Origin of the sequence: Pseudomonas sp. PDM31 (genome assembly GCF_019218965.1) — a bacterium.
GTDB lineage: Bacteria > Pseudomonadota > Gammaproteobacteria > Pseudomonadales > Pseudomonadaceae > Aquipseudomonas.
On the sequence record NZ_JAHUWS010000009.1, the window covers coordinates 226,751 to 318,183 of the forward strand.

The window sequence follows — 91,433 nt, forward strand, 5'->3', positions numbered from 1 at the left end:
ATCATCTCCAGGGTCGGCATGCGTCCACGGACGATGCGATCCTGACTGGTCAGGTCATAGCTTTTGACAGTGCCGGGTTCGGCAGCGTTTTCGGTCTGTACCAGACCATCGTCGACGCCATGCAACAGCGCATCGATCTCATCCTGGGACAGCAGGTCCTGCACGGCCATGTCGTGTTCCTACTGCAGTACGAAATTAGTGAAAAGCAACTGTTCGATGACCACTTTGCCGACCTCTTTCTGCGCCACTTCCTGGACGCTGGCCGTGGCTTTCTGGCGCAGCATTTCCTGGCCGACCGGCGAGGCGAGGGTCGCGAAATCCTGGCCGGAGAACAGCATGACCAGGTTATTGCGGATCACCGGCATGTGAACCTTGAGCGCCTCCAGATCGACCGGGTTGCGGGCGAGCATGGTGATGCTCACTTGCAGGTAGCGCTGGCGGCCGTTCTGGTTGAAATTGGCGACGAAGGCCGGGGCAATCGCCTCGAAAATCGCTGGCTGCTTGCCGAGTGGAGTTTCGGCCTCGGCGCTGGCGGGCTTGCTCTGGGCGCTGTGCATGAAGTACCAGGTCGCACCCACGGACAAACCGACCGCGAGCAGCAACGCCACTACCATCAAGATGATCAGCTTGAGCCTGCCTTTGGTTGCGGGTTCTTTTACTACTGCGTCGCTCTTCGCCATGCCAATAATCCGTCACTATTCGGGTTTTCACAGTCGCACGGCAAGGCAAGAGCAAGTGTTATGCCAGAAGCGCCCTAGGGAAGAAGTGCTGGAGAAATGTAGTGTGGATGACACATAAACCCCCTGTGGGAGCGCAATACTGTTCACTTAAGCCAGGTCACACCTTTGTGGCGAGGGGGCTTGCCCCCGTTGGGCCGCAGAGCGGCCCCAAAACCTGCCACCGAGGTGTATCAGGTACACCGCGTGTAATGGTTTTGCGACTGCTTCGCAGCCGAACGGGGGCAAGCCCCCTCGCCACAAGGTGTATTGCCCCGCTTAAGTGAACAGCATTACCTGTGGGAGCGGGCTTGCCCGCGATGAGGGCAGAACAGCCAATATCTTCATTGACTGCTACACCGCCATCGCGAGCAAGCTCACTCCCGCAGGGTTTAGTGGCGTGTGTGGTCAGGCGTAGTAATCGACCGCACTGGAGCCGATCACGCTAGTGGTACTGGCAGCCACTTCGGCAACGCTCGGCGCAAGATCATCATCCATCGAATCCAGCCCCCCGCCGCCAGCATTGGCGCGCCCTCGCTGAGCCTGTTGAGACTGATCCTGGCCCTGCTGCGAACCACGGGACTGGTCCGAAACGTTGACATCGACCTGGCCCATGCCCTGCTGCGCAAACATGTCACGCAGGCGATACATCTGGCCGTCCAGCGCTTCACGGACAGCTGGATGGGCACTCATGAACGTCACTTGGGTCTGCTGATCCGGCACCATGTTCACCCGAATGTCCAGGCGCCCAAGTTCAGCTGGCTGCAACTGAATGTCGGCGGCCTTGAGATTGGTGCTGGACAGGTACATGACCCGATTGACCACCTCTTGTGTCCAGCCGCTCTGATGCATTGCGATCGGCTGGTTCACCGGCAAGGCATTCGCGGTTTTCGGTGTGGCGGCCTGTGTCAGTTCCGCCAGACGGTTGGCGAAATTGTCGACACGGGTGTCGCTGCTGGCGGACGTGAGATCCTTGAGACCGGCGTCGATCAAGCCGCTGAACGCCTTGTCGCCACCCTGGCTGGTACTGTCCTTGTCGGGCGGCATATCCAGCATGCTCGCCATGCCCGCTGCAAAGTTCTGTGCCGAAGTCAGCTCGCCATCAGCCTGGACTGGTATCGGTGCTGCCTTGGCCTGGCCCTGGCTGGAAGCGGACACATGGCCACTGTGTTCCATTGCCAGACGCACTGCCGGCAATGCATCGAGTGGGTCAGCTTCGGGATTGAAGTCGTTATCCGTGGCGGTCAGCGCCGGGGCCACCGTCGTCTTGGCGGTCGCCGAAACCGAAACCGGCACCGGCACCGGCACCGGCACTGCAGCCTGGACAGCTTGTGCCAAGGCCGGGTCCACCACGGCTTCGGCGGCCGTTGCAATTGGCGCCGGCACTACAATCTGGACAACCTGAGCCAATGCCGGATCATAAGCCGGATCGATCGGCGCGCAGTCACCCACCGCCTTATGCTCGATATCCGTCGTTTCGTCGCTGGCGGACTTATCGTCTGCCTGCACCAGGTGATTGACTGGCAAGGATTTGCCGTCATCGGCAACAGCCGGCTCTACAGCGGCAGAACTGTGTTCGCCAGAATCTTGCGTCTCGGGCCCTTCGGTGGTTTTTTTACCAATCGGCTCATTTGATCCGTTACCGGCGGCAGCAGATTTATCCGGGGTTTGATCGGCATACACCCGAGCGAAGCTGGACGCCTTGTTCCCAGGCTCAGGGGACGACACCGGGGCACTGGCGGGGGGCGCTTTAGCCTTGGCCTGTGTGGCGGCCTGAAGAAAAATATCGGGGGTAACGGGCATGAAACGATCTCCGCTGCACTGGATACGTAGGTACAGTTGCGGAGAGTAAAGCAAGGGTCGCGCCAGATTCACTCGAATGTCGCGTCGAACGGCTTAACGGTCCATCAGGAATCGCTGCCGCTCCTCTTCGTACAGTGGCCGGGCAATAGCAAACTCGCTGACGATTTCAGTAATCAATTGCTGAATATCGTCCTTCGATGAATGGGTTGCGCTCTTTTCCAGCCGACAGCACAACGCGGCGAGCCTTAAGGCTCCCATGTTGCTGCTGCTGCCCTTGAAGCTATGGGCGGCCTCAATCAATTGCGCCGCGGTCTGCGCCTTGCGTAACTGCTGCAAACGCATTTCGCAATCATCGAGAAAGGTATCCAGCAACGTCGGATACTCGCCTTCCATGATTTCCTGCAACGCATTCAACACGTCGCGATCCAGATGTGTGTCAGCCACTTGCTCACTCCTTGATCAAGAATTGTGCAGATTATGCCAGAGCCTCCCAGAAAAACTCCACGCAAGCACTTCGCCCGTCATCGCTCCATCGGGCATTTCGGCCCAACTGGCGGATCAGACTGACCCCGCGTCCCGACAGACGTATGTCGTCCACAGGTCTTTGCATCACCCGCGCAACATCGAACCCTTTGCCACTGTCCTCGACGCGGATCGTCAGGCAACCGCCCTCGCCTGTCGGCGTGACCTGCAAATGCACCCTGACATAGCCGTCCTGCAACGCATCCAGGCAAGCATTGCGCAGTTGATAGTAGCGGGCGAAACCGCCGGCATCGCGCTTGAGACTCGAATCCAGACCGAGCACACCATGCTCCAGAGCATTGGAATACAGTTCCGCCAGCACGCTGTAGAGCGCCCCGCTCTGGGCTCGCAAACCGTGGACCTCCTGCAACAACTGCAACAGATACGGCAGCGGATTGAAGCGCTTGAGCGTAGCGGCACGGAACTCGAAACTCACCGACCAATCCAGCGGGCAGGACTGCCCACTATCAGAGTAAACCAGTGCCGGCGGCGTGATCTGCGCCGGTTGCAGCAGGCTGATTTCGACCATGCTGACATCGTCACGCGCTTGCCCGCCAAAATCGCGCAAGGCCTGCTGGACCTCTTCAAACAGCGCGTCAGGCTGACGATTGCTCTCGAACACTCGCTGCAAACCCTGCTCACCGAACAACCGGTCGTTGGCATCTCGCGTATCGATCACACCATCGGACAACAGGAACACCCGATCGCCGAGTGCCATTGGCAGCACCTCAGTGCGATCATCAAATGCCTCAGGGCTCAGCACGCCCAGTGGCAGATGGCGCGCCGCCAGCTGCGTGCGCTCGCCGCTGGCGATACGGTGCAGGTATCCATCGGGCATGCCGCCATTCCAGACTTCCACCGAGCGCCGCTGGAAACTCAGGCACAGCAAGGTCGCACAGCAAAACATGTCCACGGGCAGGATGCGCTTGAGCTTGGCATTCATCTCGCGCAACGTCTCCGCCAGGCCGTAGCCCTTGGCGGTCATGCCATAAAAGACTTCCGCCAACGGCATGGCGCCCACCGCCGCCGGCAACCCGTGCCCCGTAAAGTCGCCCAGTAGCACGTGCATATCGCCCGATGGCGTGAATGCCGCCAGCAACAGGTCACCGTTGAACAGTGCGTAGGGCGACTGCAAGTATCGGATGTTGGGGGCGACATTCAGGCAACCGGAATGCGCCACTTTGTCGAAAACGGCCTTGGCCACCCGCTGTTCGTTGAGCAAATAGTCGTGGTGCCTGGCGATCTGGTCGCGTTGCTCCAGCACCGTGGCCTGCAATCGGCGCAAGCGCTCCATCGCCTTGATTTTGGCGGCGAGTATCACCTGGTTATAGGGTTTCGCCAGAAAGTCGTCGCCACCAGCTTCCAGACAACTGGCCAGGGCTTCGTTTTCGGACAAGGACGTAAGGAAGATGATCGGCACCAGGGTTTCACCGGCCAATGCCTTGATTTGCCGGGCGGCCTCGAAGCCGTCCATGACCGGCATCATCGCGTCCATCAACACCAGATGCGGTGTTTGCCGGCGAAACGCGTCGACCGCTTCAACGCCGTTGGCCGCCGTCAGTACCACATGCCCTTGTCGGCGCAGGATGCTCGACAGCAACAGGCGATCAGCGGCACTGTCCTCGGCGATCAGGATGGTCAGTTGCACCTGCGGCTGCATGGCAATCAACTGATGTCGAACAGTTTGTCGAAATTGGAAATGGCGAGGATCTTGCGCACGTCACTGCTGCTGTTGACCACGCGGATGTCGGAGTCGTCGCCACCGGCATGATCGCGCAGCAGCAGCAACATCCCCAGGGCGGAGCTGTCGAGGTAGGTCGCGTCTTTCAGGTCGACCACCACGGCGGCCAGTTCCTTGTTCTCATAGGCATCACGAAATTGCTGATGCTTGGCGAAATCGAATCGTCCCTTGATCGAAATCGTCAGCTTTTGCCCGTCCTGGGACATCTCGGAAATCACTGACATTTACCGCGTCCTAGTCTTTGGAATACGTTTAGAAGGTTTAGCATCTGAGAGAGGCAAGGTCAAAGGATCGCAGGCCCGGGCCGAGTTCGGACGATCTTTTTTCAGGCAACGCTAATACTGATCCTGGCGTGGCAACCGCTGGCACAACTCATCGAGCAGCTTCTGCTCGCGCCTGTCTTCCAGCGCCCGCGCCTCATCGGCATAACGCTGGACCAGTTTGCGCAGGCCTTCGACCCGGGTGAACGCCTGCTGCCAGGTTTCCCGCGCCTTGTTCAGATTGTTCTGATGCCAGGCCAGACTCTGGCGCTGCTGGTCGATGGCCGTGCCCAACTGCGCGAGAAAGCCCTGATACCCCAGCAGCCATTGACCCGAGACGCCGCTGCTGCCGCGTACGATCCATTGCTCCTGATAATCGAGTCGAAAGGCTTCCAGGTCACCCAGCTTGCTTTCCGCCAGCCGCACCTGCCCCTGAAAATGGCCCAACCGTTGAGAGGCGGTTTTCTCGGCCTTTTCGGCCATGTCCACCACCGGCGCCAGGCGCCCTGCCCGAGTCTGGGCCATGGCCGCTTAACCGCCAGCCGCGGGCGCAAAGATCGACGCGAGGTACGCTTCGCTTTCGCCCAGGCTGATGCTGTCGTTGAGGCCCTGGCGCAGGTATTTGACCAACTGCGGCTGCAGGGAAATCGCCAGGTCGGTCTCGCGGTCGCCACCCGCGACATAGGCGCCGACGCTGATCAGGTCGCGGCTCTGCTGATAACGCGACCACAATTGCTTGAAATACTGCGCACGCGCCATGTGTTCCGGCGACACCACCGCCGGCATCACCCGGCTGATGGACGCTTCGATATCGATGGCCGGGTAATGCCCTTCTTCGGCGAGGCGCCGGGACAACACGATGTGCCCGTCGAGCACGCCGCGCGCCGCGTCGGCAATCGGGTCCTGCTGGTCATCACCTTCGGACAGCACGGTGTAGAAAGCGGTGATCGAGCCACCCCCCTTCTCGGCGTTGCCCGCCCGCTCTACCAGTTTCGGCAGTTTGGCAAATACCGAAGGCGGATAGCCCTTGGTCGCCGGCGGTTCACCAATGGCCAACGCAATTTCCCGCTGGGCCTGGGCGAAACGGGTCAGGGAATCCATGAGCAACAGGACGTTCTTGCCCTTGTCGCGAAAATATTCGGCGATGCGCGTGCAATACATCGCGGCGCGCAGGCGCATCAACGGCGCATCATCGGCCGGGGACGCCACCACCACCGAGCGCTTGAGGCCTTCTTCACCGAGGATGTGCTCGATGAACTCCTTGACCTCACGACCCCGCTCACCGATCAGGCCAACGACGATAATGTCCGCCTCGGTGAAGCGGGTCATCATGCCCAGCAGCACCGACTTGCCAACACCGGTACCGGCGAACAGACCCAGTCGCTGACCACGGCCGACAGTGAGCATTCCGTTGATGCAGCGAATGCCTACGTCCAGCGGTTCGCTGATGGGCTCACGCTTGAGCGGGTTGATGGTCGGGCCGTCCATCGGCACCCAGTCTTCGGCCTTCATGCCGCCCTTGCCGTCCAGCGCACGACCGGCGCCGTCGAGAACACGCCCAAGCATGCTCATGCCCATCGGCAGGCGACCGGTGTCAGCCATGGGCACCACGCGGGCACCGGGCGCAATGCCGGCGACGCTGCCAACCGGCATCAGGAAAACTTTGCTGCCAGAAAAACCCATGACCTCGGCTTCAACCTGCACCGGATGATAGCTGTCGTCATTGATGACCATGCAACGACTGCCCATGGCAGCGCGCAGGCCTTCGGCTTCAAGGGTGAGGCCGACCATACGCAACAAGCGACCTTCGAGAATCGGCGCACCGGCCAGCTCAGTGGCCTCGGCATAGCTGCCCAGGCGCTTGGCGAAACTGGTGCGATCAAGGCGCATCGGCAACGTCCGGCTCAGCTGCGCCCGCAGGCGTGCTTTCGATCGGCAGCTCCAGGCTCAGGTCTGGCGCGGCTGGACGCAGGGCCTGGTCATGCAACTGATCGAAGAGTTTATCCATGACCCGTGCAACCCGGGTTTCGACTGTGGCGTCGATGCGGCTGTGTTCGGTCTCCACCCGGCAACCGCCAGGCAACAGCGACTCGTCCTCGACGATGCGCCAGGTTTCTTCATGGCGCTCGCGCAGGGCTTTGACCTGTTCGAAATCCTGCGGATTGATGTACAACCGCACATTGCCCGCGCCCAGGGGCAACAACTTGAGGGCGTCGCGCATGACGTGCTCGATCTGCGTTGAGTCGATCGCCAGTTCGCGCTGGATCACCTGACGGGTGATGTGCTGCACCAGGTCGACCAGGGACTTTTCAATCAGGGTGTCCTGCTCGGCGATGGGCTCGAACAGGTGCGCCATCAACTGTTCCAGCCCGGCAATCTTGGCCGACAAGGCGACTTCGGCCTCCTGACGCACCTTAAGCGTGGTGCTGTGGAAGCCTTCCTTCTCGCCCACCGCGAAGCCTTCGTTGTAGGCTTCCTGGCGAATACTTTCGAGTTCCTCGAGGGTCAGTGGCTGGACTTCCTCCAGCGGCACCTCCTCCATTTCCGGCGGTTCGGGCTCAGGCTCAGGTTCCGGCTCGGGTTCTGGCGGGTCGAAACTGGGCAACGCCCAGGTATCGAAGCCACTGACATCCCTGGCGCGGATCAGGTCAGTGGCTGACTCATCATTCTTGACCATGGTGTTAGATCATTTCCTCGCCGCCCTTGCCACCGAGAACGATTTCTCCGGCTTCGGCCATACGGCGGGCGATAGTGAGGATTTCTTTCTGCGCGGTTTCCACGTCGCTTACGCGCACCGGGCCTTTGGCTTCCAGGTCGTCGCGCAGCAGTTCGGCCGCACGCTTGGACATGTTCTTGAAGATCTTTTCCTTGACGCCTTCGTCCGAACCTTTGAGGGCCAGTACCAGAACGTCGGAAGACACTTCACGCAACAGCGCCTGAATACCGCGGTCGTCGACATCGGCCAGGTTGTTGAACACGAACATGAGGTCTTCGATCTGACCGGACAGGTCTTCGTCGACTTCGCGGATCGAGTCCATCAACTGGCCTTCGATCGAGCTGTCGAGGAAGTTCATGATGTCCGCTGCGCGCTTGATGCCGCCCAGGGTGGTGCGCGAGGCATTCGAGTTGCCGGAGAACTGCTTCTCGAGAATCTGGTTGAGCTCTTTCAGGGCTGCCGGCTGCACGGTATTGAGCGAAGAAACCCGCAGGATAATGTCCAGGCGTGCCTTGTGGTCGAAGTTGCCGAGCACTTCCCCGGCCTGATCCGGATCGAGATACGCCACGACGATCGCCTGGATCTGCGGGTGCTCGTAACGGATCACATCGGCCACGGCGCGCGGCTCCATCCACTTCAGGCTGTCGAGGCCGCTGGTGTTGCCACCGAGCAGGATACGGTCGATCAGACCATTGGCTTTGTCTTCGCCCAAGGCCTGGGTGAGCATCTTGCGCACATAGTCATCGGAGCCGACGCCCAGGCTGGTCTGGTCGCCGACCATGTCGACGAACTCGCTCATCACCTGCTCGACCTGCTCGCGGTGCACGTTGCCCATCTGGGCCATGGCCACACCTACGCGCTGAACCTCTTTGGGCCCCATGTGGCGCAGTACCTGGGCGGCGTCAGTAGAACCCAGCGACAGCAGCAGGATCGCGGCTTTGTCGACCTTGGTCAGTTTGGCGGCAACGGCTCGGTTATCACTCATCTGCGTTAATCCACTCTTTCACGACCTGGGCCACGCGACCCGGATCCTCTGCCACCAGACTCTTGATTGCGTTCAACTGTGCGTCATAGCCTTCGCTCGGGCTCGGCAGCAGGATGCTTTGCGGGCCGCCGAGGCTGACACGATCATTGGCCAGTTCGCCATCCAGGCCGCCCATGCCACCCAGCTCGACATCGCTGCCGATACCGGCCAGCTGCTTGCCTTTGCCGCCACCGGTGATGTTGTTGAGCACCGGACGCAGGACACCGAACACCAGCACCAGAATGAACAGCACACCCAGCACTTGCTTGACGATGTCCCAGAACCACGGCTGGGAGTAGAACGGAATATCGGCTATCACTTCGCCGCGATCGGCGGAGAACGGCATGTTGATCACGCTGACACTGTCGCCACGGCTGGCGTCGAAACCGACCGCGTCCTGAACCAGACGGGTGAAGCGTGCCAATTCGTCGGTACTCCACGGCACCCGGGCGGTTTCACCGCTGGCCGGGTTGAGCTTGACCTGATCATCGACGACCACCGACACCGACAGGCGATTCAAACGGCCCTGCTGCTGCCTGGTGTGACTGATGGAACGATCGAGTTCGAAGTTTTTGGTCGACTGTTGACGTTTGTCTGCCGGGTACGGTGCGAGCATCGGCTGGCCGGTGGCCGGGTCCATGATCTGCTGGCCGTTGGCATCGATCAACGGTTGCCCCGGCTGGACCATGCCAGCTTGCGCGGTGCTGCCACCGGTGGTTTGCGGGGCCGAAGCCGGCGACGGTGGCTGGTTGCTCAAGGCACCCGGCACACCCTGGGGGCCATTGCTGGCGGTGCGCTGCTCATTGACCGACTGCTCACTGCGCAATGCCGGCTGATCGGGGTTGAATTGCTCGGAGGTCGACTCGACGGCGCTGAAATCAACGTCGGCCGACACTTCGGCCTTATAACGATCATTGCCCAACACCGGTTGCAGGATGTTATGCACGCGCTGGGTGAGCATGCTTTCCATGCGACGGCTGTAATCGAATTGCTTGCCGGCCATGGTCAGTTCGGAGTTTTCCGCCTGATCGGAAAGCAGGTTGCCCTTCTGGTCGACCACGGTGATCTGCGACTTGCTCAGTTCAGGAACACTGGTCGCCACCAGATTGACGATGGCCACGACCTGGCCCGGCTCCAGGGAGCGACCGGAATACAGTTCCACCAACACCGAGGCGCTCGGCTTGCGCTCGTCGCGCACAAACACCGAACTCTTGGGAATCGCCAGATGCACCCGGGCACCCTTGACGTTGTTCAGGCTGGAAATGGTCCGCGCCAGTTCGCCTTCGAGGCCGCGACGATAACGGGTCGCTTCCATGAACTGGCTGGTCCCCAGGCCCTGTTCCTTGTCGAGGATTTCGAAGCCGATGTTGCCATCGCTGGGAGTGACACCAGCGCCCGCGAGCTTGAGTCGCGCACGGGACAGATCCTCGGCCTTGACCAGCAAGGCGCCGGAGTTGGGTTCGACGGTGTACGCAATATCGGCGCTGGCCAGGGTATCCATGACCTGCTTGGCGTCCATACCGGCAAGGCTGCCGTACAGAGGCCGGTAGTCCGGCTGCTGGGACCACAACACCACGGCAAAACCAATCGCCACGCTCGCTGCCAGGCCGACCAACAGGCCCACCTGACGCAACATGGTCATCTCTGAAAGGTTTTCCAGGAACGACAATCCGAACAGCGGCGGTTTGCCGTCTATCGGGGTGGCCTTGGCCGGAACATTATCGGCGACTGCTTCTGCCATGACTCAATCTCGTCCTTTAAACCGGCATCTGCATGATGTCTTGATAGGCCTGAACCAGCTTGTTGCGCACCTGGGTCAACGCCTGGAATGACACACTGGCCTTTTGCGAGGAAACCATCACATCCGTCAGGTCGACGCCGCTTTTGCCGATTTCGAATGCACTGGCCAACTGAGTGGAAGCCTGCTGGGTGTCGTTCACTTTATTAACGGCCTGACCGAGCATGTCGGAAAAGCTGCTGCCCGCCACTTCAGGGACGCCGGCAGTCGATTTCGGCGCAGACATGGCATCCATTTGCATGGCCCGCATATCCAGCATCAATCGATTGAATTCAATACCTTGGCTCATGATCTACTCTCGTTGGCGACCCGCAATTTTTTGACGTTCACTCGGCGGGTAGTCAGGTGTTAGCAACAAGGGTGCCAGCTCCACGGCAAACTCGAACAAAAGCTCTAGCCACATGGCGCAACCGGCATCCGCCTATTGCCGACTGTAGGAGCGAGCATGCTCGCGATGGGCCTGAGAACACCGCGGGGTGTCAGGTTCCCAGCGTTATCGTTGACGACCATCGCGAGCATGCTCGCTCCTACAGGGGACCGTGGCGCAACCGGAATCCGCCTACTGTAGGAGCGAGCATGCTCGCGATGAGCCTGAGAACAACGCGGGGTGTCAGGTTCCCAGCGTTATCGTTGACGACCATCGCGAGCATGCTCGCTCCTACAGGGGACCGTGGCGCAACCGGCATCCGCCTACTGTAGGAGCGAGCATGCTCGCGATGAGCCTGAGAACAACGCGGGGTGTCAGGTTCCCAGCGTTATCGTTGACGACCATCGCGAGCATGCTCGCTCCTACAGGAACAGATTCAAGTAGCGAATAGAAAGGCTTCCACGTCCATCCCGGCATCACGCATCTGCGCCAGCTTGTAGCGCAAGGTTCGCGGACTGATGCCCAGGCGCTCGGCCGCTTCCTTGCGACGGCCGCGTTCGGCGCGCAAGGTGTCGATGATCATCTGAAATTCGCGCCGGCGCAGGTCATCGCCCAAGGCTCCCGCCGACTCGGATTCGATTTCCACGGCGCGCGCAGCTGCGGGCGTCGATACCGGCAATGGCGCACAGGCGACTGGCCCGGCCAGGCAGAAATCCTGCGGCTGAATCAAACCGCCCTGCTGCAGAATCAAGGCGCGCTGAATCGCATTGTCCAGTTCCCGTACATTACCCGGCCACGGATACCCGACCAGGCACGCCTGCGCCTCGGGCGACAGCCTGGCGGGCGCATGCTTCATTTTATTGACGTGACGGGCCAGCAAGCGCTCGGCCAACGGCAGGATGTCGGCGGTGCGCTCGCGCAATGGCCGCCAGGCCAGGGGAAACACCGACAGACGATAGAACAGGTCTTCACGGAAACGCCCGGCCGCCACTTCTGCAGCCAGGTCGCGGTTGGTCGTGGCGACCACGCGGATGTCCAGGGTGATCGGCTTGCGCGCCCCGACCCGCTCAACCTCGCGCTCTTGCAATACGCGCAGCAGTTTGGCCTGCAGCCCGAGGGGCATTTCGGAAATTTCGTCGAGCAGGATGGTGCCACCGTCGGCCTGCTCGAATTTGCCGGCCTGGGCGGCGATAGCACCGGTGAAGGAACCTTTTTCGTGGCCGAACAGGGTTGCTTCGAGCATGTTGTCCGGGATCGCTGCACAGTTGATCGCAATGAACGGCTGGCTGGCCCGATGGGAATGCTGATGAATGTAACGCGCCAGCACTTCCTTGCCGGTCCCCGACTCACCGGAGATCAATACCGTGGAGTCGCTGCGCGCTACCCGCGCCGCCAGTTCCAGCAATTGCGCGCTGGCCGGCTCGTTGGCAATCGGCCCTTCGCACGCCGTCGTACCGAGGTTGCCCAGGGCGTGACGCGCCACCAGATCGAGCAACGCCCGGGGCTCGAATGGCTTGACCAAGTAGTCCACCGCGCCCTGGCGCATCGCATCGACTGCGCGCTCCACCGCCCCATGAGCCGTCATCAGCAGCACGGGCAATTGCGGTTGTCGCGCACGCAACAGGCCGAGCAACTGATGGCCGTCCATGCCCGGCATGTTGACGTCGCTGATCACCAGACTGAAAGACTGGCCAGCGGCAGCGGCCAATGCTTGCTCTGCCGACCCCACGGCGGCGTAATCATGCCCCGCGAGCATCAGCGTATCGGCCAGCGCTTCGCGCAACGCGCGGTCATCCTCGACCAGTAGAACCTTGATTGCCATGTCCGTCACTCCGCGCCCAAGGCGCCGCAGAACAACGGCAGGATTACCAGTGCGCACGTACCGCGACCCGGGCGCGAGTGCAAACGCAGATCCCCCTGGTGAGCACGCGCCACCGCCTTGACCACCGTCAGGCCAAGGCCGGTACCGTTGGTTTTGGTGGTAAAGAACGGCTCACCCAGACGCTCCAGCACCCCGGCATCGATACCGCTGCCACTGTCGCTGACACACAGGCGCAGATGATTGCCACGGGTGTAAAGATGAACTTTGAGGCGCAGGTCGCCGGCATTGGCCTGGATGGCATTTTCGATCAAATTCAAAATTGCTCCGACCAGGGTGTCGCGATTGCACAGCAACTCCCCAGCATGGCTGTCGCACTGCCAGCGGATCGGCAGGTCCTGCACATGGGGCAGCGCAACCGCTTGCAGCGACTGCAACAATTGGCCAGGCGTGAGCCGGTCGGTCAACGGCAGCTCGCCACGAGCAAACACCAGCATGTCGCGCACCTGATGTTCCAGTTCGTGCAGGCGCTCCTTCAGGCGCCCGGCAAAACGTTGCTGGGTCGCGACCGGCAAAGCCTGCTCAGTCAAATGGCTGGCGTAAAGCAACGCGGCGGACAAGGGCGTACGAATCTGATGGGCCAACGAGGCCACCATGCGCCCAAGGGACGACAGCCGTTCGTGGCGCGCCAGCTGATCCTGCAGGTGACGGGTTTCGGTCAGGTCATTGAGCAACACCAGTTGACCGGGTTCGGCGTCCAGCGAGCGGGTGGCAATCGACAGGCGCCGACCATCCTTGAGTGAAACCTCATGGCCGTCGTCTTCGCGAGGCGCAAAGCAGCGGGCAATGACCAGGCGCCACAACTGGCCTTCGAGCGGCAGACCGAGCAACTCGCGGGCCGCCGGGTTGGCTTCGCGCACGATGCCCTGGGCGTCGATGACAATGACACCGCCAGGCAACAGATCAAGGAGATTTTGCAGGCGATTGGCCAGGCGCTCTTTTTCCGCCAGTTCCTGCATGCGCTGGGCGCTGACCACCGCCAGCTCGCCCTTGAGCTCGGTCACCCGGGCTTGCAGCAGGCTGTAGGAATCGGTCAACTGACTGGACATCTGGTTGAACAGAGAGAACGCCTGCTCAAGACCAAGCCGGCTCGCCTGCTCTACGGACGACGGTTGCCCCGAAACGTCAGGGACAGGAGACATCTGGGCGGCTTGGGGCATCGTGCTCTCTCGCGTGGCTGACCGTCAGTTAAACGGAACGTTGCGAGGGACGTAGCAATACCCGTGCCTAAAAAAAACAGCCTAAAAATGAAGCACTTGAAAAACAGGCGTCAATCATCCGCCTGTTCGTCTCCATCACGACGGCTCATGCCGTACTTGCGCATCTTCTCCACCAGCGTGGTACGTCGAATGCGCAGCCGCTCGGCGGCACGGGCCACGATGCCATTGGCATCATCCAGCGCCTGCTGAATCAGCCCCTGCTCCAGGCTACCGAGGTAGTCCTTGAGGTCCAGGCCTTCCGGCGGCAGCATGGCGCTGGCGGTGAAGACCGGCGTATGGCCGTTGATGGCCACGCGCTCTTCAAGGTCACTGCGCAGGCTGTCGACCATTTGCTCGTCTTCATCGTCGACGTAGCGGAACTTCTTCGGCAGCTCGACCACACCGATCACCCCGTACGGATGCATGATCGCCATGCGCTCCACCAGGTTGGCCAGCTCACGGACGTTGCCCGGCCAGCCATGCCGGCACAGCGACATGATGGCGGCCGAGTTGAAACGGATCGAACCGCGCTTCTCGTGCTCCATGCGCGAGATCAATTCGTTCATCAGCAGCGGAATGTCTTCGACCCGCTCGCGCAGCGGTGCCATCTCGATCGGGAACACGTTCAGGCGATAGTACAAGTCTTCGCGGAAGGTGCCGATCTCGATCATGCTTTCGAGATTCTTGTGGGTCGCGGCAATGATGCGCACGTCGACGCTCTGGGTCTTGTTGCTGCCGACGCGCTCAAAGGTGCGCTCCTGCAACACGCGCAGCAGCTTGACCTGCATCGGCAGTGGCATGTCGCCGATTTCATCGAGGAACAACGTGCCGCCATTGGCCAGCTCGAAACGCCCGGCACGGCTGGTGATCGCCCCGGTAAAAGCGCCCTTCTCGTGACCGAACAACTCGCTCTCGAGCAACTCTGCCGGAATGGCCCCGCAATTGACCGGCACGAACGGTGCCTCACGGCGTTTGGAGTGATAATGCAGGTTGCGCGCGACCACTTCCTTGCCGGTACCGGACTCACCGAGGATCAGCACGCTGGCATCGGTGTCGGCGACTTGCTGCATCATCTGCCGCACGTGCTGGATCGCCCGGCTGGTGCCGACAAGGCTGCGGAACAGATTGGGTTCGCGATGACGCCCCCGCTCGCGCGCCTGGTCGTACATCTCGCGATAGACCTGGGCACGATGCAGGGAGTCGAGCAATTTGCTGTAGCTGGGCGGCATCTCGAGCGTCGAAAGCACTCGGCGACGCTGGTCTTCGGGCAGCTCAATGGAAGAATTATCGCCCATTAGCAAAACCGGAAGGAACTCATCCCAGGTTGACAGTGTCTTAAGCAAGCCCCCAAGTGCGCCAGGAGCATTGACGGTCCCGATGAGGACACAGATTACTTCACGACTTGATGACAAAGAGCCGACAGCCTGCTGCCAGTCATGGCTGCCGCAGGGTAAATTTTCTTCACCGAGAAAATTCAAGATCACCGCCAGGTCGCGGCGGCGGACGCTATCGTCATCAATCAGCAGAATTTTGGTTTCACGCCACATGCAATAGCAACTTCCCTAGTCAACTCAATACCCAAAATGTTGGGGCAAGCTAGACGCTTGCAGACTTGTTATGCCTGAAGACGACTGAAATCTGGAACCAGCTCTAGTTAAGTCAAAAAACCGTGCACAGTCAAATTTATGGCGCACAACTCTGAGGTTATTTAACCAAACAGATGGTAAACCTTTGCCGCGTTTTGTGCTTGATGGATCTGCGACATCTCATCGACTATCGCTTGCCTCTCCCCCGTAGCCGCCTCAAGAAGCTGCTTGTACACCCCTAGCAGCTCCTGAAGATTGTCGCGCAACGCGGCCTCGTCCACCGAAGTTTCACTCAAGACGTCTTCCATGCAGGAACGGCACGCCAGGTCCAACTCACCGATCGCTTGCCAATTGCGTTCGGCCAATGCGCCGACCAGAGCTTGGCGGGTGTGTTCGATTCGCTGCAGGACAAGACTCATGATGATCTCCTTAAAACTGCGGACTCGCAGGGGCGATACCGTCCCAGCCGTCTTTGACGGTGCGAAGCAAGTCGCCAACTTCGTCAAGAATCGCTGGATCGGTCGTGATGTTCGCCTCGGCGAGACGCTTCATCATGTACATGTAGAGATTATCCAGCCTCTCTACCTCTTCAGCCTTGTTCTCGAGGTCCAGGCCCTCACGCAAGCCGCCAATGATCCCGATGGCCTTGCTGATCAACACACCTTTACCCGGAATATCGTTGCGCTCCATGGCGCCTTTGGCCTGAGCAATACGGTCCAGCCCACCCTCCATCAGCATCTGCACCAGGCGGTACGGGCTGGCTTCGGAGACTTGAGCTTGCGCTCCAACTTTCTGATATTGCCGAAGGGCCAACATCGGATTCATGTTCTTACCTCATCGCAACTTTAGGACTCACCTGACCAATATATCGTCTACGAGTCAAAGAACTTTAAACCGGAAGACAAAAACCCGGCGCGTTTAAAACGTCGCCGGGTTTTTTGTCATGGGCTCAACGCTTAACTTTTGGAAGCCTGTGCATTAAGGCTGTCGAAGAACGAGGTGATGTTGGTCGCCGTCGCCTTCATTTGCCCGACCAACAGGTCCATGGCGTTGTACTTGGCCGTCAGCGACGCGGTCAGCGACGTCACGCGCAGGTCCAATGCCATCTGCTGATTGCTCAGCTCGCTTTTCTGCTTGTTCAGACTGGTGGTGCGCTGATCAAGAATGCCACCGGTCTGAGAATAGGGTTTGATCGCCGCGCTCATGCGGGCCAGCAGGCCATTGGTACTGTTGGTACCGGTAAACAGCGTCTGAACCTCACCACCCAGCGACTTGCTGGTCATCGCCTTGGTGAATTTTGCCGAGTCAAAATTCAACGTACCGGCTTTCTGGTCGGTGGTGATACCCAATTGCGCCAGCACCGACAACTGCCCACCCGGGCCTGGTGTGGTCAACTCCTTGCGGATATCGGCAATCAACGAACGGGGCATGGCGTCACCGGTCATTGCCGCAGAGACAGTCGGCTTGCCATCAGCACCGACAGTGGCCTGAGTCAGCGAGTTAACCGTTCTCACCAGCGTGTTGTAGGCGTCGACAAATGACTGGATCGAAGTCTGCAACCCCGTCGTATTGGTCGCCACGGTCACGGTCGAGGTGCCTGCTGCCACCAAGGTCATGCTCAAGCCGCTGACTGACGAGTTGACGGTGTTGGTTTTGCTGGTCACTGCCAGACCATCGATCGTCAGGTTCGCATCAGCCGCCAGCGCACCGATGGTGCCGGCACTGTTCGGATCAGGCAGGGTCGCCCCCGGATTCGCCGGATCGGGAATGGTCCCCATGATCTGGCTGCCATCGATCTCAAGGCCCGCGATGCCGCTGACAATGAGATCCGTGCCCTTGCCGGTCGTGGTCGAGCCGATCACCAGTCGCGACCCGTTGCTGTCGGTGACGATGTTGGCCGAGATACCCTGGGCACCCAGTGTTGTGTTGATAGCGTCACGGGTCGACTGCAAGGTCGCACCGCTCGGTATAGCAACGCTGTAGGCAGTGCCATTTTGACTGATGTTCAATGTACCAGTCGGAATGGCACTGGACGCACCGCCCGCGAAAGAAGCACTGGCAACCTTGGAGCCGGTAGCCAGGTTGTCGACTTTGATGGTGTAAGTACCGTTGACGGCAGTGTTGTCCGAGGTTGTCGTCAAAACCGTCGGCGCTGACGAGATTGCCGCAAAACCGGAAAACGCAGGGCTTGTCGCGCTGTTGAGCTTGTTCATGGCAGCCTGGTAGGCGGCCAGAGCACTTTTGAGTGTGCCTATACCAGAAATCTTGGACGTATTGATCGTGGTCTGAGTGGTGATCTGAGTCTGCTTGGCCGATTTATCGCTGTTGACCAATGCTGTAACGATCGAGTTGATATCAATACCGGACCCAAGGCCCAAACCTGGTGTAATCGGACTTGCCATGCACATTCCCCTTTATGTCTGCTGCCGGTCTTTTGACCGGTCACGCCGTCACATCAACGTACAAACACGATTCATGCCAGCTGTCAGGCTTTTGCTTCAAACAGCACGTTGCTTGCCGTCGTCAAACTTTCCGCCAGTTTCAGGGCTTCTTCGCAAGGAATCTGGCGCACCACTTCACCGGACTCCGAGGCGATCACTTTCACCACAACTGTGCCGGAAGCCTCATCGATCGAGAACTCCAGATTGCGCTTGATCGACTGAACGAATTTCTCGATCTCTTGCACGGCCAGTTTAAGCTTCTCGGGATCCGAGTCATCTCTTGCAGCTACTGACTTGACGCTATCGCGTTCGGTGCTGCTGTCGCTACGAGTGACGCCAGCCGGCTGAGCAGAAGCCGTATTTGACGGTTGAGCGGCCAGGTAAGACAAGTTCAGCTTGACGCTCATGTCCATATCCATCACCTCCTGAAGCAAAAAGCGAGAGAGCGCGACTGGCGCACTCCCCCGCTAAAACTCAACCGAATTACTGAAGCAGTTTCAGTACGGCGGAAGGCAACTGGTTGGCTTGAGCCAGAACAGCGGTGGAAGCTTGTTGCAGAGTTTGCTGTTTGGTCAGGCTGGCAGTTTCAGCAGCGAAGTCGGTGTCTTGAACGCGACCCAGTGCAGCGCTGGCGTTTTCGTTGACGTTCTGCAGGTTGGAGATGGTGCTGGTCAGACGGTTTTGCGAAGCACCCAGGTTGGCGCGAGTGGCGTTCACCGTGTCCAGAGCTTTGTCGATCGCGGTGATTGCGCCGTCGATTGCCACGAAAGCAGCAGCACTGGTAGCACCAGTCAGAACGGTAGTACCCGAACCTACGGACAGGCTGGAGGCGGCGAAGCTGGTGCTCAGAGCCAGAGTGATCTGGTTGGCGGTACCGGTGTTGGAACCCACTTGCAGGGTCATGACGCTAGCAGAACCGTCCAGCAGGTTTTTGCCGTTCAGGTTGGTGCTCTGGGCAATACGAGTCAGCTCGTCGGACAGCTGAGTGAACTCGGCGTTGGTTGCGGTACGGTCAGCAGTGATGTTGGTACCGTTACGTGCCTGGACAGCCAGTTCACGCATACGTTGCAGAATGTTGGTGGTCTCTTGCAGAGCGCCTTCAGCGGTCTGAGCCATCGAGATACCATCGTTGGCGTTCTTGATTGCCACGGTCTGACCACGAATCTGGCTGGTCATACGGGTAGCGATCTGCAGGCCGGCGGCGTCGTCTTTAGCGCTGTTGATTTTCAGGCCGGAAGACAGGCGGGTCATGGAGGTCGACAGAGCATCCGATGCACGGCCCAGGTTCTTTTGAACGTTCAGGGAGGCAACGTTAGTGTTTACGCCTAATGGCATGATGTATTCCTCGTTGGTTGGGTACTGGCTTCCGGCCCTGGCAACCGCCGGGTATGGCCTAGAGAACCTTCGTAATAGTTATCGTCGCTATTGCAGGTTGCTTGAGGGCTTTTTTGAAAAAAAATGCCATCACACTGCCACCCCTACGAAAACAAAGGCTTGCAAGACACCCACGCGAGAAAAATGGCGCCAGAAAGTCGCCCACAACACAATTACGAATGAATCACGCCGGCAGACGGAGTAACGCTCAGAGGTGAGCGTCCCCCGCTTCCAGCAAATCGACCAACTCATACTCCATCGAATCCGCCAGCCCCAGCCAGTCCATTGCTTCTTGAGCGGCGAACATCGACATGAGCAATTGCGCCCATTGCTGCTGGATCGTTTGAGGCGTTTGACTGAACAACGCCTGCGAGTTTTCGAAGATATCGACCATGTTCAGCGCCGCCTCGACATCACGCCCAAGTCGAAACAACTGCGCGCACTGGCGGCAATCAATGACACATTGCGCAAACCCGCTCATTGCACGAACTCCTGATTGAACGTCGTACCGACAATCATTGCGCCTGCCCGGCTGCTGTTGAAAAACTGTACCTGCGGGTGCCCGGCAATGTAGCGCTCCAGCTCGCACAGGTAACTGCGAAAATTCAACTGCGTGCTGACACGCTCGCCATTGCCGTCGAGCACCCAGTACCTGGCCTGACTCAGTGCCGGCCCCAGGTCGCCATCGTTCCAGCCGGCGTGGGTTTTGTTCATGGGGAACGCAAAGTCGGCGCCGAACAGCGTAATCCGCTGCGCGCCCATCTTCACCGCCAAGTCCACTGCCGGATGAATCACACTGCCACCGACATACAGTTCAGCCCTGGCGACCTGCCGGCGCAGAGCCGCATAGACCGGGCTGGCGGAGTACCCGACGTAACGCACACCTTGCCAGGCCGCCAACACCCGCGGATCGCTCAAGGGCAGATAGACCAGCGGGATGTCGCCAGTGTCCTCGGGCGGCAGATGCCTGAAGCCGATGCGCTGATCGATACTGACCACCACGTCCGGTTTGATGCCATGCTCGCGCAGAGGTTTGTAGGCGGTATCGACGCTGATGAACAACGGTCGTGGCACCTGTTCGCGCACAGCCCTGAGCTGCTCGAAATGCTGCTCAAGGCTAGGCCCGGTGGCGATCACGTAAACCTCCCGTCCCGGGCATGTCGCGAACAACTCGGCAACATCGGCATCCTGACTGACGAGCCCGAAACTCTCTTGCAGCCGCTGGACAATCTCCGGGGATTGCGGATCGAACTCGCGATTATTGAACGTCAGGTGCACTTCACTGAGCAGGCGGTCGCGAATTTTGGCATTGAAGTCATCGGCCAGGAGCATCTCGGAAGGCAAGGCAAAAAATGGCTGGCAAATTTCCGGCGAATCACCGGCATACCTCAATTCGACGCGCGGGTCGTCGAGCCAATGCCGCTGATCGAGTAACTGTAGCGTCAGCATGAAAATCGCACCGTTGAGGATATGCACGTACAAACGCTGAAGGTCTGCGCCTTCGAGCAGCACTGTCGGCAAATCACCCAGCCCTGTGCCGTAGACATGCACCACCGGGCTGCCCGGGGGCAAGCTGGCGGCCTGCAGTCGTGCTTCACGGGTGCGATCATGGCGACTGGTAAGCTGAATACCGCCAATACTCAGCGTCGAGCCCAAGCCTTGCACTAACTCAGCCTGCTCTTGCATGCCGGGTTCGGTACTCAACCGCGCAAACAGTGCCGGCCAGCGTCGCTCTATCACCTGAGCATTGTGGTCAAAGCTGTCGCTCATATCGCCTCGCGCACCAACGAAAAAAATAGCGCTCAAGGTTACACCCGGAGCGCTATTTTTTATGCCACAAAGTTCGTGTCAGGGGCGATAAATAATCGCCGAACCCCACGACAAGCCAACACCGAAACCACTCAGCGCAACACGCTTCCAGCTGGAATCGAGCACGTGCTTTTCCAGCAGCAACGGAATGCTCGACGACACCGTATTGCCGGTCTCGACCATGTCCTTGATGAATTTCGCAGGGTCCCCTTCGAAGCGGCGTGCCACGGCATCGACAATGGCCGCACTGCCCTGGTGAATGCAGAAGGCATCGACATCGTCAGCCGTCAGTTGCGCCTCGGCCAGCAGTTCATGCAAATGCGCCGGGACTTTGAGCAAGGCAAAGTTGAACACCTGACGACCGTTCATGAAAAACACGCCATCGCTGACTTTCAGGTGCGGCGCGCCGGAACCGTCGGTGCCGAACTTGGCTTTGCCCAGCTGCCACGGTGCGTTTTCGCCCATCCAGGTCGCGGTGGCGGCATCGCCGAACAGCATGGTGGTATTGCGATCTTCCGGGTCGACGATCTTCGAATACGGATCGGCAGTGATCAGCAAGCCATTCTTCAGGCCCGCGGCTTCCATGAAGCCCTTGATGGCGTAGATGCCGTAGACGTAGCCGGAGCAGCCCAGGGAAATATCGAACGCCGCCACGTTGGTTGGCAGGCCCAGTTTGTCCTGAACGATGGCAGCGGTGTGAGGCAGACCTTCTTCGTCACCGTTCTGGGTGACCACGATCAGCACGTCGATGGCTTCACGTTTCAAATCAGGGTTGTTGGCGAACAGCGCATTGGCCGCTTCGACACACAGGTCCGAAGTTTCCTCGCCCTCGCCTTTACGAGGCAGGAAGGCCGAACCGATCTTGCCAAGGATGAACTCTTCATCCTTGTCGAATTTTGCACCTTGTGCGTAATTGTCCAAGCCGGCTACAGGAACGTAGCTCGCAATGCTCTTTATGCCAATCATTACGGCTTCCCAATAATAAACAGCCCAATACCACCGCTCGTGATGATTCGAGGGGCGCCGACAAACAGAGAAATACGTCGCCCCGAAGCGGCGACCACGGGAAGAATAAAAGGCTATCACTGGGCCAGACAGAAGCCAGGCGCCACCTTCCCGATCAATACAATACAGTGAAGATGCGCGTAATGACTCACAGGTCACTCTATTTTGCCGAATCCGCCCGACAAGACGTTATTCGACCAATGACCAATCCAGCGGTGTACCGCGTTTGAGGTCCTGCCCGGCGCGCCGGCCCATAAGGCTTTCAGCGTGCCGGGGAGCCAACCCCAGGCCCGGGCGAATGGCCCGCAGATTGTCGGCGCAAAACAGCTCGCCGGCCGCCATGTCCCGGGTGACATACAGCGAACGCCGGTACACCAGTGACTTGCGTTCGGCCTCGGTCACGCCGTAATGCACCTGGCCCATGGCCTGCCAGGCGCGCTCGGTTTCGATTACCAGGCTGGCCAGTTCGGCCGGTTCCAGGGAGAAACTGGCGTCGACGCCACCGGCAGCTCGATCCAGGGTGAAGTGCTTTTCAATCACCGAGGCGCCTAGCGCAACCGCCGCCACGGACACCCCGACGCCCATCGAGTGATCGGACAGGCCGACTTCGCAGCCGAACAATTGGCGCAAATGCGGGATGGTACGCACGTTGCTGTTGGCCGGCGTTGCCGGATAGGTACTGGTGCACTTGAGCAACAGCAGATCCCTGCAACCGGCCTCACGGGCGGCTCGCACGGTTTCGTCGAGTTCGGCGATGCTGGCCATGCCGGTGGAGATAATCAGCGGCTTGCCGGTGGCCGCGACCCGCCGGATCAGCGGCAGGTCGGTGTTCTCGAAACTGGCGATCTTGTAGGCCGGCACCTCAAGACTTTCGAGGAAGTCCACCGCCGTGTCATCGAATGGCGTGGAGAACGCCAGCATGCCCAGTTCCCTGGCCCGGGCAAAGATTGGCGCATGCCATTCCCATGGCGTATGAGCCTTCTCATACAGCGCGTACAACGAGGAACCGGCCCAGAGACTGTTGGGATCCTTAATGAAGAACTCGCCCTCGGACAGGTCCAGGGTCATGGTGTCGGCCGTGTAGGTTTGCAGCTTCAAGGCATGCGCACCGGCCTTGGCCGCGGCGTCGACAATCTGCAGTGCCACATCCAGCGACTGGTTATGGTTGCCACTCATTTCAGCGATGATGAACGGCGGCGCATCGGCCCCGATGCAACGGTTGCCAATCTTGAAACCAGTCATTTGTGATCCTTCAATACGCGCGTGAACTGGCAGGTACCCTGAGTGAAACCTGCCTCACGAAAGACTTTCAGCGACGGCTGATTGGCCGGCAATACCTGCGCAGTGATAGCCAGCAGCTGCGGCCAGTGGGCGCTCACGAAGTCTTCGCCCCGCGCCAGCAACGCCCTGCCCCAGCCCAGGCGGAAGCGTTCTTCGAACAGATAAATCGAGACTTCGGCTTCAAAACCGTGCAGGTCATAACGCAACACACCCACTGGGCCGTCATCGGTTTCGGCGATCAACAACAAGCGCTGGGAATTACTCAAACTGGCGGCCAGCCAGTTTTGATGGGACGGCCATTCAACTACACCGGTTTGCAACGACCAGCGCCGTACTGCCTCGGCATTGCGCCCGTCGAACAACAGCTGCGCATCCTCTTTGGTTGCAGGTCGGATGCGCAAAACTGCTCCAGCCAGGGCTGCCGCCACCCGTTGCGCCCCCCGACCATCGACCAATTGCCGTGAACGATCGGCAAGGCTCTGGCGTATGCCCTGATTGTCCGCCACAAAACCGATAGCCAGACGCAACTGCTCGACGCTGACCTGCTCGCGAACGCCAAGATAGACGTGCGCACCTGCAGCCGCCATCACCTCGCCGTTGGCTTGCTGATTATTGGACACAGCGATGCAGATCGTCGGCAACCCCATCGCTGCCCGTTCCCAGCTGGTACCGCCACCGGCGCCGACAAACAGGTCCGCCTCGGTCATCAAGCGGTAGAAGTCGCTGACAAAGCTGTGCAAGCGCCAGTTCGGATGCCCCGCCGCGAGCGCCTGCATCTGGTTCCAGGCGGGGTTGTCGGCCCCGGCGACGAAGTCGACCTCCAGTTCATGGAAGTCCGCCAGCGCCAGCATCGCGTGTTGTGTCTGCATGGCTGCATCAAAGCCGCCAAAGTTCACCAGTACTCGCCTGGCCCGGGGTTTGATCTCGATGGCCGGGCAGCAAAACTCTTCGCGCAGCATGGCAAATCGTGGGCCGAACAGCGTCTGGCAGTCCGGCGGCAGCAGCGAGGCATAAGCCTGGGGCGTGCCAGACAAGTTCTGATTGAGCAGCAGGTCGACGCGGTACTGGCGGGTTGCGAGGTCATCCACCGCGGCGATCCGTGGCGCCCAGCGGCGAGCCGCCGTTTGCCAGTGATGGTCGAGGCCGTAGTGATCGACGATGATCCAGTCGAACGCCGGATGACCTTCCAGCACCAGCGCCAGCGCGTCGATATCCGCCTGCCACGGCAGCATGGACTCGATGGCCTGCAACGGGTCTTCACCGGGATAACGATCCGGCAGCGCGAAGGTTTCGAAGCCTTCGCCCGCCAGGGTATCGAGCCGATGCCCCGGCAACCGTCGGCAGGCAAATACGACGTGCGATCCCTGCTTGCGCAGGGTTCTGGCCAGCGGCAACAAACGAGCGATATGGCCGCTGCCAATGGCTGGCGACGAGTCGGAACGAATCAGCACCCTCATTGCAATTCCCCGCCGGCCTTGAGCACGGCGTAAAGGTATTCGGCACGCGTCCAGTCCTCAAGCGTGTCTATGTCCTGCACCAGATGCCGCGGCAGAATCACTGGCAGGCTTGCCGGCGAGAATAGCGCATCACCACGCAACCAGGCCTCGCTGCGCCCCCAGTAGAACTGGCCGGCATCCTGGAAGGCTGCGGGCAAGTCCTGGGAACGGGTCTGGCGAAACTCCGGGTAGAGCGGGGTCAAGGCGCCCTGCTCGTCGAGGGTCAAGGCCCTTTGCACCGGGAATCCGAAACTGCCTACGGAAAAGGCGAAGGCCTTGTCTGCATGCTGTTCAAGCAACTCGAAGCCCTGATGCAGATATCGCGCCTGCAACAGCGGCGCGGTCGCGTAGATGCAACACGCATAGTCGAACGCCGGCAGTTCACCCAGGGCATGGACGATCACTGCCGCCGTGCCGGTGAAATCATCGGCCAACGACGCCGGACGCATGAACGGCACCCGCGCCCCGTGACCCCGTGCGACTTCGGCAATTTCTTCATCGTCGGTGCTGACGATCACCTCGTCGAACAGATTCGATTGCAGCGCCGTAGCAATCGAACGGACGATCATCGGCACGCCGTCGAACAGCTTGAGGTTCTTGCGCGCGATTCGCTTGCTGCCGCCACGCGCAGGAATGATCGCGACGCTGCTCACCGTCGCCGCCCCGATACAAGACGATAAATCATGATGTTCAACCCAGAACCCGTCTCAAATGCTCCACCACTTCATCCTGTTCTTCATCCGTCAGGTCCGGGTACAACGGCAAGCTGATGGCTTCGGAAAAATAGCGCTCGGCCTGCGGAAAATCGCCGTCCTTGAAACCCTGTTCACGGTAGTACGGCTGCAAATGCACCGGAATGTAATGCAGGTTCACACCCAACCCGGCTGCGCGCAAGGCTTCGAACACCTGAGTCTGGTCGAGTTTGATCTGCGACAACTGCAACCTGACCACGTACAGGTGCCAGGCTGACTCGGCGCCTTGCTGAACCGTCGGCAATGTCACCGCCAGGCCCGCCAACAGCGTTTCATAACGGGCGGCCAATTGACGACGCCTGGCGACAAACCCGTCCAGCCGCGCCAGTTGCGACAATCCCAGTGCCGCATGCAGATCGGTCATGCGGTAATTGAAGCCCAGTTCCAGTTGCTGGTAGTACCACAATCCCGTGTCCGGCACGTTCATCTGTGCCGGATCACCAGTGATCCCGTGGCTGCGCAGGCGTCGCAAGCGCTCGGCGAACTCCGGGCGATTGGTCAGCACCATCCCACCCTCGGCGCTGGTGATGATCTTGACCGGGTGAAAACTGAAAATCGTCATTGCCGCGTGTTGGCCACAACCCACCGGCCGCCCAAGGTACGAAGCACCCACTGCATGGGAGGCGTCCTCGATCAGCGTAAAACCATAGCGCTCGGATAGCTGCGCGATCGCGCGCATGTCACAACTCTGACCGGCGAACGCAACCGCCACCACCACTTTGGGTAACTTGCCGCAGGCTTGGGCGATCTCGAGTTTCTGCGCGAGTAACCGCGCATCCAGGTTCAAGGTGCCCGGGTCAATGTCGACAAAATCGACTTCAGCGCCGCAATAGCGACCACAGTTGGCCGACGCGACAAAGGTATTCGGACTCGTCCACAGCACGTCGCCCGGCCCCAGGCCGGCGACCAGGCAGGCAATGTGCAGCGCCGCCGTGGCATTGCACACCGCTACCGCATACTCAGCCTCGCAACGTTGGGCCAAGGCCCGTTCAAAGCGCTCGATGGTTGGCCCTTGGGTCAACCAGGGGGACTTGAGCACCTCCATCACGGCATCGATGTCTGCCTGGTCGATGTTCTGCCGGCCGTAGGGAATCCGGTAGGGCATCATGACCATGACTCGACACAACGCCCAACCAGCGGGCAGGCACGCGTGGCCTCGAACATCATTTCGCCGTTGAGCATGTGAGCGTCCTTTTATTGATCAGACAGTTGAGCGAGCAACTGCGCCCAGTTCACACTGCGCGCGGTGCCGAGGGTAAAGCCCTTGCCGGTCATGGCCAGGTTCTGGTTGTACGCCAGATCGTGGCTCAATGCCCCGGGCCACTTTTCCCGCAAGGCTTCAAGGGCCTGCGGTGCCTCGGGCAAGGTGCCCGGGTGGATGACCTGAACCTGTGGCGTCCACACCACCAGATAGCCCGCCTGGCCGGTTTTCAGGCAAAGGTCGACGTCGCTGAAGGCGTCCGCGAACACGCCCTCGTCCAATCCGCCAACCTCGTCAAACAACGCTTTGCCGATCATCAGACACACGGCCGAGACAGCTGAGTAATTTTGCTCAAGCACCAGGCGATCAAGGTAACCCCTGGCCTCTTTCGGTTCGCCGGCAAAGGCGCAACCGACACCGTCGTTCATGCCCAGAATCAGCCCGGCCTGCGTGACGTTGCCATCACGGTCCTGCAGCTTGGCACCGACCACACCCACTTCCGGACGCTGGGCCTGGTTGAGCAGCGATTCGAGCCAGGTCGGGTTGACCACTTCACTGTCCGGCGCCAACAGCACCAGGTATTCACCCTGGGCCTGCCGACAGGCTTCGTTGTACAAGGCCGACGCGCTGAGAGGCTCGTGTGCCCGCAGGACACGGGCCCTGTCGCCTGGCTGTCCCAGACCGTCCAGCCATTGCAGCATGTCGGGGGACTGGCTGGCGTTATCGGCGATCAGCACTTCGTAACGGGTGTAGCGGGTACGTTGCACAATTGCGGTCAGGCAACGTTGAACCTGCGCCAGGTTGTCCTGGCTCGGCACAATGATCGACACCAGCGGGCGCTCAGCGTGCCGGTAGTCGATGCGGTAAGTGCCCGGCGTGTCCGAGGTGACTTGCGCCTTGTAGCCGCGGGTGGCGAGGTGACGGATCAACGTCTGGCGCTCGTGGGCATTTTCTTCGCGTACGGCTGCAGGGGCGATCAACAGAGGCTCGTCCAGATGAGCCAGCCAGGCCATGCCGCCCTGTTCGATGACACGCAGCAGCAGGTCGAACTCCAGCGCCTTGCTGAAGTCGGCCTGGTAACCGCCGGCGTCCAACCAGACATCCTTGCGGATCAGCCAGTGCCGCGCCATCAGCGCTGGAAGGCTGAGCAGCAAGTCAAGGTTGAAGCCCGGACGAAACACGTCAACCAGCGCGCCATGGGCGTCGCGATGAATTTCGTCCATTGCCACCGCTCGGCAGTCAGGTGCGGCGTGCAATTCCAGACCGGCGCGCAACAGGCCACCTGCGGTGAACTCGTCACCCGCCTCGGTCAGCAGCAACCAGTCGCAGGTAGACAGACGCGCGACTTGATTGAGCTTGTCGACAAAGTTGGCCTGGGTCACTCGAACAAAGTGCAGCGTGTTCTGCTCCGTCGTCGCCGTCAGCGGCTCACCCGTGGTGAACACCACGATTTTGAAGGCGTGGTTGTGACCTTCCAGCAAGCTATCGAGGGTGATCTGCAGCTTGGCCGCGTCGTTGTCGAGGTCCAGTATCAGAATGCCGAATTGCGGACCACCGTTGTGGGCCGCCAGGTGACGCGAAGTCGCGGCGACTTCGTCTGCGTCCGGCGTACGCGCTGCCAGCCACTTGAGCAGGCGACCGGAACGCATGGCACCGAATGCTTCTGTATGGTCTTGGGTCGATACGGCGTCCAGGCGCTCGCTCCAGGCGAACATATCCTGTGCCTCTTGGGCTGTACCCAGAAGTTCCAGCTGTTGCGCCAGACGCGTGACCACCCTACGGTTGAATGGGCCGCTGTCAAATGCGTGCCACAGCCGATCGACGACGCTTTGGGCGGTGTCGTTGTTGCGTGGCCGCATCATGTTTTCCTGGTCCGCCCAAATACCTTCAAGCCCTTGTAGCTGAAGACGACCGGCCGGCATGGCATGCAGCAAAAATTCGATTTGAGTCAACAGGTCGAAGAATGCCTGATTGTAGTAAGGCATCTCGACGTATTGTAAAAGGCCGAATTTACGGTCTGGCCCATTCTGCACATTGCTCCAGCGCGATTCGAAAATGGGTTCGATGGTCAACGATCTGGAAGTGCGCAGGCACTGACCCATTGCCTCAAAACTGTCCAGAGCCAACTGCCTGCCCTGTGCCGGATCCAGTCCGGTTTGCACACTTGGCAGTGTCGACAGCAACTCGGCGAAAGCCTCACGCTCCGACACCGATTTGGCATCGCTGGCGCTGAGGGTGGTCATGACCTCGGTATTGTGCTCCGAGGTCATGTAATTGGCCTCTCGCACGACATAAGGAATGGGTAGCAGCCGCGCCTTTGACCTTGCCAGCATGTAGTACGCATGGCCGATTTCCTGCCATTCGAAACTGGTGTTTTCCGGCATGACTGCGTACCAGTCGCGCAACAGTTCGACACGGTGGACGGCATAAAACGGCGGAATGTACTGCTGCATGAAATCGATGACCCGGTCCTGCGCACGCTCGGACGAATAGTCTTCGCAGACCTTCTTGTCCCGACGGTAGTAGCACACGCTGCTCGCCAGGGTCAGGTACATCAGGCAATAGCCGTGGCACATGCCGTAATCCGGGTTCGACTCCAGAAACGAAACCGAAGCCTGGATCGCGTCATGCACGATGAAGTCATCGTCGGCGGCGAATATCATGTACGGCGTGGTGACCTGTTGCACGCCGTAGTCGAGCTTGGCCCGCAGGCCCTGATAGCCAAACTGCGGCACATGCCGGTAGTCGACCGACGGGAACACGCCGTCGATGCCATCGGTGACCCGGGTCGAAGAGTCCAGCAGCAAAATCCTGCAAGGCAAGGTGCTGTAAAACTTGATTGCCCGGCGCACAAAGGCCGGACGGTTATGGGTGACCAGCACCACCGTCAACAACTCGTTCAGTGGTAATCCGCTTTCAGAACCGTACTTGCCTTGCATTTTCTTCCCCGCCACTGGCTATTGCCCGATGAACTCAACAATGATGCTGTTGCTTAACGAACCCGACGCAGATAGCCGTCCGGCGCCACGGTAATCAGCAGTTTGTTCTGCAACTGACGGTCGATTTCAAAATCAGCGTTTTCTTCCAGGTACTTCCATACGGCGGTCTTCGGGTTGTCGCCCGGGCCCCATGGACGGTCCGGGAAGAAATCGGCCGGCATGTCTTCAACCACGGTGTCCATGACCACGCAGTAGCTGTCCACCGAGACCAGCGGCGCGTACAGACGCAGCTCTTCGAGCACGTGGTCGTGGGTGTGGTTGGAGTCCAGGACCAGAATGACCTTCTTGCCTGCGGCGGCAGCACGCACTTGGGCCGCGATGCCCGCGTCAATGCTCGAACCTTCGATCATCTTGATGCGCTTGCTCATCGGGTGGCTTTCGATGGCTTCGCGATTGTGCGGACGAATGTCCAGGTCGATGCCCAGCACTTCACCGTGGCCTTGCAGCTCCAGCAGGGACGCGTAGTAAATGATCGAACCGCCGTGGGCGATGCCGCACTCGATCACCAGGTCCGGTTTGACCTGCCAGATGATCTCCTGCATTGCCATCATGTCTTGCGGCAACTGAATGATCGGACGGCCCATCCACGAGAAGTGGTAGCTGTACTTGTGTCGGGCCGACTCGTTGAAAAAATCCTGCGCCAGGCCGGTAAGTTTCTGGTTGTCACCCTGCTGGGCGATCTGTTCCTGGCATTCGGCTTCGAAGGCTTTATTGATGGTGTTGTCGGTCATTTTAGAATCTCAATAGTCACTGGAACGAAGCGCTGTCGACGGCGTGATAGACGTAGCGTCCATCGGTCATCCGCTTGATTTCTTCGAGGTAATTGGAGTTCATCACAAACACATTGGCGCCTTCTGGCAGCGCATCCATGGCTTCTTGCGGCGAGCAAACCCGCGCGCCGCTCAGGGGCAGGTACCGCCCCTGTTTGGCCGGGTTGATATCCACCACACGATCTACCGTTACGCCCGCCCGTTGCAGGAACAGCGAATAGATCACGCCTTTGGATGACGCGCCCCAGATCGCCGAGCCCTGCCCGGGCGCGGCCTGAATGATCTGCACCGCGCGCTCCAGGCTGCTGGTGAAACCGTCGGGCAGGTCCAGGCGCGGCACCGGTTGCTCCGGGGTCAGGCGCAAGGTCGCAAGGTCGGCAACGATGTACAGGTATTGGCCACCGAACAGGTGACCGGCCTCATGCACCGTGCCGAACATCCGGCGCAGGTCATCGAGGCGGAAGTAATTGACGTGCTCGTAGAACAGGTCGAACCAGGCTTTGTGATCGAGGATCCAGTCAAAGCACGGCACTTCGATGTAGATCTGCCCGCCCTGGTTGGCATCGGCCATTTCGGCGAGAAAGCTCACCGGGTCCTGAATGTGCTCCAGCACATGGCGCAGCACGATGGCGTCCGCCGCCAGCCCCAGGCCGCGCGTGAACGGCGCCTTGATCACATCGGCATTATCGCCTTCGTAAGCAGGGTCGATGCCGGTAATGGCGTAGCCGAGGCCTTTCAACAGTTCGAGAAAGTAGCCCTTGCCACAGCCGACTTCGATCAGTTCCCGGCCCTTGAAGTGACGGGCAATGATGCCCTCGACATCGCTCAAGTGTTTCTGGAACTGGCCGGAGTGCGCTTGCTCGTTCTGATAATCGGCGTCGTAGCTGAGCTTGTCGGCATCGAAAGCCTGGTTGAAGATCAACCCGCTCTTGTGGTCTTGCACCAGCACCATGTCGGCGCAGGCAGAGGCCCTGGCCGACGCGGGGTCGGCAAAGGTGCGGTTCTGCAACACCGGCAGGTCGGCGACCCGATACAACTCATGCCTCATGCGATGCTCCCAGTAGCTGTTGCAGACGGTCCGCCACACCCCAGAACGCCATCGGTTCGTGGATCGGATATGGGTAGTGACCGAGGTTCAATTGGATCGATGCACCGCGCGCGCGCAGCCGCTGCTCGACCAGGGCTCGCACCGAAATCGGCTGGCCGCTGGAGCAATTGATGACACCATCGAAGTCGCGCTGATGCAGGATCGCGGCGAGGTAGCCGGCAGCCGTTTCAATCGATAGGTAATCACGCAACTGTTCGCCAGCGGACATGTTGAAGCTGTCATCCCCGGCATCGATGGCCCGGTCCAGTGCGGCCAGCAGACTGTTCGGGTTTTGCCCCTCGCCGTGCAGGTAAAACAACCGCGCCCATTGCAGGGTGAACGGCTGAACCCGCTGCAGATTCTGTAAAAACACACGCAGCGTATTTTTTGCCAAACCGTAAGGGTTGCCTGGCTGCGGCTCGGTCTGCTCACTGAGCGGACCACTTTGCATGCCGTATTCGAAACAGGTGCCAGTAACCAATACCTGTGAGACGCCCGACTCCACCACGCCTTTGATGAGCCGGTAGTCGGCCATCAGGTTGTGCTCGAAGTGAAACAGCGCCTGATAGTTCGGCAAGCCTGGCCACGCCAGATGCACCAGGGCGTCGATGCCATCGGTCAGCGCGTCGAGGTTCAGCGTCGGGGCGTGAATATCCGCAGCGATGAACTCCACTGCATTGATCCACGGCACACTCGCGGCGGTCTCGGCGCTGCGTGCCACGGCCCGGACTTCACAGCCACGGGCGAGCAAGGCGGCGACCAGATGACGGCCGACGAACCCGGTGGCACCGGTCACGAGCACTTTCACAGGACAGTCAACTCGGGTACGGCGATCACGAAGCGGCCGTCCCACTGACGCACCTGCGCCAGTTGTTGACTGACTTCGTGCAGCAGGTTCCACGGCAGGACCAACACGTAGTCCGGCTTCTCTATATCGATCTGCCCAGGCGCCACAATCGGAATGCGACTGCCCGGCAAATACTTGCCCTGCTTGTGCGGATTGGCATCGGCCACCCAGGCCAACAGGTCCGGCTTGACCCCGGCGTAGTTAAGCAAGGTGTTGCCTTTGGCAGCGGCGCCGTAACCGACCACACGCTTGCCGTCCGCCTTGGCCTGCAACAGGAAGCGCAGCAATTCGTGCTTGATGCGCTCGGCGGCAGGCGCGAGGGTCGCGTAGTACCCGACGGTTTTCACCCCGGCGGCAAGCTCGGCTTGCAGTTGTTGTTGAACCGCCGGCTGCACGTCGCGGCGAACGCCGTCGGCGCGCTGGACGAACACCCGCAACGAACCGCCATGGGTCGACAACTGACTGACGTCGAACACTTCCAGGCCATTGCGCGCGCACAAGGCCTGCACGGCGGTCAGCGACAAGTAGGAATAGTGCTCGTGATACAGCGTGTCGAACTGCTGCCCGGCCATCAGTGTCAGCAACTGCGGAAACTCGAACGTCGCTACACCGGTCGGTTTGAGCAGGGTCGCGAAACCGCCGAGGAAATCATTGATGTCCGGCACATGGGCCAGCACGTTGTTGGCCGCCATCAGGTCGGCAGACCAGCCCTCGGCGATCAACTGCGCAGCGGTTTCGCGGCCAAAGAACAGCTCACGAATTTCCAGGCCTTTTTCCCGCGCCGCTTGCGCGGTGCTGCGGGTCGGCTCGACGCCCAGGCAGGGGATGCCGCACCCGGCCACGTACTGCAGCAGGTAACCGTCGTTGGCGGCGATTTCCACCACGCGGCTGTCGGCGCTCAGGCCAAAGCGCTCGACCATCTCGGCCACATAGCGTTCGGCATGGGCCAGCCAGGTACTGGAGAACGAACTGAAATAAGCGTATTCGGCGTCAAACAGGCTGTCGGCGCTGGTGTAATCCTCGGTCTGTACCAGCCAGCACTGCTGACACACTGCAACCTTCAGCGGCACCCATTGTTCGGCGTGCTCCAGCTGATCGGCGCGCACGTAGGCATTGGACGGCGGCGAAGTGCCCAGGTCGATCAGCGGCAAAGCCAGAGCAGTACCGCAACCACGGCAGTTCATAGAGTCACTCCGGCGAAGTGTTCATCGAGCAAAGGATGGTTGGCATCCCTGGCCGACAGATTATTGACAGGTAACGGCCAGGTAATCGCCAGCCGTGGATCGTTCACCGACAAGCCACCCTCGTGGGCGGGCGTGTAATCGGCGCTGTGCAAATAGAGCAACTCGGCGTCGGCGGTCAGGGTCTGGAAGCCATGGGCAAAACCGGCCGGGATCAGCAGGCTGCGACCGTCACCGGCACGCAGGTGCTCGGCGTGCCAGTGCAGGAAGGTGGCGGAATCGGGACGCAAATCCACCGCCACGTCCCAGACTTCACCGCGCAGGCAGGTGATCAACTTGGCCTCCGGCGCACTGGCGTTCTGATAATGCAGACCGCGCACAGTGCCGCGTTCACGCGTGCAGGAATGATTGATCTGACGAATATGAAACGGCTCGCCGAACGCGCTCAGGCTGCCCTCGCAAAACAGCCGGGCAAAGTGTCCGCGCTCGTCTTCGAAGCGTTTGTGCTGCACGCTGAACAGTCCGCCCAAGGGCAATGGCTTCAACACAAACTCACTCACAGCGCGCCTCGGTACAGGTTCAACTGAGCCTGGGAGATTGCGCGCATGTCGTCGCCGTTTTGCCAGGCCAGGTGCCAATCGAGGGTCTGGGTCAGGCACTGCTGCAACGACCAGCGCGGTTGCCAGCCCAGTAACTGACGGGCGCGGCTGCTGTCCAGGCGCAACAGGCCCGCCTCGTGCAGTTCACTCGGTTCGATGCGCAAGCCTCGCGCTTGCGGCCAGCGGCTGGAGAGCAACTTGACCACCTCGCCAACGCTGCACATGTCGGCTTCGCTCGGGCCGAAGTTCCATGCACCGGCAAATTCGGGGCCTTTTTCATAAAGGCTGGCGGCCAGTTGCAGGTAACCCGCCAGCGGCTCCAGCGCGTGTTGCCACGGGCGTACGGCGTGCGGGTAGCGCAAGGTCACCGGTTCGTCGGCGGTCCAGGCCCTGAGCACATCGGGGATCAAACGCTCCGGTGCAAAATCACCGCCACCCAGAACGTTGCCGGCGCGCGCGGTGGCCAGGGCCAGACCGTGTTCTGCGTATTTGTGCGCAGGGAAGAAAGAAGCGGCATAGGACTGCGCCAACAATTCACAGCAAGCCTTGCTGCTGCTGTAAGGGTCGTGCCCGCCCAGCGCTTCGTTTTCGCGATACGGCCACGCCCATTCCTGGTTGGCGTACACCTTGTCGGTAGTTACCAGCACGCACGCGCGCACGCCGCCGACCTGACGGATCGCCTCAAGCAGATTGAGTGTGCCCATGACGTTGCTGGAGTAAGTCCCCAGCGGGTCGCGATAGCCTTCACGCACCAGCGGTTGAGCCGCCAGGTGCAGGACGATTTGCGGTCGGGTCTCGGCGATCAGCTCCAGCAACGCGCCCAGGTCACGCAGGTCGCCGCGCTGATCGTTGATGCCCTCGTGCACCCGCGCCAGTTCGAACAGGCTCGGTTCGGTCGACGGATCGAGCGAGAACCCGCTGACCTCGGCTCCGAGGCTTTGCAGCCACAGCGTCAACCAACTGCCCTTGAAGCCGGTATGGCCAGTCAGCAGAACCCGCTTGCCGCGCCAGAACTCCGGGCTCAGTCCCATTGCTTCCATGGGGCCTCCCCGCTCTGCCACAGGTGCTCAAGGTGGTTTTTGTCCCGCAGGGTATCCATCGGGTGCCAGAAACCATCGTGCTGGAACGCTTGCAACTGTTGCTCGTTGGCCAGTGCGGCCAAAGGTTCGGATTCCCACGAAGTCTGATCATCGGCGATGTACGGCAGCACCTTGGGCGACAGCACAAAGAAGCCGCCATTGATCCAGCCACCGTCGCCGCGCGGCTTCTCGACGAAGCCTTTGACGCTGTCACCGTCACGCTCCAGCGCGCCGTAACGCCCCGGTGGCTGTACGGCGGTCACGGTCGCGAGCTTGCCGTGGGTCAGGTGGAAGTCCACCAGGGCGCCAATGTTCAGGTCCGAGACACCGTCACCGTAGGTGAAGCAGAACGCCTGCTCGCCCTCCAGATAGCGCGCGGCACGACGCAGGCGGCCACCGGTCATGGTGTCCTCGCCGGTATCGATCAGGGTCACGCGCCACGGCTCGCTGTAGTTCTGGTGAACGTCCATGCGGTTGTTGGACATGTCGAACGTGACGTCAGAGGTGTGCAGGAAGTAATTGGCGAAGAAGTCCTTGATCGCGTAACCCTTGTAGCCAAGGCAAATCACGAAGTCGTGAATTCCATGAGCGGAATATTGCTTCATGATGTGCCAGAGAATTGGCTTGCCACCGATCTCGATCATTGGCTTGGGCTTGAGGTGCGACTCTTCGCTGATACGCGTGCCCAGACCACCCGCCAGAATAACTGCCTTCATCTGTTCCCCTCTTGTTCTTCACAGCGCCAGCCCAAGCCTGAAAAGGCTTTTCGAGCATCTGGATAAATCGCACAAGGCCGCATCCATAGCTTCTGACTGCGTCGCACATGCTAGATTTATGGCGATTTTCAGGGGACTTGCAGGAAACGCGCCAGCTCGAACGGCGGCGCCATGTAGCCGCTACCGTTGGGGCAGCGACTACATCAGGGATGGATCAATCGGCCAGCCAGCCATTCTCCCAATAGCGCACGTTGTCGCCACGCAGCATGAAGTCACGCAGTACCGCCTCGCGTAATTCATCGCCCATGCGGTAGCTGGCATCCGGGTCTGCCAGGTGCATGCGGATGGCTTGCAACCACTCATCGGTAGTGTTGCTGATCACCCGCGTACAAGGCAGGTAACCGCGATATGCCTCGGTATCGGTACAGACCACCGGGTAGCCGCACGCGCCGTACTCCAGCAAACGCAGGTTGCTCTTGCAGTCGTTGAAGATATGGAATTCCAGCGGCGCCAACGCCAGGTCAAGGTTCAGGCTGGCCAGCTTCGCCGGGTAGATGCTCAGGTCGATCACCCCATGGAACTCATAGACGTAGGGCAGTAACTCTTCGGGGCACATGCCGAAGAATACCCAATCCACCTCGTTGGCCAGTTCACGAACCACATCGGCAATGATCGCCAGGTCGCCTGAGTGACTGGTTCCGCCACCCCAGCCAACCCGCGGTTTTTTCGAGGTGCGACGCTGACTGCGCAGATCACTCCAAAGGTCAGTGGCGAGCATGTTCGGCACCACCCGAATGTCGTGATGCATGGATGACAACGCTTCGGCCAGCGGCTGCGTCGATACCACCACCCGATCACACAGGCCGATGGCGCGACGAACCAGACGCTCCATTTCGACATTGTCCGGCATGTTGCGAATGTGCAGGTTCTTCTTCGGCGCCTTGATGACGTAGTCATCGAGCTCATAAATCATTCGGGCATTGGTGTGGGGCCGAATGGCGGCGATGTCGCTGATTGGTCCTTCGCTGTAGCGCCCCTGCAGGATGATGACGTCAGGTGATTCGCGCTCGATCTCGATAATCGATGGCAGATCGTAGTAGACGCGCCCGGTTGCCCGGCCCGCTTTCTCCAGTTCGATCAGTGGCTGGAGCGCCCGGTAGTGTCCAACCGCCGAGGAGTTGACCGGCAACGCCATGACTTTCGGTACTTGGCGCGCGGAAAACGGGCTCCAGCCTGCGCATAAGCCTGGCTCCAGACTGAAGCTGGAGCCCCCCGGCGTATTCAGCGTCAGGTTAGGGTTGTAAGCCGGATCGCGGGCAATGACGGGCAGCCAGCGCCGGTAAAACGTTTGCTGCTCCTGACTGCGAAGTGCCGCCTCGGCCGCGCTTGCCTCGACCGCAGGCGATGTCCCGAGGACCAGTTGGGCATACGGCGTCCAGACCACCAGATAGTCGTTTTGCCGGATCCGCAGACACAGATCCACCTCGTTGAGGGTCAAGGCAAAGTCCTGCTGGAACCCCCCAACACTGTCGAACAGCGCTTTGCGCACCATCAGGCAATCGGCACCGACTGCGCTCATGTCCTGAACCACCTGCAAACGCTGCATATAACCCTGTGAATTCAGCGGGTCGCCGACAAATGGCGAGCCTGCCGGCCCCTGCAACCCGAGGATCAAGCCCGCATGCTGCACACGGCCGTCCGCGTTGAACAGCTTGGCCCCGACCACACCGACCTCAGGACGCTGGGCATGGTTGAGCATCTCATCCAGCCAGTCACCCCGGGTGATCACCGCGTACGGGTCGAGCATCAGCAAGTATTCGCCACGGGCCTGCTGCGCCGCAAAATTGCGCGTTGCCGCGATATTTCCCTGCGGCGCAAACGACTTCACCCGCAACCGCTCACTGCCCATTTCGGCCATGCCACTGAGCCACTCACGTGTATGCGGTGACTCACTGCCATTGTCGATCAGCAGCAACTCGTACTCGCTGTAAGTGGTTTTTTCCAGGAGCGTTTCGACGCAACGCTGCACGGCAGCCAACTGGTCTTTACAGACAATGATGATCGACACCAGCGGCCGGGTCGCGTGCAAGTAATCGACACGATTGAGCGAGGTGAAACTGCCCTCGCGAATCTCATGGGCGATGCCCAGTCGTTGCAGATGCGCCTCCAGCACCAGCGGATTGAGTTCTATGACCTCGGGCAATACCAACCACTGCGCCAGGCCTAATGGCGACTCAAGCATCACCTCGGCGATATGCTCGACAACCTTGATGCCGTCATTTTCAACCATGCGCCATAGCACATCGTGGGGCGCCAATTCGCCGTAGTTCGAATTGAAGCCGCCAAGCTTGAGGAAACTCTCGCGCTGAAATGCCAGGGAGCGCCCGACATAAGGGTAACTGCGCATCAGGTCCAGATTGAAATCCGGCTTGAAGACCGGGTCTTGCGACTCACCGTCACATAATCTGCCTTCATCGGCGTAGATACACAAAACATCCGACGAGACACTGATGCGCTCGGCCAGCAGCAATAGTGCCGGTTCTACCAGACGATCGCCGGCACGCAGCATGTAAAACCAGTCAGCCCCGTCGAGCTGTGCCAGCAACCCGTTGATCTGCTCAAACCCGTCGTCTTGCAACGGTAAATTGAACACCCGCTCGTCAAGATAGGCTTCAGTGCAGGCGCTGGATAACACCAGGGTCAGTTCCGGCGCATAGAGCTGCTGGGCGAGGCTCTGAAGGGTGAGATCCAGAGCGGCACGACTGGCCTGGTCATCGATGATGATCGGGACGATTTTCGGTTGCCGCGCCCAACCGGCCAGGGTTTCCGGCAAGTGACGGCGAGCGGTTTCGCTGAGCGTGCGACACGCCAGCCACTGAGTGTAAAGCTGGGGAAAACTCTCGCTGGCCACCCCCACCCGAAACTCTTGGTGGGCCTGGCTGGCACCCAGGTTTCGACTCACGGCCACCTCATCCCAGACCCGCGGCTCTTCCTTGCTGCGGCTCAATGGCAAGTAACGAACCCAGCCCCCGGCAGGCGCATCTTCGCCGCCGCGAACCTTGAGCATCTGCACCAGCCAGTCCTTTTCCACCTCGGCCGCGTCTTTGATCGGTTGTTGGCGGCTCAATCGCTCCGGATGCAGGCGTTCGACGCTCAGCACGTAGTTTAGCTGCGCCATATTGCCCCGACGCATCAGGCAGATGTACAGGGCCAGATCGAGAGAGGCGACAAAGCAATGGCCGGGTTGAGTCAGGGCCGGCAGCAACTCCAGGACATCCTCGCGGCGAAACAGTGCATTACTGAAGCCACCGAGGAAGTTGATGGGAAACCTTTCAAAAATCGCCAGCAGGTCATCGCCCTTGTAGATCCCGCAAGCCGGCGACAACGTGCTGTTCTCCAGCCGGGACGGCAACGGATGGTTGTCGGCATCCCAGAAGGTGCGCTGAGCCAGTACCAGATTGATGTCCGCATTCTCGACCAGCACCTGCGCCTGGTACTCGATGCACGCAGGAGACAGCTGATCATCGTCGCAGAGGAACTTGATGTAATCGCCTTTTGCTTCGTCGAGACACGCCAGCAGGTTGCCGACAAACCCCAATGTCTGCGGGTTTCGTACATAACGCACGCGCAACGCTGCATCACCCGTCAGCGACTCGACAACCTGCGCAATCTCATCGCCGCGGCTGTCGTCGCACACAATGATCTCAAGGTTGGCGTATTGCTGGATCAAGGCACTGTGCAGGGCCCGGGAAAAAAAGCGCGGGTTGAAGGCGGGAATGACGAGGCTGACTAACGAGACTGGATTCACGGCGGGACTCTCAAGCGATAGACGCTCACCCGTGCGGGTGAGCACCTGAAACCGCTGAAAAAAGACGATAGATATTCGGCGATTTGTGGCCGGGAGCTTTCGCGCCCGACACCTTTAGATCTTGTTGAACAGACCCAACTGACTGATTTTGCTGAACGCCAGTTGCGAGGCCTGCAACATGGTTTGCTGCAGGGTCAGACGCGTCATCACTTCCGCCGGATCGGAATCGCGGATGGCCGACTGGGTCTGTTTGTTGGCCATGTTCAGGCTCTGGTTGATCGCCGATTGAGTATCCAGAGCCGAGCCACGCCCACCCACCGAACTCAGTGCACTGGACAATTGATCGTTGCCACTGGCGAGGTTGGCGATGCCTGAGGACACGGCGGCCAGCTGCTTCTGGATCAGGACCTGGTTGCCGTTGGTTGGCGTGTTCAACGCGCTCTTCAATTGGCTCACGGTATCCAGGATGTTCTGGGTCTGGTGAGCATTGACGGCAATACTGAACTGATCATTGGCAGACGGGCCCGGCGGGCCTGTCAGGGTGAAACTCACACCCGATGCGGTGGCGACGTTGCCCGCCATGGTCCCGGTGGAAACCGGCTTGCTGCTGGCGGTCAAGGGCGCCGCGTACAGTTCGAAGTCGGTGGCACTGGTAAACTTCAGGACGGCCGAGCCAGACGGGAAACTGGCGTGATAATCGGTCGGGTTGCTGATGGTGGCCGCAGTAACCTGCGCTGTCGATGCGTTGCCAGGGCTGCGGGTTGTCGTGAACGTATCGGGCTTGGAACCTAGTGTGAAGCTGTGGCCAGGCAGCACTGCCGCGGCGCTATCACCGCTTTGCAGATTGATGTTGAGGTTAAGTTCGACACCGCGAAAACTGACAGCCTGCCCAGCGGGGGTACTCGGATCGAAAACGCCCACCCGAGAGGCTTCGGCAGTGACGTCGGTACCGCTGGCATCGGTGATTTTCAGCTGGGTACCGCTAACGAAAGACACGGTATACGGCTCGCCGCTGCGGAACTTGCTGTCGTAGGCGACGTTCGACGATACCTGTCCGTTGGACAGTGTCACGCGACCATCATCAATGGCCGGCGCGGTCATGGTGACCTGGCTACGGCTGGTATTGATCGCCTGCTGGAACACCTCCCAGCCGGTGCTGTTGGTGGCCATGGACATGGTGTCGCCAACCTGCAGGTCGAGGGTCACCTGATCGCCGTTATAGCTGTAGGTGCCGTCGTTATTGCGCGAGAACGGTGGGGTATCGCCCTTGGAACCGGCGAAAATGTAGGTACCGTTTTCGTCCTTGGCGTTCATCAGGCTCAACAGTTGTTCTTCGATCTGGCCCAGCTCCGAGGCATTGGCCTGGCGGTCGGCGTCGGTGAGGTTGCCGTTACCGGAACCAATAGCCAGTTCCTTGGCGCGCTGCAGCACGTTGTTGATACTGGTCATTACCGACTCGGTCTGCCCCAGGGAGGCCTTGATCGTGTTGGTGTTGGCGTTGAACTGATCGAGCATCGACGCTTGCTGACCCAGTTGCAGCAGACGCGAGGCGCCGACCGGATCATCGGCGGCGGTATTGACGCGAACCAGGCTGCTGGCCTCTTCGCTGCTCTTGACCGCATTAGCGAAGTTCTTCTGATAATTCGCCGCGGTGGACTCGTAAAACTGGCCAGTGGAAATGCGCATGGGCTACGACTCCTTAGAGACTGTTGATCAGTGTGCTGAAAGTTTCCTGCGCAGCCTTGATGATCTGCGAAGAGGCGGTGTAGTACTGCTGATACTTGACCAGATTGCCGGTTTCCTCATCGAGGTCGACACCCGAGAGCGAGTCGCGAGCACCCTTGGCGTTGGCCAGGATGGCGCCGGTTGCGGCGCTGTCGAGCTTGCCCTGGGCGGTTTTGGCACCCACGCCTTCGACCAGTTTGCCGTAGGCGTCGGTCAGGGAAATGCCCTTGCTGGCCGTACCGGTTTCCACCACCTGCCTGGTTTGCAAGCCCGCCAGTGCGGTGCCGTTACGGTTGTCCAGGGTGCCCGGCTGCGCGATGCTGATGTCGATCGCTGTGCCCTTGCCCGGCGAACCGGCCACGGTCATCTCGAAGGTCGCGGTACGCTGCACGGCAGGCGGCCCCGGATCCATGATCGGCGCACCCGAGGCGTCCTTGAGCGGCACACTCAGGCTCAGGGTGTTGTTCGCGTTTGGCTTGATCGTGCCATTGCTGATTTCGACACCTTTGGCGTCGAGCAACTGATAGGTCTGGGTGCTGCCGTCGGCAGACGGTGAGCCGAACACGAGCTTGACCGGCGTCGAATTCTTGAGGCCGTTCTGCATGGCCGTGGCGGTGGCCGCGTCGTAAATGTCGAACCTGGTGGTCAGGGCCGGCTGGCCGCTGGACGGGATCGTCAGGGTGCCGCTGCCGCCCGGTGCAATGGCCGCGCTCAGGGGTGCGGCGATGGCCAGGCGCTTGGGGTCGGTCATCTCGGTCTGGATGGTTGCGGCCGCGTTGCGGGTCGGGGTGATCCTGAACGTATCGCCGGTGGCAGCACCACCACTGAACGACATCGCGAAGCCGTCGATGACTGGCGCAGGCGTGGTCGCGGTGCTGAAGCTACCCATCGACGTATTGTCTGGCAGGCGCTGGACCGTGTAGTTGGTGGCGCTGGTGAAGGTGACCTTGTAATCGTTGATCGTCAGCTTGCCAGTGTCCTTGACCGCCACATTGAAATTGCCTGAACCGGCACTGTTGCCAGTCGAGGCAATACTGCGCTGAGACATCTGCGCGGCGCTATTAAGACCGTTGAACAGGTTCGAACCGAAACTGCCGTTCTTGTCGATACCCTGAGCCTGAAGGCTGTTCATCTGATCGACGACGACCAGGGCGACACGGCCCAATTCATTCAAGGCGGGGTCGAGGACTTCGCTGCGATAGCGCAACAGGCCGCCGATTTCGCCCCCGGTCATGATCGAGGTGATTTCGATAGTGCTCGCACCACGATTGAGCTGCAGCGCCAGACGACCCGGGTCATCCTTGCCCGGCACCGCCTCCAGCTTGTTGACGGTGTCGCCAATCACCAAGGGCTGCCCGCTGCCCAGGTAAATGTCTATGTTGCCGTCACGCTCGATATACTGCGCCCCGGTGAAAGAGGACAGCTGGCGCATGGTCTCGTTGCGCGCGTCGAGCAGCTCGTTCGGCGTACCGCCGGCGCTGGTCACTTCGCCGATTTTCCTGTTCAACTGCGCCATGGTACTGGCCAGGTTGTTGACCTGGCCAACCATGTCCGTCAGGTTGCCGTTGATGGTCGAGTTCTGTGAGTTCAACTGCCCGGCCACCGAGTTGAAGCGATTGCTCAGGGCCTGCGCATCGCTGAGCAACAACTGCCGGGAAGCGTCGTCACCGGGTTTGGCATTGACGTTCTGTACCGAGGCGAAGAACTTGGTCAGCGCACCGCTGAGGCCGGTGGCACTGTCTGACAAAAGCGTGTCGAGCGGCGTGATCTGCCCCTGGTAGGCGGCCGCATCACTGTTGAGCGAAGTCGTCGTCTGCAATTGTGCATCGAGGTAGCTGTTGTACACCCGGCGCACATCGGCCAGGGTCGTGCCGGTGCCGATGTACACATTGCCGTACTGAATGGAGTTTTTGCTGCTCTGTACCGTCTGCTGGCGCGAGTAGCCGGCGGTGTCGGCGTTGGCAATGTTATTGCCGGTGGTCGCCAAGGCGTTATGGCTGGCACTCAGCCCCGACATCCCGATGTTTAGCAAACTCATGGTTCAGACCCTTATGCCTATAAAGGCGTGGTGGAAGCGCCCGCCGCAGCGTAGTTCTGGTAACTGGTCATCTGCTTGGCTATCTGCGAAATCTTGCTTGCGTAGTCCGGGTCGGTTGCGTAACCGGCCTTCTGCAACTCGCGTACAAACTGTTCTGGGTTATCGGCCGACTTCACGACTTCTTGATAGCGATTGTTGCTCTGCAGCAAGGTGACAAGGTCATGGAAACTGTCTTTGTAGGAGTCGTAGGAACGGAACTCGGCCGTCTCCTTGACCATCGCGCCGTTGCGGAACTCGCTGGTGATCGCCCGCGCCGAACCGCCGTTCCAGCTGCTGCCGGCCTTGATGCCGAACAGGTTATGGCTGCTACTGCCATCCTGGGCGCGCATGACCGATTTGCCCCAACCGGTTTCCAGTGCGGCCTGGGCCACCAGGTAACGTGGGTCGACGCCGATGCGATCGGCAGCTTCCTTGGCCATTGGCAGCATGGTGTTGACGAAATCGTCGGCGGAATTGAACGCTTTCTTCGCCGGCGCCAGGGGAATCTGCGCCATTGCGCGACCATAAATCTGCACGCGCCCGCCCGATGCCTGCTGCTGTGCAGTCGCCAGCCAGTCGCCGTTGTACAACGGCCCCGAGCCGGTCGTGCCGATACGTTCCGGCAAAGGCGTCTTGTTGACTGTTACCGAAGGCGTCGCTGAAGGCACCAAGCCTGCCAGCAGACGATCCGCCAGCTTGGGCGGCAGAGCCAGGCGTCGCTGATTGATCAGCGCCATGTCATTGCGATGGGCACCCTCGCCCGCCTCTTGCGGCGCATGCACCGAGCGCGAAGCCCACAATGGACGCTGACCATTGATCCGCGACAGCGGCCCGTTGAGCGCCACCGTACCGGCAGCCACCGGTGTTTGCACGGCAGCTTTGGCCGCCTCCTGTTTGGCCAGCGATGCAGCGGCCGCTTCACCCGGCGCCAGCGGTTTGTCTTTCGACATCTGCCGCATCAGGACGTCCGCCAGGCCAATGCCACCGCCTTCGCGGGACATGGAAACGGCCAACTGCTGGTCGTACATTTCCTGGTACTGCTTGGCCGCCGGCGTATTGAGCGGATTGTCCTGGCCCAGCGCGTCGGTGGCCGAACGCATGGACTTGAGCATTTCCCCCAGGAACAGCGACTCGAATTCCTGCGCGACCTTGCGCAGGTTGCCGTCGCTGTTCTTGTCACCGACCTTGAGCTGATTCAGACGATTGAGGTCCGAATAGGAACCCGAATCGCTACTGCTGACCAGACCGCTCTTGCGCATATCCACGATGGCCGTCCTCAGATCACGATCAGGTCGGCTTGCAACGCACCGGCCTGCTTCAGAGCTTCGAGGATCGCCATCAAGTCACCCGGTGCCGCGCCGACCTGGTTCACCGCACGGACGATTTCGTCGAGGGTGGTACCCGGGCCGAACTTGAACATCGGCTTGGCTTCCTGCTGGGCGTTGACCCGCGAGCGGGGCACGACGGCCGTCTGACCGTTGGACAGAGGGCCGGGCTGGCTGACGATCGGGTCTTCGGTGATGGTCACGGTCAGGCTGCCGTGGGTCACGGCGGCCGGGGATACCTTGACGTTCTGGCCGATCACGATGGTACCGGTGCGGGAGTTGATGATGACTTTCGCCACCGCCTGGCCCGGATCGACTTCAAGGTTCTCGAGAATCGACAGATAGTCGACCCGCTGGCTTGGATCGAGCGGCGCGCTAACGCGAATCGAGCCACCGTCGATGGCCTGGGCCACGCCTGGGCCGAGCATGTTGTTGATTTTGTCGACAATGCGCTTGGCCGTGGTGAAATCGGAGCGGTTGAGGTTCAGGGTCAGGCTGTTGCCCTGGTTGAACCCGCTCGGTACCGCTCGTTCGACCGAGGCACCGCCAGGGATGCGACCGGCCGACGGAACGTTGACGGTGATCTTCGATCCGTCGCGGCCTTCGGCGTCGAAACCGCCGACCACCAGGTTACCCTGGGCCACCGCATAGACGTTGCCGTCGATACCCTTGAGCGGCGTCAACAGCAAGGTACCGCCGCGCAGGCTCTTGGAGTTGCCGATGGAGGAAACCGTGATGTCGACCTGCTGCCCAGGCTTGGCGAACGGCGGCAAGTCGGCGCTGATCGACACCGCCGCGACGTTCTTCAACTGTACGTTGCCCGAACCCGGCGGCACCTTGATGCCGAACTGCGAAAGCATGTTGTTGAATGTCTGCAGGGTGAACGGGGTTTGCGTCGTCTGGTCGCCGGTGCCGTTAAGCCCGACCACCAGGCCATAACCGATCAATTGGTTGGAACGCACGCCGGAAATGCTGGCGATGTCCTTCAGGCGCTCGGCTTGAGCACTGAAGGCGACCGGCAACATCAGGGCGGCAACGATGAGACTTCTGAAGTTCAACATGCTCAACTGGAAAGCCACCTAGAAAGGAAACAGCGGGCTGAGGAAGAAACGGTCGAACCAGCCTGGCTGACTCGCATCGGCAAAGGAACCTGTACCCGAGTAGGTGATGCGCGCATCGGCGACACGGGTCGACGACACGGTATTGTCGGTGGCGATGTCATCGGCGCGAACCAGTCCGGCGATCCGCACCAGCTCGTCGCCGGTGTTGAGGGTCATCCACTTCTCGCCACGAACCGCGATGATGCCGTTGGGCAATACATCCGCAACAGTCACCGTGATCGAACCGGTCAGGGTATTGCCCTGTGCGGCCTTGCTGTCACCCTTGGTCGCGCGATCGCCTTCGTAGCTGGCATCCAGACTCAGGTCACCACTGCCAAACGGGTTGTTGGTGCTGGGTGTGGCGCCGAACAACGAAGTCAAGCCGATGCTCGCCTGGCTGTTCTTGCCGATTTGCGAGTTGGCGTTTTTGCTGGCCTGGGTCCTCTCGTTCAAGGTGATGGTGATGATGTCGCCCACCCGGAACGCCTTGCGGTCGCTGTAAAGGTTCTGTTCAAACCCGGCCTGATAAATCGAGCCATTGTTCGCTGCAGCCGGCAACGGCGTACGCGGCAACACCGGCGCGTAATAAGGGTCGTTGGGCTTGGGCGTCGAAGGAACGCAGCCGGCGAGCACAACAGCCCCACTCAGTGCCAGAACAGATACAAAGCGATTCATGACCCTACCTCACGGTGTTGCAGGCGGCCTCATGACCGCCTCATAGACTTGATTACAGATTCTGCGTTACGAACGAGAGCATCTGGTCGGCGGTGGAGATCACCTTGGAGTTCATCTCGTAGGCGCGCTGAGTGGTGATCATGTTGACCATCTCCTCAACGGTGCTGACGTTGGAAGTTTCCAGGGTGTTCTGCAGCGTGGTGCCGAAGCCAGCCAGGCCCGGAGTGCCGACTTGCGGCGCGCCACTGGCAGCGGTTTCCAGGAACAGGTTGTTGCCCACTGCCTGCAGACCGGCCGGGTTGATGAAGTCGGCGGTTTGCAGGTTGCCGATCACCTGGGAAGCCGGATTGCCGGCAACGGTGATGGACACGGTGCCGTCACGACCGACGGTGAAGGTTTGCGCGTCGTTCGGAATGACAATGGCCGGTTCCAGGGCGAAGCCGCTGGCGTTGACGATCTGGCCGTTGGAGTCCAGGTGGAACGTACCGTCACGGGTGTAGGACGTGGTGCCGTCCGGTTGCAGGATCTGGAAGAAACCGCGACCGTCGATGGCCATGTCCAGCGGCTGCTCGGTGGTTTGCAGGCTGCCGGCGGTGAAGTTTTTCTGGGTGCCGACGATGCGCACACCGGTACCCAGTTGCAGACCCGACGGCAGTTCGCTGTCCTGGGTCGACTGGGCGCCTGGCTGACGCTTGATCTGATAGAGCAGGTCCTGGAACTCGGCGCGATCACGTTTGAAGCCCGTGGTCGATACGTTGGCCAGGTTGTTGGAAATGGTGGTGAGGTTGGTGTCCTGGGCGGACAGACCTGTTTTGGCAACCCATAGAGCCGGAAGCATTCGATTCTCCTCGTGCGCCTGTTTTACGGCGCGACGTTCTGATAATTAGCTGATCTGCAAGACCCGAGCCATGGCCTGGTCATCGTCTTTGGCGGTGTTCATCATCTTGATGTGCAGTTCGAATTGCTTGGCCAGGGCCAGTACCGAGGTCATCTCGTCCACGGCATTGACGTTGCTCGACTCAAGGAACCCGGACACCAGCTTGACGTTGGCATCGGCTTGCGCCGGCTGGCCGTCCCGGGTGTGAATCGAACCGTCCAGGCCTTTGGTCATGTTCTTGATGTCCGGGTTGACCAGCTTGATGCGGTCGACTTCCGCCATGACACGAGGGCCTTCGCCCATCGCGCGAATGCTGATGGTGCCGTCCTCGCCCACCTCGATTTGTTGCTCGGGTGGCACGGCAATCGGCCCGCCATTGCCGATCACCGGCATGCCATTGCCAGCGCGCAGCACGCCCAGGGCGTCGACCACCAGGCTACCGGTACGCACGTAGCTTTCGCCGCCATCGGGGTTCTGCACCGCCAGCCAGCCATTGCCTTGCACGGCAACATCGAGGTCGCGGCCGGTTTCCACCAGGCTGCCAGGGGAGAAGTCGGTGGCCGGGCGTTCAGACATGGCAAACGCACGCGCCGGAAAGCTGTCACCGAACACCGGCATCGAACGCGCCTGCTCCAGGTCCTTCTGGAAGCCGTTGGTGGAGATGTTCGCGAGGTTGTTGGCATGAGCCTTTTGCGCCAGTGCATTCTGGCTGGCGCCGGTCATTGCCACATAAAGGTACTTGTCCACAATCTTTCCTCTGCATGCCGGACGGTTGCCGCCCACCGCTGTGTTGCGCAGGTTGTAGCAATTTGCAGACCAACTTGCGCGCAGCGGCGCCAACCCCTTTTAAACAGGGGGCTGGGGCTGATCGGAAGGGAATTGAACGATGTATCGAAGACGAAAAACCGGCGCGCTGATGCCGCTTGGCGGCAACGCCGTGAAAAGCCGGCTACCAGCCTTTCACGCCGCTCATGTCGGGCAACTTGTGAGCAATGCCTTTATGGCAGTCGATACAGGTTGCCTGGCCGCTGGCCAACGAGGTGGAGTGCATGTTGGCGGCGCGCTTGCCCTGGCGTGTGAAGTCCATGAACTCGAAGTTATGGCAGTTGCGACACTGCCGCGAATCGTTGGCCTTGAGCCGTGCCCACTCGTGTTCGGCCAGCTCCCGGCGCATGTCCAGGAACTTGTCCCGGGTGCTGATAGTGCCGAACAGCTTACCCCAGACCTCCTTGGAAGCCTGCATCTTGCGGGCGATCTTGTGCGTCCACTCGTGAGGGACGTGACAGTCCGGGCACGTGGCGCGCACGCCCGAACGGTTGGTGTAGTGGATGGTTTCCTGCAACTCGACGAAAACGTTGTCGCGCATTTCATGGCAGGACGTGCAGAACTGCTCGGTGTTGGTCGCTTCCAGCGCGGTGTTGAATCCACCCCAGAAAATCACCCCGGCGATAAACCCGCCGAGGGTCAGAAAACCCAGGCTGTAATGCACGCTGGGCCGACGCAGCACACCCCAATAATCCTTGAACAAGGCAAGCAAAGATTTCATGGCCTCTCCTCAAGGTTTCGGCTGCTGGTGTATTTCATCTTGCAAGACCTGGTCGATGTTCTTGAAGCTGTTGTTCACCAGTGGCTTCACATCCTTTTGCGGCACGTGACACTGGTTGCAGAAGTAGCGGCGCGGCGACACCGCCGCCAGAGCCTGGCCGTCACGGTCCATGTAGTGAGTGATGCTGATCATCGGCGCCTGGGTACGCGCACTGTTGGCGCGACTGTGGCAGGTCAGGCACTTATTGCTGTTCATGTCGATGGCATACCCGCGAATACTGTGGGGTATGGTGGGCGGTTGCTCGGGGTAATTGCGCTCACGCTTGAGGTCCTTGTTCTCGTCTTCTGCGATAGGCGGTGCCGGCAGCTCCTGGGTCAGGGTCCCGCCGGCTCTGCGACCATCCGGTGCCGGTGCATCCAGGGGGTAAGCGGGCTCTGCGGCAAATGTCGTGGGCAGCCACGTCAGCAGCACGACAAGAAAGGACAGCGAACGATAATTCATGAAAGCTCTCCTTATGCCGTCGCGATCAACTCAATCCTGATCGCGCATTTCTTGTAATCGGTCTGTTTTGAGATCGGGTCCGTTGCATCAAGCGTGACTTTGTTGATCAGCTTGTTGGCATCGAAAAACGGCACGAACACCAGGCCTTGGGGCGGCTTGTTGCGCCCCCGGGTTTCAATCCGCGCACGCATCTCGCCGCGCCGACTGATCAGCTTCACTTCGCTGCCACGCCGGGCATTCAAGGCCCTGGCATCGGCCGGGTGCATGTAGACCAGCGCATCGGGGATCGCTTTATGGAGCTCCTCGACACGCTGGGTCATGGTCCCGGTGTGCCAATGTTCAAGCACCCGACCGGTGCTCAGCCAGAACGGGAAGTCCGCGTCCGGGGCTTCTGCAGGAGGCTCGTAAGGCAGTGCGAAGATGATCGCTCTCTTGTCGGGGTAGCCGTAGAACTGCACGCCACTGCCCTTCTCGACATACGGGTCGTAGCCTTCGCGGAAGCGCCAGAGCGTTTCCTTGCCTTCGACGACGGGCCAGCGCAAGCCGCGCTCGGAGTGATAACGATCAAAAGGCGCCAGGTCATGACCATGTCCACGGCCGAACTGGGCATATTCTTCGAACAGGCCTTTTTGCAGGTAGAAACCGAAATCCCGGGCCTCGTCGTTCTGGTAGCCCTGCGCCATTTGTTCCACCGGGAACTGATCGACCTGGCCATTCTTGAACAGCACCTCATACAGGGTCTTGCCCTGGTATTGCGGTGAACTGGCCAACAGCTCCTGCGGCCAGACTTCGTCGGTTTTAAAGCGTTTGGAAAACTCGACCAATTGCCAGAGGTCCGACTTGGCGTCACCCGGCGCCGAGACCAGTTGATGCCAGAACTGCGTACGCCGCTCTGCGTTGCCGTACGCGCCCTCTTTCTCCACCCACATTGCCGTTGGCAAAATCAGATCGGCCGCCTGTGCCGAGACGGTGGGATACACATCCGACACCACCACGAAGTTCTCCGGGTTGCGCCAACCCGGCAATACTTCCTGCATGATGTTGGGCCCGGCCTGCATGTTGTTGCTGGCCATGGTCCAGTACACATTGAGCACGCCGTCCTTGAGCATGCGACTTTGCTGCACGGCGTGGAACCCGACCTTTTCCTTGATGGTGCCTGCCGGGAGTTTCCAGATTTTTTCCGCGGTGGCGCGGTGCGCCGGGTTGGTGACCACCAGGTCGGCCGGCAAGCGATGGGAGAACGTGCCCACTTCACGTGCCGTCCCGCAGGCCGAAGGCTGGCCCGTCAGGGAGAACGGACTGTTGCCAGGCTCGCTGATTTTCCCGGTCAGCAGGTGGATGTTGTAGATAAGGTTGTTGGCCCAAACACCACGGGTGTGCTGGTTGAAACCCATGGTCCAGAACGAAACCACCTTGCGCTTGGGGTCGGCGTACAGTTCGGCCAATGCCTTGAGGCGCTCGGCTGGTACGCCGGTTTCCTTCGCGGTGCGCTCAAGGGTGTAGGGCTTTACGAAAGCAGCGAACTGCTCGAAGTCGATGTCGGTCCAGGTGTTCGCCTTGTCGGCATTCTTGGCTTTCATCTCCAGCGGATTATCGGCACGCAAACCGTAGCCGATGTCATCGGTGCCTTTGGCGAACTTGGTGTGTTTGCTGACGAAGTCTTTGTTGACCGAACCGCTTTCAATGATGTGATTGGCGATGTAATTGAGGATGAGCAGGTCCGTCTGCGGCTTGAACACCATCGGAATGTCGGCCAGTTCAAAACTGCGGTGTTCGAACGTAGAGAGCACGGCCACTTTCACATTCGGCTGGCTCAACCGCCGATCGGTCACCCGACTCCAAAGAATCGGATGCATCTCCGCCATGTTTGAGCCCCATAAGACGAATGCATCAGTGACTTCGATGTCGTCATAACAGCCCATCGGCTCATCCATACCGAAAGTGCGCATGAACCCCATGACCGCCGAGGCCATGCAATGGCGTGCATTGGGGTCGATGTTGTTGGAGCGAAAGCCCGCCTTCATCAACTTGTTAGCCGCGTAGCCTTCCCAGACCGTCCACTGTCCGGAACCGAACATGGCGACAGATTCCCCGCCCTTGTTCTTCAGCGCCTCCTTGTACTTCAACTCCATTACATCGAACGCCTGTTCCCAGGACACCGGGTGAAACTCGCCTTGTTTGTCATATTGCCCATTGGTCATGCGCAACAGCGGCTGGGTCAGCCGATCCACGCCGTACATGATCTTGGATAAAAAGTAGCCTTTGACGCAGTTCAACCCGCGATTGACCTCGGCTTTTACGTCACCGTGGGTTGCAACAACCTTATTGTCCTTGGTCGCCACCATGACGCTGCAACCGGTGCCGCAAAATCGACAGGGCGCTTTGTTCCAGTCCAGGGTCGCCATGTCTTGTTCGGTGATCAGGTTGCTGGCAGAGGTAAACACCGGGAGGCCCGCAGCGGCAGCCGCGATCCCGGCCGCCTGGACTTTGACAAACTCTCGCCGCGTCATAGGCATGTGCTTTCTCCCGTTATATCGAGAATCTCGTGATAAACCAGGGCCGCATTGAGCACGCCTGGCAAGCGATTGATCTGGTCGATTCGCTGAAGAATCTGGCTTTCGTGTTCGGTTTCCAGCACTACCACCAATTTGCCGGCGGGGCTTTCCTGGTGAAGCTCGACGCCCGTGAGCAAACGCAGGTTGGCTTTTACTGCTTCGAACAGGGCCGGACGGGCATGTACTACCAGACTGGCAATGTGCAGCGTCTTTTCCATGACCCGGACTCTCTGCTGAATTAGAGATAGATGACGATCAGTTTCAGTTTGGGGGGCCTGGCGGACCGAGGAGCATTTGCAGAAACCAGACGAAAAAGCCGTAACCACCGACTATCGCCACCGATAACAGTGGAAACAGGACGATGATCAGGAAATAGAACAGGCGAGTTTCTTTGCGAACTCGCCGGGTAGAGTCATCCATTGATGACATGGTCAGCGCTCCTGCCAAACGTTGAGAAGAGCGTAGATGGCCTATTGGGTAACTTCCATGATTTGGATCAATGGCAGGGGGTAACTGCTTAAATAGGAACTTGAATCACTAGTGAATCACTAGCATCTAGTAACGGCTCTTAATTAAATATTTCCTCAACGCTCAAGTTTGCCTATTTCATATTCGCGCAACTTGTTGGCAATCGTTGTATGAGAGACGCCCAGTCGCTTGCCGAGCAAGCGGCTACTGGCATGTTCCGAATACAGCCGTTCCAGCACCGCCTTCTCGAAACGCCCGACGATCTCGTCCAGCCCACCCTCCAGCGAAAAATCGCCAAGGGGCTGGCGCACACCATAATCCGGCAAACGAATGTGCTCGGCCTTGACCGTGCCGCCGTCGCACAGGGAAACCGCCTGGAACAACACGTTCTCCAGCTGCCGCACGTTACCTGGCCAGTGGTAGTGACTGAGCCGCTCCATGGCCGCCGGGGCGAGCTTGGGCAGCGGACAGCCAATCTGCCGGCTGGCCTGGTCGAGGAAGTGCTCGACCAGAGGTGGCAAACCGTCGAGGCACTCTCGCAACGGTGGGATGTGCAGCGACAACACGTTCAAACGGTGATACAGGTCCTGACGAAACTCGCCCCGGGCGCACAATTCGGACAGGTCGACCTGGGTCGCGCAGATCACGCGCACATCGAGGTAGACCTCTTCATCACTGCCCACCCGACGGAAGCAACCGTCCTGCAGGAAGCGCAACAGTTTCACCTGCAGGCGCGGGCTCATTTCCCCCACACCATCGAGAAACAGTGTGCCGCCCGCCGTCAGCTCCAGCAGCCCGAGTTTGCCTTCGGCACGCGCGCCCTCGAAGGCACCAGGCCCGTATCCGAACAGCTCGGTCTCGGCCATGGACTCCGGCAGTCCGGCGCAATTGAGCGCCATCAAGGGTGACTGTCCGCGCGGGCTGGCCAGATGACAGGCACGCGCGAGCAATTCCTTGCCGGTGCCGGTTTCGCCTTCTATCAATAGCGGCGCATCCAGCGGTGCCATCCGCCGCGCCTCGCGCACCACTGCGGCCATGACTTTCGAACTCTGAAAAATACTGTCGAAGCCGCGCAGCTCCTGCTTGCGCACGTTATAAATACGCTCGCCGACGCGGTCGGCACGGTGCAAGGTCAGCACCGCACCCGCCATGGCTTCGCTGTCGTCATGCTCTGACTGCAGTGGCGCGATATCGGCGAGAAACACATCGCCCCTGACCTTGACCCGCAGCCCGTTGATCCGCGATTTATTGGCGCGCACCAGCTCCGGCAAATCGAAATCTTCGGCATAGCGCGACAGGGGAATCCCCGGCACTTCGTCGACCCGCACCCCGAGCAGTTGCGCCGCCGCACGGTTGGCCGCAACGATGGAGCCGCCCATGTCGATCGACAGCACCGGAAACTCCAGGGCGCCGAGCAGCGCATTGAGCTCCATGTGTCGGCGTTCGCTGGGCATCAGGCCTACGCGCTTGACGCCGAAGACCCCGGCGATCGCTTCGAACTTGGGGCGCAACGCCTGAAACTGGATGTTGATCAGGTTCGGGCAATGCAGATAGATGGCGTTGCCATGCTCTCCGCCCACCTCGCCGCGAGCGACGTTGATGCCGTATTCCACCAGCAGGTTGAGAATGTCGCGCAGGATGCCGATGCGGTTCTGGCAGTGGACTTTGATACGCATATAAAAGGCCCGAAAAAGCGGTGATGGAGTTGATGCCTGGCGCAGCCCCCTGTGGGAGCGGGCTTGCTCGCGAAGGCTTAGACGCAGCCAACATTGATGTATCAGACAGACCGCTTTCGCGAGCAAGCCCGCTCCCACAGGGGGCGGCGGCGCCTTTGAGGCGGAGATTTCTGCAGAAGCACCCAAATAGTCGTCAAGATTATGTGACAGACAAAGCGTTTTTCAAACTAGAAACACTCAATAGCTGCGCGACCCCGGCCGCTTCGTAACGAAAACTTTACAAATATCAGCGAATTTTCCTACGCACACCACGAATCACCTGCTGCAACAACGCAATCCTTGGGGTATTCCTAGGTCCATAGCAGCACATAACAAGAACGAAATCCCCTAGCAGGAGAGCAGCATGAAGCAGACGCAATACGTGGCTCGCGAGCCCGATGCGCATGGTTTTATCGACTACCCCGCCGAAGAACACGCGGTGTGGAACACGCTGATCACTCGTCAACTGAAAGTGATCGAAGGGCGTGCGTGCCAGGAATACCTGGACGGTATCGAAAAACTCGGTCTGCCCCACGACCGCATTCCTCAACTCGGCGAAATCAACAAAGTCCTCGGTGAAACCACCGGCTGGCAGGTTGCCCGGGTACCGGCACTGATTCCCTTCCAGACTTTCTTCGAATTGCTGGCCAGCAAGCAGTTTCCAGTGGCGACCTTTATTCGTACCCGCCAAGAGCTGGATTACCTGCAGGAACCGGATATTTTCCACGAGATTTTTGGCCACTGCCCGCTGCTGACCAACCCGTGGTTCGCCGAGTTCACCCACACCTACGGCAAACTGGGTCTGAAGGCCTCCAAGGAGGAACGCGTCTACCTGGCGCGCCTGTACTGGATGACCATCGAGTTCGGCCTGGTCGATACCCCGCAAGGCCAGCGCATCTACGGCGGCGGCATTCTGTCTTCACCGAAAGAAACCGTGTACTGCCTCTCGGACGAGCCTGAGCATCAGGCGTTCAATCCGCTGGAATGCATGCGCACGCCCTATCGCATCGACATCCTGCAGCCGTTGTATTTCGTTCTGCCGAACCTCAAGCGCCTGTTCGACCTGGCCCACGAAGACATCATGGGCATGGTCAAGCAAGCGATGCAGATGGGTCTGCACGCACCTAAATTTCCGCCAAAACCAAAAGCGGCGTGATCCGCTGCTTTTAAAATCAAGTGAACCTGTCAGGAACCGACGCTTTGCTCTAGCGTGGTGTTACTGATGGCCGATTTCCCATTATTCGATTTCAGGAAAACATCATGTCCACATTGAACCAAGCCCATTGCGAAGCCTGCCGCGCCGACGCCCCACAAGTCAGCGACGAAGAACTGCCGGTACTGATCAAACAGATCCCGGACTGGAACATCGAAGTACGCGATGGCGTGATGCAACTCGAAAAGGTTTTTCTGTTCAAGAATTTCAAGCACGCGCTGGCGTTCACCAACGCCGTCGGTGAAATCTCCGAGGCCGAAGGCCACCACCCGGGCCTGCTGACCGAGTGGGGCAAAGTCACCGTCACCTGGTGGAGCCACTCGATCAAGGGCCTGCACCGCAACGACTTCATCATGGCCGCGCGCACCGACGAAGTGGCCAAGGACGCCGAGGGCCGCAAATAATGCATTTCGACGCCATCGGTCGAGTACCTGGCGACCCGATTCTGGGGTTGATGGAGGCGTATGCGCAGGACACAAACCCGCGCAAGTTTGACCTTGGCGTGGGCGTCTACAAAGACGCCCTGGGCCTGACGCCGATTCCCCAGGCGGTGAAGATTGCCGAACAGCGTCTGGTTGATCGTCAGGCCACCAAGACCTACATCGGCGGTCACGGAGAGCCGGCGTTTGGCAAAGTCATCAATGAGTTGGTGCTTGGCGCCGACTCTGCGCTGATCGCCGAACAACGGGCCGGCGCCACCCAGACGCCGGGCGGTACCGGTGCGCTGCGCCTGAGCGCGGATTTCATCGCCCAGTGCCTGCCGGGGCGTGGTGTGTGGCTGAGCAATCCGACCTGGCCGATTCACGAAACCATTTTCGCCACGGCCGGGCTCAAGGTTAACCACTACCCCTATGTCGGCAGTGACAACCGCCTCGACGTTGAAGCCATGCTGGCAGCGCTCAACGAAGCGCCCAAAGGCGATGTGGTGTTGCTGCACGCCTGCTGCCACAACCCGACCGGTTTCGATTTGTCCCATGACGACTGGCGCCGGGTGCTGGAAGTGGTGCGCCATCGGGATCTGGTGCCGCTGATCGACTTCGCGTACCAGGGTTTCGGCGATGGCCTGGAACAGGACGCCTGGTCGACCCGGTTGTTCGCCGCCGAACTACCGGAAGTGCTGATCACCAGTTCCTGCTCGAAGAACTTCGGGCTCTACCGTGATCGCACCGGCGCATTGATTGTCTGCGCGAAAACCACCGAGAAACTGCTGGATATCCGCAGCCAACTGGCCAACATCGCCCGCAACCTGTGGTCGACGCCGCCGGATCACGGGGCTGCGGTAGTCGCAACCATCCTCGGCGACCCGGAGCTGAAAAGTCTCTGGGCTGACGAAGTGGAAGCCATGCGCTTGCGTATCGCCCAATTGCGCAGCGGTCTGGTCGAAGCACTGGAACCTCACGGCTTGCGCGAGCGCTTTGCGCATATTGGTGTGCAGCGCGGAATGTTCTCCTACACCGGTTTGTCGCCGGAGCAGGTCAAACAGCTGCGCGATCATCACAGCGTGTACATGGTCGGCACTGGCCGTGCAAACGTGGCCGGGATAGATGCGACGCGCCTGGATCTGCTGGCCGAAGCAATCGCCGAAGTCTGCAAGTAATTTGAAGCACTGGCAGGCCCCCTCTGTGGCGAGGGGGCTTGCCCCCGTTGGGCTGCGCAGCAGCCCCACCTCCAGCAGCCGATACCTGTCGGGTAAAACGGCGGCCGCTTCGCGACCGAACGGGGGCAAGCCCCCTCGCCACAGTGGGTGAGCGTTGCTCCTGCTGACCTGTCTAGACAATCCCATCCGTCGAAACTAATGGATATAAAAGTCCGTTTGTCATTTTTACTGCTGTATCCTGCCCATGCTTTTTTCAAAGCGCGGATCTACCAGATCTATCAACAGACTTAGCGAGGAGCGCGACTATGCACGAGATCCCTAATCTCCCCTTCCCAAGCCTGCACGAAACTGAGCAGACAACCACGCAACAAGCCGGCGCCCAACAGCCCGAGCCGAAACAAGCCACTGACAGTCGCCAGGCTGACAGCGAAGACTGAGTAACGCGCCGTACAGACCGTGTGGAAAGCGCTAACATGCGCTTTCCACACTGCCTGAACCATGAGCCCCACCATGACCGAAGACTTCAGCGAAGCTCAAGCCAGCGTTCTGATCGGCACCGCCGAGAAAATGATCGAGATCTGGAATCGCCTCTCCCCTGAGAAACAGGCCGCATTGCTCGCACGTTTCGGCACTGAAGAAAATGCCCTGGCCGCCCTGGTCACCACGCAACTGGTCGCTCCCGCCAAACCCGACTGATGCCATCCGGTAAATAGTTATACTTTTGCACGACCGGTAAGCGTTCACGCCGTTATCATAAGCAGCCTATCTATCCTGCTGTCCCGTGGACCTTTACCCATGTCAGAAACCCGGCGCCCCTTGGCGGTCACGCTGCAAGTCGTCTCCATCGTCCTGTTCACCTTTATCGGTTACCTGAATATCGGCATTCCCCTGGCTGTACTGCCAGGCTACGTCCACAGCGACCTGGGTTTCGGTGCGGTGATCGCTGGCCTTGTGATCAGCGTGCAATACCTGGCCACCCTGCTGAGCCGCCCGTATGCCGGGAAAATCATCGACAACAAGGGCAGCAAGCTGGCGGTGATGTATGGCCTGGCCGGTTGCGGCCTGAGCGGTGTGTTCATGCTGCTGTCAGCCTGGACCCAAAGCTTGCCGACCCTGAGCCTGATCAGCCTGCTGATTGGCCGCCTGGTATTGGGCAGCGCGGAAAGCCTGGTGGGCTCGGGCTCGATCGGCTGGGGCATCGGCAGGGTCGGCGCGGCGAATACCGCCAAGGTGATTTCCTGGAACGGCATCGCCAGCTATGGCGCACTGGCCGTCGGCGCGCCGCTGGGCGTACTGCTGGTCAATCGACTGGGCTTGTGGAGCATGGGTGTGAGCATTGTGCTGCTGGCCATCATCGGCCTGCTGCTGGCCTGGCCGAAAACCGCCGCACCGATCGTGGCCGGTGAACGCCTGCCGTTCATGCACGTGCTCGGGCGGGTCTTCCCCCACGGTTGCGGCCTGGCCCTGGGTTCCATCGGATTTGGCACCATCGCCACTTTCATCACCCTGTATTACGCCACGCAACACTGGGACAACGCGGTGCTGTGCCTGAGCCTGTTCGGCGCCAGTTTTATCGGCGCGCGCCTGCTGTTCGGCAGCCTGATCAACCGCCTCGGCGGCTTTCGCGTCGCCATTGCCTGCCTGTCAGTGGAAACCCTGGGACTGCTGTTGCTGTGGCTGGCACCGGACGCGCATTGGGCGCTGGCGGGCGCGGCGCTGAGCGGTTTCGGCTTTTCGCTGGTGTTTCCGGCGCTGGGGGTGGAAGCCGTCAACCTGGTCCCGGCCTCCAGCCGTGGTGCCGCCGTCGGCGCGTACTCGCTGTTCATCGACTTGTCGCTGGGGATCACCGGGCCACTGGCCGGGGCCATTGCAGCCGGGTTCGGTTTCGCTTCGATCTTCCTGTTCGCTGCCCTCGCCGCGTTTTGCGGCTTGATGCTGAGCGTATATCTGTACCGACAGGCGCCAAGCCAGCGTGAAGCGCGCGCGTCGCGCTAGAAGTCGACCTTGCCGCGCCCGGCCTTGATGTTGCCGCGCTTGCTCTTGGATTCGAGCCTGCGGGTCTTCGAGCCGAGGGTCGGCTTGGTCGGACGGCGTTTTTTCTCGACCTTGGTGGCGCTGAGAATCAGCTCGGTCAGCCGCTCCAGGGCATCGGCCCGGTTCTGCTCTTGGGTCCGATACTGCTGGGCCTTGATGATCAGTACCCCTTCGCTGGTGATGCGACTGTCACGCAGCGCCAGCAGGCGTTCCTTGTAGAACTCGGGCAAGGACGAGGCCGGAATGTCAAAACGCAGGTGCACGGCGCTGGAGACCTTGTTGACGTTCTGCCCACCGGCACCCTGGGCGCGAATGGCGGTCAACTCGATCTCGGCATCGGGCAGATGCACGTTGTTGGAAATCACCAGCATGGAAAAGCGTCCGTATTCAGAGCGTGCAGGATACCGCGAATGGCCTAACGTTGATGCAGACCAATGTGGGAGCGGGCTTGCTCGCGAATGCAGAGTGTCAGTCGACTTGAACGCTGGGGGTTAAACCGCTTTCGCGAGCAAGCCCGCTGCCACAGGGTTATGCATGTATCCCATAAATGACAAACCCGGCACATGGCCGGGTTTGTCGTTTATGCATCAAGCGTTACTTGGCGATGGCAGCCGAAGTCTGCAACGCACGCTCTGCACTGCGCTTGTTCTTGAACCAGTAGCAGACCCACATGAATACCAGCCACACCGGAATCGCGTACACCGATGTCTGGATCCCCGGAATCAGCAGCATCACGCCAAGGATGAACAACACGAACACCAGGCAGACGTAGTTGCCGTACGGGTACCACAGGGCCTTGAACAGCGGCGTCTGTTTGGTCTTGTTCATGTGCTGGCGGAACTTGAAGTGCGAGTAGCTGATCATCGCCCAGTTGATCACCAGGGTAGCCACCACCAGCGACATCAACAGTTCCAGCGCGCTGTGCGGGATCAGATAGTTCAGCAACACCGCGATCAGGGTCACGGCAGCCGAGGCCAGGATCGAACGCACCGGCACGCCGCGCTTGTCGATCTTCGCCAACGCTTTCGGCGCGTCGCCCTGCTCGGCCATGCCCAGGAGCATCCGGCTGTTGCAGTAGGTGCCGCTGTTGTACACCGACAAGGCAGCGGTCAGGACCACGAAGTTGAGGATGTGCGCGGCGGTGTTGCTGCCCAGCATCGAGAACACTTGCACGAACGGGCTGCCGCTATAGGAATCTCCGGAGGCGTTCAGGGTGGCCAGCAAGCTGTCCCACGGGGTCAACGACAGCAGGATGACCAGGGCACCGATGTAGAAAATCAGAATCCGGTAGATCACCTGGTTGATGGCTTTGGGGATCACGGTTTTCGGCTTGTCAGCTTCGGCAGCGGTGAAACCGAGCATTTCCAGGCCACCAAAGGAAAACATGATGAAAGCCATGGCCATCACCAGCCCCGAGACACCGTTGGGGAAGAAACCACCGTGGGACCAAAGGTTGCTGACCGCTGCCTGCGGGCCGCCATTGCCGCTGACCAGCAGGTAGCTGCCCAGTGCAATCATGCCGACGATCGCCACGACCTTGATGATCGCGAACCAGAACTCGGCCTCGCCAAAGACTTTGACGTTCGCCAGGTTGACCAAGTTGATCAGCACGAAGAAAGCCGCTGCGGAGGCCCAGGTCGGGATATCCGGCGCCCAGTAATGGATGTATTTGCCGACCGCGGTCAGTTCGGACATGCCCACCAGAATGTACAGAATCCAGCAGTTCCAGCCCGACAGGAAGCCGGCGAAACCGCCCCAGTACTTGTGCGCGAAGTGGCTGAAGGAACCGGCCACCGGATCTTCGACGATCATTTCGCCCAGCTGGCGCATGATCAGGAAGGCGATGAAGCCGCAGATGGCGTAGCCGAGGATCATCGACGGGCCGGCGGATTTCAGTACCCCGGCCGAGCCGAGGAACAGGCCGGTACCGATCGCGCCACCGAGGGCGATCAATTGAATGTGGCGATTTTTCAGGCCGCGTTTCAGCTCACCTGATTGCGAGTTTTGGCCAGTCATTAAAGGGGCCTCACGTTCAACGTATTTACAACGGTCATGCGTCACCTGTTTGTTTTTATCTGTGACGAAATCGAACCCGACGCGCTCGTGACGCGACGGAGTGAAAAAGGCGGATAGCCTCGATGTTTGCGCAGGTGCGCAGGAGGTCACAGGTAAAACGCGGCGCATTGTACACCGGTAACCCCCTGCTGCCAGAGCCGCTGGATCAGCGTATCTGTTACCGGGATTGCCTGTGTCCGCCACGAGACGCTCGGGCGGCTGCAAAAACTGAGTCTGACCCTTGCGGATCATGGACGGCGACGCCAGAAAACACGCGCCCCGAAGAGAGATTTAGATAGGTAACGGCGTTCATTGCGCCTCCTTTTTGTTATGCACCTGCACGACAGGCATGACGCGCATGACACCTTGCATGGAGCGGGGAAACAAGCGGGTTAGAGCGGCGGGAGATGGACGCAAGACAATGAAGCGTAAGAGTTTTCTTACAGTATTGAGTGGTCGGCGAATTCATGGGGTTAATCAGTGAATTTCGTCATGAATTATTTACAGTATGTAATTTTGGCTTTCCACTTCGGGATCTCTGGTGCTGCGACTGGCGCTTTCGCGAGCAAGCCCGCTCCCACCGGAGACCTGGTCGGTACGGATAAATGCGATCCACTGTGGGAGCGGGCTTGCTCGCGAAGGCGCCCTCAAAAACACTACCGGACTAAAACCAGCCCAAAAAAAACGCCAACCCGAAGGTTGGCGTTTTTCATCAAGCGCTTACCGATTACTCTGGCTTGCGACGACCAAAGCCCGGACGCTGGCCGGAACCTGCCGGTGCGCCACGACGGCTGCCCGACGGCTTGTCACCGTCGACCAGCTTGATCCCCGGACGCTTCGGCGCCGGCTTGGCCGGACGCTTGGTGTCGGCTGGACGATCCGCCACTGGCGTGCCACGACCTTCACCACGCTCGGTACGGCCATTGGCCGGACGCGGCGTACGCGGGCCGCGCTCACCGTCCTGACGGGCGGCAGGCTTGCGACCCGGGCGCTCGCCTTCGATCTGCGGCTCACGGTTTGCACGTGGCGCGGCAGGAGCGCCGGCAGCCGGACGCAGGGTGCGCACGCGCTCGGTCTTGGCCATTGGACGCGACGACTTGCGCTGCATCCGGTCAAGCTTGTCTTTGCTCTTGGCGTTCATCTGCGGCATCGCGACCGGCGTCAGGCCGACCTCGGCACTCAGAATGTCGACTTCGTACTGGCTCATTTCGCGCCAGCGACCCATCGGCAGGTCGGAGTTGAGGAACACCGGGCCGAAACGCACGCGCTTCAGGCGGCTGACCACCAGGCCCTGGGATTCCCACAGGCGACGAACTTCGCGGTTACGACCTTCCATCACCACGCAGTGATACCAGTGGTTGAAACCTTCACCACCTGGCGCCTGCTTGATGTCGGTGAACTTGGCCGGGCCGTCTTCGAGGACCACGCCGGCTTTGAGGCGCTCGATCATCTCGTCATCGACTTCGCCACGCACACGTACCGCGTATTCACGGTCCATTTCGTAGGAAGGGTGCATCAGGCGGTTGGCCAGCTCACCGTCGGTGGTGAACATCAGCAGACCGGTGGTGTTGATGTCGAGGCGGCCGATGTTGATCCAGCGGCCTTCTTTCGGCTTTGGCATCTTGTCGAACACGGTCGGGCGGCCTTCCGGGTCGACGCGGGTGCAGATTTCGCCGTCGGGCTTGTTGTACATGATCACGCGGCGCACCGACTCGGCGGCCTCTTCGCGCTTGATCACCTTGCCATCGATGGTGATGGCGTCGTGCATGTCGACGCGCTGGCCAAGGGTGGCGTCTTTGCCATTGACCTTGATGCGGCCGTGGCTGATCCAGGCTTCCACGTCACGGCGCGAGCCGACGCCGATACGGGCGAGGACTTTCTGCAGCTTTTCGCCTGCTGGGCCGATTTCCTGGTCGTCTTTCTGGTCGTTGATACTCATCTGGGCACCTCCCGGTGTGGTCTGAAAACTGGGTACTTGGGCGAAGGGATCGCCGAAGGGTCGCGAATCATACGCTCATGCGGGCGTTTGCGCATCAGAGACTAGTTGATCAAACGGGACTTAACGGTTTTTCCGCCGACCGGTGATCGTGATGGCCAATCACATCCCCTGTGTGCGGGCTTGCTCGCGAAGAGGCCGTGCCAGTCGCCATCGTCGCTGTCTGACCCACCGCATTCGCGAGCAAGCCCGCTCCCACAGGGATCTTCTAAGCCGCAAACATTGCAATCAGTCTTCGAACTGGCGGCGTTCGGCTTCGATGGCTTCGGCGAGTGCCAGGGCTTCAGCCTCTTCATCGCTTAGCTCTGGTTTGGGCTGTTCAAGAGCCGCAACAGCAGCGAGCAGTTTTTCTCGGGCCTCGGCCACGCCAAGGATGTCGTCTTCTGGCTCTGGCTCTGGCTCTGGCTCGTTTTCAAGTTCCGGCTCGGCCTCGATTGGCGCAACCCCGGTTTCCGGCTGAATATCAGCACGCTCCGAATCCGCTCCGGACTCCACCCCATCACGCAACAAATCATCGAAATCGGTCTTGATCCCCTCCTCCATGCTGTCCAGTTCCAGCAACAGCGTATGGAAACTGGTTTCTTCCTTGGGCTCTTCCGGTTCGGCGCTGGCGTCCGCCAATTCTTGCAGCGCTGCCGGCACCGGCGCGTCGTCGAAATCGAGCACCGGATCAGGCTCCAACTCGCGCAGTTCGGCCAGCGGCGGCAGATCGTCGAGGTTTTTCAGGTTGAAGTGATCGAGAAACGCCTTGGTGGTGGCAAACATCGCCGGTTTGCCGGGCACATCGCGGTAGCCGACGATGCGGATCCATTCGCGCTCCATCAGGGTTTTGACGATGTTGCTGTTGACCGCCACACCGCGCACGTCTTCGATCTCGCCCCGGGTGATCGGCTGGCGATAGGCAATCAGGGCCATGGTTTCGAGCATGGCGCGCGAATATCGCTGCGGGCGCTCCTCCCACAGGCGTCCGACCCAGGGTGAAAACTTCTCGCGAATCTGCAGGCGATAACCCGAGGCCACCTCCTTGAGTTCAAAAGCGCGGCCATCGCAGGACTTGGCCAGAATCGTCAGGGCCTTCTTGAAAACCGGCGGCTCCGGCCGTTCGCCTTCTTCGAAGAGTTCGAACAGGCTTTCCAGGGATTGCGGCTTTCCCGAGGCCAACAGAAAGGCTTCAAGCAATGGCGCCAGCTCGCGGGGTTCAGTCAGGTTCATGATTCAACTCGTTATTCGGCTCGGGCTCGCACATGGATCGCCGCGAACGGCTCATTCTGCACCAGTTCGACCAGGGATTCCTTGACCAGCTCGAGGACCGCCATGAAGGTGACCACCACCCCCAGCCGCCCCTCTTCAGCGGTGAACAGCTCGACGAAGGGCACAAAACCGCCGCCCTTGAGCCGCTCCAGCACGTCACTCATGCGTTCGCGCGTCGACAGTGCCTCGCGGCTGACCTGATGGCTTTCAAACATGTCACCACGGCGCAGTACCTCGGCCATGGACAGCAACAGTTCGGACAGACGTACATCCGGCAACAGCTTGCGCACCCGGGCTTCGGGGGCATCAAGCTTGGGCACCACCACGTCGCGACCAACCCGGCTCAGGCCATCAATGCCTTCGGCAGCGGCCTTGAAGCGCTCGTATTCCTGCAAGCGGCGGATCAATTCGGCGCGCGGGTCGTCCTCTTCTTCCTCGACGGTTTCGGCCCGGGGCAGCAGCATGCGCGACTTGATCTCGGCCAGCATCGCGGCCATCACCAGGTACTCGGCGGCCAGCTCCAGGCGCACCGACTGCATCAGCTCGACATAGCCCATGTACTGACGGGTGATTTCCGCCACCGGGATGTCGAGGATATTGATGTTCTGTTTGCGGATCAGATACAGCAGCAAGTCCAGCGGGCCTTCGAAAGCTTCGAGAAACACCTCCAGTGCATCCGGCGGGATGTACAGGTCCAGCGGCATTTCCAGGACTGCCTGGCCATAGACCATGGCGAAGGGCAGCTCTTGCTGGGCTCCGGCCTGACTGTCGACGGGTTCTACTGCGGACATCTAGGCCTCGGCCATGAACGGCGCAGGGTCGCCGCAACCGACGCGAATCACTTGCGGCTCGCCATCGGCGAGGTTGATCACGGTGGACGCCTTGATCCCGCCGTAACCGCCGTCGATGATCAGGTCGACCTGATGCTCGAGCAACTGACGCATCTCGTACGGGTCCGTCAGCGGCTCGCTATCACCGGGCAGGATCAGGGTCACGCTCATCAGCGGTTCGCCGAGCTGTTCGAGCAGCGCCAGGGCAATTGGATGGCTTGGCACCCGCAGGCCGATGGTGCGTTTTTTCGGGTGCAGCAACAGCCGCGGGACTTCGCGGGTGGCGTTGAGAATGAAGGTGTAGGGGCCAGGCAGGTGAGCCTTGAGCAAGCGAAAGGTGCCGGTGTCGATCTTGGCGAACAACCCCAGTTGCGACAGGTCGCTGCAAATCAGCGTGAAGTTGTGCTTTTCATCCAGCCCGCGCAAACGGCGCACGCGATCCACGGCGTTCTTGTCGCCGATCTGGCAACCAATGGCGTAGGAAGAGTCGGTGGGATAAATCACCACCCCGCCGTTGCGGATGATCTCAACCGCCTGCTTGATCAGGCGCGCTTGCGGGTTTTCCGGATGAATCTGGAAAAATTGACTCACATTCTCTACCTGTTCAGACGGCGGCAATAATTGGGTCATGTTTGAATCGACACCACAAAGGTGGCAGATCCTCCGGGAGCGGGCGGTATTCACCGATCTCCGACCAGCCCCCTGGGCCATGAAAATCACTGCCGGCGCTGACCAGCAGACCGAACTCGCGAGCAAGAATGGCCAGGCTGCCCACTTGCTCGGCGGGCTGATGGCCATTGACCACTTCGATCGCGTGGCCCCCTGCTTGAATATAGTCGGCAATCAGGCGGCGACGCTTGCTGCGAGTGAAATCGTAATGCCACGGGTGCGCCAGGCTGACCCAGGCTTTCGCCGCGCGCAGGGTTTCGACAGTTTCCTCCAGGGTCGGCCAGTGCTGCTTGACGTCGCCCAGTTTGCCGGCACCCAGCCATTTGCGGAACGCTTCGGCGCGATCCTTGACGAAACCTTCACGCACCATCCAGTCGGCGAAGTGCGGGCGCGCCGGTGCATTTCCACTGTCGCCCAGCGCCTGCTGGATCTGTCGGGCGCCGTCGAGCGCACCCGGCATGCCCTTGAGCGCCAGTTTGCGGCTTATCTCTTCCGACCGTAGCCAGCGGCCATCGTGCAATTTGCCGATTGCCTCGACCAACGGTTCGGCGTTGACGTCAAAACCGTAACCCAGCACATGGATGGTCGCGCCGCCCCAGGTGCAGGACAGTTCGACGCCGTTGACCAGTTGCATCCCCAGCCCGATCGCGGCGCAGCGCGCCTCGGCAAGGCCTTCCAGGGTGTCGTGATCGGTCAAGGCCAGGACTCGCACGCCTTTCTCGAACGCACGCGCAACCAGTACCGCAGGCGCCAAGGCGCCGTCGGAGGCCGTGCTATGGCAGTGCAAATCAACATTCACGGGGCTTTGTAACCTCAAATCAGCTGGCGCTATCGCGCGCCCATATGTTTGTTATTATGCCGACACATCCTGCTTCTGGCTGCCACTGTGAAACAATTCATCGATTTCATCCCGCTCCTGCTGTTTTTCATCGTTTTCAAAACCGATCCACGCGTCGTCGACATTGCCGGTCACGAGGTCACTGTAGGCGGTATCTACAGTGCCACGGCGATGCTCATCATCAGCTCACTGGTGGTCTACGGCGCCCTGTTCTTCAAGCAGCGCAAGCTGGAGAAGAGCCAGTGGCTGACCCTCATCGCCTGCCTGGTCTTCGGTAGCCTGACCCTGGCGTTCCACAGCGAGACTTTCCTGAAATGGAAAGCCCCGGTGGTCAACTGGCTGTTTGCCCTGGGCTTCATCGGCAGTCACTTCATCGGTGATCAACTGCTGATCAAGCGCATCATGGGCCACGCCCTGACCCTGCCGGAGCCGGTGTGGACACGCCTGAACATCGCCTGGATCGTGTTTTTCCTGTTTTGCGGTGCCGCCAATCTGTTCGTCGCGTTCACCTTCCAGAGCTACTGGGTCGACTTCAAGGTCTTCGGCAGCCTGGGCATGACCCTGCTGTTCCTGATCGGCCAGGGCATCTACCTGTCCCGTCATCTGCACGATAGCGAAACCACCACGCCAAAAACCGAGGACTGACATGCTTTACGCAATTATTGCCACAGACGTCGCCAACTCCCTGGAAGCCCGCCTGGCCGCACGACCTGCGCACCTTGAGCGTCTGCAGGTTCTCAAGGGCGAAGGCCGCATTGTACTGGCCGGCCCGCACCCGGCGGTCGACAGCAATGATCCAGGCGCAGCGGGTTTCACCGGCAGCCTGATCGTTGCCGAGTTCGATTCCCTGAGCGCCGCAAAGGACTGGGCCGACGCCGACCCGTATATCGCTGCAGGCGTCTACGCCAATGTTCTGGTCAAGCCGTTCAAGCAAGTCCTGCCGTAATTTTTCCCCTCGCGATGAACCTTATGGGTTCATCGCGCTCTCAATCGCTCATCATTCCCGATTGCCGGCCGACAAACTGCCCAATACTTGTATTGGAACCAGGAGTCGCGATGCGCAAAGGTCCGTTGTGTCTGATGTTGGTCACGTTGTCGGTCGTGGCGCCCGCCCACGGTGAAGAAAGCGACGAAGGCGGCAATTCAACGCCGCTGTCTCTGAGCGCTGGCAGCCAGATCAACGAGTTGCAACAGCGCTTGAAAGAAAGCGAACGGCAACGAGAAGATCTGAGCAAACAATTGCAAACTGCCGATGGTGAACGTGAAAGCGCCCTGCTGGCCCGGTTGCGCCAGGACAATCAGCGCCTGAAACTGCAACTCAAGGAAATCCAGGCCAGCAACCCGTTGCCACGCTTGTTGACCGACCAGCAACAATGGTTCGTCATCGGCGCCGCAGTAGCACTGACAGCTCTGCTGTGCGGTATTTTCGCCAGTGGGGCCAATCGAAGACGTCGACAATGGCTAAATTGAGTGAGTCATGAGCGAGCTGTTACTTATTGATGATGACCAGGAGCTGTGCGAGCTTCTGGTCAGCTGGCTGAGCCAGGAAGGTTTTCAGGTACGCGCCTGCCATGACGGCCAGAGCGCCCGTCGGGCGCTGACCGAAACCTCTCCGGCGGCGGTGGTGCTGGATGTGATGCTGCCCGATGGCAGCGGCCTGGAACTGCTCAAGCAACTGCGCAGCGATCACCCGGACTTGCCGGTGTTGATGCTTTCCGCCCGGGGCGAACCCCTGGACCGTATCCTCGGCCTGGAACTCGGTGCCGACGATTACCTGGCAAAACCCTGCGACCCGCGGGAACTGACTGCTCGCTTGCGTGCGGTGCTGCGCCGCAGTCACCCCGCGGCGGTGTCCAGCCAGATCGAACTGGGCGACTTGTGCTTCAGCCCGGTGCGCGGCGTCGTCAGTATCGACAACCAGGAATTCACCCTCACCGTCTCCGAAAGCCGTATTCTGGAAGCTTTGCTCAAGCAGCCCGGCGAGCCCCTGGACAAACAGGAACTGGCGCAAATCGCCCTCGGCCGCAAGCTGACCCTGTACGACCGCAGCCTGGACATGCACGTCAGCAACCTGCGCAAAAAGATCGGCCCGCACCCTGACGGGCGTGCGCGTATCGTCGCCTTGCGTAGCCGTGGTTACTACTACAGCCTCTAAAACCTGACTCTGACACTACGCGGTCCCTACAGGATTCGTCAGTTTTGTCAGCTCGATGGAAAGCCGTCTTTACCTAAGCTTTACGCTTCGCTGACCGCGGCTGACCTTGATCTGCGTAATCTGAACTCATCCGGAACGTACCGGGAATGAGACAAGGAGATACACCATGCGCAAGACTCTTATCGCTCTGATGTTCGCTGCTGCCCTGCCGACCGTTGCCATGGCCATGCCTGAAGGCGCGGGCCCGATGGATGGTGCGCACCACGGCGGTCAGATGCACGGCATGCACGGTAAAGGCCCGTACAGCCAACTGGACCTGAGCCGCGAACAGCGCGAGCAGATCCGCAAGATCATGGGCGAGCAGATGCATGAGCGTAAGCAACTGGTCGACAAGTACCTGGAAAAACTCTCACCGGCCGACCAGAAAGCCCTGAAAGACGAGATGGAGGCCAAGCACCAGAAAGCCGAAGCCGACGTCCGTGCCCTGTTGAAACCGGATCAACAGAAGAAATTCGACGAAATCCAGAAAAAACGGGCTGAGCGTCGCGCAGAATGGGCCGAATTCAAAGCGTGGAAAGCGCAACAGCCGCAAAAAGCGCAATAATGCGTTGATCCCGGACCCAATGGTCGATAACCGTTGGGTCTGATGCCACTCAATCAAAATGTGGGAGCGGGCTTGCTCGCGAAAGCGGAGTATCTGGCAGTAATGATGTCGCCTGACACTCCGCTTTCGCGAGCAAGCCCGCTCCCACATGGATTTGGGTCAGATTGATAGTGTTTGGCCGTCTGTCTTTATTCGAGGATTTTCTGTGCGTTCACTGTTCTGGCGAATCCTGGCCAGCTTCTGGCTGGCCATCGCTCTGGTCGCGGGGCTTTCCATACTGCTCGGGCACATGCTCAACCAGGACGCGTGGATCCTCAGTCGCCACCCCGGCCTCAACACCCTGGCCGAACAATGGACTCAAACCTATGAATCCCAGGGCGAGGAAGCCGCCCAGGCCATTCTTGAGCAGCGCAAGCGCGATTATCACTTCGACGTTCAGGTGCTCAACGAAAGCGGTGACCCGGTGGTGCGCGGCACCTTCCCACGGCGCGCTGCGGCATTTGAAGCCAGGCAGAACAGCGACGACCGGCGCCTGCCATGGCGGCGTCTGACCGATGAGTACACCAGCGAAAAAACCGGTGACACCTACCTGCTGATCTATCGCATCCGCCATCCGGAACTGGATGCATGGCACCGTGAAAGCCTGCTGTGGCCGCTCAGTGCACTGGGGATCGCCTTGGTGGTACTGACGCTGTTCAGTCTGCTGGTGACCTTTTCCATCACCCGCCCGCTCAGCCGCCTGCGCGGTGCGGTGCACGACCTCGGGCAAACCACCTATCAACAGAACAGTCTGGTCAAACTGGCCAGTCGCCGGGATGAGTTCGGCGTCCTGGCCAACGACTTCAACCGCATGGGCGCACGCCTGCAAAGTCTGATCGGCAGCCAGCGGCAATTGCTGCGCGATGTGTCCCATGAACTGCGCTCGCCCCTCGCCCGTCTGCGCATTGCCCTGGCCCTGGCGGAACGGGCCGGTCCGCAGGAACGGGAACAACTCTGGCCGCGCCTGACCCGCGAATGCGACCGGCTGGAAGCGCTGATCAGCGAAATCCTGGTGCTGGCACGGGTCGATTCCGATAATGCCAGTGCTGAACCGGTCGACCTCAATGCGCTGCTGGGCAACCTGCAAAAGGATTCACAACTGGGTTCGCCGGAGCAAAGCGTCGAACTGAAGGCCGAGCCGCAGCTGAATCTCACCGGCTGGCCGACCATGATTGAGCGGGCGGTCGACAACCTGCTGCGCAACGCCCAGCGCTTCAACCCGGTGGGGCAGGCAATCGAGATGCAGGCTTCGCGGCAGGGCGAGCGAATTGTGGTCAGCGTGCGCGACCATGGGCCTGGCGTCGGGAAAGAGTATTTGAATCAACTAGGGGAGCCGTTCTATCGCGCCCCCGGCCAGACAACCGCAGGGCATGGCCTGGGCCTGGCCATCGCCCGGCGGGCGGCGGAGCGCCATGGCGGCAGCCTGGTGCTGGCCAATCATTCGGAAGGCGGCTTCATCGCCAGCCTGGAATTGCCATTGGTACCCGGCACTATCGTTTAACCCTGATCCCTTGTGGGAGCGGGCTTGCTCGCGAATGCGGTGCGTCAGCCGCATTCATCGTTATCTGACACACCGCATTCGCGAGCATGCCCGCTCCCACAGGGAATTGTGGGCTTAGCGACTACCTGGCCAGGCGCTGACAAACTCGGCCAGATCAACCTTCTCCGCCACCCGCGGTTCTTTCTGCGGCGTGCCAAGGTACAGAAACGCAATCACCTCTTCCCCTTCGGCCAGTCCCAACCCCTTGGCCACGTGCGGCGAATAGGCCAGATCACCCGTACGCCACACCGCTCCGATACCCTGCGCATAGGCGGCCAGCAAAATCCCGTGGGCCGCACAGCCGGCTGCCAACAGTTGCTCGGACTTCGGATACTTGACGTGCTCCTGCACCCGCGCGATCACGACCACCACCAGCGGTGCCCGCAGAGGGCCGTTTCGCGCCTTGTCGATCGCCGCTTCAGTGACTTCGCCGTCCTGCAACTTCGCCGCTTCGGCGAGCAACTCGCCCATTTGCTCGCGCGCTGCACCTTCTATCGTAAGGAAGCGCCAAGGCTGCAAGTGGCCGTGATCCGGTGCACGCATGGCAGCGGCAAACAGCACTTCGCGCTGCTCGGCGGTGGGGGCCGGATCGAGCAGTCGGGGAACGGAAACACGGTTGAGCAAAGCGTCGAGAGCCTGCATCGGCCACCTCCAGAAAAAATTGTGCAGCTATTCTAGCTGTAACTACCGTTGCAGTGCGGTTTACATGGCCTGCCTCGCGGGTAGAATGGCGCCCTTCCCTATTTCAGCCCGAGCGGACTTCATGGCGTTGCCGACCTTACGGATCATTGGTTTCATCATCGGCATCTTCTTGGTCACGCTGGCGATCGCCATGGTCGTGCCCATGGCCACGCTGGTCGTTTTCGACCGCACCAGCGACCTGCCTTCGTTCCTCTGGGCGAGCATGATTACTTTTGTCGCCGGGTTGGCGCTGGTCATTCCGGGGCGCCCCGACCATGTGCACCTGCGTCCGAGGGACATGTACCTGCTGACCGTCAGCAGTTGGCTGGTGGTGTGTATCTTTGCCGCGCTGCCGTTCCTGTTGACCCAGCACATCAGCTACACCGACTCTTTCTTTGAAAGCATGTCCGGCATCACCGCCACGGGGGCGACCGTGCTCACTGGCCTGGACAATATGTCCCCGGGCATTCTGATGTGGCGCTCATTGTTGCACTGGATCGGCGGCATCGGCTTTATCGGCATGGCGGTCGCGATCCTGCCACTGCTGCGCATCGGCGGCATGCGGCTGTTTCAGACCGAGTCGTCGGACCGCTCGGAAAAGGTCATGCCCCGCTCACACATGGTGGCGCGCCTGATCGTGGTGGCCTACGTCGGCATCACCATTCTCGGCAGCCTGGCGCTCTGGTGGGCCGGGATGAGCCCCTTCGATGCCATCAACCACGCGATGTCAGCCATTTCCACCGGCGGCTTTTCCACCTCCGACCAGTCCATGGCCAAGTGGACTCAACCCGCCGTGCACTGGGTGGCGATCGTCATCATGATTCTTGGCAGCCTGCCGTTCACCCTGTACGTGGCGACCATGCGTGGCAACCGGCGTGCTCTGATCAAGGACCAGCAGGTACAAGGCCTGCTCGGCATGCTGCTGGTCACCTGGCTGGTGCTCGGCACCTGGTACTGGTGGACCACCCAGCTGCACTGGCTGGAGGCTCTGCGGCACGTGGCGTTCAACGTGACTTCGGTGGTCACCACTACCGGCTTCGCCCTGGGGGACTACAGCCTGTGGGGTAACTTCTCGCTGATGTTGTTCTTTTATCTGGGTTTTGTCGGTGGTTGTTCCGGTTCGACGGCCGGTGGCATCAAGATCTTCCGCTTCCAGGTCGCTTATATCCTGCTCAAGGCCAACCTTAACCAGCTGATTCACCCCCGCGCGGTGATCAAGCAGAAGTACAACGGGCACCGCCTCGATGAAGAGATCGTGCGCTCGATCCTGACCTTTTCATTTTTCTTCGCCATCACCATCTGCGTGATCGCATTGTTGCTTTCGCTGCTTGGCGTCGACTGGATGACCGCACTCACGGGCGCGGCCAGTACCGTTTCCGGTGTCGGCCCCGGGCTGGGCGAGACGATAGGCCCGGCGGGCAATTTCGCCACTCTGCCGGATGCCGCCAAGTGGATTCTCTCGTTCGGCATGCTGCTCGGCCGACTGGAGATCATTACGGTGTTCGTGCTGTGTATTCCGGCGTTTTGGCGTCACTGACAACCGCTGGCGCCTGCATCAGCCGCATCCGGAACTCACCGGGTGTGGCGTCGAACCAGCGCCGGAATGCACGAAAGAAATTGCTCGGATCGGCAAACCCCAGCAAATAGGCGATCTCCAGCAGGGTCATACTCGGCTGTGCGAGGTATTGCTCGGCCAGTTCACGTCGGGTGTCGTCGAGCAGGATCTGAAAACTCGTGCCCTCTTCCTGCAAGCGGCGCTGCAAAGTACGCTGGGACAGGTGCAACGTCTGTGCCACGGTGTCGCGCTTGGGCTCGCCCTGGGGCAACAGTCGACACAGCACCTGTCGCGCCTTGTGGGTCACCCGGCTTTCGGAAAAGCGTGCCAGGTATTCACCGGCAAACCGGTCATGCAGCAACGCCATGGCCTCGTTTGCAGTCGGTAGCGGTGCTTCCATGTCCGCACGTTCGAAAATCAACGCATCGTAAGGCGCGTTGAACACCAGCGGCGCATGGAAGGCAAGTTTGTACGGTTCCGGATTGGCCGGTTCGCTGCCCTGAAACATGACTTTTCGCGGTTGCAGCGTACGCCCCGTCAACCAGCCGCACAGCGCCAAGGCACAGGCCAGCGACGCTTCGGCGCTTTGTCGGGTGGGCGGCAGGTGATCGCCGTGGACCGTCAGAATCAGCGCGTAACCCTCATCCACCAGGCGAAAACTCAAATCGGCGCTTTCAGCAATGATCCGCTGATAGCGCACCAGCCGCTCGAAACCTGCGGCCAGGGTCTGGCTGGACATCAATGCATAACCGGCCACATGGAAAGAGGCCGGGCGCACTACCTTGCCCATGTTCAGGCCAATGGCCGGGTTGCCGGACAACTCGACCGCACGTTGCCACAGCCGCGTCATGGAATCTTGCGTGAAGCGCGCATCCGGATCGTCCAGTGCCGCGTAGTCGAGCCCTAGCTGTCTAAACAGAACCCGGCAGTCCAGGCCCTCCATCTCCAGCGCTTTTACAATCCCCATCGCCCAGCTTGCAGAAGTCGTTCGTTCGCTCATGGCGGTTACTGTCTGGTTGTGCCGTCTGACGCGGCTGATTTGCGAAGGATACTAAAGTGGCGCCTATTGTCACTGGCTGGCACCAATGATCACTCTAGACTCAAATAAGCTACCCGCAGAACAACTTGCCGTCAGAACAATAACCACAGAGATCGCAGTCGTGGAAAACATCAAACGATTCAACAGCTTCGCTGAGTTCTACCCGTACTACCTCAGCGAACACAGCAACAGTACCTGCCGACGATTGCACTTTATCGGCACCACCCTGGTCATATTTATTCTGGCGCTGACCATCGGCCGTGGTGCATGGACGCTGTTGTGGATCTTGCCAGTGGCAGGCTACAGCTTTGCCTGGGTCGGACACTTCTTCTTCGAGAAAAACCGCCCGGCAACCTTTCAACATCCCCTCTACAGCCTGCTCGGTGATTTCGTCATGTACCGGGACATGATTCTGGGGCGTGTTCCGTTCTAGTCACCCTGCGTCACAAGAGAACTGCCGATGAATGCCACTGCCGGTTTCACCCACATGAAGGATGGCACGCAGGAAGACTGGGCGATCATCGCCGCAGACTTCAGTGCCTACGCCCGACAATTGCCGACGCGGATTGTCGCGCACCTGAAGCTGCTGGAGGGTGATTTTGGCGGTTTCCCGGTCGATCGCCTGACCCACTCCCTGCAAACAGCCACCCGTGCCTGGCGCGATGGCCGCGACGAGGAATATGTGGTCTGCGCCCTGCTCCACGACATTGGCGATACCTTGGGCTCCTATAACCATCCGGACATTGCGGCGGCGATCCTCAAGCCGTTCGTCAGTGCCGAGAACCTATGGATGGTGGAGAAACACGGGATTTTCCAGGGCTACTACTTCTTTCATCACCTGGGTATGGACCGGCATCTGCGTGAGCAATTCAAGGATCACCCGCAGTATCAGGCGACCGTCGAGTTTTGTGCGAAGTACGATGCGGCGGCGTTTGATCCGGCGTACGACACACTGGCGTTGAGTTTCTTCGAGCCGATGATGGAACGCGTGTTTGCGCAGCCGAAGAATTCGATCTACAAGGCGGCGATGGAAGAACACGCGCCGGCGTGATTCGTTCAAACGGTCCGACAGGTTTTGCGATGTCGACTGTGCTGCCGTCTTCGCGGGCAAGCCCGCTCCCACAGTGATTTGTGTCGTATGCAGATTTCGAGTTCAACACGCAACCCTGTGGGAGCGGGCTTGCTCGCGAAGAGGCCCGCCGAAACACAACACCCCTCAAACCGGTTCTGCAACGTTCTCTGTTTTCAACTGCACCTCCCGCGCCTGGGCATCCGCCAACCGATACAACTCGATCGAGCCATCCCAGTGCTCGATCAACGCCGTGCAGGACTCCACCCAATCCCCGCAGTTGAGGTAGTCCACCTCGCCGACCTTGCGGATCTCGGCATGGTGAATATGCCCGCACACTACCCCGTGCAGTTCGCGCTTGACGCATTCGTGGGCGATGGCTTCCTCGAAGTCGCTGATAAAGCTCACCGCCGTTTTCACCTTGTGCTTGAGGTACGCCGACAGCGACCAGTAGCCGTAGCCATACCGGGCGCGCCAATGGTTCAGCCAGCGATTGAGGGTCAGGGTGAATTCGTAGGCTGAGTCGCCGAGAAAGGCCAGCCAGCGATGGTAGCGGGTGATTACATCAAACTGGTCGCCGTGGATGACCAGGAGATGACGACCATCGGCGGTGACGTGCACGGCTTCGTCCACCAACTGGATATTGCCCAGAATCAGCTTCGAATAACGGCGCAGGAATTCGTCGTGGTTGCCGGTGACGTAGATCACTTCGGTGCCGCGCTTGCTCATGGTCAACAGGCGGCGGATCACGTTGGTGTGAGCCTGGGGCCAGTACATGCCGCCGCGCAGTTTCCAGCCGTCGATGATGTCGCCGACCAGATAGATCCTGTCGGCGTGATAACCCTTGAGAAACTGCGACAGGTGTTCCGCCTGACAATCCCGGGTGCCCAGGTGCACGTCGGAAATCCATAAAGTCCGCACTCGTTGCTTACGGGTGGGTTTGGCGAGCTCGGCGCTGGTCATGGGCAACCCTCTGGGCAAGTTTCGCCAATTTTGCTGCGACCCGGTTAATGCGCCATGACAGCGTCAAGTCAGTCTTGTGACAGCGATTTCGGCCGAGCCCGGTGTAGACTGGCAACCTGATCCGGGAGAGCTTCGATGAGACCGATCCTCACGCTACGCCAATACAGCCAGGACCTGATCGTCCACAGCCACGACCACGCGCAATTGGTGTTCGGGTTGTCGGGTGCGCTGGATTTCGAGGTCGACGGCCGGGGCAGTCAGGTGGTCCAGCAGAGTTTTTTGGTGGTGCCGTCCGGTGCTCACCATGCGTGCGGCAGCGCCAATGGCAGCCGTTGCCTGGTGCTGGATGTGCCCGATGATCAATGGGTTGCCGAGTCATTGGGCGATCACGCTGAATCGAGCCGCCGCTTGCTCGACACCGCCGGCCGGCTGGCCCTGGATGCCGGGCAAAATCAATTGGTCAATTGGCTGGCGAGCAGCCCGGTCGATGATCCGCTGATTGCGCAACAAGGTGCGGTGCTGCTGCTGGCCAGCCTCAACCATGCCAGGCCCGACGCCATCGGCGGTCGACGCTTGCCCTATGCGGCATTGAATGCGCACATCGACCAGTACGCGGCGTATCCATTGCAAGTGGCTGACTTGGCCCGTGTCGCAGGCCTCTCCAGCGCTCGTCTGCATGCACGATTCATGGCCGAATGCGGGCAGACTCCGATGGATTACATCCGCAGTCGGCGCCTGCACCGGGCCGTGGAAATGTTGCGTGACTCAGCGCTGCCCATCGGCGAGATCGCCGTTCGCGTCGGATACAGCTCGCAAAGTGCCTTTGCAGCGGCTGTGCTTCGCGAATTCGGGGCATCGCCGGGCAAACTGCGGCGCGAGGCTGGCGACAAAAAACGCTAGTTTGCCGACAGACTTGGTGATTGGTTACGCGCTTCAATGATGCATCTGTTCGTTTGTCATCAAGGAATGCAATGACTCCCCGTACCGCCCTCGGCGCCCTGCACATCGGCGCACTCATGTTCGGCCTGACCGGAGTGTTCGGCAAGCTCGCCGCCGCTTCGCCGGCGATCATCGTTTTCGGCCGTGCCGCCTTCGCGGTGCTGGCGCTGGCGTTTTTCGCCCGGTTCGCCAGCCAGACTCGCTGGCAGCCCCTTGCCGCGGTGGACAGGCGCCGCCTGTTGCTCAGCGGTTTGTTGCTGGCTGGGCACTGGGTGAGTTTCTTCATAGCCGTGAAGGTTGCGGGCGTGGCGATTGCGACCCTGGGCTTTGCCAGCTTCCCGGCGTTCACGGTGATCCTCGAAGGCTTGATCTTCCGCGAGCGGATTCGCGCCAACGAAATACTGCTGGTAGTACTGGTGAGCGTCGGGCTGGTGCTGGTCACACCTGACTTTGACCTGGCCAGCGGTGCCACCACCGGCCTGCTATGGGCGATAGCCTCCGGCCTGCTGTTCGCCTTGCTGTCGCTGACCAACCGCGCCAGCTCCGGGAGAATCCCGCCGGTGCAGGCAGCCCTGTGCCAGAACGTAGTAGTCGCCCTGTGCCTGCTGCCGGTCGCGGCCCCACAATTGAGCGAAGTGCGCGCCCTCGACTGGCTGTGGATCGGCCTGCTCGGCGTGTTCTGCACCGGGGTTGCCCATAGTTTATTCGTCGCCAGCCTCGCCGTGATCAAGGCTCGCACCGCCGCGGTGGTGTTTGCCCTGGAGCCGGTTTACGGCATCACCGTGGCTTGGCTGCTGTTCGATGAAAACCCGACCGTACGCATGTTGATCGGCGGTGCATTGATCATTGTGGCGATCGTGGTCTCCAGCAGGCTCGCCGGCAGCTCCAGCAAAAAGGCCGTTGCCGCGGAAGCGGCTTCTCACTGAGTACGGTCGTTGTGCCCCAGGTCGCGGTCCGGATCGATTTGATCGCGGACCCGCTGCTTGAGCACCTTGGCTTCAGGAAAACCGCCGTCGGCCTTGCGCTCCCAGATCTGCACACCGTCACAGAAAACATGAAAAACCCCGCCAGTGCCCGGCACGAGGGAGACTTTACCCAGATCGTCAGTGAAGGTACTGAGCAGTTCCTGGGCCAGCCAGGCCGCGCGCAATAACCATTGGCATTGCGAGCAATAGGTGATGACGATTTCCGGTTTGCTTGCAGTCATGATGAGGTCAGATTCCAGAATCCCAGGGCGCGACCATGATAGCCCGGCCAGCAGCGCTTGAGCGGTTCACCTGCGGGCATCGCCTGCTGCGCCCGGTTCAAGGTTCAGTGAGTCCAGGCTTAAAGGTTCAAGGCTCAGCGACAGGCCGGCAATGTCGACTCGGCCAACCTTGGGTGACTGCTGGGCAGATTCAGGGCTCTGACTGGTATGCATGGACAGGTCATCCAGGTTCAATTGATATTCTTCGTCCGGGCACGTATCGGGTATTGCCACCGGGGTCGCAGCGACCACCGTCGTAACCACCGGGCTGCAAAGGCCCTGCTTCGCAATGCTGCTGCGAATGTCCTGCAGGCTCTGCTCGTTGAACGCCGTTTCGGTAAAACCCTTGTCATTGTCTGCATGGTTTGAAGCATCCCCCCATGGCAATGGTGCCGCTGTTTCAGGGTGAGTTCGTGGGCGCTGACGACGAATCAACCAGGCCAGCATCAGCAACGCCACAATTGCCGGCATGCCGACCATCAGCCGCCAGTCCGTCGAGGGGGGTTGAGCGATGACAGGAGCGGCTCCCGCCGCCTCCCTGAGTTCCAGCCATTGGGTGTGCAGTTCGGCCAGCTGCTTTTTCTGCTCGACGATTTGCTCGTCCTGACCCTCAAGCCTGGCATTGAGCTTATCGATGGAGGCTTGCAGCTGCCGGTTGTGCAGATCAATTTCGGCCAGGTGTCCGGCAGAGGAGTCGGCCAGGGAGGCTTGCGTCGATGGAACGGGGCCCGCACTCGTGGTCGCAGTCTTTGTCGTCGCCGGCGGGACAACGGCAGGCTGCACGCTCGGGAAGGCGGACGACGGGGTAACCGGTTCATCATCGACCGGAACAATGTCCGCAGAGCCCGGCGGATCAATCAGGACCGTGTATTCACGCAGCAACCGCCCGTTGGGTTGGTTGAGCTGCACAAGGAAATTCAGGAAAGGTTCATTGACCGGTTTGCTCGATGTCACCTGGATCAGGCGGCGATTGCCCCTCAGGATCGGGGTGAACTTCAGGCTGCTGAGGAAGGCCGCCCGCTCGACGCCCGCGCGGCTGAACTCCTCTGCGGACGCGAGACTGACCGTCAGCTCACTCTGCTCAAGGCCGGCGGCATCCACCAGGGCAATATCGGCGCGAAATGGCTGGTTCAGCGCCGAATGCAGGGTGATCTCACCCAGGCCCAGCGCGGGCGCCAACGCCGAATAAGTGACAACGCCTCCAGCCAGAAAAAACCGCGCACAACTGCGCAATACCAACTGCCAACTCTTGAGCATGAGCATCCCTTGGAGAACCAGAACCAACCGGCACGTGTTTGTGCATCCGGTACGAACACGTTTTTGCCGAGTAGTTCTTATAGTCCGCCCAACAGACCTTCTCAAAAGCCTGGCGGTCGGTTATGCCTCAAGGTTTTTCAAGGTTGCCCAGGATGTGCCCGTGAACTCGCATGCAGACCGCCAGATCCGCCTCGTCGACGCCGGCGAACAGTTCGAGGCGCAACTGCGTGGCAATGGTTTCAATTTGTTCGATCAGAGGGCGCGCCGGAGCACAGAGGACGATTTTCTTCGCCCGGCGATCTTCCAGCACCGATTGGCGTTGCACCAGGCCCTGGCCTTCCAGGCTATCGAGCAAACGAGCCAGGGTCGGCCCTTCGACGCCCACGCTTTGTGCCAGCTCGCGTTGGGTCGGTGCTTCGTCGAAGCGCGCCAGGTGCAACAGCACCAGCCAGCGCGCCTGGGACAGCCCGAGGCCGGCCAGACGACGGTCCAGTTCGGCACGCCAGCCGCGCGACATCTGGGCCAGTTGCATGCCAAAGCGGTGTTGATCGGTTAACGGCATAAAACACTCATGGTTAGACTGAAAATAGAGAAATACTAATTATTAGTCAGCTAAGCATGAGCCTTGGCTGTAGGCAAGGCTTGATCTGTACTGAATCGTTACATCATCAGCACAGTTTTCTCAAATCTCGAACTCCGACTGCAAGGCAGCCCGCACGCAATACAAAACCCCTTCCGGCACCCGGCCCGCGAACTGCGCGGCGATCTCGGAAACCGGAGGCAATTCGCCTTCGCCGTCGAGGAAGGCGTCCTGGACTTCGCCCAGCAAGTCTTCGGGCAGGTCCAGGGCCTGTTCGAGCGACAATTGCTGCTTGCCGATCGCCTCCGCAAGCATGGTGTAGACGTTCTTTTCCGAGCATTGCAACTGCCCGGCGATCTGCAGCGGAGTCATGCCGGCCCGCGCCAGGGTGATCATCTCGTGGCGCACATCGGCCACCACTTTCGGCGCTTCGACCTGACCACCGAGGACTTCGAGGAAGGCCTGGCCATAACGTTCCAGCTTGCGTGCGCCGACGCCACTGACCCGGGCCATTTCCGCCTGCGAGGTCGGCTGGCTGCGCAACATTTCAAGCAGGGTCGAGTCGGGAAAAATGACGTACGGCGGCACGCCATGTTCCTCGGCGAGCTTGCGCCGCAGGGCGCGCAAGGCTTCCCACTGTTCGCGCTCTTCGCCACGGACCAGTTGGCTGGCCTGGCTCTTGCTGCTTTTCACCGAGGTCTGCGCCTTGAGGTCGCGTCGCAGTTCCAGGGTAACTTCGCCTTTGAGCAGCGGCCGGCAGCTGTCGCTCAAGCGCAAGCCGCCGTAGCCTTCCAGATCGATGTCGGCCAGGCCACGCGCCACCAACTGACGGAACAATGAGCGCCATTCGCCCTCGGCCATGGCCTTGCCAACACCAAAGACCGACAGGTGCTGATGGCCGATGCCGCGCACCTTCTCGTTGTCCTTGCCCAGCAATACATCCACCAGATGGCCGACGCCATAGCGCTGGCCGGTGCGGTAGATCGCCGAAAGCGCCTGGCGCGCAGGCTCGGTGGCGTCCCAGGTCTGCACGCCATCGACGCAGTTGTCGCAGTGGCCACATGGCTCGGGCATGTCTTCGTCGAAATAGGCCAGCAGGGTCTGACGGCGGCAGCGTGTCTCTTCGCACAGCGAGAGCATGGCATCGAGCTTGTGCTGCTCCAGACGTTTGTGGCGCTCATCGCCTTCGGAGTTCTGCAACATTTGCTTGAGCATCACCACGTCCTGAAGGCCATAGGCCATCCAGGCATCCGCCGGCAGGCCGTCACGGCCACCACGCCCGGTTTCCTGGTAATAGGCTTCCAGGGATTTGGGCAGGTCGAGGTGGGCGACGAAGCGTACGTTGGGCTTGTCGATGCCCATGCCGAACGCCACGGTGGCGACCATGATCAGGCCTTCCTCGTTGAGGAAGCGCTTCTGGTGGTAGGCACGCAGATCATTAGGCAGCCCGGCGTGGTACGGCAGCGCCGGGAAACCCTGCTCGCTGAGGAATGCTGCGACCTCCTCGACTTTTTTGCGCGACAGGCAATAAACAATGCCGGCATCGCTGCGCCGTTCGGCGAGGAAAGCCAGCAACTGCTTGCGTGGCTGTTCCTTGGGCACGATGCGATAAAAGATGTTCGGCCGGTCAAAGCTCGACAGGAAACGCTCGGCATCCTGCAGGTGCAGACGGGTGACGATTTCCTCGCGGGTGCGCTTGTCGGCGGTGGCGGTCAGGGCGATGCGCGGCACGTCGGGGAACATTTCCGCCAACTGGCCCAACTGCAGGTATTCCGGGCGGAAATCATGCCCCCATTGCGACACGCAGTGCGCTTCGTCGATGGCGAACAAGGCAATATTCAGCCCCTGCAGGAAGGCCAGCATACGCGGCTGAACCAGGCGCTCGGGGGCGAGGTAAAGCATTTTGACTTCGCCGCGCTTGATGCGGGCCGCAAGGTCACGCTGCTGCTCGGCGCTGAGGGTGGAGTTCAACGCAGCGGCAGCCACCCCCAGCTCTTCGAGGGTGGCGACCTGGTCGTCCATCAACGCGATCAACGGCGACACCACCACCGCCAGGCCATCGCGCAGCAGCGCCGGGACCTGGAAGCACAGGGACTTGCCGCCGCCGGTAGGCATCAGCACCAGGGCATCGCCGCCACTGGCCACGCGCTCAATGATTGCACCCTGACGGCCACGGAAACTGTCGTAGCCGAAGATGTCCTTGAGGACGCGTTGAGCCTGTTCGAGCATAAAAACTCCAAAAATCACCGAAACATCCCTGCAAGGCTGGTTCAGAACCCGCAACACTGCACCGACAAATCGTAAGTGCACATTGCATGACGCTTCACATTTCAGCCGTGAAGCCAGCAGGGCATCACAAAACGCGCGAGTATACCCGAGGCCTCCCTTGCGCAGGGCACCGCTGATAAGACACAGCCCATGGAACACCAAAACTGTGGGAACGAGCCTGCTCGCGATGGACGGCAACGATGACGCGGGCTGTCTGAAGGCCTGCGGCGCCTGGACGTTTTTCGCGAGCAGGCTCGCTGCTACAGGGAATACGCTGCAAATATGCCGCGCGGCTGGCCTGAGCGCTCAAGAAGGCCTAGAATTCCCGCATCGAACATTCCCCAAGGTAGTCCTTTAATGTCCTTCGCTGAGCAACTAACCCGCCTGCAAGTCTTCCTCGACGCCGACGAACTGCATGACGAGGCGCTGGACTACGTGGCCGCCCACGGTTACCTCACCGCCCTGTCGATCTGTTCCGAAGTCGTTCCGGACCGTGAATGGATCGATGCGCTCTTCGCCGAAGAGCCGCACTACAGCAGCGAAGCCCAGCGCGAAGAAATCGAAGCCACGCTGATCGGCCTCAAGGCTCACATCGCCCGCCAACTGGCCTCCGATGAAGAGTTCGAGCTGCCGTGCGACCTGGACCTGGGCGAAGACCCGGATGATTCGGAATTGCGCGGCTGGTGCATCGGTTTCATGGAAGGCGTGTTCCTGCGCGAAGAAGCCTGGTTCGAAACCGCCGAAGACGAAGTCAGCGAAATGCTGCTGCCGATCATGGTCGGCTCGGGTCTGTTCGACGAGCAGCCAGAGTTCTCCGACATCGCCGCAGACGCCAATCTGATGGACGACATGATCGTGCAGATCCCGGAAGCCCTGACCGCGCTGTACCTGCTGTGCAATGCGCCAGACGAAAAACCGGCGATCCTCAAGCCACGTCACCACTAAGGTTCTGCCTATGGACAACCCCATAGGCAACCGCTCCCTGATGTTGCGCTACGTGCTGCTGGCCATCGGCTGGCTGAGCGTGGCATTGGGGGTGATCGGAATTTTCCTGCCGGTGCTGCCCACCACCCCCTTCCTGCTGCTGGCGGCCGCTTGTTTCGCCCGCAGTTCGCCACGTTTCTATCAATGGCTGGTGGGTCATCCACGACTTGGCCCGTGGATACGCGACTATCTCGATGGCCATGGCATTCCGCTCAAAGGCAAGGTCTACGCCATTGGCCTGATGTGGCTGAGCATTCTGTTTTCCTGCTATCTGGTGCCGTTGCCATGGGCACGGGGCTTCATGCTGACCAGTGCGGTGCTGGTAACCCTCTACATCCTGCGGCAGAAAACCCTGCGTTAGGAGCTTCCGCTGGAGGCGATCTTTTGCCTTGTTGCCGACGATCTGCCCTGCCCCGCTTCAAACACCACCTAGACTTCACCAATCCGCACTCGAGCAGCCAGGCATGTTCCGCAGTCCGCGTAGTCCAGGAAGGTCAACGCCCCGACTTCGGCTCGGCGGATGGCTGTTGCTGGCGGGATTGCTGTTGTTCGGGCTTGGCACTGTCCGGGCCGACTGGGACTTTGCGCAGATTCTGCTATCGGCCGAAAAACGCTACGGCTCCCTGGGTCCGGCGCGCGCGCGGATCGAAGCCTGGAGTCATATGCTCAATGAAGAGCGCAGCGCGGATGAGCGCGAACAACTCAATGCGGTCAATCGCTTCTTCAATCAGCAACTGAATTTTCAGGACGATACTCGCATCTGGCGCCAGACCGACTACTGGGCCACCCCCGTGGAAGCCCTGGTCCGGGGTGCCGCCGACTGCGAGGATTATGCGCTGGCGAAATACTTCAGCCTGCGCCAGCTCGGTATCCCCAGTGAAAAACTGCGTATCACCTACGTCAAGGCGCTGGCTCAGAACCAGGCGCACATGGTGCTGACCTTCTACAGCAGCCCCACGGCCGACCCTCTGGTTCTGGATAACCTGATCGGCGACATCCGCCCCGCCTCCCAACGTAAAGACCTGCTGCCGGTATATGCCTTCAACGCCGAAGGCTTGTACCTGCCAGGCAAGAACGGCGGTCAACGCAGCAGCGACTCGAAAAAACTGTCGCGCTGGCAGGACGTGCTGAAAAAAATGCAAGCCGAAGGGTTCGATGTAGGCGACGGTTAGTCGCACCTGCAAGGAGCGTTTCATGACTTTGCGCAATCAACTGTTTCTGGCCATCTGCCTGTTTTTGCTGGTGGCCTTCAGCGGCAGCTTTTTTGTCAGCCTGGAAAGCTCTCGCGAGCAGACGCTCAGCCAATTGCGTGCCCACGCCCAGGATGCCGCTACCGCGCTGGGCCTGTCATTGTCCGCGCAGCCCGATGATCCGGCCAAAATGGAAACGATGGTCAGCGCGGTCTTCGACAGTGGCTACTTCAGCAGCATCCGCATCATCGACATCGCGAATGAGCAAACGCTGCTGGAGCGCAGTGCACCGGCGAAATCGGCCCATGTGCCGCGCTGGTTTATCCGCCTGGTCAAGCTGCGCCCCGAAGGTGGTGATGCCCTGATCATGCGCGGCTGGCAACAGGCTGCACGCATCGAGGTGGTGAGCAATCCGCAATTTGCCCTGGACAAACTCTGGGACAGCACCGTCGGCAGCCTGATCTGGTTGCTGTTGTGCGGTCTGCTCAGCGCGGTAATTGGCGGCTGGATGTTGCGCCGACAATTTCGCCCGCTCGACAAAATGGTCCGTCAGGCCGAAGCCATCAGCAAGCGCGAGTTCCTCAGCCAGTCCAAGCTGCCGCGCACTCCGGAGTTGAAACGGGTGGTGCTGGCCATGAATCAGATGGTGGAAAAGCTCAAGGGGCTGTTTGCCGAAGAGGCCGTTCGCAGTGAACAACTGCGCGCCGAATCCTACCTGGACAGCCTGACCCAACTGGCTAACCGGCGCTTGCTGGATGAGCAACTTGCCGACCAATTGCAGGTATGCGAACAGAGCCGCGACGGTCATTTGCTGATGCTGCGGATCAACGATCTGGCCGGCCTGAACCAGCGTCTGGGTGGCCAAGGCACCGACGAGTTGATCGGCGCAGTCGCAGAGTTGCTCAAGCGTCTGACCCAGTTGCCTGAGCGCCGTACCTGGCTGGCGGCGCGAAACCGGGGGGGTGAGTTCAGCCTGCTGGCGCCGGGCCTGGACATCCCGGGCGCCGCTCGCCTGGTGGCCGAGATCAGCGTCACCCTGGAAAACATGCGCCTGACCGGTGCCAGCGACTGCATGCCGGTCGCCCATCTGGGCATCGTTGCCTACCATCCAGGTGAAGCTGCCGGCGATGTATTGCTGCGCCTCGACCAGTCGCAGACCGAGGCCGCGCAGCACCCCGAGCGGCCCTGGGTTCAACTGCGCCACAGCGACAGTATGGTCAACCATTCACAGCACGAATGGCGGACCTGGATCGATGACGCGCTGACCCAAGGCAAACTGCAGCTGTATTTCCAACCGGTGGTGCAATGCTCGGATACCCGCCGGGTACTGCATTACAAAGTACTCGCGCGCCTGCTCGATCCCGAGGGCGAGGCAATTGCAGCCGGACATTTCCTGCCCTGGATCGAGCGCCTCGGCTGGTCAGCGCGTTTCGATCTGGCGATGCTCGAGGCGACACTCGATTACCTGGTGATCAACCGCTGGCCGCTGGCTTTGAGCCTGTCCGGCAGCACGCTGCGCGATCAGGCGCAAGTACGGCAAATCGTCGACCTGCTGCAATCGCTTCCGGAACTGGCGCCGTTGCTGACGCTGGAAATCGACGAGCGCCAACTGCCGTCCCCACAAGAGCTGCAACGTCTGACCCATAGCGTGCTCGACACGGGTTACAGCATTGGTCTGCAACACTTCGGTGGGCGTTTCAGCCAGATCGGCAACATCACCCAACTGGGACTGGCTTACCTGAAAATCGATGGTGCCTACGTTCGCAGCATTGACCAGCAACCGGACAAGCGATTGTTTATCGATGCCATCTTTCGCGCGACCCACAGTATCGATCTACCGCTGATTGCGGAGATGGTCGAGACCCAGGGCGAATTGGAGGTCATTCGGGAACTGGGCATATTCGGCGCGATGGGACGCCTGATCGGAGCGCCGGAGCCGATGTGATTCTTGCAGGTTAATCGCGTCAGCGCTCATCGAAGGCAAGCCACACTCCTGCGGATCTACGCCATCTTGTGTGCGTGGCTGGCCCGCGAAAGCGATTTGATATTCAACGGCGATAGTGACTGCCCCCAGCTTTCGCGAGCAAGCCGGCACACTGATGAACTGCGTACACCAGCAGGAGATGGGTTGGCTGTCAGGCCGCCTTCGCTAGCAAGCCAGCTCCCACCATTGGATCCTGGTGTATCCGAGAGAGATTGGTCGGCTCGTAGGCCGCCTTCGCTGGCAGGCCAGCTCCCACAGGGATTGGGGGCAACCTGGAGCTCAGGTCGGCTGTCAGGCCGCCATCACTGTCAGGCCAGTTCTCACAGAAGAGCAAAAGCAAAGTTGCGCACACCCGCCGCCGCTCTTCACCACTCAACAGGCCGAGCGTTAGCTCGCCTGCAGATTTTGATCTTGATCCACCCGCCCCTTCGGGAGGCTGAGTGGAGGTGTTCATCCGGGGGGTAGGCGCGCAGCGCCGTTCGACGAAGTCGAACACATCGAGAGGAGGTCGAAGCGAAGCCGACCGGAGGCGATGCCCCCGAATGGACACCGGAGCGAAGGAACGCCGAGCCTAAGCGAGGGGCCGGACGCTGGGGCAAGCATTTTTGGTTACTTTTAAGGCGTTTGTTAAAAGTGACTCGCCGTAAGGGCGAAACCATAAGCCGCCGTTACCGCAGCAACGGATATGTACTCAGTCAGTTGAGGGATTGCCCTCAACCATAGAATCTCCCACAGTTGAACCGGGCACAACTGGAAGGGATTGGTTGGCTGAGTCCCACAGTTGAGATCGCAACCTGCCGCAACGTTGCAACAGGCTGCGATTCTTTGCGCTTAGCCCCCTTGATTCACACCGTATCCACCTTCAACGAATGATCATTGAGCATGCCGTTGATGATGGTCGCGGTATCCGCCCCGGCCACCACTCCACCTGCCCCCGGCGTCACACCGTAGTAGCTGGCCAGGTTGACGCCGGTCAGGTCGATGGTCTGGTTCGACGCGGCGCCGGCCATGGCGCTGACATCGATACTGGTGGTCACGGCTGCGCCGCTGCCAGTGACCGTGAAGTGCAGATAGTCATCCAGCGAGGCCGATGTGCCGTTCTCCCCTTGCAGCAGTTGCGACAGGTCGAGCTTATCGGTGCCAGGGGTGAAGTCGGAGATGACGTCATGGCCGCTGTTGCCCTTGAGCCACTGGAAGGTATCTGCCCCGGCCCCACCGGACAGGCTATTGTTGCCCAGACCACCAATCAGCAGGTCATCGCCACCGCCGCCACTGAGCACATCGTTGCCCAGGCCTCCGGTAATCACGTTGTTACTGTTATTGCCGGTCAGGGTGTCATTGAAGTTGGAACCGGCAAGGTTTTCGATACCCGTCAGGATGTCTGTACCCGCGCCGAGCGTATTTTGCGCAACAAGCGTACCGAGGTTCACCGTCACGGCGGCGGTGGCATGGGCATAGCTGGCAGTGTCGCTGCCGGTTCCGCCGTCGAGTATGTCGTTGCCCGGGCCGCTGTAGAGCAAGTCGTTGCCGGCATCGCCGTGCATTTCATTGTTGCCCGAGCCGCCGGTCAGCACATCGTTGCCGTCCCCGGCATTGATGATATTGGTGCCAGTGCCCGCCACCAGCACGTCATCTCCACCGGTGCCAGTGAGCGTCTGGCCTTCCTGATAGCTGATGGTCACAGCCGCACTGTCACTGCCGCCGTGGCTGTCGTTGGCGGTGTAAGTGCCGTGATAATCCGGCGTGGTCTGGGCTCCGGCGTAGTTGACTGTCATGGTCAATACATAGTCTTCGGCATCGTTGACACCACTACCACTCGAGCCATTGGGCGTATTGATGAGATGGATCTGGTAGATCCCATCCGCAGCCGCGGTAATGGTCTGGCCGTCGGCGATGCCAATGTAGCTCCCGCCGTCGATCGAATACTCCATGCCGATCTGCCCGGTCGCCTGGTCGTGATTCAGGTTGAGAGTTTCGCCCTTCTTCAGGTGGACGGTGATGCGGTCTTCATCGTTGGCATTAGAGCCGGAGATCTGGCCAAGGTAACCGGTGACCAACAATACCGCCGTCATGGTCGAGCCATTGACCTTGAAAGAATTGCGCACATTGGCGAGGTTCTGGTTGAGCGGGTTATTGGCGTTGCTGCCAGTGAAAGAGACAGCACCGGAGCCCGTGAAGTCCGCGCCTTTGGCTTTCCATCCGGTGTCGAAGCTGGTTGGCGATGCATTGAGCGGGTCGCCATTGGCGTCGGTGTCGTTGGCCAGCAGCAGTTCACCCGGCACCACGATGTTGCCCGACAGCACGTTGGTGATGATGTTATCGTCCATCGCCACAGGTGGTGCGTTAGGAATCACTTTGATGGTCAGGTTCGAGCTGGCGAGATCGCCGTCATTGTCGCTGACGGTGTAGCCGATGTTCTCGGTGAGCACTACCGATGTGGTTTTCTGCGAGATGTAAGTGTAGTCGCCGGTGTCGAGGTTGATCAGCAAGGTGCCGCTGTTGTTGGTAGCAACACTCAGACTGTTGCTTGCGGTAATGAAGGTGCCGTTGTTGGCGCCGCCGCTGAAACTCAGGGAGCCCTGATTGCTGTTGCCGTGCGGGTCATAGGTGTACGTGGTGCCGTCCACCGTGATGGTCTTGATGAAACCACCGTCGGCACCGAATGTACCGCCCTGGCCCAGCAGCGAACCGGTGACCGGCGCGCCGACCACGGTACCGGACAGTACCGAGTTGAGCTGATTGAGGTCGGTGACCACCACGCCATTGGTATTGGTGTGGCTGATGCCGTCATAGGACAGCGGATCAAGGTTGGCGTTGCTCACGCCGCTGCCCAGGCCGATCGCGTAGTTCTTGATGTTGTTGGCATCGAGGAAGGTTTTGAGCGAGGCCTCGTCAGTGGTGCCAATCTCCTGTCCGCTGGTGGGTTTGCCGTCGGAGAAGAAGTAGCCGACGTTCTGCGCTCCGGTGAGTTTGCCCGAGGTGTTGAACGCCGTTTTCATCATCGCCACGGCCGCGTCGTAGTTGGTACCGCCGTCCGCTATGAGGCCGGCGAGCAGCGATTTGGCGGTTGCCACATCGGTCCACACCGAAGTCCTGTCAGTGGCGCTGCTGCTGAAGGTGACGAGCTGCACTTTCACATCGCCGAGGTCGTCGTACTTGTCGAGCAAGGCGCTGATCGCCTGCTTGGCCAGGGCCAGCCGCGACAGGCCCGGTACGCCGGAAGGGTCGACCATACTGCCGGAGACATCGAGCACGATCAGCAGATTGGAGTCGATCTCCACCGCCGTCACCGAACGATCCGAAGCCACTGCCTTGGGCACGTCGTCGACGATGTTGACCACTATGGTGCTGGTGGTGCTGTTGCCTGCCGCATCGGTGGCTTTGTAGGTGAAACTTTCGCTGAGGGTATTTGGGCCGTCGTTGGCGTTTGGCGAAGTGCTCGCTGGTTTGGTCAGGGTGTAGGTGTAGCTGCCGTCGGCGTTGAGCAGGATTTGCCCGTAACTGCCGGTTGCGCTGCCGACCAGGGTATAGGTGATCGCCCCGCTGGCACCGGTGACCGAGCCAACCAACGTGCCGGACGCGGTTTCCCCAGTGTTGCCCGGATCGCTGCCGATGACTGTGCCGGCCGCCAGGTCCAGGCCGCCCTTGCTCAGGTCCAGGGCTTTTTCGTAAACGGTCACGTCAGTGTCCACAACGGCTTTGATATTGCTGTTGGCCACATCGATGGTGATGGTGGTGGTGCTTTCGTCGCCGTCACCGTCACGAATGGTGTACGTGAAGGTATCCGTAGCCCCCGCAGCCCCGACCGAGTTCGGGTTGCTGTGATAGACCGCGTTACCCGCCGCATCCAGCGTCAAGTAACCGTAAGTACCGTTGATGTTGCTGTTGAGTCCGCCTATGGCTGATGTCGAGGTGTTGGCGCCGGCACGCACGCCGACCACCGCTCCACTGGCAGCAGCGCCGTCTGCACCGGTGGCGTCGTTGAGCAACACGTTGCTGCTGACGATATTACCTTCGATTACTGAGCTCGTGTCGGCTTTGGCCAGCGGCAAGTCGTCGACGATGTTGACGTTGATCTGCCCGGTCGCACTGTCGCCATCGGTGTCGGTGGCGACGACGCTGAAGTTCTCGACGACGCTGTTGGCGCCGTTGGCGTTCGGGTGGGTTTCGTTATCGACCAGGGTGTAGCTGTAGCTGATCACGCCCGTGGCCGGGTTGTAACCGGTGATGGTCAGGG

The 91,433-nt window shown here is 60.2% G+C and carries 85 protein-coding genes (1 of these 85 cut by a window edge); 21 read left to right on the forward strand and 64 right to left on the reverse strand.

Annotation, left to right across the window (positions count from 1 at the left end):
• The 49 genes from fliM to KW839_RS19340 all read right to left on the reverse strand — a co-directional run.
• Window positions 1–170 carry the 5' portion of a flagellar motor switch protein FliM gene (fliM, locus tag KW839_RS19100; RefSeq protein ID WP_060541413.1) on the reverse strand. 799 nt of this gene lie to the left of the window's left edge, so the window shows 170 of its 969 coding nt (coding positions 1–170); the start codon lies at window positions 168–170; its stop codon lies off the left edge, out of view.
• 9 nt (window positions 171–179) lie between these two features.
• Window positions 180–680 (reverse strand): flagellar basal body-associated protein FliL, encoded by a 501-nt coding sequence (gene fliL, locus KW839_RS19105; RefSeq protein ID WP_218425181.1) that lies wholly within the window; start codon window positions 678–680, stop codon window positions 180–182.
• A 444-nt stretch (window positions 681–1,124) separates the two neighbouring features.
• Window positions 1,125–2,519: a flagellar hook-length control protein FliK gene (locus tag KW839_RS19110; RefSeq protein ID WP_218425182.1), complete on the reverse strand. Its 1,395-nt coding sequence runs from the start codon at window positions 2,517–2,519 to the stop codon at window positions 1,125–1,127.
• 93 nt (window positions 2,520–2,612) lie between these two features.
• On the reverse strand, window positions 2,613–2,963 hold the full coding sequence (locus KW839_RS19115) for an Hpt domain-containing protein (protein ID WP_218425183.1): 351 nt from the start codon (window positions 2,961–2,963) through the stop codon (window positions 2,613–2,615).
• A gap of 31 nt (window positions 2,964–2,994) precedes the next feature.
• A complete protein-coding gene (locus KW839_RS19120; RefSeq protein ID WP_218425184.1) occupies window positions 2,995–4,701 on the reverse strand; it encodes a fused response regulator/phosphatase in 1,707 nt (568 codons plus the stop codon).
• A gap of 5 nt (window positions 4,702–4,706) precedes the next feature.
• On the reverse strand, window positions 4,707–5,006 hold the full coding sequence (locus tag KW839_RS19125; RefSeq protein ID WP_060541408.1) for an STAS domain-containing protein: 300 nt from the start codon (window positions 5,004–5,006) through the stop codon (window positions 4,707–4,709).
• Between the two features lie 111 nt (window positions 5,007–5,117).
• Complete coding sequence (gene fliJ / locus KW839_RS19130) at window positions 5,118–5,567, reverse strand: flagellar export protein FliJ (protein WP_060541407.1); 450 nt, start codon at window positions 5,565–5,567, stop codon at window positions 5,118–5,120.
• 6 nt (window positions 5,568–5,573) lie between these two features.
• Window positions 5,574–6,932: a flagellar protein export ATPase FliI gene (gene fliI / locus KW839_RS19135; protein ID WP_060541406.1), complete on the reverse strand. Its 1,359-nt coding sequence runs from the start codon at window positions 6,930–6,932 to the stop codon at window positions 5,574–5,576.
• Window positions 6,922–7,719, reverse strand: a complete 798-nt coding sequence (gene fliH, locus KW839_RS19140) for a flagellar assembly protein FliH (protein WP_060541405.1) — start codon at window positions 7,717–7,719, stop codon at window positions 6,922–6,924. Before fliH ends, fliI begins: the two co-directional genes overlap by 11 nt.
• Window positions 7,720–7,723: 4 nt before the next feature.
• A complete protein-coding gene (gene fliG / locus KW839_RS19145; protein WP_060541404.1) occupies window positions 7,724–8,743 on the reverse strand; it encodes a flagellar motor switch protein FliG in 1,020 nt (339 codons plus the stop codon).
• The gene (fliF, locus tag KW839_RS19150; RefSeq protein WP_060541403.1) at window positions 8,736–10,523 is read right to left on the reverse strand and encodes a flagellar basal-body MS-ring/collar protein FliF; all 1,788 of its coding nucleotides are present in this window, start codon (window positions 10,521–10,523) and stop codon (window positions 8,736–8,738) included. Before fliF ends, fliG begins: the two co-directional genes overlap by 8 nt.
• Window positions 10,524–10,539: 16 nt before the next feature.
• Window positions 10,540–10,869: a flagellar hook-basal body complex protein FliE gene (gene fliE, locus KW839_RS19155; protein ID WP_060541402.1), complete on the reverse strand. Its 330-nt coding sequence runs from the start codon at window positions 10,867–10,869 to the stop codon at window positions 10,540–10,542.
• Between the two features lie 514 nt (window positions 10,870–11,383).
• On the reverse strand, window positions 11,384–12,769 hold the full coding sequence (locus KW839_RS19160; protein ID WP_218425185.1) for a sigma-54 dependent transcriptional regulator: 1,386 nt from the start codon (window positions 12,767–12,769) through the stop codon (window positions 11,384–11,386).
• Between the two features lie 5 nt (window positions 12,770–12,774).
• The gene (locus KW839_RS19165; protein ID WP_371318086.1) at window positions 12,775–13,986 is read right to left on the reverse strand and encodes a PAS domain-containing sensor histidine kinase; all 1,212 of its coding nucleotides are present in this window, start codon (window positions 13,984–13,986) and stop codon (window positions 12,775–12,777) included.
• Between the two features lie 110 nt (window positions 13,987–14,096).
• Window positions 14,097–15,572, reverse strand: a complete 1,476-nt coding sequence (locus KW839_RS19170; protein WP_060541398.1) for a sigma-54 dependent transcriptional regulator — start codon at window positions 15,570–15,572, stop codon at window positions 14,097–14,099.
• Window positions 15,573–15,733: 161 nt separating this feature from the next.
• The gene (locus tag KW839_RS19175; protein ID WP_218425186.1) at window positions 15,734–16,030 is read right to left on the reverse strand and encodes a flagellar protein FliT; all 297 of its coding nucleotides are present in this window, start codon (window positions 16,028–16,030) and stop codon (window positions 15,734–15,736) included.
• Window positions 16,031–16,040: 10 nt separating this feature from the next.
• Window positions 16,041–16,436: a flagellar export chaperone FliS gene (fliS, locus tag KW839_RS19180; RefSeq protein WP_218425187.1), complete on the reverse strand. Its 396-nt coding sequence runs from the start codon at window positions 16,434–16,436 to the stop codon at window positions 16,041–16,043.
• 131 nt (window positions 16,437–16,567) lie between these two features.
• Window positions 16,568–18,013, reverse strand: coding sequence for a flagellar filament capping protein FliD (gene fliD / locus KW839_RS19185; RefSeq protein WP_218425188.1), 1,446 nt, complete (start codon window positions 18,011–18,013; stop codon window positions 16,568–16,570).
• Window positions 18,014–18,096: 83 nt separating this feature from the next.
• Window positions 18,097–18,465 (reverse strand): flagellar protein FlaG, encoded by a 369-nt coding sequence (locus KW839_RS19190; RefSeq protein ID WP_060541394.1) that lies wholly within the window; start codon window positions 18,463–18,465, stop codon window positions 18,097–18,099.
• A gap of 70 nt (window positions 18,466–18,535) precedes the next feature.
• Window positions 18,536–19,387 (reverse strand): flagellin domain-containing protein, encoded by an 852-nt coding sequence (locus KW839_RS19195; protein ID WP_060541393.1) that lies wholly within the window; start codon window positions 19,385–19,387, stop codon window positions 18,536–18,538.
• A 247-nt stretch (window positions 19,388–19,634) separates the two neighbouring features.
• Window positions 19,635–19,907, reverse strand: coding sequence for a hypothetical protein (locus KW839_RS19200; protein ID WP_060541392.1), 273 nt, complete (start codon window positions 19,905–19,907; stop codon window positions 19,635–19,637).
• Window positions 19,904–21,196, reverse strand: coding sequence for a motility associated factor glycosyltransferase family protein (locus tag KW839_RS19205; protein WP_218425189.1), 1,293 nt, complete (start codon window positions 21,194–21,196; stop codon window positions 19,904–19,906). The genes KW839_RS19200 and KW839_RS19205 overlap by 4 nt, the downstream gene beginning before the upstream one ends.
• A gap of 78 nt (window positions 21,197–21,274) precedes the next feature.
• Complete coding sequence (locus KW839_RS19210; protein WP_060541390.1) at window positions 21,275–22,201, reverse strand: ketoacyl-ACP synthase III; 927 nt, start codon at window positions 22,199–22,201, stop codon at window positions 21,275–21,277.
• Between the two features lie 228 nt (window positions 22,202–22,429).
• Window positions 22,430–23,482, reverse strand: a complete 1,053-nt coding sequence (gene pseI / locus KW839_RS19215) for a pseudaminic acid synthase (protein WP_218425190.1) — start codon at window positions 23,480–23,482, stop codon at window positions 22,430–22,432.
• Entirely contained in the window at window positions 23,479–24,978 is a 1,500-nt protein-coding gene (pseG, locus tag KW839_RS19220; RefSeq protein WP_218425191.1) for a UDP-2,4-diacetamido-2,4,6-trideoxy-beta-L-altropyranose hydrolase, read from the reverse strand. The genes pseI and pseG overlap by 4 nt, the downstream gene beginning before the upstream one ends.
• Window positions 24,975–25,670 (reverse strand): pseudaminic acid cytidylyltransferase, encoded by a 696-nt coding sequence (gene pseF / locus KW839_RS19225; protein ID WP_218425192.1) that lies wholly within the window; start codon window positions 25,668–25,670, stop codon window positions 24,975–24,977. Before pseF ends, pseG begins: the two co-directional genes overlap by 4 nt.
• Before the next feature lie 37 nt (window positions 25,671–25,707).
• Window positions 25,708–26,877 carry a UDP-4-amino-4,6-dideoxy-N-acetyl-beta-L-altrosamine transaminase gene (gene pseC / locus KW839_RS19230; RefSeq protein ID WP_060541591.1) on the reverse strand — a complete coding sequence of 390 codons (1,170 nt, stop codon included), beginning with the start codon at window positions 26,875–26,877 and terminating at the stop codon, window positions 25,708–25,710.
• 86 nt (window positions 26,878–26,963) lie between these two features.
• Window positions 26,964–29,909: a TIGR00180 family glycosyltransferase gene (locus tag KW839_RS19235; protein WP_218425193.1), complete on the reverse strand. Its 2,946-nt coding sequence runs from the start codon at window positions 29,907–29,909 to the stop codon at window positions 26,964–26,966.
• A 53-nt stretch (window positions 29,910–29,962) separates the two neighbouring features.
• On the reverse strand, window positions 29,963–30,700 hold the full coding sequence (locus KW839_RS19240) for a cephalosporin hydroxylase family protein (RefSeq protein ID WP_218425194.1): 738 nt from the start codon (window positions 30,698–30,700) through the stop codon (window positions 29,963–29,965).
• A gap of 16 nt (window positions 30,701–30,716) precedes the next feature.
• On the reverse strand, window positions 30,717–31,787 hold the full coding sequence (locus tag KW839_RS19245; RefSeq protein WP_218425195.1) for a class I SAM-dependent methyltransferase: 1,071 nt from the start codon (window positions 31,785–31,787) through the stop codon (window positions 30,717–30,719).
• Window positions 31,777–32,634 (reverse strand): NAD(P)-dependent oxidoreductase, encoded by an 858-nt coding sequence (locus KW839_RS19250; protein ID WP_218425196.1) that lies wholly within the window; start codon window positions 32,632–32,634, stop codon window positions 31,777–31,779. Before KW839_RS19250 ends, KW839_RS19245 begins: the two co-directional genes overlap by 11 nt.
• Window positions 32,631–33,857, reverse strand: a complete 1,227-nt coding sequence (locus KW839_RS19255; protein WP_218425197.1) for a class I SAM-dependent methyltransferase — start codon at window positions 33,855–33,857, stop codon at window positions 32,631–32,633. Before KW839_RS19255 ends, KW839_RS19250 begins: the two co-directional genes overlap by 4 nt.
• On the reverse strand, window positions 33,854–34,414 hold the full coding sequence (locus tag KW839_RS19260; protein ID WP_060541381.1) for a dTDP-4-dehydrorhamnose 3,5-epimerase family protein: 561 nt from the start codon (window positions 34,412–34,414) through the stop codon (window positions 33,854–33,856). The genes KW839_RS19255 and KW839_RS19260 overlap by 4 nt, the downstream gene beginning before the upstream one ends.
• A complete protein-coding gene (rfbG, locus tag KW839_RS19265) occupies window positions 34,411–35,493 on the reverse strand; it encodes a CDP-glucose 4,6-dehydratase (RefSeq protein ID WP_218425198.1) in 1,083 nt (360 codons plus the stop codon). The genes KW839_RS19260 and rfbG overlap by 4 nt, the downstream gene beginning before the upstream one ends.
• Window positions 35,475–36,248 carry a glucose-1-phosphate cytidylyltransferase gene (gene rfbF, locus KW839_RS19270; protein WP_060541379.1) on the reverse strand — a complete coding sequence of 258 codons (774 nt, stop codon included), beginning with the start codon at window positions 36,246–36,248 and terminating at the stop codon, window positions 35,475–35,477. Before rfbF ends, rfbG begins: the two co-directional genes overlap by 19 nt.
• A gap of 214 nt (window positions 36,249–36,462) precedes the next feature.
• On the reverse strand, window positions 36,463–40,056 hold the full coding sequence (locus KW839_RS19275) for a glycosyltransferase (RefSeq protein WP_218425199.1): 3,594 nt from the start codon (window positions 40,054–40,056) through the stop codon (window positions 36,463–36,465).
• Between the two features lie 114 nt (window positions 40,057–40,170).
• A complete protein-coding gene (locus KW839_RS19280) occupies window positions 40,171–41,742 on the reverse strand; it encodes a flagellar hook-associated protein 3 (RefSeq protein WP_218425200.1) in 1,572 nt (523 codons plus the stop codon).
• Window positions 41,743–41,755: 13 nt separating this feature from the next.
• Window positions 41,756–43,819 carry a flagellar hook-associated protein FlgK gene (gene flgK, locus KW839_RS19285; RefSeq protein WP_218425201.1) on the reverse strand — a complete coding sequence of 688 codons (2,064 nt, stop codon included), beginning with the start codon at window positions 43,817–43,819 and terminating at the stop codon, window positions 41,756–41,758.
• Between the two features lie 17 nt (window positions 43,820–43,836).
• Window positions 43,837–45,123 carry a flagellar assembly peptidoglycan hydrolase FlgJ gene (flgJ, locus tag KW839_RS19290; protein ID WP_218425202.1) on the reverse strand — a complete coding sequence of 429 codons (1,287 nt, stop codon included), beginning with the start codon at window positions 45,121–45,123 and terminating at the stop codon, window positions 43,837–43,839.
• Between the two features lie 11 nt (window positions 45,124–45,134).
• Window positions 45,135–46,244 carry a flagellar basal body P-ring protein FlgI gene (locus KW839_RS19295; RefSeq protein ID WP_060541374.1) on the reverse strand — a complete coding sequence of 370 codons (1,110 nt, stop codon included), beginning with the start codon at window positions 46,242–46,244 and terminating at the stop codon, window positions 45,135–45,137.
• A gap of 18 nt (window positions 46,245–46,262) precedes the next feature.
• On the reverse strand, window positions 46,263–46,958 hold the full coding sequence (flgH, locus tag KW839_RS19300; RefSeq protein ID WP_060541373.1) for a flagellar basal body L-ring protein FlgH: 696 nt from the start codon (window positions 46,956–46,958) through the stop codon (window positions 46,263–46,265).
• Between the two features lie 52 nt (window positions 46,959–47,010).
• On the reverse strand, window positions 47,011–47,796 hold the full coding sequence (gene flgG, locus KW839_RS19305) for a flagellar basal-body rod protein FlgG (protein WP_056742138.1): 786 nt from the start codon (window positions 47,794–47,796) through the stop codon (window positions 47,011–47,013).
• Window positions 47,797–47,841: 45 nt separating this feature from the next.
• Complete coding sequence (locus tag KW839_RS19310) at window positions 47,842–48,582, reverse strand: flagellar basal body rod protein FlgF (protein WP_060541372.1); 741 nt, start codon at window positions 48,580–48,582, stop codon at window positions 47,842–47,844.
• Between the two features lie 202 nt (window positions 48,583–48,784).
• Window positions 48,785–49,381, reverse strand: coding sequence for a cytochrome c3 family protein (locus KW839_RS19315; protein WP_218425203.1), 597 nt, complete (start codon window positions 49,379–49,381; stop codon window positions 48,785–48,787).
• Between the two features lie 9 nt (window positions 49,382–49,390).
• Entirely contained in the window at window positions 49,391–49,882 is a 492-nt protein-coding gene (locus KW839_RS19320) for a nitrate reductase cytochrome c-type subunit (protein ID WP_060541370.1), read from the reverse strand.
• An 11-nt stretch (window positions 49,883–49,893) separates the two neighbouring features.
• Window positions 49,894–52,398: a nitrate reductase catalytic subunit NapA gene (napA, locus tag KW839_RS19325; protein WP_218425204.1), complete on the reverse strand. Its 2,505-nt coding sequence runs from the start codon at window positions 52,396–52,398 to the stop codon at window positions 49,894–49,896.
• Entirely contained in the window at window positions 52,389–52,655 is a 267-nt protein-coding gene (locus tag KW839_RS19330; RefSeq protein ID WP_060541368.1) for a chaperone NapD, read from the reverse strand. Before KW839_RS19330 ends, napA begins: the two co-directional genes overlap by 10 nt.
• Before the next feature lie 43 nt (window positions 52,656–52,698).
• Complete coding sequence (locus KW839_RS19335; RefSeq protein WP_060541367.1) at window positions 52,699–52,866, reverse strand: periplasmic nitrate reductase, NapE protein; 168 nt, start codon at window positions 52,864–52,866, stop codon at window positions 52,699–52,701.
• A 155-nt stretch (window positions 52,867–53,021) separates the two neighbouring features.
• Window positions 53,022–54,581: a sigma-54-dependent transcriptional regulator gene (locus KW839_RS19340; RefSeq protein ID WP_218425205.1), complete on the reverse strand. Its 1,560-nt coding sequence runs from the start codon at window positions 54,579–54,581 to the stop codon at window positions 53,022–53,024.
• 403 nt (window positions 54,582–54,984) lie between these two features.
• Here KW839_RS19340 and phhA point away from each other — a divergent pair, with 403 nt between their 5' ends.
• The 6 genes from phhA to KW839_RS19365 all read left to right on the forward strand — a co-directional run bounded on the left by phhA (window position 54,985) and on the right by KW839_RS19365 (window position 59,425).
• Window positions 54,985–55,776, forward strand: coding sequence for a phenylalanine 4-monooxygenase (gene phhA, locus KW839_RS19345; protein WP_060541365.1), 792 nt, complete (start codon window positions 54,985–54,987; stop codon window positions 55,774–55,776).
• Window positions 55,777–55,880: 104 nt separating this feature from the next.
• Window positions 55,881–56,237 (forward strand): 4a-hydroxytetrahydrobiopterin dehydratase, encoded by a 357-nt coding sequence (locus KW839_RS19350; protein WP_060541364.1) that lies wholly within the window; start codon window positions 55,881–55,883, stop codon window positions 56,235–56,237.
• On the forward strand, window positions 56,237–57,430 hold the full coding sequence (locus KW839_RS19355; RefSeq protein WP_256352727.1) for an amino acid aminotransferase: 1,194 nt from the start codon (window positions 56,237–56,239) through the stop codon (window positions 57,428–57,430). The genes KW839_RS19350 and KW839_RS19355 overlap by 1 nt, the downstream gene beginning before the upstream one ends.
• A gap of 305 nt (window positions 57,431–57,735) precedes the next feature.
• Complete coding sequence (locus KW839_RS27710; protein ID WP_256352728.1) at window positions 57,736–57,867, forward strand: hypothetical protein; 132 nt, start codon at window positions 57,736–57,738, stop codon at window positions 57,865–57,867.
• Window positions 57,868–57,940: 73 nt separating this feature from the next.
• Window positions 57,941–58,126 (forward strand): hypothetical protein, encoded by a 186-nt coding sequence (locus KW839_RS19360; RefSeq protein ID WP_218425206.1) that lies wholly within the window; start codon window positions 57,941–57,943, stop codon window positions 58,124–58,126.
• A gap of 99 nt (window positions 58,127–58,225) precedes the next feature.
• Entirely contained in the window at window positions 58,226–59,425 is a 1,200-nt protein-coding gene (locus KW839_RS19365) for an MFS transporter (protein WP_218425207.1), read from the forward strand.
• On the opposite strand, the gene arfB is transcribed toward KW839_RS19365, so the two are convergent.
• The 7 genes from arfB to KW839_RS19400 form a co-directional block, all read right to left on the reverse strand.
• Complete coding sequence (gene arfB, locus KW839_RS19370) at window positions 59,422–59,835, reverse strand: alternative ribosome rescue aminoacyl-tRNA hydrolase ArfB (RefSeq protein WP_060541360.1); 414 nt, start codon at window positions 59,833–59,835, stop codon at window positions 59,422–59,424. The two genes, KW839_RS19365 and arfB, sit on opposite strands and share 4 nt — an antisense overlap.
• 223 nt (window positions 59,836–60,058) lie before the next feature.
• Window positions 60,059–61,480, reverse strand: a complete 1,422-nt coding sequence (locus tag KW839_RS19375; protein ID WP_060541359.1) for an amino acid permease — start codon at window positions 61,478–61,480, stop codon at window positions 60,059–60,061.
• Between the two features lie 766 nt (window positions 61,481–62,246).
• Window positions 62,247–63,458: a 23S rRNA pseudouridine(2605) synthase RluB gene (gene rluB / locus KW839_RS19380; RefSeq protein ID WP_060541358.1), complete on the reverse strand. Its 1,212-nt coding sequence runs from the start codon at window positions 63,456–63,458 to the stop codon at window positions 62,247–62,249.
• 285 nt (window positions 63,459–63,743) lie between these two features.
• Window positions 63,744–64,727 (reverse strand): SMC-Scp complex subunit ScpB, encoded by a 984-nt coding sequence (scpB, locus tag KW839_RS19385; protein ID WP_218425208.1) that lies wholly within the window; start codon window positions 64,725–64,727, stop codon window positions 63,744–63,746.
• An 11-nt stretch (window positions 64,728–64,738) separates the two neighbouring features.
• Window positions 64,739–65,437: a ScpA family protein gene (locus tag KW839_RS19390; RefSeq protein WP_177336966.1), complete on the reverse strand. Its 699-nt coding sequence runs from the start codon at window positions 65,435–65,437 to the stop codon at window positions 64,739–64,741.
• A 120-nt stretch (window positions 65,438–65,557) separates the two neighbouring features.
• The gene (locus KW839_RS19395) at window positions 65,558–66,187 is read right to left on the reverse strand and encodes an L-threonylcarbamoyladenylate synthase (protein ID WP_218425209.1); all 630 of its coding nucleotides are present in this window, start codon (window positions 66,185–66,187) and stop codon (window positions 65,558–65,560) included.
• A 13-nt stretch (window positions 66,188–66,200) separates the two neighbouring features.
• Window positions 66,201–67,064, reverse strand: coding sequence for a PHP domain-containing protein (locus tag KW839_RS19400; RefSeq protein WP_060541354.1), 864 nt, complete (start codon window positions 67,062–67,064; stop codon window positions 66,201–66,203).
• 87 nt (window positions 67,065–67,151) lie between these two features.
• On the opposite strand from KW839_RS19400, the gene KW839_RS19405 reads away from it, so the two are divergent.
• The 6 genes from KW839_RS19405 (at window position 67,152) to KW839_RS19430 (ending at window position 71,402) form a co-directional block, all read left to right on the forward strand.
• Complete coding sequence (locus KW839_RS19405) at window positions 67,152–67,748, forward strand: septation protein A (RefSeq protein WP_060541353.1); 597 nt, start codon at window positions 67,152–67,154, stop codon at window positions 67,746–67,748.
• A 1-nt stretch (window position 67,749) separates the two neighbouring features.
• Entirely contained in the window at window positions 67,750–68,049 is a 300-nt protein-coding gene (locus KW839_RS19410; protein WP_060541352.1) for a YciI family protein, read from the forward strand.
• Window positions 68,050–68,159: 110 nt separating this feature from the next.
• Entirely contained in the window at window positions 68,160–68,573 is a 414-nt protein-coding gene (locus tag KW839_RS19415; RefSeq protein ID WP_060541351.1) for a hypothetical protein, read from the forward strand.
• Window positions 68,574–68,580: 7 nt separating this feature from the next.
• Entirely contained in the window at window positions 68,581–69,258 is a 678-nt protein-coding gene (locus tag KW839_RS19420; protein ID WP_218425210.1) for a response regulator transcription factor, read from the forward strand.
• A gap of 166 nt (window positions 69,259–69,424) precedes the next feature.
• On the forward strand, window positions 69,425–69,862 hold the full coding sequence (locus tag KW839_RS19425; RefSeq protein WP_218425211.1) for a Spy/CpxP family protein refolding chaperone: 438 nt from the start codon (window positions 69,425–69,427) through the stop codon (window positions 69,860–69,862).
• Window positions 69,863–70,067: 205 nt separating this feature from the next.
• Complete coding sequence (locus KW839_RS19430; protein ID WP_218425212.1) at window positions 70,068–71,402, forward strand: HAMP domain-containing sensor histidine kinase; 1,335 nt, start codon at window positions 70,068–70,070, stop codon at window positions 71,400–71,402.
• A gap of 114 nt (window positions 71,403–71,516) precedes the next feature.
• Here KW839_RS19430 and KW839_RS19435 read toward each other — a convergent pair whose 3' ends face one another.
• Window positions 71,517–72,083, reverse strand: a complete 567-nt coding sequence (locus tag KW839_RS19435) for an NAD(P)H nitroreductase (protein ID WP_218425213.1) — start codon at window positions 72,081–72,083, stop codon at window positions 71,517–71,519.
• Between the two features lie 121 nt (window positions 72,084–72,204).
• Here KW839_RS19435 and KW839_RS19440 point away from each other — a divergent pair, with 121 nt between their 5' ends.
• On the forward strand, window positions 72,205–73,659 hold the full coding sequence (locus KW839_RS19440; protein WP_060541346.1) for a TrkH family potassium uptake protein: 1,455 nt from the start codon (window positions 72,205–72,207) through the stop codon (window positions 73,657–73,659).
• Here the strand turns inward: KW839_RS19440 and KW839_RS19445 are convergent.
• Complete coding sequence (locus KW839_RS19445; protein WP_218425214.1) at window positions 73,616–74,677, reverse strand: AraC family transcriptional regulator; 1,062 nt, start codon at window positions 74,675–74,677, stop codon at window positions 73,616–73,618. The genes KW839_RS19440 and KW839_RS19445 overlap by 44 nt on opposite strands.
• 160 nt (window positions 74,678–74,837) lie before the next feature.
• Between KW839_RS19445 and KW839_RS19450 the strand changes: the two genes are divergently transcribed.
• Together KW839_RS19450 and KW839_RS19455 are read left to right on the forward strand one after the other, a co-directional pair.
• A complete protein-coding gene (locus KW839_RS19450; protein WP_060541344.1) occupies window positions 74,838–75,149 on the forward strand; it encodes a DUF962 domain-containing protein in 312 nt (103 codons plus the stop codon).
• A 27-nt stretch (window positions 75,150–75,176) separates the two neighbouring features.
• Window positions 75,177–75,767, forward strand: a complete 591-nt coding sequence (locus KW839_RS19455) for an HD domain-containing protein (RefSeq protein ID WP_218425215.1) — start codon at window positions 75,177–75,179, stop codon at window positions 75,765–75,767.
• A gap of 165 nt (window positions 75,768–75,932) precedes the next feature.
• On the opposite strand, the gene KW839_RS19460 is transcribed toward KW839_RS19455, so the two are convergent.
• Complete coding sequence (locus tag KW839_RS19460) at window positions 75,933–76,748, reverse strand: UDP-2,3-diacylglucosamine diphosphatase (RefSeq protein ID WP_218425216.1); 816 nt, start codon at window positions 76,746–76,748, stop codon at window positions 75,933–75,935.
• Window positions 76,749–76,883: 135 nt separating this feature from the next.
• On the opposite strand from KW839_RS19460, the gene KW839_RS19465 reads away from it, so the two are divergent.
• Window positions 76,884–77,648: an AraC family transcriptional regulator gene (locus KW839_RS19465; protein WP_218425217.1), complete on the forward strand. Its 765-nt coding sequence runs from the start codon at window positions 76,884–76,886 to the stop codon at window positions 77,646–77,648.
• Between the two features lie 71 nt (window positions 77,649–77,719).
• Window positions 77,720–78,613 carry a DMT family transporter gene (locus KW839_RS19470; RefSeq protein ID WP_060541340.1) on the forward strand — a complete coding sequence of 298 codons (894 nt, stop codon included), beginning with the start codon at window positions 77,720–77,722 and terminating at the stop codon, window positions 78,611–78,613.
• Here KW839_RS19470 and KW839_RS19475 read toward each other — a convergent pair.
• The 4 genes from KW839_RS19475 to recQ all read right to left on the reverse strand — a co-directional run bounded on the left by KW839_RS19475 (window position 78,607) and on the right by recQ (window position 82,999).
• Window positions 78,607–78,894 carry a SelT/SelW/SelH family protein gene (locus KW839_RS19475; protein ID WP_060541339.1) on the reverse strand — a complete coding sequence of 96 codons (288 nt, stop codon included), beginning with the start codon at window positions 78,892–78,894 and terminating at the stop codon, window positions 78,607–78,609. The genes KW839_RS19470 and KW839_RS19475 overlap by 7 nt on opposite strands.
• Before the next feature lie 66 nt (window positions 78,895–78,960).
• A complete protein-coding gene (locus KW839_RS27925) occupies window positions 78,961–80,190 on the reverse strand; it encodes a FimV family protein (protein ID WP_218425218.1) in 1,230 nt (409 codons plus the stop codon).
• A gap of 127 nt (window positions 80,191–80,317) precedes the next feature.
• Window positions 80,318–80,752, reverse strand: coding sequence for a MarR family transcriptional regulator (locus tag KW839_RS19485; protein ID WP_060541337.1), 435 nt, complete (start codon window positions 80,750–80,752; stop codon window positions 80,318–80,320).
• Window positions 80,753–80,872: 120 nt separating this feature from the next.
• On the reverse strand, window positions 80,873–82,999 hold the full coding sequence (recQ, locus tag KW839_RS19490; RefSeq protein ID WP_218425219.1) for a DNA helicase RecQ: 2,127 nt from the start codon (window positions 82,997–82,999) through the stop codon (window positions 80,873–80,875).
• A gap of 396 nt (window positions 83,000–83,395) precedes the next feature.
• Between recQ and KW839_RS19495 the strand changes: the two genes are divergently transcribed.
• The 4 genes from KW839_RS19495 (at window position 83,396) to KW839_RS19510 (ending at window position 87,157) form a co-directional block, all read left to right on the forward strand.
• Window positions 83,396–83,983, forward strand: coding sequence for a YecA family protein (locus tag KW839_RS19495; protein WP_056853071.1), 588 nt, complete (start codon window positions 83,396–83,398; stop codon window positions 83,981–83,983).
• Window positions 83,984–83,993: 10 nt separating this feature from the next.
• The gene (locus KW839_RS19500) at window positions 83,994–84,383 is read left to right on the forward strand and encodes a YbaN family protein (protein ID WP_218425220.1); all 390 of its coding nucleotides are present in this window, start codon (window positions 83,994–83,996) and stop codon (window positions 84,381–84,383) included.
• 103 nt (window positions 84,384–84,486) lie between these two features.
• Window positions 84,487–85,194: a cysteine protease LapG gene (gene lapG, locus KW839_RS19505; RefSeq protein WP_060541333.1), complete on the forward strand. Its 708-nt coding sequence runs from the start codon at window positions 84,487–84,489 to the stop codon at window positions 85,192–85,194.
• 22 nt (window positions 85,195–85,216) lie between these two features.
• Window positions 85,217–87,157, forward strand: coding sequence for an EAL domain-containing protein (locus tag KW839_RS19510; protein WP_218425221.1), 1,941 nt, complete (start codon window positions 85,217–85,219; stop codon window positions 87,155–87,157).
• An 884-nt stretch (window positions 87,158–88,041) separates the two neighbouring features.
• Here KW839_RS19510 and KW839_RS19515 read toward each other — a convergent pair.
• On the reverse strand, window positions 88,042–91,433 hold a 3,392-nt coding region (locus KW839_RS19515; protein WP_218425222.1), incomplete at its 5' end, for an S-layer family protein.

Bases quoted from the DNA above. Each gene is read 5' to 3' on its own strand.
- KW839_RS19470 (WP_060541340.1), top strand. From the start codon at position 77,720: ATGACTCCCCGTACCGCCCTCGGCGCCCTGCACATCGGCGCACTCATG.
- fliF (WP_060541403.1), bottom strand. From the start codon at position 10,523: ATGGCAGAAGCAGTCGCCGATAATGTTCCGGCCAAGGCCACCCCGATA.
- KW839_RS19255 (WP_218425197.1), bottom strand. From the start codon at position 33,857: ATGAACTGCCGTGGTTGCGGTACTGCTCTGGCTTTGCCGCTGATCGAC.
- phhA (WP_060541365.1), top strand. From the start codon at position 54,985: ATGAAGCAGACGCAATACGTGGCTCGCGAGCCCGATGCGCATGGTTTT.
- KW839_RS27925 (WP_218425218.1), bottom strand. From the start codon at position 80,190: ATGCTCAAGAGTTGGCAGTTGGTATTGCGCAGTTGTGCGCGGTTTTTT.
- KW839_RS27710 (WP_256352728.1), top strand. From the start codon at position 57,736: ATGCACGAGATCCCTAATCTCCCCTTCCCAAGCCTGCACGAAACTGAG.
- KW839_RS19460 (WP_218425216.1), bottom strand. From the start codon at position 76,748: ATGACCAGCGCCGAGCTCGCCAAACCCACCCGTAAGCAACGAGTGCGG.
- KW839_RS19445 (WP_218425214.1), bottom strand. From the start codon at position 74,677: ATGAGCGAACGAACGACTTCTGCAAGCTGGGCGATGGGGATTGTAAAA.
- fliG (WP_060541404.1), bottom strand. From the start codon at position 8,743: ATGAGTGATAACCGAGCCGTTGCCGCCAAACTGACCAAGGTCGACAAA.
- KW839_RS19435 (WP_218425213.1), bottom strand. From the start codon at position 72,083: ATGCAGGCTCTCGACGCTTTGCTCAACCGTGTTTCCGTTCCCCGACTG.
- KW839_RS19240 (WP_218425194.1), bottom strand. From the start codon at position 30,700: ATGACCGACAACACCATCAATAAAGCCTTCGAAGCCGAATGCCAGGAA.
- flgK (WP_218425201.1), bottom strand. From the start codon at position 43,819: ATGAGTTTGCTAAACATCGGGATGTCGGGGCTGAGTGCCAGCCATAAC.
- flgH (WP_060541373.1), bottom strand. From the start codon at position 46,958: ATGAATCGCTTTGTATCTGTTCTGGCACTGAGTGGGGCTGTTGTGCTC.
- KW839_RS19335 (WP_060541367.1), bottom strand. From the start codon at position 52,866: ATGTCATCAATGGATGACTCTACCCGGCGAGTTCGCAAAGAAACTCGC.
- pseC (WP_060541591.1), bottom strand. From the start codon at position 26,877: ATGATGCCCTACCGGATTCCCTACGGCCGGCAGAACATCGACCAGGCA.
- pseG (WP_218425191.1), bottom strand. From the start codon at position 24,978: ATGAGGGTGCTGATTCGTTCCGACTCGTCGCCAGCCATTGGCAGCGGC.
- KW839_RS19360 (WP_218425206.1), top strand. From the start codon at position 57,941: ATGACCGAAGACTTCAGCGAAGCTCAAGCCAGCGTTCTGATCGGCACC.
- KW839_RS19455 (WP_218425215.1), top strand. From the start codon at position 75,177: ATGAATGCCACTGCCGGTTTCACCCACATGAAGGATGGCACGCAGGAA.
- lapG (WP_060541333.1), top strand. From the start codon at position 84,487: ATGTTCCGCAGTCCGCGTAGTCCAGGAAGGTCAACGCCCCGACTTCGG.
- KW839_RS19205 (WP_218425189.1), bottom strand. From the start codon at position 21,196: ATGAGCGACAGCTTTGACCACAATGCTCAGGTGATAGAGCGACGCTGG.
- KW839_RS19110 (WP_218425182.1), bottom strand. From the start codon at position 2,519: ATGCCCGTTACCCCCGATATTTTTCTTCAGGCCGCCACACAGGCCAAG.
- KW839_RS19120 (WP_218425184.1), bottom strand. From the start codon at position 4,701: ATGCAGCCGCAGGTGCAACTGACCATCCTGATCGCCGAGGACAGTGCC.
- KW839_RS19295 (WP_060541374.1), bottom strand. From the start codon at position 46,244: ATGTTGAACTTCAGAAGTCTCATCGTTGCCGCCCTGATGTTGCCGGTC.
- fliH (WP_060541405.1), bottom strand. From the start codon at position 7,719: ATGGTCAAGAATGATGAGTCAGCCACTGACCTGATCCGCGCCAGGGAT.
- scpB (WP_218425208.1), bottom strand. From the start codon at position 64,727: ATGAACCTGACTGAACCCCGCGAGCTGGCGCCATTGCTTGAAGCCTTT.
- KW839_RS19375 (WP_060541359.1), bottom strand. From the start codon at position 61,480: ATGACTGGCCAAAACTCGCAATCAGGTGAGCTGAAACGCGGCCTGAAA.
- KW839_RS19165 (WP_371318086.1), bottom strand. From the start codon at position 13,986: ATGCCCCAAGCCGCCCAGATGTCTCCTGTCCCTGACGTTTCGGGGCAA.
- KW839_RS19365 (WP_218425207.1), top strand. From the start codon at position 58,226: ATGTCAGAAACCCGGCGCCCCTTGGCGGTCACGCTGCAAGTCGTCTCC.
- KW839_RS19195 (WP_060541393.1), bottom strand. From the start codon at position 19,387: ATGCCATTAGGCGTAAACACTAACGTTGCCTCCCTGAACGTTCAAAAG.
- rfbG (WP_218425198.1), bottom strand. From the start codon at position 35,493: ATGGAAGCAATGGGACTGAGCCCGGAGTTCTGGCGCGGCAAGCGGGTT.
- KW839_RS19245 (WP_218425195.1), bottom strand. From the start codon at position 31,787: ATGAGGCATGAGTTGTATCGGGTCGCCGACCTGCCGGTGTTGCAGAAC.
- KW839_RS19280 (WP_218425200.1), bottom strand. From the start codon at position 41,742: ATGCGCATTTCCACTGGCCAGTTTTACGAGTCCACCGCGGCGAATTAT.
- KW839_RS19200 (WP_060541392.1), bottom strand. From the start codon at position 19,907: ATGAGCGGGTTTGCGCAATGTGTCATTGATTGCCGCCAGTGCGCGCAG.
- KW839_RS19125 (WP_060541408.1), bottom strand. From the start codon at position 5,006: ATGTCAGTGATTTCCGAGATGTCCCAGGACGGGCAAAAGCTGACGATT.
- KW839_RS19170 (WP_060541398.1), bottom strand. From the start codon at position 15,572: ATGTGGCGTGAAACCAAAATTCTGCTGATTGATGACGATAGCGTCCGC.
- napA (WP_218425204.1), bottom strand. From the start codon at position 52,398: ATGCCTATGACGCGGCGAGAGTTTGTCAAAGTCCAGGCGGCCGGGATC.
- KW839_RS19420 (WP_218425210.1), top strand. From the start codon at position 68,581: ATGAGCGAGCTGTTACTTATTGATGATGACCAGGAGCTGTGCGAGCTT.
- KW839_RS19475 (WP_060541339.1), bottom strand. From the start codon at position 78,894: ATGACTGCAAGCAAACCGGAAATCGTCATCACCTATTGCTCGCAATGC.
- KW839_RS19465 (WP_218425217.1), top strand. From the start codon at position 76,884: ATGAGACCGATCCTCACGCTACGCCAATACAGCCAGGACCTGATCGTC.
- KW839_RS19160 (WP_218425185.1), bottom strand. From the start codon at position 12,769: ATGGCAATCAAGGTTCTACTGGTCGAGGATGACCGCGCGTTGCGCGAA.
- KW839_RS19410 (WP_060541352.1), top strand. From the start codon at position 67,750: ATGCTTTACGCAATTATTGCCACAGACGTCGCCAACTCCCTGGAAGCC.
- fliI (WP_060541406.1), bottom strand. From the start codon at position 6,932: ATGCGCCTTGATCGCACCAGTTTCGCCAAGCGCCTGGGCAGCTATGCC.
- KW839_RS19340 (WP_218425205.1), bottom strand. From the start codon at position 54,581: ATGCGTATCAAAGTCCACTGCCAGAACCGCATCGGCATCCTGCGCGAC.
- KW839_RS19315 (WP_218425203.1), bottom strand. From the start codon at position 49,381: ATGAAATCTTTGCTTGCCTTGTTCAAGGATTATTGGGGTGTGCTGCGT.
- KW839_RS19210 (WP_060541390.1), bottom strand. From the start codon at position 22,201: ATGATTGGCATAAAGAGCATTGCGAGCTACGTTCCTGTAGCCGGCTTG.
- fliJ (WP_060541407.1), bottom strand. From the start codon at position 5,567: ATGGCCCAGACTCGGGCAGGGCGCCTGGCGCCGGTGGTGGACATGGCC.
- fliL (WP_218425181.1), bottom strand. From the start codon at position 680: ATGGCGAAGAGCGACGCAGTAGTAAAAGAACCCGCAACCAAAGGCAGG.
- KW839_RS19440 (WP_060541346.1), top strand. From the start codon at position 72,205: ATGGCGTTGCCGACCTTACGGATCATTGGTTTCATCATCGGCATCTTC.
- KW839_RS19510 (WP_218425221.1), top strand. From the start codon at position 85,217: ATGACTTTGCGCAATCAACTGTTTCTGGCCATCTGCCTGTTTTTGCTG.
- KW839_RS19485 (WP_060541337.1), bottom strand. From the start codon at position 80,752: ATGCCGTTAACCGATCAACACCGCTTTGGCATGCAACTGGCCCAGATG.
- KW839_RS19495 (WP_056853071.1), top strand. From the start codon at position 83,396: ATGTCCTTCGCTGAGCAACTAACCCGCCTGCAAGTCTTCCTCGACGCC.
- fliE (WP_060541402.1), bottom strand. From the start codon at position 10,869: ATGAGCCAAGGTATTGAATTCAATCGATTGATGCTGGATATGCGGGCC.
- KW839_RS19175 (WP_218425186.1), bottom strand. From the start codon at position 16,030: ATGAGTCTTGTCCTGCAGCGAATCGAACACACCCGCCAAGCTCTGGTC.
- pseI (WP_218425190.1), bottom strand. From the start codon at position 23,482: ATGACTGGTTTCAAGATTGGCAACCGTTGCATCGGGGCCGATGCGCCG.
- flgG (WP_056742138.1), bottom strand. From the start codon at position 47,796: ATGCTTCCGGCTCTATGGGTTGCCAAAACAGGTCTGTCCGCCCAGGAC.
- arfB (WP_060541360.1), bottom strand. From the start codon at position 59,835: ATGCTGGTGATTTCCAACAACGTGCATCTGCCCGATGCCGAGATCGAG.
- fliS (WP_218425187.1), bottom strand. From the start codon at position 16,436: ATGAATCCGATGTTGGCCCTTCGGCAATATCAGAAAGTTGGAGCGCAA.
- fliD (WP_218425188.1), bottom strand. From the start codon at position 18,013: ATGGCAAGTCCGATTACACCAGGTTTGGGCCTTGGGTCCGGTATTGAT.
- rluB (WP_060541358.1), bottom strand. From the start codon at position 63,458: ATGAGTATCAACGACCAGAAAGACGACCAGGAAATCGGCCCAGCAGGC.
- KW839_RS19190 (WP_060541394.1), bottom strand. From the start codon at position 18,465: ATGGACATGAGCGTCAAGCTGAACTTGTCTTACCTGGCCGCTCAACCG.
- KW839_RS19235 (WP_218425193.1), bottom strand. From the start codon at position 29,909: ATGCAAGGCAAGTACGGTTCTGAAAGCGGATTACCACTGAACGAGTTG.
- rfbF (WP_060541379.1), bottom strand. From the start codon at position 36,248: ATGAAGGCAGTTATTCTGGCGGGTGGTCTGGGCACGCGTATCAGCGAA.
- KW839_RS19415 (WP_060541351.1), top strand. From the start codon at position 68,160: ATGCGCAAAGGTCCGTTGTGTCTGATGTTGGTCACGTTGTCGGTCGTG.
- recQ (WP_218425219.1), bottom strand. From the start codon at position 82,999: ATGCTCGAACAGGCTCAACGCGTCCTCAAGGACATCTTCGGCTACGAC.
- KW839_RS19320 (WP_060541370.1), bottom strand. From the start codon at position 49,882: ATGAATTATCGTTCGCTGTCCTTTCTTGTCGTGCTGCTGACGTGGCTG.
- KW839_RS19330 (WP_060541368.1), bottom strand. From the start codon at position 52,655: ATGGAAAAGACGCTGCACATTGCCAGTCTGGTAGTACATGCCCGTCCG.
- KW839_RS19350 (WP_060541364.1), top strand. From the start codon at position 55,881: ATGTCCACATTGAACCAAGCCCATTGCGAAGCCTGCCGCGCCGACGCC.
- KW839_RS19425 (WP_218425211.1), top strand. From the start codon at position 69,425: ATGCGCAAGACTCTTATCGCTCTGATGTTCGCTGCTGCCCTGCCGACC.
- KW839_RS19500 (WP_218425220.1), top strand. From the start codon at position 83,994: ATGGACAACCCCATAGGCAACCGCTCCCTGATGTTGCGCTACGTGCTG.
- KW839_RS19355 (WP_256352727.1), top strand. From the start codon at position 56,237: ATGCATTTCGACGCCATCGGTCGAGTACCTGGCGACCCGATTCTGGGG.